The organism is Kumtagia sp. (genome assembly GCF_059502445.1).
Map to the genome: position 1 here is coordinate 1 of NZ_JCACER010000020.1, position 100573 is coordinate 100573.

Sequence of the window (100573 nt, forward strand, 5' to 3'; positions counted from 1 at the left end):
TGGCTTTCCACTATGCATGACTTTCCCCGGACAGCCCTGCCCTTGTGGGGAGGGGGACTTGCTGGCATCACCGCCAGGCACAATCGTCGACGGTTTTGCGCTGCACAGCGGCCACGCAGTCCCCCTCCCCCTTGTGGGGAGGGGTCAGGGGTGGGGGTAAGCTCATATGCGATAGCCTGCACTTGGGGGCGAGGAACCCAAGTCGAGAGACGCCGGCTCACACCAGCAGGACGCCCTCCGCCACCTTCACCGCCTGGCCGCCGATGCGCGCCGCCTCGATGCGTCCGCCTTCCATGTCGATCTCCAGGCGGATGCGCGAGGGCCGGCCCATCTCCATGCCCTGCTCGATCCACAGCCGCGTCGAGCCGTCCATCGGCTCGTCGAACCTGGCGACCGCCCCGGCGAAGGCCGCCGCCGCCGAGCCCGTCGCCGGATCCTCGTAGGAAGGATTGCCGGGCACGAACATGCGCGCATGGAAAGCGCTGTCATGATGCACCGTCTCGCGGCAGTAGACATAGGCGGAGGCGACCGCGCTGCCGCTCTTCTGCGGCGAGATGTCCATCCAGGCTTCATTGTCGAGCCGCGCCTTGGCGGCCACCTTCAGGCCCGACACCGGCACCATGACGTAGGGCACGCCCGCCGACCAGTAGGAGACGCGGTGATTCTCGAAGCCGATCTCGTGCGGCCCGAGCCCGAGCGCGGCGCCGACCACGTCGGCATCGACCGTGAAGGGCAGCGCTTCCGGCAGCTTCGCCAGGCCGAACTCGGCGAAGGCCACGCCGTCGCTGTGGCCGACGACGCAGCGCACCGGCCCGATATTCTCTTCCAGCACCAGGATCGACGGCTCGGTGCTGCCGGCGAGCTCAGCCAGCGCGATCGCCGTGCCGACGGTCGGGTGGCCGGCGAAGGGCATCTCGTAGTCGGGGGTGAAGATGCGCACCCGCGCCTTGTGCCGGGGATCCTCCGGCGCGGTCACGAAGGTCGATTCCGACAGGTTGAACTCGCGCGCGATGCGCTGCATGGCGGCGAGATCCAGACCCTCGGCATCGAGCACCACGGCAAGCGGATTGCCGGTGAGCGCCTCGCCGGTGAACACGTCGTAGACCACATAGCGGCGTTTCTGCATCGCCTCGATCCTCCAGCCGCTCCAACATGAGCGAAAATTAACTTGAAATCCGATCGCCCCGGCATGACCTGTGACGCGAAGGGAATCTCGATCATAGGGGTCCTCGATGGACCAGATTGTCAATCGGCCAGGCGCGGACAACCCGCCGTCGATAGAGGCCGCGCTCGGTCTCGACGCCAGCCCGCGCGTCCGGTGGCGCCGCCGGCTGGTTCGCGCGACGTTGGCCGCCGCTCTCCTGGCGGCCGCCGCGGGCGGCGTGTACTGGTGGGCGTCGCCGTCGCAGGCGCCGATCACCTTCGCCACCGTGCCGGCCACGCGCGGCAATCTCACCGTGGAGGTCTCGGCCACCGGCACGCTGCAGCCGCTGACCCAGGTGGACATTTCCAGCGAACTGTCCGGCGTCGTCCGCTCTGTCGCCGTCGACGAGAACCAGACCGTGAGGAAGGGCGAGGTGCTGGCCGAGCTCGACACGGTCCGCACCCTCGCCAATGTCGACCGGGCGGAAGCCTCGGTGAAGGTGGCGCAGGCGCAGATCGGACAGGCCGAGACCACGCTGAAGGAAGCGGAACAGACGCTGACTCGCTCGCAGCGGCTGTCCGACCGGGGCATGGTGGCGCAGCAGGGGCTGGACACCGCGCTCGCCACGCGCGACCGTGCCATAGCGGCCCTCGCGGTCGCCGAGGCCAATCTCGCCATCGCCCAGGCCGAGCTCGAGCTGCAAAGGGCCGATCTGCAGAAGAGCAGGATCTATGCGCCGATCGACGGCATCGTGCTCACCCGCTCGGTCGATCCCGGCCAGACCGTCGCTTCGTCGCTGCAGGCGCCGGTGCTGTTCGTGCTGGCCGCCGATTTGAAGAAGATGGAATTGAAGGCGGCCATCGACGAGGCCGACATAGGCGGCGTCAAGCCCGGCCAGGCGGCGCGCTTCACCGTCGACGCCTTTCCCGACAGGCGCTTCGACGCCGACATCCGCGACATCTCCTACGCCTCGGCCACCACGGAAGGCGTGGTGACCTACAATGCCCGCCTCGACGTCGACAATGACGAGCTGCTGCTGCGGCCGGGCATGACGGCGACCGTCTCCGTGGTCACCCGCCAGGCCGGCGACGTGCTGACCGTGCCCAACGCCGCCTTCCGCTACAGCCCGCCGGTGCAGGCGAGCCAGACCGGCTGGAGCCTGCAGCGGCTGTTCATGCCGCGCATGGGCCGGCCGCGCGGTGCCCGCCCCGCCGCCCGCGAGCAGGACGGCACGCGCACCCTCTATCTGTTGAAGGACGGCCAGCCAGAAGCCGTGCGCGTCAAGGCGGGCGCCAGCGACGGCGAGAACACGGAAATCCTGTCCGGCCTGTCGGAAGGCGACCAGGTGATCACCGGCGCGCGCGGGGCGCGCGGCGGATGAGCGCCGACCGCCCGCTCATCCGCTTCGACGGCGTCTGGAAGACCTACGGCAGGGGCGAGGCCAGCGTGCATGCGCTGGCCGGCGTGTCGTTTTCCATCGACCGCGGCGAGTTCGTCGCCATCATGGGGCCGTCGGGCTCCGGCAAGTCGACGGCGATGAACATCGTCGGCTGCCTCGACACGCCGACCGGGGGGCGCCACGGCTTTCTCGGCGCCGACGCCGGCCGGCTCGATCGCGGCCGCCGCGCCACCTTGCGCAACCGCTACATCGGCTTCGTCTTCCAGGGCTACAATCTGCTCGCCCGCGCCACGGCGGCGGAGAATGTCGAGCTGCCGCTGATCTATCGCGGCGTCCCCGCCTCCGAGCGCCGGCAGCTCGCCATGCAGGCGCTGGCCGAGGTCGGGCTGAACGGCCGCGAGCACCACACCCCGGCCGAACTCTCGGGCGGCCAGCAGCAGCGCGTGGCGATCGCCCGCGCCATCGTGACCAGGCCGATGCTGCTGGTGGCCGACGAGCCCACCGGCAATCTCGACACCGCCCGCAGCCACGAGATCATGGACCTGCTGACGCGCCTCAACCGCGAGTTCGGCCTGACCGTCGTCATGGTCACGCACGAGCAGGACGTCGCCGGCTACGCCGACCGCACCATCCGTTTCCTCGACGGCCACGTCGCGTCCGACACGCTGAACGCGGAGGCGGCGTGATGCTGTGGGAAACCGTCCGGCTGGCGCTGCGCTCGGTACGCCGCAACGTGCTGCGCTCGTTCCTGACGCTGCTCGGCATCGTCATCGGCGTCGCCGCCGTCATCGCCATGCTCACCATCGGCAGCGGCACGACCGAGAAGGTCAAGTCCGACATCGCGCAGCTCGGCAGCAATCTTCTGGTGGTGCGCGCCGCCCGGCCGGACCGCTCCGGCTCGACCTCGTTCACGCCGCGCCGGCTCGACGAGAAGGACGTTGCCGGCCTTGTCGGCGGCCTGACTTCGGCGCGCGCCGTCTCGGCCGCCGCGCAGAGCACGGTGCGCGTTGTCTTCGGCGCGCAGAACACCGCCGCCGACGTCACCGGCGCCGACCTCGACTATTTCGTCGCGCGCGACTGGGGTCTGGCCGAGGGCCGCCTGTTCACCGAATCGGAAGCGCGCGGCGGCACCAATGTCTGCGTCATCGGCCAGACGGTGCGGACGCTGTTCTTCGGCGCCGGCGATCCGGACGGCCAGTCGATCCGCGTCGGCAAGATGAGCTGCCGCGTCATCGGCGTGCTGGAGAGCAAGGGGACGTCCGGCTTCGGCCAGGACCAGGACAACACCGTGGTCATGCCGCTCACCACCTACCAGCGCCGCATCGTCGGCAGGCGCAACATCGACACCATCTACGTCTCTGCGATGGACGGGGTGGCCACCTCCGACGTCCAGGAGGAGATGGAGACGATCCTGCGCGAGACCCGCCGCATCGCGCCGGGCGCGGACGACAATTTCGACGTGCGCGACATGACCCAGATCGCCGACGCCATGGCGAGCGCCACCGCCACCATGACCGGCATGCTGGGCGCGGTCGCCGGCGTCAGCCTGCTGGTCGGCGGCATCGGCATCATGAACATCATGCTGGTCTCGGTGACCGAGCGTACCCGCGAGATCGGCATCCGCCTGGCCATCGGCGCCCACGAACGGCACATCCTCGTGCAGTTCCTGGTGGAGGCGACGGTGCTGTCGCTGCTCGGGGGGCTGATCGGCATCGCCATCGGCCTGGCGCTGGCGGGCGCCGCCTCGCTTGCGCTGGCCATCCCGTTCGCGCCGAGCCCGGCGGTGATCCTGCTCGCCGTCGGCTTCTCGGCGCTGATAGGCATGGTGTTCGGCTTCTTCCCGGCGCTGCGCGGCGCCCGGCTCGACCCGATCGTGGCGCTAAGGCACGAATAGCAACGCTGACGGCAGCGCGAAGGCTCTTGCGCCGCCATGCGGAAACTCACTGGCCGAAGTGCCAGTCGACGATCGCGCGCATATGCGGCATCAGCCCGTCGGGCAGGTCGTCGGGGCCGCGGATGATTACCGGCCCCTCGATCTCCGGCTCGGCCTCGGAAGCGACAAAGGCCGAAATCCGCGCGGCGATGGCGTCGGCGCTTTCGGCCAGATGGTAGCGGCGGAAGATCACCGTCGTCGCATTCTGCGAATAGAGGTGATAGCTCTCGTCGACCGGCGCAACGGCGATGTCGAGCCCGGTTTCCTCCAACACCTCGCGTGCCATGTTGGCATCGATATCGACCAGGCCGTCGCGGAAGTCGACCGGCTCGAACGAGCCGGCGGCGAAATAGACCTTTCCGGCATTGGCCGTATGCGCGCCCATGCGGATCGCCACCAGCGCGCCGTCGCCCGACACCAGCGCGGCATGCGCGAAGGCGTGCTCGGCACCGGCCGGGCGGCTGTGCCGCCAGTGCAGGAGCGTCGCATAGCGGACCGCATGGCAGCGGCCGGTCAGCCTGCCGCGATCGTAGGCGATCTGCGAAAGCAGCACGACCCGGCCGTCGAACAGCGCGGGATTCGCCGCGACCTCGCGCTGCCAGCTGGCCTCGATCGCCGCGGCGTGCTCGACCTCGAACGGATGCGGGCCCGGTTCCAGTCTTACCTCGACCGCCGAGACCGGCGCCACCTGGTTGCGGGGAAACGCGAACATGCTGCCTGCTTCCTCTCCAGCCCTGCGGAACTTGCGCGTCACGCAATGTCGAGGGTTATGGCGACCGGGCAGTGATCCGACGCCTTCGGCCGGTCCCAGCCGACGCGCGGGAAGCGCTCGACCTCCTGGCCCGGCGGGAAGATCGTGCGCCAGGGCTGTCCGTTGCGGACGATGTCGGGCACGGCGGTGGCGTTGCGCTCGGCCAGCGCCGGCGACAGCAGCAGGTAGTCGAGCTGGCACAGATGCCGCTCCTGCGGCCCGCGCGTGTGATACAGCGTCCAGCGCTCCATCTCCGGCAGGCGTTCGACGACATTGTGGGCAAAACCGTCGGCGAGCAGGTGGTCGAGCGCCGATGCCTGCTCGTCGACCACGGCGAAGGCATAGCTTGGCTGCCCGTCGCCCTCGATGACGACGCGCTGGCGGTAGTCGTTGAGGTCGCCGCAGATCACCCAGCGTTTTGCGCGCGCGTGATTGATGCCAAAGCGGCTTTCGATGACGTGGCGCACAGCCTTCGCCTCGGCGATGCGCACCGGCATGGTGGCGTCGCGGCCCGGCACGCCGTCGCGCGGCCCGCCCATCGACTTGAAGTGCACGGCATAGATGGTGAGCGGCTGCCCGCCGACGCGGACATCGATCTCCAGGCAGTCGCGGCGGAACACCCGTTCCTGCGGCTCGATGCCGAGCGCCGCCAGCTCCGGCGTGTGCAGGCCGAGCTCGCCATAGCTGAGCGGCGCATGGCTGTTCATGCGCACGAACTCGATCGGCTGGCCGTCGCGCGTCTGCTCGCGCATCATGACAGCCACGTCGATGCCGCGCGTATCGTTGCCGGCGGTGGTGAACTTCTGCCGGTATCCCTGCCCCACCATCTTGAACAGGTAGCCGTATTCGAAAGCCTTCAGGGCCTCGATGTTGTCGACCTCCTGCAGGCACAATATGTCGGCGCGGGCGGCCGCGATGGCGAGCGCCGTGAGCTGTCGGGTATCGTCGGTATGGGCGATGGTGCGCGCCTGCTCCAGCAGCCGGAACTCCGCCTCGTCGCGGATGTGGAACAGCGCCAGGGTGCGGTCCTGGTGGAGCTGGTTGCGATAGCCGGAGAAGTCGAACCTGTTCATCAGGTTCTCGACGTTGAACGTGGCGAGGCGCAGCGACATGCAGCGCTTCATGCCTTCTGGCGCAGGCGAAGACAAGCCCGTGGCTTGGCTCCCGCGGGCTGCGCCGGAACAAAACCATTCATCCGCCGTTCATCGTGGTGGTCCTACGATGCTCCTCTCTCGGCATCCGCGGGCGGCGGGTATGGTTCTGGAGACCTGAAAATGATCACCGCATTCTCGAGTTTCGCGCGCGCGGGCGTGATAGCGCTCGGCGTGCTGACCGGCCTCGCGGGGAGCGCTCAGTCGGCGCCGCTCCCGATCGCCAAACCGCAGGCGCCGGCGGCCGGCTCAGCCGTTCCTGTCGTACCGGTCGTCGAGGGCGAGTTCCGCGGCGGGACAAATCCGGTCTGGCGGCAGCGGCGCGGCGGCGGCGAATGGCGTGGCGGCGGCCGGCAGTGGCGTGGAGACCGCGAATGGCGCGACGATCGTCGCCATTGGCGCGGCGAGCGCCGCCACTGGCGGGGCGACCGCGAATGGCGCCGCGACCGCTACTGGCGGCGGCATGCCCGCCGCGACTGGGACGATCGCTGGCGGTATCGCCGTTACCGCGATCGCTACGACTCCGGCATCTATCTCAGCCTGGGCGTGCCGATCTACGGCGGATACGATCCCTACTACGTCGCGCCGCGCCGCGTTTACCGCGCGCCGGTCGCCGGCAACGGGCATGTGCGCTGGTGCTACTCGCGCTATCGCAGCTATCGCGCTTGGGACAACACCTTCCAGCCCTATAACGGGCCGCGGCGGCAGTGCTATTCGCCCTATAACTGAACGCTGATCTTCATTCAGCCGCTGAGCCGGCGCAGCCCCCCGCTGCGCCGGCTCTCGTGCCGCCGCCGGCGCCCCCCGCGGGGCCGGCCGAAACGGCACGGAACATCGCCCGCAGGCGTTACTCGAAAGACACGCCGAGCGCCGTCTGGCTGCGCCAGCGCACCACTGCGCCGCGCGGCATTTCCTCGCTGGTGATCAGAAGGTCGAAGCGCTGCGGAATGGCCGAGCTATCCCCGAAAGTGAGACGCGCTCCGGTCGCGGACAGGTTGCGCACGACGCATTCGGCGCTGCCATAGCCGCTGTTGAAGGAGAGCCTGCCGCCCTTGAGCACACGGCGGCGCTCCGCCTGCCTGCGCTCGGCGAAGACCAGGCCGTCGATGCCGATGGATTTTTCCGTGATTGGTGTCATTTGCCGGCCTCCTCGCTGGACACGAGAAGTGCTGCAAGAACCGGACCAGGCGCAAGTGTGCCGGGATGGGACAGGCGGACACAAAACCGTGTCCGCGGCGATACGTCCGGTGAAGGCTTCAGAAGGCGCGGATCGATCCGACCACGTCGACGACCACGTCCAGGCCGTCGAAGGTCTCCGGCAGGTCCGACGCCTGCCCCTCACGCGATACGGAGATGTTCAGCGCCAGGTCGTCCTTGCCCGGATTGAGACAGATGCCCACCCCGAGCAGCCCCTCCTTGTCACCGAAGCGCTCCTCGAAGGCCTTCTGGATTTCCCTGGCCTCATCCATCGAGTGTTTCATGCCGGCCCCACACCGTCTTTGTGACGATCCCGCCCTGCCCTAGACGAGGGTCACGCCCAATTGCTCGGTCACCGACAATATAGGGTTTGCCCCCGTGAATCCAACGTTTCCGGCGCCGCCCGAGGCCGAACCGGCAAACAGCAGGCCGAGGGGACGGCCGTTTTCGTCGACGATCAGCGAGCCGCTGTCGCCCGGCCGGCTGAACGGCTGCGGCGCCATGTCTGTCTCGATGACGATCTGGCCGTCGAAACGCGCCAGCCCCACCCCGACGTCGACGAGGTAGTTGTTGACGTTGACGGCGCGCACTTTTCCGCGCGTATGACGTGTCGTCCGGCCGGTCTTGAACACGCTCATCCCCGGCAGGGCTTCGGCCAACTCGCCGGGCTGCAAGGTGATCGCCGGCTCGGGAACCTCCTCGCTGTCGTAGAGGGTTTCGCGGTCCTCCGCCCTGCCATGGTCGGTGAGCGCGGCCACCGCCGCATCGACACGGTTGGGAAAACCGCCGAACTGGATCGGCACGAAGCGGATGAGCTCGGCGATGACGTCCTTTTCGGCATTGCCCTCGTCGCGCGCCCCCGGCTGCATCACCGCCGTGCCGACCGGCACGGCATTGACGTCGGCCAGCACATGGTTGTTGGACAGGATCGCCATCCTGCCGCTCAGATTGTCCCGGCAGAAGCAGCCGAGCGTGCCGGCATAGGGCACCGTGACCGGCGAGATGCTGCAGCCCAGCCGGATCGGGTCGTTGCGCGCGGTGGTCCACAGCGGCCGCTGCCGGCCGATGTAGAGAACCTCGGCCTCGCCCCTGGCCAGGCCGACGATGTCCTCGACCACCGCGCTCTGCATCTTGCCGCGGCTCTGCACCAGCACCGCCAGCCTGGCATCGCCGGCGCCCGTCCCTTCGGTCACGCCGAGTGCGATGTCGTTGGCGCGTCGGCGCGGGGGCCGGCGCGGCCGCGCCGACTTGGTCTCCAGCAGCATCGGGTCGAGGAAAAGGCCGGGCGGCAAAAACGCGCCCATGCCTGCTGCCGCGGGCAGCTCGATGAAGTTGAATATCTGGGAAAAGATTCGCGCCTGCAGCTCGAGCGCCGATTCGATTTGCATCAAACCCTCCGAACGCGCCCTGCCCTGCGAATCGCAGTCTAGCAAAAAACAAGGGCCGCGGAGTGTGCCGCGGCCCTTGCGAACCTGCCGTTACGAACAGGGTTAATTTCCTGGAGGAGGCTGTTGAATTGACTTAGGTCTTCGCCTTGTCCACCAGCTTTTTCTCCGCGATCCCCGCGCGCCCGCAGGGCGAAGCCCGAGGACGCGCAGACGAAAGACCGTGGATCGCCTTAATTCTTGGCCTTGTCCGCCAGCTTGTTCTTGGCGATCCCCGCGCGCCCGCAGGGCGAAGCCCGACACGCGGACGAAAGACCGTGGATCGCCTCAGTTCTTGGCCTTGTCCACCAGCTTGTTCTTGGCGATCCCCGCGCGCCCGCAGGGCGAAGCCCGAGGACGCGCAGACGAAAGACCGTGGATCGCCTCAGTTCTTGGCCTTGTCCACCAGCTTGTTCTTGGCGATCCACGGCATCATGCCGCGCAGCTTGGCGCCGACTTCCTCGATCTGGTGGGCGTCGTTCATGCGGCGGATGCCCTTGAAGCGCGACAGGCCGGCCCGGTACTCCTGCATCCACTCGCTGGTGAACTTGCCGGTCTGGATGTCGTTGAGCACGCGCTTCATCTCGGCCTTGGTCTCGGCGGTGATGATGCGCGGGCCGGAGACGTATTCGCCCCACTCGGCGGTGTTGGAGATCGAGTAGTTCATGTTGGCGATGCCGCCCTCATAGATCAGGTCGACGATCAGCTTCACCTCGTGCAGGCACTCGAAATAGGCCATTTCCGGCGCGTAGCCGGCTTCCACCAGCGTCTCGAAGCCGGCACGGATGAGCTCGACCAGGCCGCCGCACAGCACCACCTGCTCGCCGAACAGGTCGGTCTCGCACTCTTCCTTGAAATTGGTCTCGATGATGCCCGAACGGCCGCCGCCGACGCCGCAGGCATAGGAGAGGCCGAGGTCGAGCGCGTTGCCCGAAGCGTCCTGGTGGACCGCCACCAGGCAGGGCACGCCGCCGCCCTTCTGGTACTCGCCGCGCACGGTGTGGCCCGGGCCCTTCGGCGCGACCATCAGCACGTCGACGGTCTTCTTCGGCTCGATCAGGCCGAAATGCACGTTGAGGCCGTGGGCGAAGGCGATCGCCGCGCCGTCGCGGATGTTCGGCGCGATCTCGTCGCGATAGATGTCGGCCTGCAGCTCGTCGGGCGTGGCCATCATCATCAAATCGGCCCATTTCGCGACGTCGGCGACGCTCATCACCTTCAGCCCGTCGGCCTCGACCTTCTTGGCGGTCTGGGAACCGGCCTTCAGGCCGATGGCGATCTCCTTGACGCCGGAATCCTTGAGGTTGAGCGCATGGGCGCGACCCTGGGAGCCGTAGCCGATGATGGCGACCTTCTTGCCCTTGATCAGGTTCAGATCGGCGTCGCGATCGTAATAGACACGCATTGAGACATTCCCTTCCTGGTTGATGGTGTCAGATAAAACGGGCCTTCGGGCGCTCTGCACCGAAAAGCGCGAGGAACTGCGCCGTCGCCTGGCTTGCATCGCGCGAAATCTCGGCGGCCGTCAGCTTCAGACCGTCGCCCAGCAGCAGGCGGATCTGCACGTCGCGGCCGACCAGCCCGAAGAAGCTGCGGAACGCCGCTTCGCTGTCGTCGAAGGCAAGCAGCCCGGCGGCGCGGCCGGCCTCCAGCAGCGGCTTCAGCCGCTCGCCGATGGCGAAGCGCCCGTTTTCGAGCACGATACGGCCGAGGTTGCTCTTGCCGGACGCCGCATGGCTGACGGCGACGCGGTTGAGCGCGATCGACGTGCTCGTCGAGATCACCTTCAGCCAGTTCGCGGCGAAATTCTCCAGGCTCTCGCGCAGCGCCGCGGCGTCGAGCCGTTGGCTGTCATAGTTGCCGGCGCGCACCTTCGACGCCTGCCAGCGCACCGTCGCCGTCAGCAGGCCGTCGCGGTCGCCGAACCATTTGTAGAGCGTCTCTTTCGAGCAGGCGGCGCGGCGTGCCACAGAGGTCATGCTGAAGTCGCCGCCCTGCTCGACCATCAGCGCCAGCACGGCATCCAGCACGGCCTGCTGACGGTCCGTCAGCATCCCGTTCTCAACGCCTTCGCTGTGCGATGCGGACTGCAACACCGATCTTCCCGCTTGCCCGGCCCGCTCACGGACCGTACCGTACGTTACGGTTCGGCCTTATGCGCCGGCCGACCGGCAAATGCAAGTGCTATCGCGGCAATGGACGAGGCGGATGGAGCCTATCGCGGCGCGGCCGCGACCTTGGCAAGGTTTTCGACGCCGAGCGGAGTGGCCGAGGAGCCGCTTTCGGCAGGGCGCTGCGGCAGCAGCTGGACGGTTGTCTTTCGCGCCCGCCCGGCCAGGGCGGCGATGTCCGACACCGGCAGCGGCCGGCCGAACAGGAAGCCTTGCGCCTCGGCGCAGCCCGCGTCCCGCAGGAAGCCGAGATTCTCCTCGGTCTCGACGCCCTCCGCCAGCACCGGTATTTCCAGATTGTCGGCCAGCAGGATCGTCGCCTTGACGATCGCCGCCGATGCCCTGTTGGTCGTCACCCGCTCGACGAAGGAGCGGTCGATCTTGATCCGGTCAAAGGGGAAGATCTGAAGCGTCGACAGCGACGAATAGCCGGTCCCGTAGTCGTCCATGGCGATGGTGACGCCCAACGCCTTGAGCTGGCGCACCACGCGCAAGGTTCCGTTGACGTCGTCGATGATCGTCGCCTCGGTGATCTCCAGCTCCAGCCGCGACGGCGCAAGCCCGGTCTCAAGCAGGATTTCGTGGACGAGGCCAGGCAGACCGGACTGGGTCAACTGCGCCGACGAGATGTTGATCGCCAGCTTGTAGGGCTTGCGCCAGCACGCCGCTTCGGCGCAGGCGGTGCGCAGCACCCACTCGCCGATCGGCAGGATCAGGCCGGTCTCCTCGGCGATGGGGATGAACTCCGACGGCCCGACCAGCCCGCGCTGCGGGTGCTGCCAGCGCAGCAGCGCCTCGAAGCCGGTGATCTCGCCGCTCCTGATGTCGATCTGCGGCTGGTAGTGGAGCAGCAGTTCGTTGCGGCCGACCGCGCCATAGAGATCCATCGCCAGCACGCTCCTGGTGCGCCTGCCTTCGTCCATGGACTGGTCGTAGAAGCAGATCTTGTGGCCGACCTGCTTCTTGGCGCGATACATGGCGAGATCGGCGACGCCGATCAGCTCGTCCGCCGTATCGGCATCGGTCGGATAGAGGCTGATGCCGAGGCTGACGCCCACCGACAAGGTGCGGTCGCGATAGGCGACGGGCCGCGAAATGCAGGCGACCAGCCTCTGGGCGAAGCCGAGCACGTCGTTCTCGCCGGCGATATCCTGCTTGACCGCGATGAACTCGTCGCCCCCTACCCTGGCGACGAACTCGCCCGGCAGGGTGACTTCCTTGAGCCGCGTCGTCAGGGACTGCAGCAGCGCGTCGCCCGCCGTATGGCCGTGGACGTCGTTGACGTCCTTGAAGCGGTCGAGATCGAGGACGATGATGGCGACCTTGCGGCCCGACCTGGTGCCGGCCTCCAGCATCGCCGGCAGGCGCGACGACAGGTAGGCGCGGTTCGGCATGCCGGTGAGCGGATCGTGCAGCGCCGCATGGCGGAAGCTGTCCAGCATCTCGCGCTGCGAGCGCGCGTCGAGCACGTAGAGCGCCAGCCCGGTGACGATCGACATGACGGCGAGCACCGACAGGGCCATCAGTTCGCGCGAGAAGACCCCCGTCGCCATCCCTTCCGATGCATCGGGAACGAAGATGGCGGCACCCATCGCGGTGAAGTGCATCGAGCAGATCGCCAGCACCAGGGCACCGGCGCCGAGCAGCTTGCCGGGCGCGCCGGCGGCCCTGCCCGCGCGGTTGGTGGCGAGCGCCCCGAAGACGACGCCGAGCACCACCGCGGCGGCAACCAGCGTCCAGTCCCATTCGATCCGGCCGGCGACGTCGAGGCCGTTCATGCCGGTGAAATGCATGACCGAGATGCCCAGGCCGAGCAGCGCGCCGCCCGCCTCGATCTGCCATCCCTTCGCGGAAAGGGTCGCCACATGCAGGCCGGCCGCCACGAACACCACGGCGAAGCCGAACGAGACCAGCGTCAGCACCGGCTCGTAGGCGAATTCGGCCGGCGGGCGGAAGCCCAGCATGGCGACGAAGTGGGTGGTCCAGATGGCGGCGCCGCCGGCCACGCCCGACAGCACGACCCAGATCGCACGATTTGCCGAGGAGAGACGCTTGGCCCGGTCGAACAGGCGCATCGTCATAACGGAGCCGGCTATGCAGATGACCGCAGCGACCAGGACGAAGGACAGGTCGTGCTCATAGGCCAGGCAGCTCACAACACGAAGCATTCCCTGTATCCTCGGGACAGTTGCGCGTCGTAATTGCTGGCATAAGAAAAAAGAAAAAACAAACTGCTAAATGCGGCACCGACGCCCGCAAAAGTCGATCACGATTTGCGGGAAGCGCTCACAATCGCGCCGATTTCCGCGAAAAGCCGATGGTTTTGTCTCGAGAATCCCGGCATTGAGTGGGTTCTCGACGATTTTTCCGCCGCCTCGCGGGTGCTGAGGCCGTCTATTTCTTGCCGTTGCCCGCCAGCGCCGCGCTCACGCCGAGGCCGATGAACAGCACGCCGCTGACGTAACGTTCGAATTTGAGATAGCCGCGGCTGCGCTTCAGCCAGCCGCCCGCCGTGCCGGCGGCGAGCGCGTAGCAACCGTCGGTGAGGAAGCCGAGCCCGGTGAAGATCAGGCCGAGGATGGTGATCTGCATCGCCAGGTGGCCGCGGCTGACGTCGACGAACTGCGGCAGGAAGGCGAGGAAGAAAAGCGCCGTCTTCGGATTGAGCAGGTTGACCACGAAGCCGTCGCGGAACAGGCGCCAATGGCCGTAGCGCTTCATCTGGCCCTCGATGTCGAGCGGCTCGGCGGGGCCGAATATCTTCTTCAACCCGAGCCAGATCAGATAAGCGGCGCCGGCATATTTGACGACGCTGAAGGCGACCGCCGACGAGGCGAGCAGCGCCGACAGGCCGAGCGCCGCGGCAAAGACATGCACCAGGGTCGCCGAGTGGATGCCGAGATCGGAGACGAAGCCGGAGAACCGCCCCTGCTCCACCGACCGCGCCACGATGTAGAGAACAGCCGGGCCGGGCACGAGCAGCAGGATCAGCGCCGCCCCGGTGAACAGCGTGATGTTGGCAAGGCCCGGCGTGACGATTTCCATTGATGTGCTCCTCGTGCGAGCGTCGAGCCAGCCAGATCGGACGCCCGGCTGTCAATGGGCATGGCTGCAATTCGATAAGGACACGGCCTATCGGTCGAGCCGCACCGTCTCGGCGAGGAAGTCGAGGAAGGCGCGCACGCGCGCCGGCAGGTGCCCGCCCTGCCCCACGAAGATCGCATGCACCGGGTCGGTATCGCCCGGATTGAAATCCTCCAGCACCGGCACCAGGCGTCCCGCCTCGACGTCGCGGCGGATGTGAAAGACGCCGAGCCGGGCCATGCCCAGCCCTGCGATCGCCAGATGCCGCATCGCCTCGCCGTCGCTGACCAGCGCATTGCCCAGCGGCGGCACGTTGACTGTCCCGCCGCCGCCGTCGGCGAACGGCCATCCCTCGATCAGCCTGACGAAACAGAAGCCGAGGCGGTTGTGGCCGGCGAGATCGGCGGGCGACTTCGGCATGCCGTGCCGCTCCAGATAGGCCGGCGAGGCCACCACCATGCTGCGCGTCTCGCCGAGCTTTCGGGCAAGCAGCCGCGATTCGCGCGAGGGGCCGACCCGGATGGCGACGTCGGCGCGTTCCTCGAGCAGGTCGACGACGGTATCGGTGAGCACGATATCGACGGTGACGTCGGGATGCCGGGCGATGAAGGCCGGAACCAGCGGAAGCAGGTAGTGCAGCCCGAAGGCCACGTTGCAGTTGACCCGCAACCGCCCGCGCGGCGCAGTACCGGCGGCGGCCTCGCGCTCGGCCGTGTCCATGTCGCCGAGGATGCGCAGCGCCCGGTCATGGAAGGCAGCGCCCTCAGGCGTCAGCTGCAGCTTTCGCGTCGAGCGGTTGATCAGCCGCACGCCGAGCCGCCGCTCCAGCCGCGCCACCAGCTTGCTGACGGCAGACGGCGTCATGCGGAAGTCGCGCGCCGCCGCCGTGAAGCCGCCGAGTTCGACGACCCGCGAGAACACCTCCATTTCGCCGGAGCGATTGACGTCGAGCCTGCCCATGATGACTTCATCTCACAAGTCATGTTCCTTCCGGCAGACTAGTTCACCAAAGCGGGCATGTCCATCTTCAGGGCCTCCCAAGCTCTTGACTGGAAATGTCCAATGCCCCTCGCCCTCTATGCCCTGACGGCCGGTGCCTTCGGCATCGGCGTCACCGAATTCGTCATCATGGGCCTGCTGCTCGAAGTCGGCGCCGATCTCGGCGTGTCGATCTCGGCGGCGGGCATGCTGATTTCCGGCTATGCGCTCGGCGTCGTCGTCGGCGCGCCGCTGCTCGGCGCCCTTGCCGGCCGCTGGTCGAAGAAGACGCTGCTGCTCGGCCTGATGGTGGTCTTCACCCTCGGCAATCTCGCCTGCGCGCTCGCCCCCGACTACTGGACGCTGATGGCGGCGCGCGTGCTCACCGCCTTCGCCCACGCCTCCTTCTTCGGCGTCGGCTCGGTGGTCGCCACCGGCCTCGTAGCGCCGAACCGCAAGGCGTCGGCCATCGCCATCATGTTCACCGGCCTCACCGTCGCCAATATCCTCGGCGTGCCCTTCGGCACCTGGCTCGGCCAGGCCTATGGCTGGCGCGCCACCTTCTGGGCGGTGACTTTGGTCGGCGTCGCGGCGCTGGCGATCATCGCGCTGCTGGTGCCGCGCGACGAACCGACGGGGGAAACCGAGGAGAGCGGCAGCGCGCTGGCCGTGCTGACCCGCCGCCCGGTGCTGCTCGGCCTGCTCACCACCGTGCTCTCCTGGGTCGGCGTGTTCGCCGCCTTCACCTATATCGCGCCGATCCTGACCGAGGTCACCGGCTTTTCGGCGGCCGCGGTGTCGCCCATCCTGCTGGTCTTCGGCGCCGGGTTGGTCGCCGGCAACCTCGCCGGCGGCCGGCTGGCCGACCGCTGGCTGGTGCCCACTCTGCTCGGCAGCCTGGCCGTGCTCGCCGCCGCACTCTTCCTGTTGACCGCCGCCATCCACCAGCCGATCGCAGCGGTAGTCGCCGTCGGCCTGTTCGGCGCCGCCGCCTTCGCCACGGTGCCGCCGCTGCAGATGTGGCTGCTGGAGAAGGCAGATGGCGCCGGCCAGGGGCTGGCGTCGAGCTTCAACATCGCCGCCTTCAATCTCGGCAACGCCATCGGCGCCTGGCTCGGCGGCTCCGTCATCGATCACGGGCCCGGCCTGCCGGCCATCACCCTGGTCGCCGGCATGGTGCCGATCGCCGCCCTCGGCGTGGCGCTCCTCGCCGTCCGCCTGGATAGACGCAGCGCCAGCATTGCCGGCCCCCGGCCCTGTCCCGCCCCCGCGGAATGAGCTGCACGACAATCCCGTTTCAGGAGACACGATCATGGAATACCGCAATCTCGGTGCGTCCGGCCTCAGAGTGCCGGTCCTCGGCTTCGGAGCCGGCACGTTCGGCGGCTCCGGCCCGCTGTTCAGCCATTGGGGCACAACCGACGTGGAAGAGGCCCGCCGCCTCGTCGACATCTGCCTGGAAGCCGGAGTCAACCTGTTCGACACGGCCGACGTCTATTCGAACGGCGCTTCGGAGGAAGTGCTCGGCGAGGCGATCAAGGGTCGGCGCGACGCGGTGCTGATCTCCACCAAGGCAAGCCTGCCGACCGGTGACGGGCCGAACGACCGGGGTTCCTCCCGCTCCCGGCTGATCCGCTCGGTGGAGGCGGCGCTGAAACGGCTGGGCACCGACCACATCGACATTTTCCAGCTGCATGCCTTCGACGCCTCGACGCCGGTCGAGGAGGTCGTCTCGACGCTCGACCGGCTCGTGCAGGACGGAAAGCTCCGCTACATCGGCGTCTCCAATTTCTCCGGCTGGCAGATCATGAAGTCGCTCGCCGTCGCCGAAAAGCATGGCTGGACGCGCTATGTCGCCAACCAGGTGTATTATTCGCTGGTCGGCCGCGACTACGAATGGGATCTGATGCCGCTCGGAGCCGACCAGGGGCTCGGCGCGCTGGTCTGGAGCCCGCTCGGCTGGGGACGCCTGACCGGCAGGATCAGCCGCGGCAAGCCGCTTCCTGCGGGCAGCCGCCTGCATGAGACGGCAAGCTTCGGCCCGCCTGTGGAGGACGAACTGCTCTACCGGGTGGTCGATGCCTTGCAGGAGGTCGCGGCCGAAACCGGCAGAAGCGTGCCGCAGGTCGCGATCAACTGGCTGACCCGGCGGCCGACCGTCTCCTCCGTCATCATCGGCGCCCGTAACGAAGAGCAGCTTCGCGACAATCTCGGCGCGGTCGGCTGGTCGCTGGCGGCTGAGCAGGTCGAAAAGCTCGATGCGGCGAGCGCCGTCCCCGCGCCCTACCCGCATTTCCCGTATCGGCGGCAGGAAGGCTTTGCCCGCCTGAACCCGCCGATTGCCGGGTGAGATAGACGGGCGTTGATTTTGAGGCGCCTGGGCTACCCGCCGAACCCTAGATCGCCACCTGCGTGCCGATCTCCACCACCCTGCCGGTCGGGATCTGGAAATACTCGGTGGCGTCGGCCGCCGTGCGGGCGAGCCCGATGAACAGCTTGTCCTGCCAGACCGGCATGCCGGAATTGGGCGACGGCCTCAGCGAGCGCCGCGACAGGAAGAAGGAGGTCGTCATGATGTCGAACTTCCAGCCCTGCTTGCGGCAGATCGCCAGCGCCTTGGGGATGTTCGGCCGCTCCATGTAGCCGAAGGTCAGCGTTATCCGCATGAACAGCTCGTTGACCGGCTCCATCTTCACCCGGTCGTTGTCGGATACGAAAGGCTGCGGCGCCGTCACCACGGTCAGGATGACGTTCTGCTGGTGCAGCACCTTGTAGTGCTTCAGGCTGTGCATCATCGCCGTCGGCGCGCTCTGCGGATCGCTGGTCAGGAAGACCGCGGTGCCGGGCACGAGCTGCGGCGGCTTCTTGGCCATGCTGCCGGCCAGGAAATCGAGCGGAATCTCGTTCTTGCGCGTCTTGTCGAAGAGCTGCCGCGAGCCGCGCACCCAGGTGACCATGATCAGCACGACCGACAGCGCCACCACGAGCGAGGCCCAGCCGCCGTCGAACACCTTGACGATGTTGGAGACGAAGAAGCCGACATCGATGACCGCGAAGACGAGGGTGAGCGCCAGCGCCCACGCCAGCGGCCATTTCCAGATGCGCGTCATCACCACATAGAGCAGGATCGTCGTCATCAGCATGTTGCCGGTGACGGAGATGCCGTAGGCGGCGGCGAGGTCGCTCGATTCGCCGAAGCCGACCACCAGCATCATCACCGCCAGCGCCAGCAGCAGATTGACGCGCGGCAGGTAGATCTGGCCGGACTGCGTCTTCGACGTGTGCTGGATCTGGAAGCGCGGCAGCAGGTTGAGTTGCACGGCCTGCCGCGTCAGCGAGAAGGCACCGGAGATCACCGCCTGGCTGGCGATGACGGTCGCCGCCGTCGCCAGCACCACCATCGGCACCAGCATCCACCCCTGGTTCATCTCGAAGAAGGGATGGCCGATGGCGCCGTCATGCGACAGCACGAAGGCGCCCTGTCCAAAGTAATTGAGCAGCAGGCAGGGGAAGACGATGGACAGCCAGGCGAGCACGATCGGCCGTCGTCCGAAATGGCCGAGGTCGGCATAAAGCGCCTCAGCGCCGGTGACGGCGAGGAAGATGGCACCGACCGTGACGAAGGCGACGTCCGGCGAATTGAAGAGGAAGGCGATCCCCTCAAGCGGATTGAGCGCGTAGAGGATCTCCGGGTCGTCGAGGATGTGCGTCAGCCCGGAATAGCCTATGGCGAGGAACCACAGCGCGGTGATCGGACCGAACACGGTCGCCACCTTGCCCGTGCCGAAGCGCTGCACCGAGAAGACGATGGCGAGGATCACCAGCGTGAGCGGCACCACGAACGGCTCGAAGGCCGGCGTGACCACCTTGAGGCCTTCGACCGCCGACAGCACCGAGATCGCCGGGGTGATCACGGCGTCGCCATAGAACAGGCCCGCGCCGAGGATGCCGATCAGCAGGATAGCGCCGGAACGGTTGGAGAAGCTGGCGCGCGCCAGCGCCATCAGCGACAGCGTGCCGCCCTCGCCGCGATTGTCGGCGCGCAGCACGAAGCCGACATATTTGACCGTGACGATGATGGTGAGCGCCCAGACGATCAACGACAGCACGCCGAGCACCGCCTCGCGCGCCGCCACGCCGTCGCCGGCCGCCGCCACCAGCGCCTCGCGGAAGGCATAGATCGGGCTGGTGCCGATGTCGCCATAGACGACGCCGAGGGCGCCGAGCATCAGGATCCGCATGTCCTGCGAATGTTCCTGGTGGTCGCCGGCAACCGAAGCCGGCTGCTCGTCTTCCGCTGAGCCCTCGATGGCCATCTGTGTCGGCGCCTCCGGCAAACGGGCGCTCCTCTACGCTTGCTGCGCTGCAATAGCAACAGCGGCCTCCCGACCCGAGACTATAGGCCTATGCCGGCGGCTACCAGCCGCAAGCCGCGAGGAAGCGGCGCACCGTTGCGGCCATGCCGTGCTCCAGCGCCTCGGCTGTGAGCGCGTGGCCGATCGACACCTCCGCCAGCCTCGGGATGCGCCGCGCCAGCGCCGGCAGATTGTCCACCGTCAGGTCATGGCCGGCATTGACGTCGAGCCCGGCGGCCAGTGCGACGTCCGCGGTTTTTCCGAGCTTTTCCAGCTCATTGGCGGCTTTTGCGGAATCGGAATGGCAACTGCCGTACGGCCCGGTATAAAGCTCGATGCGGTCGGCGCCGAGCGCGCGGGCGATCTCCACCCCGTCCGGCGAGGGATCGGCGAAAAGCGACACCCGAAATCCCCTGCGCTTCAGCCTCTGCACGACCGGCCGCAGGAATTCCGCCTGGGCGCGAAAATCCCAGCCGTGGTCGGAGGTCGCCTGCGACGGATCGTCGGGCACCAGCGTCACCTGATCCGGCGCGGTCTTCTCGACAAGGGCAAGGAATCCCTCGTCCGGATAACCTTCGATGTTGAACTCCGCCCGCGGAAAGGCGTCGTCGATCAATGCGCGCAGCTCGGGCAGATCGGAGAAGCGGACATGCCGCTGGTCGGGCCTCGGATGCACCGTCAGCCCGTGCGCGCCGGCGGAAAGCGCGATGCGCCCCAGCTCCGTGACGCTCGGCCAGGGCAGGTCGCGCCGGTTGCGCAGCATTGCCACCGCATTGAGGTTCACGGACAGTTTGGCGGGCATGAGTCTTCGCCTCCCGAGGGTTGTCGGCCTTCCCTACAGGCTGAAGGAGGGGAACGGAAAGCGGATTATTGTGTTGCAGACAATCGGACGTCTGCATGGAGAAATGGATGAGTTCGCTCGAATCGGTCCCGGCGGTCCGCCGCATCGAAACCGATCGCCGCAGCCTGCACGCCTTCGACGTCGTCGGCCATGTATCGGCCGCCGACATCGAAAACCTCTACGGCCTGCTTGAGGCCGCCTATGTCCTCGATCCTCAGATCGACGTGCTGCTGCGCGTCGTCGACAACGAGGGCGTGGACTGGCAGGAGGTCGCGCCCGACACCATCCGCCAGGGCAAGGCGCATGCGCGCGAGCATGTGCGGCGCTGCGCGGTGGTCGGCGACCGGCTGGCGCTCGCCGCGACGCGCGGGCTCTTCCTCGACGCGGCACCGGTCGATTTCAGGCAGTTCGCGCCTGAGGACGAGCAAGCGGCGTGGGAATGGGTGGAGGAAAGGGGATAGCCTGTGAACGCCGCCCTCACCGTACCACGGTGAGCCGCTCCGCCGCCCGTGTGATCGCGGTATAGAGCCAGCGGTCGCGCGTGTCCTTGAAAGCGAAGCTTTCGTCGAACAGCACCACGTCGTTCCATTGCGAGCCCTGCGCCTTGTGCACGGTCAGCGCATAGCCGTAGTCGAAATCGTCGAAGCGTTTCTTCTGCTGCCAGGGGATTTCGGCGTCCGGATCCTCGAACGCCGCCTTCAGCAGCTTGATCTTGGCGACGCCGCGGTCCGGATCGTCCTCCTCCGGCGAGACCAGCAGGTTGATGCCCGGCTTCACGGTTTCGCGCGCCGAGGTCATGACCTTCCACAGCGAGCCGTTGAGCAGGCCCTTGGAAGGGTCGTTGCGCAGGCAGACCAGCTTGTCGCCCGCCTGCGGGTAGTCGGCGGAAAAACCCTTCAGCTCGCGCAGCCGCTTGTTGTAGCGTTTTCGCGTGCGGTTGGTACCGACCAGCACCTGATCGGCCTTCAGCACGAGTTCCTGCGTGACCTCCTCGCGGCCGATCACCTGGGCGGTGCCATAGTCGCCCTTCATGAACTCCCTGCCCTCGCGCACGTCGAGCGCCAGCCGGATGATCGGGTTGTCGCGCGCCTGCCGGTGGATCTCGGTGAGCAGGAAATCCGGATCGTGCTCGGTGAAGAAGCCGCCGCCGGAAATCGGCGGCAATTGGCCGGGATCGCCCAGCACCAGGATCGGCGTGCCGAAGCTTAAAAGGTCGCGGCCGAGCGCCTCGTCGACCATCGAGCACTCGTCGACGACGACGAGCTTGGCCTTGGCGATCGGGCTCTGGCGGTTGAGCGAGAAGGTCGGCGACATCGAGGTTTTTCCCGTCGCCTCGTCGGCCACCGCCTCCTCGCCGCGCGGCCGGTAGATCAGCGAATGGATGGTGCGGGCGTTGGCGGCACCCTTCGAGCGCAGCACCTGCGCGGCCTTGCCGGTGAAGGCGGCGAACTGCACCTGGCCGTTGACATGCTCGGCGAAATAGCGGGCGAGTGTCGTCTTGCCGGTGCCGGCATAGCCGAACAGGCGGAAGATCTGCGGCCGGCCGGTCTTCAGCCAGGCCGCCACCGCCTTCAGCGCGTCGTCTTGTTGCGGCGAGAATTCCATCGGACTGAAAGACAGGATTCTCGCCCCGAGAGCAAGCTCCGGATGGGTTCCGCCCTCGAGCGACGCCGCCGAAATCATGAAATGGCGAGGATGTGCCTGGCGGCGGGGTGAAGCCGCTTACGCCGCCTGCGGCTCGGCCATTTCCTCCCGCGGCCAGGTCGGCCGGATCAGCAGCGACAGCGCCGCGGCGCCGATCGCCGTCAGGCCGGCGATCTGGAAGGCCAGGTCGTAGTCGCCCTGCAACTCGCGCATGTAACCGCCGAAGAAGGCAGCGGCCGCGGCGCCGACCTGGTGGCCGGCGACGATCCAGCCGAACACCAGCGGGCCGCTGCGGTCGCCGAACGCCTCGTTGGACAGCCTCAGCGTCGGCGGCACGGTGGCGATCCAGTCGAGCCCGTAAAACACCGCGAAGACCGCGAGCGCCCACGGCGAGAAGCCGGACAGCGGCAGGTAGATCAGCGCCAGGCCGCGCACCGCGTAATAGACGCCGAGCAGTTTTCGCGGGTCGAAACGGTCGGTCAGCCAGCCGGAGAAGGTCGTGCCGATCAGGTCGAAAACGCCCATCACGGCGAGCAGCCCCGCCGCCTGCACTTCCGGGATGCCCATGTCGCCGCAGAAAGCGATGAGATGCGTGCCGACCAGCCCGTTGGTGGTGAAGCCGCAGATGAAGAAGGTGGCGAACAGATACCAGAACACCCGCGTCCCCGCCGCCTTGCGCAGCGTCGACAGCGTGTGGGTCAGGAAGTTCCCGGAAGCGGCCGCGGCTACCGGCTCGGGGCCGTCGGCGCCGTAGCGGGTCAGCCCGATCGAGGACGGCCGTTCCGGCACCAGCAGCCAGACCAGCGGCACGAGTGCCGCGGTGGCGACGGAGACCGCGATCGCCACCGGCTGCCAGCCGCCCCATTGCGACAGCGCCGCCAGCACCGGCAGGAAGACGAGCAGTCCGGTCGCCGCGCTCGCCGACATCAGCCCCATCATCAACCCGCGATTGGTCTTGAACCAGCGGTTGACGATTGTTGCGCCGAGCACGGTCGCGACCGCGCCGGAGCCGACGCCGGACAGCACGCCCCAGGTCGCCACGAGTTGCCAGGGTTTTGTCATCAGCAGGCTTAGCGCCGTCGAGGCGGACATGATCAAAAGCGCCGCCAGCAGCGTGCGCCGCAGCCCAATGCGCTCCATCAGCGCCGCCGCGAACGGCCCGGCGAGGCCGTAGATGAAGATGCCGACGGCGGCGGCCAGCGAGATGACGTCGCGCCGCCAGCCGAAGGCGTCCTCCAGCGGCACCATCATCACCGACATCGACGAGCGCAGGCCGGCCGCGATCAGCAGGCACAGGAAGATGACGCCGACCACCACGAAAGCGTAGCGCTGGCCGAACGGACGCGAATTTGCTATTGTCATGTGACTCACCGGTACGTATCTATCGCCAGATACGTACCGTTCAGTAACATTGTCAAGCGACCGCACCGATGAGCGACGAAAAAATCCTGAACCCGACCTCGGCACCCTACGGCAACCGCCAGGGCCCGCGTGCCGCCGAGCGCATTCTCGACACGGCGCGCCGGCTCTTCTACCTGGAAGGCATCCGCGCCATCGGGGTCGACGAGATCGTCAAGCAGGCGGGCGTCACAAAACCCAGCCTCTACCGGGCTTTCGAGTCGAAAGACGAGCTCGCGGCGTCCTATCTGCGGGTCTACGAAACGGAGTTCTGGAAGCGTTTCGATGAAGCGGTCGACGCCCATCCCGGCGACCCGCGCCGGCAGATCCTCGCCTTCCTGTCGCGCGTCGGCGAACGCGCGGTGATGCAGAATTACCGCGGCTGCGGCATGACCAATGCGGCGGTCGAGTATCCCGAGGCCGGCCATCCGGCGCGCGCGGTCGGCGAGGCCAACAAGCGCGAGCTGCGCCGCCGCCTGCGGCAGATGGCGAAAGACATGGGTGCCGCCGATCCCGACGCGCTGGGCGACGGCCTGCTGCTGCTGATCGAGGGGGCCTATATCAGCGGCCAGCTGTTCGGGCCGGGCGGTCCGGCGGCCGCTGTCGCCAGGAACGCCGAGCTGCTGATCGATGCGAGCCTCGAGCGGGATTAGGCGACGAACCGCACGTCGTCACCGGCGGGCGATCACCCTGACCTCGACCAGCGTCCCGTCGCTGATGAACTCGCTCACGCCGATTGCCGACCACGCGGGATAGGGAGCTGACACGTATTCGTCCTTCACCTTCACGAAGGCCAGCAGATGTTTCTTCAGCCCGATGTGATAGCTGGTCATCTCGACGACATCGGCGAAGCTCAGCCCGGCCGCGGCGAGATTCGCTTTCAGGAACTCGAACACGTCGCGGAACTGTTCTTCCGGGTCCGAGGCCACGGTATCGTCCGGCCGCCAGCCGGTCTGCCCGGACAGGAAGACGAAATCGCCGGTGTCCAGCACGGGCGACATGTGCCACGCATCGGGATAGTGCGCGAATTCCGGCGCGGCGATTGTGCGTTTCATGGCAGCTCCGCGCCGTGTGCGGGATCATTCTCCAAAAGGATCGGCTTGCCGTGCGGCGTCGCATGCGCCGCGCGCTGCCAGGCCGCCGCCAGCACGTCGACGGCGGCGGGCGCCGCCACGCCCTTCTTCGCCAGCAGCTTCTCCAGCGCCGCAAGCCAATGCTCGTAGTAGTCGTGGCCGTCCGTCGCCGCATCGGCGCGATGCACCTCGGCCGACAACATCTCCGCCCACTCGCTCCATGAGAACAGGCCGCTTTCGTGCAGCGCGACGACCATCGCAAAAACTTCAGCCTGCCAGGGCTCGGCGAAGACCGGCTCGTTCACCCCCGGCGGCAACGGCGCTCCGGCGGCTTCACGCCGGCTCAAGATAGCTCTCCCAGGCGTCGATCGAGACCGTAGGCGTCGGGTCGGCGCCCTCGCCCCAGATCTCGCCGGCGTCGAACACCACCGTGTAGACATGCTGCGGCTGCTCGCCCCCGCCATGCGCATTGGTGTCGGGAAAGACAAAACCCGCGCGCACCGCCTCCACCACGCCGAGCCTACCCCGCGCATACCGCGGCAGTCGGGTATGGCCGGCCGGATGAAAATTCTTCGTCCGCACCCGGTCGCCAGCCTTGAAGCGCGGCGCGGCGTCCACCGGCCGGTCGCACGGTCCGCCCTTGGCCAGCACCGCCGCGACGTTTTCGGCCTTCAGCACGCGCTTCGGCGCCGCCGCCGGCGACAGCACCTCGCCGCGCGCCAGTTCCTCCTCGGTCAGGAATTGGTGGCGCACCAGCAGCCGCTCCAGCGCTTTGATCCAGATTTCGTAATAGCTGGACGCATAATAATCCGCAGGATGCAGCGACTCGCGCATGTGGCGGCTCTCGTCGATGGTCCAGGCGCCCATCGCGCCGGCGCACAGCGTCACGCCCAGCGCCCGCTTCTCCCATTCCGCGTGGAAATACGGCTCGTCCTGTTCCGGCGCGACGGGCCCGAACCCCATCTGCCCGCCAAGGTCCTGCGGCCCGTTCATGGCGCGGGCTCCAGCGCCAGCCCGGTGCCGATCATCGAATCGCGCGTCACCAGGCCGGCCAGCCGTTCCTCGTCCCAGCCCTCGCTGCCGGCCGGCCGCATCGGCACGACGAGGTAGCGCAGCTCGGCGGTCGAATCCCAGACGCGGATTTTCCTGTCCCGCGGCAGGGTCAGGCCGAATTCCTCCAGCACGCCGCGCGGATCGATGACGGCACGGCTGCGGTAGGGCGGCGCCTTGTACCAGACCGGCGGCAGGCCGAGCACCGACCACGGGTAGCAGGAGCACAGCGTGCAGACGACGAGGTTGTGCGTCTCCTCGCCGTTGAACACCGCCTGCATGTGCTCGCCCTGCCGTCCGGTATAACCGAGCGAGGCGATCGCTCCGGTGGCGTCCCGTTTCAGCCAGTCGGCATAGCTTTGATCGCTCCACGCCTTCGCCACCACACGCGCACCGTTGCGCGGCCCGACCCTGGTCTCGTAGGTCTCGACGATGGCGTCGATCGCCCGGGGATCGACCAGCCCCTTGCGGACGAGGATGGTCTCCAGCGCCCGCACCCGCGCGGCCATCGGGTCGAGGTCGTTGTCGTGGTCATGGTCGTGGGACATCGGCGAAGTCTAGAACCGCGTCGGTGTGCAGACAAGCCGCACATGGTGCCGGGAATTGCACCACCGGGCGGTGGCTCAGCCCGTAACACCCAGGGCAATCGCAAATGGAGCTACCCCCACCCCCTCCCCTCAAGGGGGAGGGGGATCTTGCCACTGTTGTGCGAGACATGAATCGGTGACGATTTCGCTCGGCATGGCGGTCGCAAAGTCCCCCTCCCCCTTGAGGGGAGGGGTCAGGGGTGGGGGTACGAAGCGGCGCAAGTACTGTCGTTTGTCATATGCCCTGCCGCAACACCGGCGAAGCCGCCCTGCCCTACGCCGCCGGCTTTGGCTCGCGCGACGGCGCCAGCCGCAGCAGCCACTCCGAAAGCCGCTCCATGTAGACGTAGATCACCGGCGTGATGAACAGCGTCAGCACTTGCGAGACCAGCAGGCCGCCGACCACGGCGACGCCCAGCGGCTGGCGCAGCTCGGCGCTGGCGCCGGCGCCGAGCGCGATCGGCAGCGTGCCCATCAGCGCGGCCAGCGTCGTCATCATGATCGGCCGGAAGCGCATCAGGCAGGCGCGGTGGATCGCCTCGTCCGGCGCCATGCCCTCGCGCCTGAGATTCAGCGCCACGTCGACCATCATGATGCCGTTCTTCTTGACGATACCGATCAGCATCAGAATGCCGATGATGGCGATGATCGACACGTCCATCCCGGCCAGCATCAGCGCCAGCAGCGCGCCGACCACCGCCGACGGCAGGCCGGTCAGGATCGTCAGCGGGTGGACAAAACTCTCGTAGAGGATGCCGAGCACGATATAGATGGTCAGGATGGCGCCGCCGATCAGAAAACCCTGGTTGGCCAGCGAATCCTGGAAGGTCTTGGCCGTGCCGGCGAAGGTGGTCGAGATCGTCGGCGGCATCTCGATCTGCTGTTTCAGCGCGTCGATGCGGGTGACCGTGTCGCCCAGCGCCACGCCTTGCGGCAGATTGTAGGAGATCGTCACCGCCGGCAATTGGCCGAGCTGGTTGACCGTCAGCGGCCCGGCGGTGCGCTCGACCCGGCCGAAGGCGCCGATCGGCACCAGGCTGCCGCTCGCCGTGCGCACGCGGATCGACTGGATGCGCTCCGGCGTCCAGTCGATGCGTGGATCTAGCTCCAAAATCACCTGATAGCTGTCGGCCGAGCCGTAGATGGTCGAGATCTGCTCGGTACCGAAGCCGCCATAGAGCGTCGAACGCAGCGTGTCGGCGTCGATGCCGAGGTTAGCCGCCTTGTCGCGGTCGATCACCAGCGTCGCCTGCAGGGCGTTCTCGGTGAGGTCGGTGGTGACGTCGAGAAAACCGCGGTGGTCGCGGCTCATCGCGTCGGCGAGCTTTTGCGCCCACTGGTCGGTCGCGCCGGTGTCCAGCCCCTGCACGACGAGTTGGTACTGGCTCTTGGAGGCGCGCGTGCCGATGTTCAGGTTCTGCACCGGCACCATGTAGCTGTTGATGCCGGGAATGTCGGCGAGCTGTCGTCTCAGATCGGCCAGCACCGTCTCCAGATTGGGCCGCTGGTCCTTGGGCTTCAGCTCGACGAACAGGCGGCCGTTGTTCATCGGCGCCGAACCGCCGCCCCCGCCGCCGCCCACCGACCAGGCGACATGCGCGACATGGGGCGACTTGGCGAACACGTCAGCCACCTGGCCCTGCAGCCTGGCCATGGCGTCGAACGAGATGTCCTGGCGCGCCTCGGTGATGACCGAAAGCTGGCCGATGTCCTCCTGCGGGAAAAAGCCTTTCGGCGAGACCATCAGCAGCCACACCGACAGCGCCGTGGTGGCGAAGAAGATCAGCAGGACGAGGAGGCGGAAGCGCAGGCACAGGCGCAGCATCCGGTCGTAGCCGCGCAGGAAGACGTTCTGGTGCGACTTGGTCGTGTCCGACTGTGATCTTACCCCCACCCCTAACCCCTCCCCACAAGGGGGAGGGGGATCCGGCGGCGTTGCCACCGCCTGGCGGATAGAGGTCGAGCGGTCGTTGAGCAGCTTTATGCCGGCGGCGGCTGGAAGCTGGCCGTCGAAGGAAGGCAGCATCGCCTTGACGCGGTCGACCACGTCGACCGCGTTGGCGTCCGGCTGGCGCTGCACGGCGAGCAGGATGGCGCGCGTGCCGTCGTACCAGCTCGCCGTCGTCGTGGTCTCGACCGAGTCGATCACCCGCGTCACGTCGCCCAGCCGCACCGGGCGCCCGTCGCGCGTCGCGATGATCAGGTCGGAGAAGGCGGCGGCGTTGTCGAGCTGGGTGTCGGCGGTGATCGTCAGCTGCTGGCGCTCGTTGGTCAGCGTGCCGAGCGGCGTGTTGCTGTTGGCCGCGGCGATGGCGTTCTGCAGCGTGTCGATGGCGATGCCGCGCGCCGCCAGCGCGGTCGGGTCGATCTGGATGCGCACCGCGAATTTCTGGCTGCCGAAGATCGCCACCTGCGCCACGCCGTCGATGGTCGACAGCGCCGGCGAGATCACGTTCTCGGCGAAGGCGTCGAGGTCGGTCAGCGGCACCGTATCGCTGGCGAGCGCCATCAAGAGGATCGGCTGGTCGGCCGGATTGACCTTGCGGTAGCTCGGCGGGCTGGTCATCTGCGGCGGCAGCGTCTTCAGCGTACGGGCGATCGCCGCCTGCACGTCGGCCGCCGCCGCGTCGATGTCGCGGTCGAGCCCGAACTGGATGGCGATCGAGGTCGACCCCAGCGAGTTCGTCGTGGCGATCGAATCGATACCGGCGATGGTGGCGAACTGCTTTATCAGCGGCGTCGCCACCGAGGTCGCCATGGTCTCGGGCGACGCGCCGGCCAGTTGCGCCGAGACGTTGACGACCGGGAATTCGGCGCTGGGAAGTGCGGCCACCGGCAGGAACTTGTAGGCGAACAGCCCGCCCAGCACGAGCGCGAATGACATCAGCAGCGTCGCGACCGGGCGCCGTATGCAGAATTCGGAGATCATGGGGTCGCATCCGTCTGGCGCCGCTTAACCCTCCCCCTCAAGGGAAGGGCAATCGCATATGAGGCTACCCCCACCCCTAACCCCTCCCCACAAGGGGGAGGGGGATTCGCTTGCACCCGCGGCAAGCGCCAATCGTCGACGGTTTTGCGCGGCAAAGCGGCCGCAAAGTTCCCCTCCCCCTTGTGGGGAGGGGTTAGGGGTGGGGGTACGAGACGGCCGAGTTGCTTGCCGCTTGTCATATACGATTGCCCTGCCCTCGAGGGGAGGGTCGGCGGGCAGGTTGAGCGAAGCGAAGCCTGCGAACCGGGGTGGGGTAGCTTCGGAATGGAGCACTTCATCTGCGACCCCTCCCCGCTTCGCAAACCCGCTCGTGCCGAGCGGGTTGCTCCGCGACCCTCCCCTCAAGGGGGAGGGTAAAGCGCGGCACCCGGCCGCTCACGTCCCGCCCTCCCTTACCGGCGTGCTCTCGCTCAGCCTTATCTGCCCCTCGACCACCACCCGCTCGCCGCTCTTCAGCCCGCCGCCGATGGCGCTGGTGTCGCCCTGGCTGACGGCGACCGTCACCTGCCGCACGGCGACGGTATCGTCGGGCTTGACCACATAGACGAACGGGCCCTTCTGCCCGGCCTGCACCGCGACCGTCGGAACCGAGACCAGGCCGGTTATGGTGCCGGCCTCCACCACGATGTCGGCATATTGGCCCGGCCACAGCGTCAGCCCTGGATTGGGCACGGTCGCCTTGACCGCGAAGGTGCCGGAGGCGGTGTCGACGCTGGAATCGATGAAGTCGACGGTGCCGGTGCCGATCGGCGTGGGATCGCCGTCCTTGTGCAGCATCACCGTCGGCGGTGCCGGCGAGGCAAGCCCTTTCTGCAGCAGGCCGAGCTCCTTCTCGGGCAGATCGAACTGCACCTCGAGCGGGTCCATCTGCGTGATCGTCACCAGCGCGGCGACCGCCGTGCCGCAGGTGTTCGGACCGACAAGATCGCCGATCGTCGTGTTCACCTGCCCCAGCCGGCCGGCGATCGGCGCGGTGACGGTGGCGAAGCCGAGCTGCACCGTGTCGGCGTCGAGCTGCGCCTGGTCGGCCGCCACGGTGGCGGCCGCCGACTTCTCCGCCGCAAGCGCCTGGTCGTAGGACTGCTGCGTTCCGATCCTGGTGGCGACGAGGTCCTTGGCCCGCCCGAGGTCCGCCTGGGCGCTGACCAGCAGCGCCTGATCCTTGTCGAGCATCGCCTGGTCGCGGTCGACCGCCGCCTGCAAGGCGCGGTCGTCGAGCTGCAACAGCACGTCGCCGGCCTTTACCATCTGGCCGTCCTTCACCTTAATCGCCGTCACCTGGCTCGACACCCTGGCACCGATCTCCACCACCGCCGGCGAGGTGACGAAGCCGATGGCGTAGCGGCGGATCGGAAAATCGGCTGTGCTGGCGACGGCGGTGGTGACGGTCGCTGCACGCGGGCCCTGGTGGCCTGCGTCCGCCGCCGAGACGGCGCGGTCCGTTGCAAGAAGCCGTGACGTCCTGTCGGCCAGCCCCGGCGTAAGCACGAAGGCCGCGCCGACGGCCCCGGCGAGCAGGAGGATCGAGAACAAACCCTTGTGGCGCATCGTTCCGGGACCCCGCGATCTGGCGGTCGGCAAATATCTGCGCCAGGGTCATTACCCCCCGATAGATAGTCGCGCCGAGGGGCCGGACAGCGGCCGGAACCCTACATTAAGAACATTTAATGGGCGGTGAGCCGGGCGGCGTCACCTCAGCATCGGCCAGAGAGTCGCCGCCAGCAGCAGGCCCATCGCGATGTTGAACCACTTCAGCCGCACCGGATCGGCGAGAAAGCCGCGCAATGCCATACCGAAGCCGGCCCAGGTCGAGACGCTCGGGAAATTGACGGCGGCGAAGGCGAAGCCGATCACCAGCACCGAGAAGAAAGGCTGCGCCGGATTGGTGTAGAGCGACATGGCGCCGACCGCCATCGCCCACGCCTTCGCGTTCACCCACTGGAAGGCAGCCGCCTCCAGGAACGTCATCGGCCGCGACTTGCCATCGACGCCGCCCAGCGTGCGCGACATGGCGATCTTCCAGGCGAGGTAGAGCAGGTAGGCGCCGCCGGCGACCTTCAGCACTAGCTCAAGCGCGGGAAACGCTTTCAGCACGGCGCCGAGTCCGAGCCCGACCGCCAGCAGCAGCGCCAGAAAGCCGATGGCGATGCCGGCCATATGCGGGATGGTGCGCACGAAGCCGAAATTCACGCCCGACGCCAGGAGCATGAGATTGTTCGGTCCCGGCGTGATCGAGGTGACGAAGGCATAGACGAGCAGGGCGAGAAACGTGTCGAAGGGCATCGGGCGTTCCGGTATCTATTTTATGTCAGTATTACTGACCTAATTCCCAATTGGAAGTCACCCTCCGATTTGTCACGGTGACAAGCTTATGCGGTAAGCTCGTTGCGGGGTCCCGGCACCTGCCGCATGTTCGCCGGCGCCAGACGCCTCAGCCCGGCCCGATGCACGATGTTGCGGGGCGTCTTGATCGCCGAGGCAAGCCCCAGCCGTTCGAGAAACCGGATAAAGGTCCAGCCGAGGTCCAGTTGCCCGGGTTCGAGCCCCAGCCGGGCGGATTCCGGAAAGGCGTGGTGATTTCCATGAAAGCTCTCGCCGAACGTGACCAGCCCGAACTTCGGGAGATTGTAGCCCTGCACGGCGACGCCATCGACGCACCAGCCCTGCTCGCCGCCGCGATGCGCGAAATGCCCGACCAGCCAATGGCCGGCAAGCGACACCGGCACTCGCACGGCGACGCCCCAGATCGCCCAGGGCAGGCCGCCCAACCAATAGAGAAGCAGCGCCAGCGGGAGCTGCTGCACCATCCAGGTGGCTTCGAGGAACCAATAAAAGCGATCGTTGGCGACGGCCGGCTCGATGACGAAGCGTGGCGGACGGTCCAGATCGACCCTGCAATGCATCTGCCAGAATGCATCCCGCAGGAAGGACCGGCGATGCGCGTAGAGGTCGTGGCACTGCTTCTGCCGCTGCGCCCAGTCACGGATATCATGCGCGTAGATCATGCCGAATGGTCCGGCCATGCCCACCAGCGTGCCGAGATAGACCAGCGCGCGCTCGATCAAGATATGCACCTTGAACGACCGGTGGATCAGCAGGCGGTGCATTCCGACCGAATGGCCGAGGCAGATCGTGACGGCTGTCAGCACGACGAACACCACCAGCGCGTCCAACGAAAATGTCAGTGGACCGCCGATCAGGGCGATCGCCGACAGACTCGTCACCCAGAGGGACTTTGCCGGCACCCAAACCACTTTGCCGTGCACCGCATCGCTGTCGGCGGCCGGGATCATTCGTCCTGTTGAAATGCAGCCCATGAAGCCTCCTTCGAGACAAAATTCCCGGCCGCCGGCCAAGGCGCTGGCCCACGAGCCGCCACAAACGGGCAGCATCAGTTTCGCCGATCCCGCCCAACCGTGCTAATAAAATCGCATGCGGCCCGAATCCGTCGACTCGATCCTGGACTGGTTGGCTGAGGCCGGTTTGGCCGGGGCCGACGAGGCCGTGCTCGTGCGCGGTTTCTCGGAACGATGCATCGCCGCGGGCTGCCGGCTCAGCCGCGGCCTCGTCATCATCGACACGCTGCATCCGCTCTACGAAGGACGCGCGCTGATCTGGGAAGAGGACCCTGTCGCCAATCTTCGCGACAACGAGTTCCAGCCCGTCCGCGACGAGGACGAAAGCTGGGAGAACTGGCAGCGCAATCCTTTCTTCCACATGCTGCGGGACGGCCAGATCTACATGCGCTGCCGCCTGATCGAGGGCGAGACCTTGAACTATCCGCAGTTCGAGGAGCTGCGTCTGGCCGGCCAGACCGATTATCTCGCCGTCGTCCATCGGCTGCGCGACGCGCCGAGCGTGGAAGACGCCGACGGTTTCTACGCCAGGTGGACGACTGCGGCGCCGCAGGGCTTCAGCGACGCCGACATCGAGGCGCTCAAGAGGCTGACCACGCAGCTTGCACTGGCGCTGCGGCTGGCGGCGCAGACGCGGCTCGCCGGCACTCTGGTCGAAACCTATCTCGGCCGCGACGCCGGCCGCCGCGTGCTGCAGGGCGGCATCGTTCGCGGCCGCGTCGAGAAGATCAGCGCCGTCCTGTGGTTTTCCGACCTTACCGGTTACACGCGGCTTTCGGAGGAGCTGCCGTCGGAGCAGATGATAACCCTGCTCAACGACTACGCCGAAGCGGTGATCGGTTCCGTCCACGACGCCGGCGGCGACGTGCTGAAGCTGATCGGCGACGGCGTGCTGGCGATCTTCTCAGGCCCCGATCTGAAGGAGGCCTCCATGGCAGCGATGGCGGCCGGGCGGGCCCTGGGGCAAAAGCTGCGCAACCTGGCCGAGCGGCGCACCGCCGAAGGGTTGCCGGCCGCGAACGTCCATCTCGGCGTGCATTTCGGCGATGTCTATTACGGCAACATCGGCAGTCCCGACCGCCTCGACTTCACGGTGGTCGGCTCCGCCGTCAACGAGGTGAGCCGCATCGCGGCCATGTGCCACTCGGTCGATCGCCGGATCCTGTGCTCGTCCGAATTCATCGAGTTGCTGCCCGAGGCGGAGCGGTCCAACTTCGTGTCGGTCGGGCGCTTCGCGCTGCGCGGCGTCGGCAGAGCCCGCCATCTCTACACGCTCGATCCGGCGATGCTCCAGTACCGATAGGGATTACATCCCCTGCGGGCCGCGGTTCATCGCCGCCACGCCGGTGCGGCACACCTCGACCAGCCCGAGCGGCTTCATGATGGCGATGAACTGCTCGATCTTGGCCACCGCGCCGGTGATCTCGAAGATGAAATGCTCGGTATTGGCGTCGATCACTTTCGCCCGGAACGCCTCGGCCAGCCGCAGCGCCTCGACGCGATCGTCGCCCTTCCCCGTCACCTTGACCAGTGCCAGCTCGCGCGCCAGCGGCTTGTCCTGTCCGAGTTCGCCGGCCCGCACCGACAGGTCGACGACGCGGTGCACCGGCACGATGCGCTCGAGCTGGTGCTTGATTTGCTCGAGCACGTGCGGCGTGCCGCGTGTCACGACGGTGATGCGCGACAGGTGCCTTTCGTGCTCGGTCTCGGAGACCGTCAGGCTTTCGATGTTGTAGCCGCGGCCGGAGAACAGGCCGATGACCCGCGCAAGCACGCCCGGCTCGTTGTCGACCAGCACCGACAGCGTATGCGTTTCGGGGCGCTCCGTCTCGCGGGCGATGAAATAGGCGGAGCCGGTGGGCTGGAGGTGGGGGTTCATGGGAGGGTCTTCAGATGTTGGAGGAGAGTTGTCACGTCATTGAGGCTGATGGACGGGCATTGCGTCTTCGACCGCGGTATGCCGCTTGATGAAATCTTCATCGAACGTAACCATCGAGGCGCAGTTCTTGCTCGTGAGGAGGTGCAGCGCATCTGCGAAATCCAAGCCCTTTGCATGGGCTGTAACCGCCGTCCCGATCTTGATCCTGTCTTCAAAAAACACGGTGGAAGACGAGATGAGGCGTGAAAACAGCGTGTTGATTGCTTCACGGGATATCTTGAGGCGGCTTCTAAGCAACCATTCTGTCTCCAGCAAAACCGTATCAGGGACAAAGACTTCATAGTCGAGGAAACATTGCCTAGAGCGGCGTGCCTGCTCCGAGCCGTCATCTATCATCGCCCTGGCCAAGACATTTGTATCAACGGCCAGTCGCATCGAACCGCCGTGCTGCTTCGGTTAACAAAGTCTCTTCTATTTCCTTGTCTGTGGGGAACGGCTGGTCGATCTTAATTCGGCCGGCCAGAAATTCCTCGACCGCTATCGGAGGAAATCTCGGATCGAAGTCTTCGACTGGTTGGACGAGTACGCCTTTGCCCCTGTCGACAAATTCGAACTCGGTGCCCTCGCCCCAACCATGTGCATCGCGGATCGATTTTGGCACCACAATCTGGCCCTTGCTCGACATCTTTGCTCTGGCGTTCACGATCAAGCCTTTCAACAAAGTAAGACGCGGTAAGACATAACTCCTGCCGCGTCTTACTTCAACCTACACCAACTCCCGCCCCTTGGCGTCGATGGCGTTCGCCACCGCCTCGTCTGTCGCCTCGTCAGGCAGCAGCATCTCGTTATGCGCCTTGCCCGACGGGATCATCGGAAAACAGTTGGCGAGGTTGGCGACGCGGCAGTCGAACAGCACCGGCTTCCTGACGTCGATCATCTCCTTGATCGCGTCGTCGAGGTCGCCCGGCTTCTCGCAGCGAATGCCATGCGCTCCGAAAGCCTGCGCCATCAGCACGAAATCCGGCATCGCCTCGGTGTAGGAATGCGACAGCCGGTTGCCGTGCAGCAGCTGCTGCCACTGCCGCACCATGCCCATGTACTGGTTGTTGAGGATGAAGATCTTTATCGGCGCATCGTACTGCACCGCGCAGCTCATCTCCTGCATCGTCATCTGCACCGAGGCGTCGCCGGCGATGTCGATGACCAGCGCATCGGGATGGGCGATCTGCACGCCGAGCGCGGCCGGCAGGCCGTAGCCCATGGTGCCCAGGCCACCGGAGGTCATCCAGCGGTTCGGCTTGTCGAAATGGAAATGCTGCGCCGCCCACATCTGGTGCTGGCCGACTTCCGTGGTGACGTAGACGTCCTTGTCGCGCGTCAGCTCGTAAAGCCGCTGGATCGCGTATTGCGGCATGATGACGTCGTTGCTGTTCCTGTAGGCCAGCGAATCGCGGGCCCGCCAGCGGGCGATCTGCTCCCACCACGGATGCAGCGCCTTCTTGTCGGCCTTGGCGGTCGCCCGCCACAGCCGCACCAGATCCTCCAGCACGCGGCCGACATCGCCGATGATCGGAACGTCGGCGCGCACGTTCTTGTTGATCGAGGACGGGTCGATGTCGATGTGGATCTTCTTCGAGTTCGGCGAGAACGCGTTGATGCGGCCGGTGATGCGGTCGTCGAAGCGCGCGCCGATGCACAGCATCACGTCGCAGTCGTGCATGGCCATGTTGGCTTCGTAGGTGCCGTGCATGCCGAGCATGCCGAGCCAGTTCCTGCCGCTGGCCGGATAGGCGCCCAGCCCCATCAGCGTCGAGGTGATCGGAAAGCCGGTGAGGTCGACCAGTTCGCGCAGCAGATGGCTCGCCTCGGGACCGGAATTGACCACGCCGCCGCCGGTATAGATGACCGGCTGCCGGGCGGATGCCAGCAGCGCCACCGCCTCCTTGATCTTGTCAAGGTCGCCCTGCACCTTCGGCTGGTAGCTGGTGCGCGGCGCCGTCTGCGGCGGCGTGTAGACGCCCCTGGCGAACTGCACATCCTTCGGCACGTCGACGACCACCGGCCCCGGCCGCCCGGTCGTGGCGACATGGAACGCCTCGTGGATGATCGAGGCGAGCTCGTTGACGTCCTTGACCAGCCAGTTGTGTTTTGTGCACGGCCGGGTGATGCCGACGGTGTCGCATTCCTGGAAAGCATCGGAGCCGATCAGCGAGGTCGGCACCTGCCCGGTGATGCAGACCAGCGGGATCGAATCCATCAGCGCGTCCTGCAGCGGCGTCACCGCGTTGGTGGCGCCGGGGCCGGAGGTGACCAGCATGACGCCGGCCTTGCCGGTCGAGCGCGCATAGCCCTCCGCGGCATGCCCCGCCCCCTGCTCATGGCGGACCAGGATGTGCTGGACATCCTCCTGCTGGAACAGTTCGTCGTAGATCGGCAGAACGGCGCCGCCGGGGTAGCCGAAAATATGCTCGACGCCGTTGTCCTTGAGCGCCTGGACCACCATCTCGGCGCCCGTCATCTCGCGCCTGCCGCTCTCGCCCTTGGCCGTGCTCGTCATCTCGAATATCCCGTCTCTTCCGCCGCCGTCGGCGCTGCTGATCGTCTAGTCGTATCGTGGGCAATAAAAAAGGCCCCCGGGAGGGAGCCTGCGTTTAGCGCATGGGAGGACGTCGCCCGGCGGTTACACCGCCTTGCCCATGCGCATTCCTACGAGAATGAGGATCGTCTTCATGGGCGCGGACAATAGGGCCGGTTGTACCTTGCGTCAACAGGGTTTTGTCACCGATTCGGATCGGCTTTTGCGGTATGCGGCCGTCACGCCGAAGCGCCGATCCGCTTCCAGTAGACCAGCGTCCCCGTCAGCCCGCCATGCGGCTTCAGCGCGAAGTCGGGTATCTCGCCGGCAAGCCGGAAGCCGAGCTTTTCGTAGAGTCCCCCTGCCCCATCCTCCGTCGCGGTGTCCAGGACGAGCAACGTCTTGCCGCGCTCCACTGCGGCCTGCGCGACTGCGAGCATCAGCCGTCGAGCAATGCCCCTGCCGCGAAAATCCGGATGGGTCATCAGCTTGGCAATCTCGGCCCGGTGCGGCTGGTTAGGTGGGAAATCCAGCAGCAGCGTGACGGTTCCGGCCAAGACTCCGCCGATCCAGGCGCCGAGCACGACGCGTTCGCCGCGCCCGGCGGCCGCCAGCGACGTCTCCCAAAAGGCATCCGCCGCCTCCGGCGCAAGCGGGTGCATGAAGCTGACTGATCCGCCGCCGGCAACCACCGCGACGAGAATCTCGCTCAGCCGCCGCTGGACGTCGGGCAAGGCCGTCAATGCCTCGATTGCGATCGGCGCCTCCTCCGGCCCGTCCGCGGCCTGCTCCAGCAAAATATCATCCGACATGCTTCACCGTCTCCGTTTTCGTGACCGCTTGATCTCGCCGATACGCGCAGCGTCCTCCGCTTGCAGATGCCTGCCGCGCTCCAGCAGTTCGAGGGTGTATTCCTCATAGGTGAGCCCCAGCGCTTCGGCCTTGGCCAGCCTGAACAGCGCGATGTCGCGCGACTTCGGTTTCCAGGCGGCGTCATGCGCGCGCTTCCACTGCAGGAAGCGATGGGGATCGCCGCCCTTCCAGGGCGCACCCTCATAATCGTCGAGCGGCGGCCCCAGATTGTCGCCGATGCGCCTGCGTTTACGCATCGTCAGCGCCTCAGCACGACCACCAGATAGACGGCTGGCGCAGGCCCCGGAGCATGGAAGGTGCAGTCCGTCGGCGGACCGAGCTCCAGGCAGTCGCCGGCATGCATCTCATGCACGAGCGAACCCTCGTGGAAGTCGAGCCGCCCGTCGATCAGCCAGATCAGATGACGGACGAAAGTGTAGGAAGCGGCGGGAAAGCTCACCGACTGCCCCGCCGGCATCTCCACCCGGATCAGTTCCAGCGGGCTGTCCGAGGACGGCGAAACGTGCCGGCGCACATAGCCGGTGGCGGGGTCGCGCCATTGCGGCTGCTCGGCGGAGCGCAAAAGCCTGCCCTGCGCCTTCTCGGCCCTAGCGATCAGCGCCGACAGCGTCAGGTCGAAGGCCGCGGCGATGCGCACCAGCAGGGCGGCGGTCGGGCTGGTCTCGCCGCGTTCGATGGCGCTCAGCATCGCTTTCGAGACGCCCGAGCGCTGGGCGAGATCGGCGAGCGACCAGCCGCGGCCGCTGCGTTCGAGGCGGATGCGATGCGACAGATCGGCGGAAGGATCGTCAGAAGAAGAAGACATTCGTCCAATATATCAGACGAATGTCCATCATGGAAGCCCTGCTCGCCGAACCGTACCGCTGCAACTCTTCCTTGTAACGGACCTGAAACAAAGAGCGCGCTCATCCGAAATCAGATCGAAACAAAACGAAACGATAGAGGCGCCGCGGAACACGCCGACCGGCAGGCCCTGAATCGACGCGGGGCGGCGCCGGAAAATCAGCCGGCAAGCGGTCGCAACGCCCGACCGCAACAGACGAGGGGAATATCGGGGCCGCGCGTCGTAACGCGGCGATCGACGAAGACGTCGGAAGGCCGACGATAGTCGCTTTCATTTCCGGCCGCCAGGAGCGGCAGACGAACGTGCCCCCGGGATCGAGCGGGCACGCTTTTCCAAGTGCAACCACGAACCGCTCCGCGCCTCAAGGCGCGGGACGATCTTTGTCATTGAGGGACCAAAGATGGCCATCACCAGCACCTACCAGACCAACGTCACCACCAGCCAGTTCGCCGCCAACAGCTTCACCACCGGCGACCAGTTGCTGCCGCAGGTGACGGGCCTTTCCAACGGCGGCTTCGTCGTCGCCTATCGCAGCGGCGCCGTCGGCGCCGGCACCGTCCAGGTGGATTTCTACGACGCCAATCACAACCGCATCGGAACGTATCAGACTCCCAATGACGGGCCGATCTCGGCGATGGGCGCGCCGCAGGTGATCGAGCTGGCCAGCGGCGGCGTCCTGGTCGCCTGGAAGGAGAGCGGCGCCGGGCTGAAGGGTCATATCTTCTCGCCGCACGGCCAGCCGTTCGGCGACGAGATCGTGCTGACCACGGGCACCGGCGGAGAAGACTTCCAGTTTGCCGCGCGACCGGACGGAGGGTTCGTCACGACGCACACCGTCGACGGCAATGTCTATCAGCGCGTGTTCGACAACAACGGCGAGGCGGGCGGCGGCTTCCAGGTGAATGCCGGCCTTCCCGGCGACCAGATCGACGGCACGGTCGCCGTGCTCAGCACCGGCGGCTACGTCGTGACCTATACGGACACCGGCCCGACCGAGCAAACCATCCGCGCCCGCATCTACAATGCCGACGGCACCACCAAGGTCAACGACTTCGTGCTGGCCGACATCGGCGACAACACACAATCATCTGTCGTCGGGCTGGCGAACGGCGGGTTCGCAGTGGCCTACAAGGACACCGGTTGGCCTGGAGCCGATACCGGCAACAGCGCAATCACCCTGCAGCTCTTCAACGGCAACGGCACCAATGTGACGCCCAATGTCCACATCCGGGTCAACACGCCTTCCGCACAGATCGAAGGCGATCCGGATATCACCGTCCTTGAGAACGGCTTCATCGTCGTCTCCTGGACGAAGCAGCTGAGCGCCGGCGATCACGACATCTGGGCCCGCGTCTATACGCCGGCCGGGGCAGCCGTCACCGACGCATTCGCCGTCACCGCCTCCGGCGACCTGGACATCCGCTCGTCGGTTTCCGCCCTGCTGTCCGGCAGCTTCGTTACGGCCTGGCAGGACAACACCACCGACGGCAGCGGCGGCCAGATCAGCGCACAGGTCACCGAGATCGTTCGCACGACCAACGGCGACGACTCTGCCGATGAAATTTTCGGCGATGCCGTCCGTGACGTCATCTTTGGTCACGGCAACAACGACAAGCTCGACGGCTTCGGCGGCGACGACTCCATCGAAGGCGGCTCGGGCAACGACATAATTGCCGGCGGCAACGGCAACGACGTCCTACTTGGCGGCGCCGACGACGACACCCTCTTCGGCGGATGGGGCGACGACTCACTCTGGGGCGGATCAGGCATCAACACGCTGACCGGCGGCATCGGCAATGACTTCTACATCCTGGAGGGCGATTTCGACACCATCATCGAGACCGCGGGCGGCGGCACCGACAGCGTCAAGGTGTTTGAAAACTACGCATTGGCCGACGACGCCGACATCGAAATTCTGGCTGCCTACCTATCCAAAGGAGAAGACGACCTGAAGCTCACCGGCAATGCGGTGGCGCAGACCATCACCGGCAACTACGGCGACAATGTCCTCGACGGCAAGGGCGGAGCCGACAAGCTCCTAGGTCTGCTCGGCGACGACACCTATTATGTCGACGACGCCGGCGACATCGTCGTCGAGGCAACCGGCGGCGGGTCCGACACGGTCGCAGTCAGCGTCAGCTACGCGCTCGGCGCGGACGCCGACATCGAGTTGCTGCGCACCAGGTCCAATGCCGGCACCACGGCGATCGACCTCACCGGCAACAAGCTGGCGCAGACCATCACCGGCAATGCCGGCGACAATATCCTGCATGACGGCGGCGCCGGCGCGGCCGACACGCTGAAGGGGCTGGGCGGCAACGACACCTACCGCATCTTCAACGCGGGAGACGTCATCGTCGAAGGCGCGGGCCAGGGCACCGACAAGGTGATCGCCGCCGTCGACTACAAGCTCGGCGCCGGCGTCCATGTCGAGATCATGCAGACCAACGGCAGCGCCGGCAAATCGGGCATCGACTTGACCGGCAACGAGTTCGCCCAGACCATCACCGGCAACGCCGGCGACAATCGGCTGGAGGGCAAGGGCGGCGCCGACACGCTGACGGGCCTGGGCGGCAAGGATACCTTCGTCTTCGCCACCGCGCTCGGCGCCGGCAACGTCGATATCGTCGCCGACTTCAACGTCGCCGACGACCGCTTCCTGCTGTCGGATGCGATCTTCAAGGCGCTCACCCCCGGCACGCTTGCGGCCGCGGCCTTCCGGGCAAACACGACCGGCCTGGCGGCGGACGCCAGCGACCGCATCATCTACGAGACCGACACCGGCGAACTCTATTACGACGCCGACGGCAACGGCGCCGGCTCAAGCGTGCTGTTCGCAAAACTCGACATCGGCCTCACCCTCACCAACGCCGACTTCTCTGTCGCGTGACCTGTGCTTTTGGTGTGCGCGCTCAATCTCTGAGCGGTCCGTCACTCTCCGGGGCCTTGAAGTAGCTTCCCTGCCCGCTGCCGCCTAGTGCCCAAGGCGGGCGGGTGTTACCGGTGATCTTGGTGACGGCTGCAACAAGCGCTTCGGAAAGGTCGCTCAGCGCTCGGGAATGCGTGGTGACGGCTACCAGTCGCAGATTGGTGATCGAGTCGTGCAGTCTCGTGGCGTCATAGACGATCTGCTTAACCTGATCCGGCGAATCCTGATCGCCTGGCGTTCCGCTGCGGATGGATCGCCTAGGCTGATTTCCAGCGTGTCACGGTTGCCGCAACCGGTGCGCTGTCGTGAGCATCACGCCTCCGCCTGCGCGGTTTGGAAGGACGCCCCATGCATTGCGCCGCGAACACTGGTGGGAGTGGCGCCAAAACGGCGGCGGAAGCAGCGGTTAAAATAAGACACATCGTTGAAGCCGCAGGACAACGCGATGTCGATGACCTTGAGGCGATTATGGCGGGGATCGCCCAACATCGTGCGGGCCTTCTGCAATCGCAACTCCATGACACGCTCGGCAAAACTGCGGCCGGAGTCGTGCATCAGCGAATTGACATAACGGGGTGTCACTCCGAGCCTACCGGCAACATACGTCGCCGTGAAGTTCGGATCAGCGAATTCCTGCCGGATGAACCGCCCAATGTCCTGCAGCCGGGCGGCTGCCAGCCCGCGCGTGCGCGCAAGATGCGCCTCATCCCCAGTTGCGCCGAGCGCAAGGCCGACCAGATCGAGCAATGTCTGCTCGACGTGGACGCCAAGGGCGGGATCGATATTGGTGATGTCCGGCGCCGCCAGAAATGCCAAATAGCGCATCAGATAGCGTATCGCCGGAGCACCGCAGTCGAGCGGCCTCGACACGATATCGTCGGCATCCGCGAAAACGTCGCGCAGCTTCTCCCGCGGCACGCTGAGACCGCGCCAGGAGATGACTGTGCCCGGACCGACGCGCATCTCCATCGGCTCGGCATTCGAGGTGACGACCACCTGGCCGCGGCCGCAATAGACTTCCCGCCCGCGCTGGACAACGACCGCGTCCGCTCCGCTGCACGGAAACCCCAATAGAAAATCATCGCGCGGATCGGCTGCGACATTTCGCGCGCTGCGCGAGACGCGGTCCAACGTACCACCGAAAGTCCCGCATCCGACGTCGCCGAAGCCGATCAGCAGATAGTTCGCCGAAAAAGGCACGTCTTTGCGGTATGACATTGCTACGGGGCCGAAGCGGTCGCCATAGGCGTCGTGCCAAGTGGCGATCTTTGCGCGTTCGTCAATCCCATGCGGCAGCGCATCGGAAGTCATGAACAGTTTATGCATCCGAAGAAAGTCCAGCCATCGGCCCCGTCATGCCGGTTTGAACACCATCTCGTTTGCGCCTGGCAAATGCGGACTTCCCCTGCGGTCAAGCCCGAGTGCCCGTGGGTCCAAGACGGGGCGTTGAGCGTCGTCTATCTGGCGTCGAAAATCACGAAGGAACTCCCGGCGCCGCCTTACCCGTGAGGCTGTGCGGCAGGCCGGCTGCAACCTTCGCACATCCATCAGGAAAATCCATCCCCCGCTCAAGCGGGCGGGTTTGCGAAAGCTTGTTCAGAAGGAATGATCCAATGACTGTGACCATTGACTATTCGGTCAACCAGAAAAAATTCGACTTCCAGGTGAATACCTTTGAAACCGGCAACCAGCTCCGACCGGAGGTGGTGGGCCTGTCGAATGGAGGCTTCGCGGTTGCCTATAATAACGGCAATACAGCCGACGGACAGATTACTGTCGATTTCTACGGCGCCGACCTTGAACGGGTCAGCAGCTATCAAACCGCCTATGAGGGCGACACCAAAGCAGTTGGCCAGCCAAGCATCATCGAGCAGGACAACGGCACGATCACCGTTGTTTGGACCGAAGCTCAGGTCGGGGAGGAAGGAATTGTCGGCCGCTCCTTCAGTTCCGATGGTGTGGCGACGTCGACGCAATTCGAACTTCGCGGCGGCACAGGCTACTCCGATCAGCAGGCGATCCAGCTCGAAAACGGCGATTTCGTCTTCACTGCCACGGTAAGCGGCAACGTCGTGCGCGCGCACAAGGGGCCGTTGGATCAGGTAAATGCCGCCGTATCGGGCGAGCAGAACGACAGCGCAGTCGCAGCGCTCGCCAGCGGCGGCTACGTCATCACCTATACCGACACGTATCCCGACAATCAGACCATCCGCGCGCGCATCTACGACGCCGACGGCAATACGGTGATGAATGACAAGATCATCGCGAGCGCTGGCGACAACACGCAATCAAAGGTCATCGGTCTCGACGACGGCAACTGGGCGGTGGTCTACACCGACAGCGGCTGGGGCGGCGCGGATTCCGGCAATTCGGCGATCACCATGCAGATCTTCGATGCCGCCGGCAACACGGTGAGCGGTTTCGTGCGGATCAACAATCCCTCCGGCCAGCACGAGACTGACCCGGATATCACGGTGCTCGACAACGGCTTCATTGTCGTCAGCTGGACTACGATGCTCGGCAATATCGATTCCGACATCAGGGCACGTGTCTATACGCCGGTTGGCGTCGCCGTGACAGACGAGTTCACGGTAAGCAACTCGGCCGACACGGACATTAAATCGTCCGTTGCCGGGCTGCTCAACGGACAATTCGTCACTGTCTGGCAGGACAACAGCAGCGATGCCCACGGCGGGCGCATCACCGGCGATGTTACGGAGATCGTCCGCACCACCACCGGCGACGACGACGGCAACACGCTTTTCGGCGACGAACTCCGTGACGTGATCAACGGCGGCGGCGGCAAGGACACGCTCGTCGGCATGCAGGGCAACGACACGCTGTCCGGCGGGGAAGGTGACGATTCGCTGTCCGCCGGCGCCGGCAATGACATTCTCAATGGCGGGGCCGGCAACGACACGTTGGTGGGTGGCGCGGGCGACGATGTGATCTATGTCGGCGAGGCCGGAGATATCGTGGCGGAGACAGCCGGCGGCGGGCTTGACATGGTCGCTGCCAGCGTCAGCTACACGCTTTCCGCTACTGCGGAAATCGAGACCCTGCGCACGACCTCCAACGCTGGCAAGGTGGCGATCGACCTCACCGGCAACAAGCTGGCGCAGACCATCACCGGCAATGCCGGCGACAATATCCTGCATGACGGCGGCGCCGGCGCGGCCGACACGCTGAAGGGGCTGGGCGGCAACGACACCTACCGCATCTTCAACGCGGGAGACGTCATCGTCGAAGGCGCGGGCCAGGGCACCGACAAGGTGATCGCCGCCGTCGACTACAAGCTCGGCGCCGGCGTCCATGTCGAGATCATGCAGACCAACGGCAGCGCCGGCAAATCGGGCATCGACTTGACCGGCAACGAGTTCGCCCAGACCATCACCGGCAACGCCGGCGACAACCGGCTGGAGGGCAAGAGCGGCGCCGACACGCTGACGGGCCTGGGCGGCAAGGACACCTTCGTCTTCGCCACCGCGCTCGGCGCCGGCAATGTCGACACCGTCACCGACTTCAACGTCGCCGACGACCGCTTCCTGCTGTCGGACGCGATCTTCAAGGCGCTCACCCCCGGCACGCTTGCGGCGGCCGCCTTCCGGGCAAGCACGACCGGCCTGGCGGCGGACGCCAGCGACCGCATCATCTACGAGACCGACACGGGCGAGCTCTATTACGACGCCGACGGCAACGGCGCCGGCTCAAGCGTGCTGTTCGCAAAACTCGACATCGGCCTCAGCCTCACCAACGCGGACTTTGCGATCGCGTAATCCCTACAAGGCTCAACCTCGGCCGAAGGCTCCGGCCGAGGTCATTGTTGGTCGCCAAAGAACAAAACATGATCAAAGTTCCATGCAAGCAATTGGCATGGAAGAGAAAGAAAGCCGCCTGTGGACGGCAAGTGCAGAACAACCATCCCCCACTGGAAGGCGTGCGGAAGGACATCCCTCGGTTGCGAGACGAGTTCGGGGCAGAGGAGTAACATATCGACTGCAGGCGAATGAAACTTCCATGCGCGTCTATCGTATCTGGGAAGAACGGCACCTGTTCCGTCGTTGATACGTCTTGATACGGCTTATCGGCCGATCGATTTCAGATAGGTCAAAAAAAGCAATTCTGGGAGGACAGCATGGCCGACATCACCCTTGGCTCCGGCGACCAGACCTTCGATTTCTCTTCCGGATCGGGCGCCAATACCATCCTCGATTTCCGCTCCCGCTATTTCAGCGCCGTCCTGACCGGCGCCAACGAAGTCCCGGCGAATGCCAGCACCGCCACCGGCACCAGCACGGCGGTGCTGAATTTCAACCAGGACAGGCTCGACATCGACGTCAGCGTGCAGAACCTGAGCACCAATGCGATCAGCGGCCATATCCATCAGGAAGTCGCGGGCAAGAATGGCGGCATCGTCTTCAACCTCACGCCACCGTCGGCGCAGACCTTCGACATCTCCAGGACCTGGGACATTCCGATCACCGCGGTCGACGACCTGTTCGCCGAGGGCCTCTACGTCAACATCCATTCCTCGAAGTTCGCCGGCGGCGAGATCCGCGACCAGTTGCGCGCCGACAAGGGCGACACCGGCGCCGACGCCATCGATCTCGTCGACTTCAACGTCGGCACCTTCGACGCGCTGCTGCATGTCCTGTCCGATACGGCTGAGGGCGCGGCGATCACCATCCGCAACAACGGCGTGGCCGACGTGCTGACGCTGGCAGACATCGAGGTCTCCGACCTGCAGGCGTCGTTCTTCAAGTTCGCCGGCAACGTCAAGGAGACCATCAACGGCGCCGCCGGCATCGACGACCTGTTCGGCGCCGGCGGCGACGACACGATCAACGGCCTCGGCGGCGACGATCACCTGCTCGGCGAGACCGGCAACGACACGCTGGTCGGCGGAGCCGGCGGCGATCACCTGCATGGCGATGCCGGCAGCGACACGGCGAGCTATGCCGGCTCGAACGCCGCCGTCAGCGTGAACCTGTGGACCGAGACCTATTCGGGCGGACACGCGGCCGGGGACGAACTGTTCTCGATCGAGAACCTCACCGGTTCGTCGCACAACGACACGCTGGTCACCAACGATCTGAACAACAAGATCGTCGGGGGAGCCGGGGCGGACTCGATGAAAGGCCTGCACGGCGACGACTCCTATTTCGTCGACAATGCCGGCGACACGATCCTGGAGGCGGCCGGCGAAGGCACCGACACCGTCGCCAGCAGCGTCACCTATGTTCTCACCGCCGGCGCCGCGGTCGAGACGCTGCGCACCACCTCGAATGGCGGCACAGGTGCGATCAACCTGACCGGCAACGCCTTCGACCAGACCATAATCGGCAACAACGGGACTAATGTCCTGAAGGGCGGCGGCGGCAAGGATACGCTGCAGGGGCTGGGCGGCAACGACACCTATCTGATCTACACGGCGACCGACAAGGTTCTGGAGACCGCCACCGGCGGCACCGTCGACAAGGTGGCCGCTGCCGTCTCCTATACGCTCGCCGCCGGCGTCCATGTCGAGCAGATGAGCACCACCTCGGCGGGCGGAACGTCGGCCATCAATCTCGGCGGCAACGAGCTCGTCCAGATGATGACCGGCAATGCCGGCGCCAACCGGCTGGAAGGCAAGGGCGGGGCCGATCAGTTGCGCGGCCTCGGCGGCGCCGACACCTTCGTCTTTGCCACCAAGCTTGGCGGCGGCAACATCGACGCCATCCTCGACTTCAGCGTGCCCGACGACCGCTTCCTGCTGTCGGACGCGATCTTCACCGCGCTGAATCCCGGCACGCTCGCCGCCTCCGCCTTCCGGGCGAACACCACCGGCCTGGCCGGCGACGCCACCGACCGCATCATCTACGAGACCGACACCGGAAAGGTCTTCTACGACGCCGACGGCACCGGGGCCACGGCCGGCATCCATTTCGCCACGATCACGGCCGGACTGGCGCTCACCAACGCCGACTTCTCGGTGGCTTAGACCTGCCCTGCGCCGGCTGCCGCCCCACCACGGACGCGGGGCGGCAGCCGGTTTCGCACGAGATCCTCATGCTTGTTTCGGCCGTGGCGCAGTCGAGCCATACGGTTTCCATGCCTCCCCGCGGGAGAACTACCGGCAGCGCCATGGCAGCGGCGTGAACTGTCACGCACATAGCTCTTGATCCAAGCCGATCCCTCATCTACTGGGCTTTTGGTCCGCCGTCTGGACGGCGACGCGAGACGTGCACTTGGTTGCACCCATCGGCAGGCAATGCTCTGCCTGGGCAACGCCGCCGGTGTCGTTCCGAAATTGGTTGGGGTTTGATCGTTTGAACGGCTCGCTGGGGAAGGCTGAGATGTCCATTCGAGTTCTCGCGGCAAGACCGGCGCGCGGCGGCGGGTCGAGCCCGGAGGATGCCGCCCGCATAGAGCCTGCCGCCGGATCAGGGTGCATCCCCTGCCGGTCCCGGTCGGGAGCGTCGGCGTGAGTTCCGCCCTCCTCGAGGCCAGCCCGGTCGAAAACGGCACCAGCGACCCAGTCACTGCCAACAGGGCCTCCGGTGTCCAGCGCATCGACGGCCTGCTCACGCCGAACAGATGGTCCGACGGCTCCATCAGCTACAGCGATCCGAACGCGGCCTCCGACTATGGCGCCGACCATCCCGAGGCGTTCAGCAACTTTTCCCAGTTCACCGCACGGCAGATGGTGGCGGTGCACTTCGCCCTCGATACCACGATCCGGACGCAGCCGAGCGGCGCGGCCGGCTTCTCCGTCGAAGGTTTTACCGGCCTCAACGTGAGCTATGCGGGAGCAGGCACCGGCAACGCGACGCTACGTTATGCCAATACGAGCAATCCCAGCACCGCTTATGCCTACTATCCGACCGCGCAGAATTATGGCGGCGACAGCTTCTACGGGCGCTCGGGCGACTTGCCGACAGCCGGCAATTACGACTGGCACACCATCATCCACGAGACAGGCCACGCCCTGGGACTGAAGCACGGTCACGAAACCGGCGGCTTCGGCGCGCAGCCGGCCAACCGGGACTCGCTCGAATACAGCGTGATGACCTACCGCACCTTCATCGGCGACGACACCAGCGGCTATAACTACGAGACGTGGGGCGCGCCGCAGACCTTCATGATGGACGACATCGCCGCCCTGCAGCACATGTATGGCGCCGACTACAGCACCAACAGCGGCGACACCGTCTATTCCTGGAATGCGAGGACCGGCGAAACCTACGTCGATGGAAAGCTCGCCATCGACCCGGGCGGAAACCGGATCTTCCAGACCATCTGGGACGGCGGCGGCAACGACACCTACGACCTGTCCGGCTACACCAGCAATCTGGCTGTCAGCCTGACCCCGGGCGGCTATTCGACGTTTTCCAACGAGCAGCGCGCCTATCTCGGCGGCGGTCCGAACGGCGGCTATGCGCGCGGCAACGTGTTCAACGCCTTCATGCACAAGAACAACCCGGCGTCGCTGATCGAGAATGTCGTCGGCGGTTCGGGGGCGGACAATATCAGGGGGAACGCCGCGGCCAACCGCCTGGATGGCGGAGCGAACGCCGACACGCTCATCGGCCACCTGGGCAACGACACCTACATCGTCGACAACATCGCCGACATGGTGATCGAAGCGGTCGGCGAGGGTATCGACACCGTGCTGGCCTCCGTCTCCTGGGTGCTCGCGGCCGCCGCCGAGATCGAGTTCCTCAAAACCCTGTCGCAGCCGGGCACGACGGCGATCGCCCTGACGGGCAACGAGTTCGCCCAGACCATCTTCGGCAACAACGGCGCCAACATCCTCGACGGCGGGGGCGCCGCCGACACGATGCAGGGTCTGGCCGGCAACGACACCTATTTCGTCGACCATATCGGGGATATCGTCATCGAGGCCGTCGGCGACGTCGCCGACATGGTCGCCACCCGGATAAGCTATGCGCTCGCCGCCGGTGCCGAGATCGAGACGCTGCGCACCACCTCGAACGGCGGCACGGGAGCGATCAAACTCACCGGCAACGCCTTCGACCAGACGATCGTCGGCAACAACGGCGCCAACACGCTGAAGGGCGGCGGCGGGCTGGACACATTGTCGGGCCTCGGCGGCAACGACACCTATCTGGTCTACACCGCCACCGACACGATTGTGGAGACCGCTGCCGGCGGCGCCCGCGACAAGGTGGCGGCGGGAGTCTCATACACGCTCAGCGCCGGCGTCCATGTCGAGCAGATCACCACCACTTCGGCGGGCGGCACCGCGGCGATCAATCTCGCCGGCAACGAGATAGGCCAGACGATCACCGGCAATGCCGGCGCCAACCGGCTGGAGGGCAAGGGCGGCGCCGACCAGCTGCGCGGCCTCGGCGGCGCCGACACCTTCGTCTTCGCCACGAAGCTCGGCGGCGGCAACGTCGACGCCATCCTCGACTTCAGCGTGCCGGACGACCGGTTCCTGCTGTCGGACGCGATCTTCACCGCCCTGAATCCCGGCACGCTCGCCGCCTCCGCCTTCCGGGCGAATACGACCGGACTGGCCGACGACGACACCGACCGGATCGTTTACGAGACCGACACCGGGCACGTCTTCTACGACGCGGACGGCAGCGGGGCCGCGGCCGGCATCCATTTCGCCACCATCACGGCCGGGCTGGCGCTCACCAACGCCGATTTCTCGGTGGCTTAGGCCCGCCCCAGCCCCGCTCCGCCTGATCCCGAAAAGTTGCAGACTTTTCGGAGAAAGATCATGCGGCAGAACAAGGAGATCGAGCGGAATGCGGTCCATCCCGATCGTATTCCGCTCTGGACGGCGGAGCCGCACCCGGCCTGCGGCATGCACCAGCCGGCGCGAACGGAGCGCCGCGGCGATAGCTGCAACTTGAACGATCGCGTTAAGACTTTCTCGACCAACCCCTCACACGCCACCTTAACCGGCCATCTCTAGGGTTTTCAGAACACGGGTGTGCGGGGACGGCACGAAGCATGTATGTCGAGGATAATCGGTCCGCCGGGGAAGGCACGGTGCAGGAACGGCGCGACGCATCCCAGAACGACAAGCGCATCCTCGGCCATGTGGTCCAATGCGACGGCGCCCGCGCGACCATCGCCGCCTTTGCCGACACCGAGGACGGCGCCGTGACGGGCATGTGGACCGTCGGCAAGATGATCTCGATCAATCTCGGCCCGATCCGCACCGTCGGTCTCGTCTATGCCATCGGCAAGCAGGATCGCGCCTGGAATACCGGCGACAAGAACCCCATCGAGGTGAGCGTCGAACTGGTCGGCGAGGTGCGTGACGGCGAGCCGCCGGCCAAGCCGGTCTTCGATCGCGGCGTCACCCAATATCCGCATATCGGCGCAATCGCCCACCGCATCCGTCAGCGCGACCTGCAGGCCGTCTACGATCTCGCCGGCCGGCGGGCGATCACCATCGGCGCGCTGTCGCAGGACGAGGCGATCGAGGCGCGCATCGCCATCGACGACACGCTCAGCCGGCATTTCGCCGTCGTCGGCACCACCGGCGTCGGCAAGTCGACGGCGGTCTCGCTGCTTCTGCGCAAGACGCTGGAGGCCAAGCCCGACCTGCGGGTCCTCATCCTCGATCCGCACAACGAATTCGCCGATGCGCTCTCCGAGGTCTCCTACCGGATCGACACCAACAGCCTCGAGCTGCCGTTCTGGCTGTTCAGGCTGGAGGAGCTCGCCGAGGTTCTGTTCCGCGGCCGCGAGCTGGTGGCGGAGGAAATCGAGGTGCTGCGCGACCTGATCCCGGTTGCCAAGAGCGCCTACCGCAACGCCAATTCCGGCGGCGTCCTGCGCCGCGGCCAGGATGCGATGACCGCCGACATGCCGGTCCCCTACCGCATGGCCGACCTGATCCGGCTGATCGACGAGCGGACGGGCCTGCTGGAGAGCAAGCACGACCGGCCGGTCCTCAAGGCGATCCGCGCCCGCATCGAATCGGCGCTCGCCGACCCGCGCTACCGCTTCATGTTCGCCTCGCGGCTGATCGAGGACTCGATCCACGAGACCATCGGCAGGATATTCCGCGTGCCGAGCGGGGGACGCCCGGTCACCTGCTTCGAGATGGCAGGGCTGCCGTCCGAGATCGTCAATGCGGTCTGCTCGGTGCTGGCGCGGCTCGCCTTCGATCTCGCGGTCTGGAGCGAGGGGCGGCTGCGCATGCTGCTGATGTGCGAGGAGGCGCATCGCTACATGCCCGCCGACCCGCGCCTCGGCTTCACGCCGACCCGCCACGCCCTGTCGCGCATCGCCAAGGAGGGCCGCAAATACGGCTGCTACCTGGGTGTGGTCACCCAGCGCCCGGGCGAGCTCGACCCGACCATCCTGTCGCAATGCTCGACCATCTTCGCCATGCGGCTCGCCAACGAGCAGGACCAGGCGATCATCAAGTCGGCCATGGCCGATTCCTCGACCTCCACCCTCTCCTTCCTGTCTTCCATGGGCCAGCGCGAGGCGATCGCCTTCGGCGAGGGCGCGGCCACCACCATGCGCTTCAAGTTCGAGCGCCTGCCGGCCGACCGCATTCCCGGCGCCCGCAAGGATCACACCGTGGAGGCCACGCCGGCCGACGGCGAGATCGACCTCGGTCGCATCGTCGATCGGCTGCGCAACCTGCACCGTCCGCTCGCCGCCGCCTCGGCCGCGGTCGAGCCGGCGCCCGCCGGAGTTCAGCCCGGCGATCCCGGATATCGCCATCCGCCGTCCGCCGGCCAGCGCCCGGTGGCGGTCGAACGGGAAGAGCCCAGGCTGGACGTCAGGAACGCCGCTTTCGGCCTGCGCAGCAGGTAGGCGGCCTCCGCCGCTGCGGCGGCTATTCGCTTGTCAAGACAATTGCTTGCAGCCGCCGGCCGACTCGACGCACGAACTGGCCCGCCTCACGCGCTGACGCGGTTGCGGCCCTGTTTCTTGGCCTGGTAGAGCTGCTGGTCGGCGCGCCGGAAGAATTCTTCGGCGCTCTCCTTGCGGTCCCACACGGCAAGCCCGACGCTCGCGGTGATCCGCAGCCGCACATTGCCCGACAGGATCGGCATGTTGGCGATGCCGCTGCGGATGCGCTCCGCCAGACGGCTCAGGCTTTCCACGTCCATGTTTGGTGCCACCACGGCGAACTCCTCGCCGCCGAGCCGCGCCACCACGTCGTGATAGCGCGTCATGTCCTTCAGGCAGCCGGCGACGGCGCGCAGCACCTCGTCGCCGACGTCGTGGCCATGCGTGTCGTTGACCTGCTTGAAGTGATCGAGGTCGAAGACCATCAGCCCGACCGGCTTGTCGATCTTGCTGAACTCCTCGAGATATTCGGTCAGCGCCTCGTCGAAATAGCGCCGGTTCTGCATGCCGGTGAGCGCGTCGGTCAGCGCCGCCTGCTCGAGCGTCTCGGAGCGGGCGCTGAGCGTCTTGGTCATGGCGCGCAGCTTGCCCTCCTCCTTCACCTGGGTGCGGATCAGCGGGTAGATGAAGAAGATGCCGAAGAACAGCGCCGTGGCGATCAGCACGCCGGTGGCGAAGAGCAGCCGGTTGAGCAGGGCGAAGTCCTGCATGCGTCCCGGCTGGTAAAGATCCGCCACGTCGGAGCGAAGAAGACCGTAAGCATACAGGATCAGCGCCCCCGCCGCGAGGATCACGACGATGAAGACGAAGAAGGCAGATTCTGACTTGTGGAAGCGCATCATCTCTCCGCACAGGCACCGACCAGCTTATCGCAGTTTCGGGCTTACGGAGCGTTAATGGCAGGCGCATGTAGCATCGCTACCACAACTTCTTATTGCGACACTTCGGCACCCTGCCCGAGCATTTCCACGACTTTCCGCGGATCGGCGACGCGCTGCCATTCCGGCCCGAACTGATTTCGGAACCATGTCGCCTGGCGCTTCGCATATTGCCGGGTGGCGATCTTGGCGCGCAGGATGGCCTCGTCCTCGGAAAGCTCGCCGGCGGCGGCCGCGGCGAGCTCGCGCACGCCGATCGCCTTCATCGCAGGCAGCCCCGGATCGAGGCCGAGAGCCGTCAGCGCACGCACCTCCTCGCGCGCGCCGCAATCCAGCATGCGATCGAAGCGGACCTCGATGCGCCGCACCAGTTCCGCCCGGTCGGGCTCCAGCACGAACAGCCGGGCCGTGCCGATATCCACCAGCGGGCGGCTCGCCGCGCCCTGCCAGTCGCGAATGGAACGCCCCGATGCGTCCAGCACCTCCAATGCCCGGACGATCCGTTGCCCGTCGCCCGGCCGCAGCTGCGTCGCCGTCTCCGGATCCCGTCGCGTCAGCAGGGCGTGCAGGGGCTGTGCTCCCTCGTCGGCCAGCCTGCCGCGCCAGTGCTGGCGGACGGCCGCCGGGATGTCCGGCATTTCCGACAGCCCGTGCAGAAGCGCGCGGAAATAGAGACCGGTGCCGCCGACGAAGACGGGCACCCGCCCCGCCAGCGCACCGCCGTCGGCGAGCCGCCGCACGTCGCGCAGCCAGGCTCCGGTCGAATAAGATGTCGACGGATGGACATGGCCGTAGAGATGATGCGGCACGCTTCCCAGGTCGGCTGTCGACGGCCGCGCCGTCAGAAGGTCGAGGACCGCATAGACCTGCATGGAATCGGCATTGACGATGGCGCCGCCGAGCCGGTCTGCGATGTCGAGCGCCAGCGCCGACTTGCCGCTGGCGGTCGGGCCGGCTATCAGGATCGCGCCCTTGAGCCGTCCGCCGACTTCCTCCTGACCGGGTCCCTGCATGTCGCTTGTCGCCACCTTGATCTCGCACCCGGCCCGACCTGCCGTGACGGGTCCGCTGGTGGATATGGCATCGCGCGCCCTCCAGGCAACAGGCAGAAGCTGGCTGGCCGAGGAGATCGCCTGCGATCTGGCGCTGCCCGACGGTTTCGACGGCGGCTCGGCCGTGCTCGATCTGCGCGCGGCGCTGGCCGAAAGCCGCGTCGACCTCGTCGTCCAGCCGGCCGAGGGAAGGCGCAAGCGCCTGCTGCTCGCCGATATGGACTCCACCATGATCGACCAGGAATGCATCGACGAGCTGGCCGACGAGGTCGGGCTGAAGGCGCATGTGGCCGCCATCACCGCGCGCTCGATGAATGGCGAGATCGCCTTCGAGCCGGCATTGCGCGAGCGCGTCGCCTTGCTCAGGGGCCTGGAGATCGGCGTCATCGACCGCATCATCGCCGGCCGGCTGACGCTGGCATCCGGCGGCCGCGAGCTCGTCGCCACCATGCGCCGCGACGGCGCCTGGACGGCGTTGATCTCCGGCGGCTTTACCGCTTTCACGTCGCGCATCGCCGACAAGCTCGGCTTCGACGAGAACCGCGCCAACCGGCTGATCGAGGCGGACGGCAAGCTGACCGGCGAAGTCGCCGACCCCATCCTCGGCCGCGAGGCGAAGGCGGACGCGCTCCTCGAGATCGCCGCGCGTCTCGGCATTTCGGCCGCCGACGTCGTCGCCGTCGGCGACGGCGCCAACGATCTCGACATGCTGGCGCTCGCCGGCGCCGGTGTGGCGCTGCATGCGAAACCGTCGGTGGCCGAGAAGGCGCGCATCCGCATCGACCACGGCGACCTCACCGCGCTGCTCTACATGCAGGGTTATGCGCAGGCGGATTTCAGCCGATGACGCCGCTGCGCACGCAACGCCTGATCCTGCGCAACTGGCTGGAGAGCGACCGCGACCTCTTCCACCGCATCAATTCCGACGATCGGGTGATGGAGTTCTTCCCGTTCCGCCGCGACCGCGCTGCCAGCGACGCGATGATGGACAGGATGCACGCCGGGATCGAGGCCGACGGCTACGGCTGGACGGCGGCCGAACGCATCGACACCGGCGAATGCATCGGCTTCATTGGCCTGCACAAGGCCGAAATCCCGGGCATCGCCGCGCCCGGCGCACATGAGATCGGCTGGCGGCTGGCACCGGAATTCTGGGGCAAGGGTTTCGTGACGGAAGGGGCGGCCGCCCTGCTCGACTTCGCCTTCGAGGAGCTCGGCCTCGACGAGGTCATCTCCTTCGCCGTCTGCAACAACCACCGTTCCACAGCGGTGATGAAGCGGCTCGGCATGCGGCGCGATGGCGACTTCGACCACCCGCTCGTGCCCAACACGCATCCGCAGCTTAAGCGCCACGAGTTATACAGGCTGGCGGCAGAAGACTGGCGTCAGCGACGCCGGTAGTCACCGCCAGTTAGCTGGAAGTTCATCCCCGGGTTCCACTGGACCGGCAGACACTCTCTTCAGCACGTCCGAAAAATCCTCGACAGAAGCCGCTCCCGCCTTCCGCCGCAGGAAATCGGCGGCCGTCTCGACCGCTCCTACCTTTTGAGCGACTGCCGAAGCTATCCACTGGTTCAACGATACGCCGTCTGCCTTGGCGAGGCGAGCGGCGGCTTCCTTGATCGACAGCGGGAGCTTCAAGGGGTAGGTCGCTTTGCTCATATCCGTAGTCCTTTCAAGAGTTCGGCCGGGCCAAGGACCTTGAGGTCAAAACGATCCGCCGCAACGCCAAAGTCCCGACGATTATGCGTCACCAAGGCATCAGCTCTGCCGTTGATCGCGGCTTCCAGCACCATTTCGTCCTTGGGATCGTTTAGCTGAGGACGCCAGAGAAAATGGACATCGACGGGTTCCGATAGCAGAGCCAAGCCCGCCAGGAAACGATCCAGTTCCAAAGAAGACAAACCATGGACCGCGCACTGATCCGGACGCCTCAACATCGCTTCGTATTCAAGGAAGAGGGCTGTTGTTACCAAGGGGCATAGCCGCCGACCCGCAATCAACTTCAATACGGCGAACGAAGCTCCGCTACGACTACGCAATCCTGCCGTCACGACGTTTGTGTCCAGGACGATACGCTTCATACGCCAACATAGCACATCCCATGGGATGTGCTAAGACGCTGCTGGGCGCGAAAACCTCAATCCATGCGCAGCGTGACGAAGCGCAGCTCGCCGCTCTTCGACGACAGCATCAGCAGCGCGTTCTTGCGGCCCTGGTCCTTCAGCGTGGCGATCCGGTCGACCACGTCCTTGGGCGTCGACACGGATTCCTGGGCGATCTCGGTGATCACCTCGCCGGCGAGGATGCCGCGCTCGGCGGCGATCGAACCCTGCGCCACCTCGGTCACGAGCACACCCGACACGTCGGCGGCCACCTCGAACTTCTTGCGCGTCTCGTCCGTCAGCTCGCCGACGGTCATGCCGAGCACGCTCTGCGTGGCGACCGCCGCCGGATCGTCCTGATCCTCGGGTTGCGCGGAAGCCTGCTTCTCGCCGTCCTCCAGCCGGCCGAGCGTCACCTTGACGGTCTGCTCGACGCCCTTGCGCACGATGATGACGTCCACCGCCTTGCCCACCGGGCTCTCGGCGACGACGCGCGGCAGGTCGCGCATCTCCTTCACGTCCTTGCCGTCGAACTTGATGATGACGTCGCCGGGCTGGACCGTGCCGTTGTCGACCGGCCCGCCCTTGATGATGCCGGCGACCAGCGCGCCGGTGGCGGTCTTCATGCCGAGGCTCTCGGCGATCTCGTCGGTCACCGGCTGGATGCGCACGCCGAGCCAGCCGCGCCGGGTCTCGCCGAACTGCCTGAGCTGGTCGACCACGCCGACCGCCAGCTCGGAGGGGATCGAGAAGCCGATGCCGATGGAGCCGCCCGACGGCGAGATGATCGCCGTGTTGATGCCGACGACCTCGCCGTCCATGTTGAACAGCGGTCCGCCGGAATTGCCGCGATTGATCGCCGCGTCGGTCTGGATGAAGTCGTCATAGGGGCCCGCGTTGATGTCGCGGTTGCGCGCCGAGACGATGCCGACGGTCACAGTGCCGCCCAGGCCGAACGGGTTGCCGATCGCCATCACCCAGTCGCCGATACGGATCTTGTTGGAATCGCCGAACTTCACCGCGGTCAGCTTCTTCAGCGTCGGATCGACCTTGAGCACGGCGATGTCGGTCTTGGTGTCGGTACCGACCAACTCGGCTTTCAGCTTCGAGCCGTCGGGGAAGTTGACCTCGATCTCGTCGGCGTCGGCAATCACGTGGTTGTTGGTGACCAGGATACCCTGCTCGGCATCGACGACGAAGCCGGAGCCGAGCGATTGCACCTTCTGGCCGCCGCCGGGTCCACCCTCGCCTTCGCGGTTCTTGAAGAAGTCGTCGAAGAAGTCCTGGAACGGCGAGCCTTCCGGAAGCTGCGGCATCGGCACGGCGTTGGGCGCCTCGGTGCCCTTCACGTTCTGCGAGGTGGAGATGTTGACGACTGCGCCGAGCAGCCCTTCGGCCAGATCGGCGACGGATGCCGGCCCGTGCGTCGGGGCGAGCGACGGCGCTGCCGGAGGCTGGACCGTCGGCGCTTGTGCCGCCGCCGGCTGCTCCTGCGCGAAGGCGGGCGGCGTGAGGGACGGGACGGTCAACGCTCCGGCCAACAGCATGGCTGTCGTCAAGGACAGTCGCCTGCGTGTGGCCGAACCGACGGACGCTGCGCTCATGAACATGGTCTCCGGAGAATTGCGGGGCCTGCCCGGCCGAAAAGGCCTGACGGCCCTGCGATGCTGCTTCGGACCGTGGTCAAGAAATAGGGCGTGTTTGCGGCCGTGCCTATCGGGAAAATGACAAAGTTGCGTTACCCGCGCACCAGCCAGACGATGCCGACACCGGCGGCGATCGCCACCAGCCCGCCGACGCGCAGGCTGTTTTCCGGCATCGACAGGACTTCGGTGGCAAGTCGCTTCGCCAATCCGGGAAAGCCGCCATAGACCAGGCCCTCGACGACGAGGACCAGGCCGACGGCGGCGAGAAAATCGGCCATGCGCCGTCCCTATTGGACGGCGCCGGTGGTCGAGTTCCCGTTCGGCGCAGGCTGCGCCGGAGTGGCCGAGCCGGGCTGGGCCGCAGGCGGCTGAGCGGCCGGGCCGCCCTGCGCGTTGTTGAAGTAGCGGAAGAACTCCGAGTCCGGCGACAGCACCATGCTGGTCCCGTTGCCGTTCAGGCTGGTCGCATAGGCGCCCATCGAGCGGTAGAACTCGAAGAAGCCGGGGTCGCGCTGGAAAGCGTCGGCGAAGATGGCGCTTCGCTGCGCCTCGCCCTCGCCTCGCAGGATTTCCGATTCCCTGCGGGCTTCCGCGACCGTTTCGACCACCTCGCGGTCGGCACGGGCGCGGATGCGCTGCGCCGCCTCGTTGCCGCGTGCCCGCAGCCGCTCGGCCTCGGCCAGGCGCTCGGCCTTCATGCGGTCGTAGGTCTGCTGCGACACCTCCGCCGTCAGGTCGGTGCGGCGGATGCGCACGTCCTCGATCTCCAGCCCGAGCGAGGTCGCGTCGGGACGAAGCTGGTCGCGCACCTCGCGCATCATCGAGGCGCGCTCCTCCGAGAGCGCCGCCTCGAAGCCGCGCAGGCCGTAGACGCGGCGCAGGGCCGCGTCGAGGCGGGTGCGCAGGCGCTGCTCGGCCAGCGGCACGCTGCCCGAGACCGCCGCGCGGAACACCCGCGGATCGCTGATGCGATAGGCGATGAAGGCGTCGACCTCGTAGAACCGGCCGCCCGACACCTGGACGCGGATGTCGTCCAGGTCGAACCGCATGACCCGGTCCTCGATGATCTGGACGTTGTCGGCCTCCATGAAGGCGAACGGCGCCTTGAAATAGATGCCCGGCTCCGTCTTGACGTCGACGATCTCGCCGAAGCGCAGCACGATCGCCTGCTCGCGCTCGTTGACCACGAAGATCGACGAGTAGATCAGGAACAGGATGACGATGGCGACGACGCCGATTGCTGCAAAGCGGTTCGACATCAGTTCGCTCCTCCGGTGGCGGCGCGCCTCTGCAGTTCAGGCAGCGGCAGATAGGGAACGACGCTCTGGCCGCTGCCCTGTTCGACGATCACCTTGTTCGTATCCCGCAGCACCTGCTCCATGGTTTCGAGATAGAGGCGCTTGCGCGTCACGTCCGGCGCCTTGGCATATTCGTCGTAGACCGAGATGAAGCGCTGCGCCTCACCTTCGGCTTCCTGCACGATGCGGTTCTTGTAGGCGGCGGCCTCTTCGCGGATCTGCGCCGCGTCGCCGCGCGCCGCGCCGAGCTTCTGGTTGGAATACTGGTTCGCCTGCTCGACGAAGCGGTCTTCGTCCTGCTCGGCGCGCTGCACCTCCTCGAACGCGTCGGCCACCTCGCGCGGCGGCGCGGCGTCCTCGATGGAGATCGCGTTGACGTTCAGCCCGGCCTGGTACTCGTCGACCGTCTGCTGGATGATGCCGCGCACCGCTTCGGCGATGCCCTGGCGGTCGTCGCGGAAGATGTCCTGCGCCGGCCGGCGGCCGACCGCCTCGCGCATGGCGCTCTCGGCGACCTGGCGGATCATCTCGTCGGGCTCGGCGACGTTGAACAGATAGGCCTTCGGGTCGGAGACCTGGTAGGCCACCGAGAACCGCACGTCGACGATGTTCTGGTCGCCGGACAGCATCAGGCCCGACGGGGTGCCGCCGGTGCCGCCGCCGATATTGATCAGCTTCTCGGCGGTGTTGGCCTTCTCGACCGTCTCGATCGGCCACCAATGGAAATGCAGGCCCGGCCCCGACAGCTCGGCCTTCGGCCTGCCGAAGCGCAGCTCGACGGCCATTTCGTCCGGCTGCACGGTATAGACCGACTGGAACAGCCAGAACACCAGCAGCACCACGCCGATGATGACGAACATGGCCGGATTGGCGGCGCCGCCGCCTGGCAGCGCGTTCTTCAGCCGGTCCTGGCCGCGGCGGATGATGTCCTCCAGATCGGGAGGCGAGCCCTGTGGTCCGCTAGGGCCGCGCGGCCCCTGCCCCCAAGGGCCGCCGCCGCCGCCATTGCCGCCGCCGCCCCACGGGCCGCCGCCGCCGCTCTGATTCTTCCAGGGCATCGAGTTCCTTCCATGTCGGTCTCCGGGCGGGGAGCCCGGCAGGCGTATGAAGACGTTGGTCCTTGTATAGGATCGCCGCGCCCCGCTTTCAACGCAGGCGGACGCGGTAAACGCCTTGCTCGCCTACAAAAAGCGGTGACGGACGGTGCTCCTCCTCATTGCATCTTCGCACGGCGCACGTAAACAGCATAGCGTGTTGCATGGCTGTCCTTGTCGCCGGCGGGAACGGATTCGGAGGAAACCGCCTGCCAGACCGTCGGATCGATGCGCGGAAAGCTGGCGTCGCCCTCGAATGCGCTCTCGACATGCGTGAGCTTGAGTTGGTCGGCGATCGCGATCGCCTGCCGGTAGATCTCGCCGCCGCCGACGATGCAGATCTCGTCGGCGCCGACCATGCAGCGGCCCTTGGTCGCAGCCAGCTTCAACGCGTCCTCCAGCGAGGTAACCGTCTCCGCTCCCTCGGCGCGATAGGCCGGATCACGGCTGATCACGATGTTGAGGCGGCCCGGCAGCGGACGCCTGGGAAAGCTCTCCCAGGTCTTGCGGCCCATGACGATCGGCTTGCCCATGGTGCCGGCCTTGAACCGCTTCATGTCGGTCGACAGCCGCCAGGGCAGACCGCCGTCGCGCCCGATGACCCCGTTCTCGGCAACCGCCGCATAGATGGTGACCTGCATCAGCCGCCGCTCCCCGTCCGCGCGGCCGCGGGCTCTCCGCCCTCGCCCGGCCAGCGCTTCAGCAGCAGGATGTCGATGTCGCGCTGCGGATAAAAATCCTTGGCCGACATCTCGAAGGTGGTGGGGCCGGTCTTCTTAACGCCGCTGCCGCAGAAGCTGATCAGCGCGGTCGGATCGCCCTTGTCGACGGTCAGCCTGAAGTCGCCGATCGTGCCGTTGGCCCAGTTGCCGCCGGTGGTCAGCACGTATTCGATCCGGTTCTCGTAGAGTGCCGGTTCGCCGTCCTTCGCGGCCGCGGCCGCTTTCGCCACCGCCCGCTCGAAGGCGGCATCGATGCAATATTTTGCCTTGTAGTCTTCATAGACCTCGCCACCCGGCTTGCCGTCAGCGAGGAAGCTGAGCCCGACGGTGCTGCCGACGCTCGGCTTGTAGCGGTGCGACACGCGCACATCCGCATTGGCGGTGAACCGGCTGCGCCACCAGTACACCGACTGCAGCCGCCAGAAGGGTGAACGCACCTTCTTCCAGCCCGAGCCGTCGTCATATTCCTCGACGACGATGATGCCGCGGTCTATCCAGTCGGCCGCCACCGCATCCGGTATCTTGGCGAGCGCTCCGCTCGCCGCATCGCCATTGGGATAGAGCGGCACGCCCTGCGCGACGAGCTCCTGCGTGACGTCGATGCCGGCGGCGAAGGCGCGCTGCTGCAGCTCGGCCTCGACCGGCTTGCCGTCGACCGAAACCTCGAAGCCGAGAAAATTCGCATCGGCATCGTTGGGGATCGCCGGCATGGTGTAGGGATTGCCGTCGATGTCCGGCATCGGGAAGGCGACGATCGTGTCGACGTCCGCGTCCGTCTCGTTGCGGAACACGTAGTCGACGCGCACGATCTCCTCGGAGATGAACAGCTCCTCCTTCTGCATGGCGATCGCATCGGTCCGGGCGAGGATCAGCCCTCCGGTTCCGAGCTCGGCGGTGGAATCATTGGCGAGGGCCGACGCCGCGCCGGACAGCAGGCCGGCAAGCACGATCCCGGGAACAAGCGGACGGAACATCGATACCTCTCGTGAAGCGCTGCCGGTTTTCGGGAATTATGGCAAAGTCGCCGGCCCGAGCAAACCGGCGCCGGTTGGTGCCCGCTTGCCCGCTCACACCGCGATCGGCGCCTTGATCGCGGGGTCGGCCACATAGTTCTCCAGCGAAAAATCCTCGTAGCGGAAGGCGAAGAGATCGCGCACCGCCGGATTGAGCCGCATCGTCGGCAGCGGCTTGGGCGTGCGCCGCAACTGCTCGCGCGCCTGCTCGAAATGGTTGGCGTAGAGATGCGCGTCACCCAGCGTGTGCACGAAATCGCCGGGCTTGAGGCCGGTCACCTGCGCGACCATCAGGGTCAGCAGCGCATAGGAGGCGATGTTGAAGGGGACGCCGAGAAAGATGTCGGCGGACCGCTGGTAGAGCTGGCAGGACAGCTTGCCGTCGGCGACGTAGAACTGGAACAGGCAGTGGCATGGCGGCAGCGCCATGGCGTCCACCTCCTCCGGGTTCCAGGCCGAGACGATCAGCCGCCGCGACGAGGGGTTCTTGCGCAACTGGATGAGAAGCTCGGCGATCTGGTCGATCTCGCCGCCGTCGCGTTTCGGCCAGGAGCGCCACTGCTTGCCATAGACCGGCCCGAGGTCGCCGTTCTCGTCGGCCCATTCGTTCCAGATCGTGACGCCGTGGTCGTTGAGATATTTGACGTTGGTGTCGCCGGCCAGGAACCACAGAAGCTCGTGGATGATCGACTTCAGATGCAGCTTCTTGGTGGTGGTGACGGGAAAACCCCGGCCGAGGTCGAAGCGCATCTGGTAGCCGAACACCGAGCGCGTGCCGGTGCCCGTGCGATCGGGGCGGTCGGTCCCCTTGGTCAGGACGTGGTCGAGGAGGTCGAGATACTGGCGCATCGGCTTTCGGCTGATTCTTTTCCGGCCGACAGGATACCCCACCTGCCCGCCACAATCACCGCCCCCTCCCGGAATTCCCGGTGAATGTCGTATGCCGCTCGACCTATGGGAGGCTCACCCCTGACCACCGGCGTCCCGTCATGAATGCGACGCATCCGGTTCGCCGGGGCCGCATATTCGAGCCGCGCGATCTCGTTGACCGGCGAGCGGAACGAATCCACGCCGGACCGGTTGCGGTAGGAGGCCCTTCGGGGCAGCAAACGGAGTTGAATCGCCATGGAAATGCTCTGGCTTTTCGTCGTGGCATGCGGACCGGTGATCCTGGGACTGCTGATCGCGTATGCGCTGATGACACGCCGCCGCCGCGGCCCGGCGGAGCGGCGGGCAACCGAGGAAGCGACCGCGCGTTTGTACCGGGACGAGCACAATCGCGGCGCTGCAAAACGCGGATGATCGCCCATCCTGTCCGGTAGGCGCCAGCCGCGCGGCCGTCAGCGCAGCGCAATCAGGAATCCCGCGCGGAATCCCGGTTGAGCATCATGCGGCGGAAACTCATGGAGATATGGGCACGCCTGATATGGCCGATCGATTCCAGGTCGCCGATCTCGGCGGCCGCCAGCACCTCCGCCATCTCGTTGCGGAATGCAGTGAACTCCTCGACCAGACCGAGCTGCGGCATCATCTTCAGCACGACGCGCGCCACCTGCACGTAAAGCCGCTCGCTGACCTCGCGCAGCGGCTGGTTGCCGGTGATGGCGGTGATCTCGGCGACGAACTCCATGTTGAGGCGCAGGAAGACGCGCTGGTCCGGGTTGAGCAGCGCCGCGTCGCAGCGAGCGATCAGCGCCCGGATGCGGTCGAGGTCGGCCGCCGTGCGCGGGATGGGCGACAGCTTGCCGGTCAGCGTCGCCAACTCCAGCCGCAGGTGATAGACCTGCTGCAACTCCTCGATGTCGACGTCGGTGACGATTGTGCCGACGCCGTGCACCGATTGCACCAGCCCCTCCGACTCAAGCCGGGCCAGTACGCGGCGTACCGGGGTGCGGCTGATCTCGAACTCCTGCGCCAGCTCCTCCTCCGACAGCCGGCTGCCCGGCGGATAGTCGAGCACGCAGATGCGGTCGCGCAGGATGCCGTAGATGCGCTCGAAGCGCTCCCTCACCGACGACGGCCGGACCACGGCAAGCGTCTCCGCCTCGAGAACGGCCTCCTCTCCAAGCGTCATCCCGCCTCCAGAACGGCATTGAGGAACTGCCGCGTGCGCTCGTTCTTCGGCGCACCGAACAGCTCGGCCGGCGGCCCCTGCTCGCAGATCTTGCCCTGATAGAAGAAGCAGACGCGGTCGGAGAATTCCCTGGCGAAACCCATCTGGTGCGTCACCATCAGCATCGTGAGGTCATGCTCGCGTCCGATCTGCCTTATCACCTGCAGCACTTCGCCCACAAGCTCCGGATCGAGCGCCGAGGTCACCTCGTCGAACAGCATGATCTTCGGCCGCATGGCGAGCGCGCGGGCGATGGCGACGCGCTGCTGCTGGCCGCCGGAAAGCTGCGAGGGATAGTGGTCCTTCTTCTGCGACAGCCCGACCATGCCGAGCAGTTCGGCGGCGCGCGCCTCGGCCTCCGCCCGCTTCATGCCGAGCACCGTCACCGGCGCCTCGATGCAGTTCTGCATCGCCGTCATGTGCGGGAACAGGTTGAAGGACTGGAACACCATGCCGATCTTGCCGCGCACCCGGCGCACATGCGCGAGGTCGGCCGGCACCAGCTTGCCATTGCGCTCCATATGGGTCAGCGGCTCGCCCTCGACCCAGATGACGCCGTCGTTGATCTTCTCCAGCGTCATCAGCATCCGCAGCACCGTCGTCTTGCCGGAGCCGGACGGGCCGATGACAGAGACCTTCTCGCCGCGCATGATGTCGAGGTTGAGCCCGTCCAGCACGGTCAGCGGGCCGTAGCGCTTCGACACATTGTCGAAGCGGACCATCGGTTGGTCGGTCATCGCAGGATCCTCCTGTTGAGCAGGCGCTCGATGAGACGGATGAGCGCGGCCGATATCAGGCTCATGACCAGGAAGAACACGCCGACCAGGGTGATCGGCTCGGTGTAGCGGAAAGTTTCCGAGCCGATGATCTTGGCCGTCTGCATGAGCTCGAGCACGGCGATGGCCGACAGCAGCGGCGTCTCCTTGAACAGCGCCACCAGATAATTGCCGAGCGCCGGCACCACCGGCGGCACCGCCTGCGGGATGATGATGTCGCGGAAGGTCGTCCACGCCGACAGGTTGAGGGCGATGGAAGCCTCCCACTGCCCGCGCGGGATGTTGTCGAAGCCGGCGCGGTACACCTCGGAGCAGTAGGCGGCGTAGTGGATGCCGATCGCCAGCACGCCGGCGGTGAAGGCGTCGAGCACGATGCCGAACTTCGGGAAGACGAAATACAGGAAGAAGATCTGGATGAGCAGCGGCGTCGAGCGGATCAGCTCGACCAGCACCGAGATCGTCCAGGCCGTCGCCGGGACGGCGATGCGGACCACCGCCAGCACCAGCCCGAGCCCGGCGGCGATGACGAAGCCGAGCAGCGTCGCCTGCACCGTGACCACCGCCGCCCGCGCCAGCGTCGGCAGGATCTCCAGTGCGAAGGCCCAGTCCCAGATCATGCCGCCCTCCCCCGCGCCAGCCCCAGCGAGGCCCGCCGCTCGAGCATCCGCATGACGATGGTGATCGCCAGCGACATGACCAGGTACATCAGCAGCACCAGCGTGAAGATCGGCACCGTCTTCAGCGTCGTCTGGTTCATCTGCTGGGCGCGGAACGCCAGGTCCGACAGCGTGATCAGCGACACCAGTGCCGTCGACTTCAAGAGCTCGATGAACAGATTGCCCCAAGGCGGGATCATGGCGATGAAGGCCTGCGGCAGGATGATGCGGCGCAGCATCTGCGGCCGGCTCATGTTGAGCGCCGTCGAGGCTTCCCACTGGCCGCGCGGCACAGACTGGATGGCGCCGCGCACCACCTCCGACCCGTAGGCGCCGACATTGAGGCCGAGCGCCAGCACCGCCACCGGAAAGGCGTCGAGCGTCACGCCGAACTGCGGCAGCACGAAAAACAACCAGAACAACTGCACCAGCGCCGAGGTGCCGCGAAAGATCTCGACATAGACCGTCGCCAGCCAGCGCAGCGGCGCCGGCCCGTAGAGCCGGGCGAGCGCGGCGAGCACGCCGGCGGCCACCGCCAGCAGCGAGCCGAGCACGGCGATCTCCAGCGTCAGCACCGCGCCCTGCAGCAGGCCCGGCACGAACAGGCTGTACTCTTCCCGGAAGGAAAGCACGCCGATCACGGCGAGTGCCGCGACCAGCATCGCAACGAGCGTCGGAATACCCATGCGCTACCCCGTTCTGGCGAGGGCGGCGACGGCGCGCCGCCCTGGGGTGGGCAGACTACTCACCCGCGCAGAGTTGGGCAGTCGTCTTGTTCGGCAGATAGTCCTTGCCGAAGCCGAGCGGCTCGACGAGGGCGATATGCTCGGGGGAGCCGAGGAATTTCGCCAGCTCGGCGTTGAAGGCCTCGAGCAGGTCGGTGTCGTCCTTGCGGAAGCCGAAGCCGCCATGGCCCTTCACCGACTTGCCGGCGACCTCGCCGAACGGCGTGGTCGATTCCACCCCTTCCGCCTTCTTGGCCATGTCGGCGATCGACAGCGCCGTCAGCGCGGCGGCGTCGGCGCGGCCCGACTGCACGGCGGCGACCAGGCTCGACTGGTCCGGCAGCGACACGATCTGCTCCTGCGCCACGCCGGCATCCTTGGCGTAGCCGCTCTCGACCGCGCCGGCCATCACGGCAAGCTTGAGGTCGGCATTGTCCTTGATGCTCGAATAGTCCTTCACGCCCTTCGGATTGCCCTGCTGCACCAGCATGGCCTGGCCGATGCCGTAGGATGGCTCGGAAAAATTGATCTCGGCGCAGCGCTTGGGATTGATGAACATGCCGGCGGCGATGATGTCGAAACGTCCGGCCTTGAGGCCGGGGATGAGCGAGCCGAATTCGGTCAGCACGCCGTCGACCTGCGCGATGCCCATCTTGGCGAGCACCGCCTTGGCCACTTCCGGGGCCTCGCCGGTCAGCTTGCCGTCGGGCGTGGCGAAGCCGAACGGCGCCTCGTTGGCGAAGCCGACGCGGATGTATCCATCCGCCTTCGCCTTTTCGAGCGTCGATTGGGCGAACGCCGGCACCGCCGCGAACGTCGCGGCGGAAAGCGCCAGGACGGCGGCGGACTTGATCGCCATACGGCGGGACATCGATGATCTGGACATAGGTTCCCCTTTTTCTTGGTAGCCAGGCTCGGACTGCCGACGCCTTCCTCCAGGTCGCCGGCAAGTTGCATAGACGTATACAACTAGCCTAGACAGCTTGCAAGCAAAGATGTAGCTATCCAGACAATGCCGCGCGACCAGCCGCATTCTTGAGCGGAGCCGCCCAACAGTTGTGCACATTATGACCTTGCCGGGAATTGTTGACGGAATTCGAGGCGCCGCCTGATGGATCGCAACCCCTTCACCGAAGCCGAGATCGCCGGGCGCCTGGCAAGGCTGCGCGGGCTGCTCGCCGCGCGGCAGGTGGATGCCGCCGTCTTCGCCGCGCCCGAAAGCGTCTTCTACCTGATCGGCCTCGACCACTGGGGCTATTTCGCGCCGCATCTGCTGATCGTCCCTCTCGACGGAAGACCGGTCCTGGTCACCCGCGCGATGGAGAGGGTGACGATCGAGAAACAGGTGACGGCAGCGGATTTTTACGGCCATTCCGACAGCGAGACCGCCGCCGACCTCGCCGCGCGGCTGCTCGGCGAACGCGGGCTGGCCGGCAAGCGCATCGGCCTCGAATGCTGGACCGCCGGCCTGAGCCACGGCCTCGCCCTGAAATTGCAGGCACAGCAGGACGCCCTGTGGAGCGACGTCTCCGGCGTGGTGGACGGAATGCGCCGGGTCAAGAGCGCCGAGGAGCAGGCGCTGATGCGCCGCGCCGCCGCCGTCAGCGACGCCGCCGCGGCAGCTGCGATCGACGCCATCGCCGACGGTGCCGCCGAACGGGAGGTCGCCGCGCAATGCGTCGCGGCGATGCTCCGCGCCGGCGGGCACCCGCCGGGTTTCGGCCCGTTCATCCGCCCGGCATCCCGCCTCGGCGAGGAGCACACCACCTGGGGCGACGGCGTCTACCGCAATGGCGAGCCGGTGTTCCTCGAACTCTCCGGCTGCCTGTCGCGCTACCATGCACCGCTCGGCCGGCTCGTCCGCATCGGCGGTATCGGGGCCGAGGACGCCGCCATGGCAGAAGTGACGGCGCGCGCCTTCGACGCCGTCGTCGCGGCGCTGCGGCCCGGCGTCAGGGCGCGCGACGTCTATGCCGCCTGGCAGGACGTCGTCGATGCGGCCGGCCTCTCCCACTATCGCCGCCACCACTGCGGCTACCTCGTCGGCATCGGCCAGCCGCCGTCCTGGACCGGCGGCAATTCGGTGACGGGGCTCAGGCATGATTCCGACCTCGTCGTCGAGACGGGCATGAGCTTCCACATCCTGTCCTGGCTGATGGGCACCGGGCGCGGCGACGACTTCGTCTCCAACACGGTGTTTCTGACGGAAACGGGCGCGGAGGTGCTGACCAAAACCCCGGCCGGGCCGATCGTCCGGTAGCGCCATGGTTTCCGACTCCCTCTCCAACGCGACGGATAAGATGATGCAGCCGGTCTCCCTTGCCGATATCGAGGCGGCGCGGCGGCGGATCGCCGGGCGGATCGAGCCGACGGCGACGGTCCCCTCGGCATCGCTGTCGGAGATCGCCGGCGTGCCGGTGTTCCTCAAGCTGGAGCACCGCCAGACCACCGGCAGCTTCAAGCTGCGCGGCGCCTCCAACGCCATCGCGCAGCTGAGCGCCGCCGAGAAGGCGCGCGGCGTGGTCGCCGCCTCCACCGGCAATCATGGCCGCGCCCTTGCCCACGCGGCCAGGCTGGAGGGCGTGCGCGCCGTCATCTGCATGTCGAAGCTGGTGCCCGAGAACAAGGTCGCGGAAATCCGCCGGCTCGGCGCCGAGATCCGCATCGTCGGCGGCAGCCAGGACGATGCCCAGGACGAGGTCGACCGCCTCGTCGAGACGGACGGGCTGGCGATGGTGCCGCCCTTCGACGACGCCGCGGTCGTCGCCGGACAGGGCACGCTCGGACTGGAGATGATCGAAGTCGTGCCGACTGCGCGGACGGTGCTGGTGCAACTCTCCGGCGGCGGGCTTGCCGCCGGCATCGCCGCGGCGGTCAAAGGCCTTTTGCCGTCGACCAGGATCGTCGGCGTGTCGATGCATCGCGGCGCCGCCATGAAGGCGAGCCTCGACGCCGGTCGGCCGGTGCAGGTCGAGGAGTTGCCGACGCTCGCCGATTCGCTCGGCGGCGGCATCGGCCTCGCCAACCGCCTGACCTTCCAGATGTGCAAGAACCTGCTCGACGACGTCGTGCTGCTCACCGAGGCCGAGATCGCCGCCGGCATCCGCCACGCCTACGCGGCCGAGCGCGAGGTCGTCGAGGGCGCCGGCGCGGTCGGCATCGCCGCCATCCTCGCCGGCAAGGTCAGGCTCGACGGCGAGACGGTCGTGCTCGTCTCCGGCCGCAACATCGACATGGACCTGCACCGCGGCATCGTCTGCGGAAGCTGGGCCGACGCAACGGAGGCACGCTGACATGGCCCGCATGACCATCCTGACCGAGGCCGACCTGCGCAAGATCGTGCGGCTCGACCTCGACGCCGTCGCCTGCGTGGAAAATGCCTTCCGCGCGCTCGCCACCCTGCCGGTGGCGATGCCGCCGATCATGCGTCTCGACATCCCCGACCACCGCGGCGAGGTCGACGTGAAGACCGCCTATGTGCCCGGCCTCGACGCCTTCGCCATCAAGATCAGCCCCGGCTTCTTCGACAATCCGAAACTCGGCCTGCCCAGCCTCAACGGCATGATGGTGCTGCTGTCCGCCAAAACCGGCCTGGTCGAGGCGCTGCTCTTGGACAACGGCTTTCTCACCGACATCCGCACCGCCGCCGCCGGCGCCGTCGCGGCAAAGCACCTGTCGCGCGAAAACTCCTCGGTCGCGGCGATCTTCGGCGCCGGCGTGCAGGCAAGACTGCAGCTGGAGGCGCTGACGCTGGTCCGACCGATCGCGGAAGCGCGCATATGGGCGCGTGATGTTGCCAGGGCGGAAGCCGCGGCGGGGGCGCTGCGTGAGCAGCTCGGCATCATCATACGCGCCACGTCCGACCCGGCGGAGGCGGCCGCCGGGTCGGACATCATCGTTACCACCACGCCAGCGACCGAACCGATTATCCAGGCCGGCTGGATCGCCGCCGGCCAGCACGTCACGGCGATGGGCTCGGACGCCGAGCACAAGAACGAGATCGCGCCGGCAATTCTCAGGCTCGCCGACCTCTATGTCGCCGACGCCGCCCGCCAGACTCGGCGGCTCGGCGAGCTGCACCACGCAATCGAGGCCGGACTGATCTCAGGTGATGCGGAGGTGACGGAACTCGGCGAGGTGATCGCCGGCCTCAAGCACGGCCGCCGCTCGGCCGACGACATCACGGTGGCGGATCTGACAGGAACCGGCGTCCAGGACACCGCGATCGCAACGCTGGCGCGCAACCGTGCCAGCGCGGCCGGCGCGGGCACGGTTTTCGAAGGCTGAACGGCAGACAGGAAGAGCAAGAAGAATGGGCACCCCTAACCTCCGCTTCAGCCGGCAGGAATATGCCGAGCGCCTGAAAAAAACCCGCCGCGCCATGGCGGCGAAAGGCATCGACCTTTTGATCGTCAGCGATCCCTCCAACATGCACTGGCTGACCGGCTATGACGGCTGGTCGTTCTACGTCCACCAGGCCGTGATCGTGCCGCCGGACGGCGAGCCCGTCTGGTACGGCCGCGGCCAGGACGCCAACGGCGCCCGCCGCACCGCCTGGCTGGCTGAAGAGAACATCGTCCCCTATGCCGACCACTACGTGCAGTCGACCGAGCGGCACCCGATGGACTACCTCGCCGAGGTGCTCGCCGCCCGGCGCTGGGACAAGTTTTCCATCGGCGTCGAGCTGGACAATTACTGGTTCTCCGCCGCCGCCTATCTGTCGCTGCAAAAACACCTGCCCAACGCCCGCCTGGTCGACGCCACCGGACTGGTGAACTGGCAGCGCGCGATCAAGTCACCCACTGAGATCGGCTACATGCGCAAGGCGGCGCGTATTGTGGAAGCCATGCACCGGCGCATCGTCGAAAAGGTCGAGGTCGGCATGCGCAAAAACGACCTCGTCGCCGAGATCTATGACGCCGGCATCCGCGGCGTCGACGGCGCCGACGGCAGGATCGGCGGCGACTATCCGGCGCTGGTGCCGCTGCTGCCGTCCGGCGAAGACGCGTCGGCCCCGCATCTCACCTGGGACGACAAGCCGATGAAGGCGAACGAAGGCACGTTCTTCGAGATCGCCGGCTGCTACCACCGCTACCACTGCCCGCTGTCGCGCACGGTGTTTTTGGGCAAGCCGACGCAGGCCTTCCTCGACGCCGAGAAGGCGACACTCGAAGGCATGGAGGCGGGGCTCGCGGCGGCGAAGCCGGGCAACGCCTGCGAGGACATCGCCAACGCCTTCTTCGCGGTCCTGAAGCGCTACGGCATCGTCAAGGACAGCCGCACCGGCTATTCGATCGGCCTCTCCTATCCGCCGGACTGGGGCGAGCGCACCATGAGCCTGCGCCCCGGCGACCGCACCGAGCTCCGGCCGGGCATGACCTTCCATTTCATGACTGGCCTGTGGCTGGAGACGATGGGGCTGGAGATCACGGAATCGATCCTGATCACCGACACCGGCGTCGAGTGTTTTGCCGACGTGCCGAGGAAGCTGGTGGTGAAGGATTGATGTGGATGCTGATCCGCTTCGCACCCCTCTCTGTCCTGAGCTTGTCGAATGGGCCGGACATCTCCCCCGCAAGTGGGGAGATCAGCCGCCCGCTTGGGGTTCGCCAATCACCCACATTGCAGACGAGTCGGCGAGGCCAACGCTGCCAATCTCCCCCCTTGCGGGGGAGATGGCCGGCAGGCCAGAGGGGGGTGCGAAGAAACACCGTCACTGCCAGGGAGCGGGAGCAATGAAACCCTCCCCCATCTCCCCCACCATCGACCTGGACAAGGACGGCGTCCAGCACGGCCATCTGCGCCTGCCCTACAGTCGCGACGACTCCGCCTGGGGTTCGGTGATGATCCCGATCGCCGTCGTGCGCAACGGCGACGGCCCGACCGCGCTGCTCACCGGCGGCAACCATGGCGACGAATATGAGGGGCCGCTCGCCCTGTTCGACCTTGCCCGCACCCTCGACGCCGAAGACGTCGGCGGAACGGTCATCATCGTGCCGGCCATGAACTACCCCGCCTTCCGCGCGGCGACGCGCACCTCGCCGATCGACGGCGGCAACCTGAACCGCGCCTTCCCCGGCAAACCCGACGGCACGGTGACCGAGAAGATCGCCGACTATTTCCGGCGCGAGCTGCTGCCCCGCGCCGATCTCGTGCTCGACTTCCATTCGGGCGGCAAGACGCTCGATTTCATTCCGTTCTGCGCCGCGCACATCCTTCCGGATCAGGCTCTGTCGGCACGGGCTTTCGCCGCCGTCGAGGCCTTCGCCGCGCCGTGGTCGATGAAGATGCTGGAGATCGACGCCGTCGGCATGTACGACACCGCGGCGGAGGAGATGGGCAAGGTGTTCGTGACCACGGAGCTCGGCGGCGGCGGCACTGCGACGGCGGCGACCGTGCGCATCGCCCGGCGCGGCATTACCAACGTGCTGAAGCACGCCGGCATCCTGGCGGGCGAGATCGACCGCCGGCCGACGCGCTGGCTGGACATGCCGTCGGGCGACTGCTTCTGCTTCGCCGAGGAGGATGGACTGTTCGAGACCATGGTCGACCTCGGCGGCACGGTAAGGCATGACCAGGTCGTCGCGCGCATCCACCCGATCGGGCGCACCGGCGTCGCGCCGCAGGAGATCAGGGCCAAGATGGACGGCATCCTCACGGCACGCCACTTCCCCGGCCTCGTCAAGGCCGGCGACTGCGCGAGCGTGATCGCCGTGGCCGGTTGACATCCGAGGTTCCGATTTGATCCGTCAGTTCCGAGCAGTTCGTCCCAGGACCTTCGGCCGACCCCTCTTCCTCATCGAGGAAAGGGCGGTCGCACACGAACTTGCCCCCACCCCTAACCCCTCCTCACAAGGAGGAGGGGAATCCTGCTGCGCCCGCGCCAGGCGCCAATCGTCGATGGTTTCGCATGGCATGGCGGCCGCAAAGTCCCCCTCCCCCTTGTGGGGAGGGGTTAGGGGTGGGGGTACTCGGCGGGATGACGCTTCCACGATTTCCCCGACAATCGGCATGCTACGGCGCTCCCGATGAGCAGCCTCAAGCTCGACGCGATCGACCTCAAGATCCTCATGGCCGTCCAGCAGGACGGCCGCATCACCAAGCTGGCGTTGGCGGAAAAGGTCGGCCTGTCGCCGACCCCCTGCTGGCTGCGGCTGCGCAAGCTCGAAAAGGCAGGGATCATCGGCGGTTATCACGCGCGGATCGAGCCGCGCGTGATCGCGCCGGTCGCCAGCGTGCTGATGGAGGTGACGCTGGGCAGCCACCGGCAGGCCGATTTCGACCGTTTCGAGCGCGCCGTCCGCGAGCTGCCTGAGATCGTCGCCTGCTGGGCGGTCGGCGGCGGCGTCGACTATGTGCTCAAGGTGATGACGCGCGACATCGACGCCTATCAGCGGCTGGTCGACGGCCTGCTTGAACGCGACGTCGGCATCGACCGTTATTTCACCTACATCGTCACGCGCACGGTGAAGGAAGACGTCGTCCTGCCCCTGCCCGAGCTGGCACCGCCGCTCGAAAGATAGAGAGTTTCACCACGAAACGCGGGATTTTTGGCCCGTTCCGCTGCGTTTTTACACGCTTTTGGCCTCGTTCTCTCCTGCATCCGGCTACGATTCACGCAACAAAAAGCGGAGGTCTCCATGTCGGCTCTGTTTGCCCCCCTCACCCGCGACGATGGCCTCGATACGCTCGTCGACCGCCGCCTGCTGCGCGAACTCGCTTATGTCGACGGCCGCTGGACCGCGGGCGCGGCGTCACACCGCTTCGAGGTGAGCGACCCGGCGAGCGGCGCCACCGTTGCCTGGGTCGCCGCGCTGGAGGCTGCCGATGCCGACAGGGCGATCGAGGCCGCGGCTCGGGCTTTTCCCGGATGGCGGGCCCTTCTGCCGCAGCAGCGCGCCGCGATCCTGCGAAAATGGCACGGGCTGATGCTCGAGGCGAAGGACGACCTCGCGCTGCTGATGACGCTCGAACAGGGCAAGCCGTTGCGGGAGGCGCTCGGCGAGATCGACTACGCCGCGTCCTTCGTCGAATGGTATGCCGAGGAAGGCAAGCGGATGAACGCGGAGGGCGTCACCAGCCATCTGCCGAACGCCGAGATGCTGGTGCGGCGCGAGCCGGTCGGCGTCGTCGGCATCGTCACCCCGTGGAACTTTCCGTCCGCCATGCTGACCCGCAAGGCGGCCGCGGCGCTGGCCGCCGGCTGCACCGTCGTCGCCCACCCCTCTTCGCAGACGCCGCTGTCGGCGCTGGCGCTGGCCGAGCTCGGCGAGCGGGCGGGGTTGCCGGCCGGCGTGTTCAACGTCGTCACCGGGGATGCGGCAGCCCTCGTCGGCAGGCTGTGCGCCGACCCCAGGGTCCGCGCCATGAGCTTCACCGGCTCGACCGAGATCGGCCGGCTGATCGCCGCGCAATGCGCGCCGACCATGAAGCGGCTGGTCATGGAACTCGGCGGCCATGCGCCGCTGATCGTCTTCGACGACGCCGATCTCGACCGCGCCGTCGACATCGCCATGGCCGCCAAGTTCGCCACGTCCGGGCAGGACTGCCTGGCCGCCAACCGCATCTATGTCCAGCGCGGCATCCATGATGCCTTCTGCGCCGCCTTCGCCGAGCGGATCATGCGGCTGAAGGTCGGCGCCGGGCTCGACCCCGCCACCGAGATCGGCCCGCTGATGCACGCACGCGCGCTTGCCAAGGTCGACGCGCAGGTGAAGGACGCCCTCGCCCGCGGCGCCCGCTGCCTCGCCGGCGGCAAGCGCCACGGCGCTGGCCCGCTGTTTTACGAGCCGACCATGCTCGCCGATCTCGGCGACGACGCGCTGATCATGCGCGAGGAGACGTTCGGCCCCGTCGCCGCCGTCACGATGTTCGACAGTGAGGATGAGGTGGTCAGACGCGCCAACGCCAGCGAATACGGGCTCGTCGCCTATGTCGTCACCGACAACGGCGCCCGGCAGATGCGTCTCGGCCGGACGCTTGACTATGGCATGGTGGCGGTCAACCGCGTGAAGATCACCGGCGCGCCGGTCCCCTTCGGCGGCGTAAAACAGTCCGGGCTCGGCCGCGAAGGCTCGCGCCACGGGCTGGAAGCCTTCACCGATCTCAAATATCTCTGCATCGACGCAGCCTGACCCAGGAGGACCCCGCAATGCACGACCGCTCCAACGAACTCGCCGCCTGGGACCGCGACCACTTCTTCCACCCCTCGACCCATATGGGGACGCATGCCCGCGGCGAGACGCCGACGCGCGTCATCGGCGGCGGCGAAGGCGTCTACATCACCGATACCGCCGGCAGGACCAGCCTCGACGCCTTTGCCGGCCTCTACTGCGTCAATGTCGGCTACGGCCGCCAGAAGATCGCCGACGCGATCGCCGCCCAGGCGAAGGACCTCGCCTATTACCACGCCTATGTCGGCCACGGCACGGAAGCGTCGATCCGGCTTGCCAAGATGATCATCGACAGGGCGCCGGAAGGCATGAGCCGGGTCTATTTCGGCCTGTCGGGATCGGACGCCAACGAGACCAACATCAAGCTGATCTGGTATTACAACAACGTGCTCGGCCGGCCCGAGAAGAAGAAGATCATCTCGCGCTGGCGCGGCTATCACGGCTCCGGCGTCATGACCGGCTCGCTCACCGGCCTGGAGCTCTTCCACAACGCCTTCGACCTGCCGCGCGCGCCCGTCCTGCACACCGAGGCACCCTACTACTTCCGCCGCGCCGACCGCTCGATGAGCGAGGAGCAGTTTTCGCAGCATTGCGCCGACAGGCTGGAAGAGATGATCCTGGCCGAAGGCCCGGATACGGTCGCAGCCTTCATCGGCGAGCCCATCCTCGGCACCGGCGGCATCGTCCCGCCGCCGGCCGGCTACTGGGAAAAGATCCAGGCCGTGCTCAGGAAATACGACGTGCTGCTGGTCGCCGACGAGGTGGTGACCGGCTTCGGCCGCCTCGGCACGATGTTCGGCTCGGATCACTACGGCATCAGGCCCGACCTCATCACCATCGCCAAGGGGCTGACCTCGGCCTACGCGCCGCTGTCGGGCGTCATCGTCTCCGACAAGGTGTGGCAGGTGCTCGTCCAGGGGTCGGACAAGCTCGGCTCCATCGGCCATGGCTGGACCTATGCCGCGCATCCGATCTGCGCCGCCGCGGGCGTCGCCAATCTCGAGCTGATCGACGAGATGGACCTCGTGAAGAACGCCCGGGAAACCGGACTCTACTTCCGAACCGAGCTGTCCAACGCACTGTCCGGACACAGGAATGTCGGCGACGTCCGCGGCGACGGGCTGCTCGCGGCGGTCGAGTTCGTCGAGGACAGGGACGACCGGAAATTCTTCGACGTGTCGCGCAAGATCGGGCCGCAGGTCGCGGCCGCCCTGCTGGAGCGCGGCGTTATCGGCCGCGCCATGCCGCAGGGCGACATCCTCGGCTTCGCGCCGCCGCTCTGCCTGACGCGCGAGGAAGCCGACATCGTCGTCGGGCGCACGGCGGAGGCGGTGAACGCGGTCTTCACCGACCGCTGATGCCGGCGGTGGCGGCCCTACCAGGCGGCCATGAGCTTTGACCGGATGAAGGCGCGCGGTGCGAGCGGTCAAAGCCGCTATCATTGTCGAGGCCGAAACCAGCCAAACGTCTGCCCGGAAGCGCGGCTTCCGGACACCATGCCCGTCCCCTCCGAAGCCGGCCTGACGGCCGGCCGCAATCCTGCCCTCAGAGGCTGCTCAGCTTGTCGAGATGTTTCGCGGTCAGGTAATAGAAGGTGACACGGCTCTTGGTGTTGTCGGCCGCCATCGCCTTGACCGTCTTGTCGATCGCCGCGTCGGCCTTGGCGCCGTCGGTCACGCCAAGCTTCTTGCCGATCCAGTTCGCCTTCACCCGGTCCAATTCCTTGGGATCGGTCGCCGAGACCAGCGAGGAATCGCGGTTGCGCAGGGCGATGCCGAGATGCTTGACGATCTTGTTGACGACCTCCTCGCTGGCGCCGGAATCGTATTTTCTCACGTCTGCAAGATAGTCGGCCATGTCCATCCTCTCCAGGGCTCTGCGCCTCGCTCGACGGGCCGAATCGCCCGTCCGACGCGGACAACGCTGCAACGTGGGGGAGAGTTGTTGACGCTTTCCGCTAAGTCAAGCGCAACGACGATCCACAGGCACGCCGAAGTTGCGCCAGGGGGGCTTTCAATCCTGTGGCCGGCTGCCTATATTCGAGGCGTCAGCTTGTCTGACTATGGCGATAAACAGGCGATGCAATAAGCCGTTCGGACCCGGGGGCGGTACCCGGCGCCTCCACCAAAAGCCACCGTCGATGGCGGCGGCTTCTGATGGGGGCGAAACAGGATCGACGAAGGTGTAAAGATCGTTCTTTTGCCCGGCATTGTACCGCCGTTATCGGGCTAAACTTATAGTTGCCAACGACAACTATGCTGAGGCACGTCTCGCTGCTTAATGCGGCGCGATAGTCTCGAATCAAGTCCTGTGGGTTAGCACTTTCAGGCGGGGTCCGGAGGCACCTGGCAACAGAAGCCTCCACTTTCTCCTGTTCCATGATAATCTGCCGCCATGAAACTGGCCGATGTCCTTGCAACGCTGAAGAAAGCCGAGCCTGAGTTGCGGCCGCACGGAATCCTTCATGCCGGCGTTTTTGGATCGGTGGCGCGCGGAGAGAACCGACACGACAGCGACATCGATATTGCCGTCGATTTGGACGATCTGACGGTTCTAACGATTTACGACTACGCTCACGTCAAGAACGTGGTCGCCGATCTCTTCGATCTCCCCGTCGATGTCGTCAACCGAGCCGCACTCAAGCCATATTTGCGAGACCACGTCGAACGTGAGCTCGTATATGCCTTTTGACAGAACCTCGGGCCACCTTCAGGACATTCTTGCCCAGATAACGCTCGCCGAAGAATTCCTCGGCGAGCTAGCACCAGAAGAGTTCGCCGCCGACATCCTCCGCCTGTATGCCGTCGTCAGATGCCTCGAAATCATATCGGAAGCGTCGCGTCGTCTGGATGAAAACCTGAAATCAAGGCACCCGGAGATCGATTGGCGGGCGGTAGCGAGCGCGGGCAACGTCTACCGACACAGCTACGAACGCGTGCTGGCGAAAGAAATCTGGAAAACCGTGAAACTGGCGCTGCCTACGCTGCGCACAGCAGTGATGAGCGAACTTTCAAGCTAACGCGTACACGTGCGTACGCGAGACCGAATCTCCAGAGACAACATTTTGCAAGCCGACATCTTCTTCGTGCTGACCGGCGGCCCCGGTTCCGGCAAGACCACTTTGATCGACGCTTTGCGCGCCGAAGGTTTCGCCGGCACCGAGGAAGCCGGACGCGGGGTCATCCGCGACCAGGTCACGGTCGGCGGCAGCGCGCTGCCCTGGGGCGACCGGGCGCTGTTCGCCGAGTTGATGCTTTCCTGGGAGATGCGCTCCCACGCGCAGGCGCTCGAAACGACCGGCCCGGTGTTCTTCGACCGCGGCGTTCCCGATTGCATCGGCTATCTGGAACTCTGCGGGCTGCCCGTCCCCGACCACTTCCGCAGCGCGGCGGACCGCTTCCGCTATCACCCGACCGTCTTCGTGCTGCCGCCCTGGCCGGAGATCTACAGCGGCGACAAGGAGCGCAAGCAGGATTTCGACGAGGCGGTGCGCACCTTCGAGGCGGTTTCGGCGGCCTATGCCGCGTGCGGCTATACGCTGGTGGAGGTGCCGAAAACTACGGTCTCCGAGCGCCTCGCCTTTGTTCGCGCGAGGGCGCCCTACCCCCGCTGAACATGCCTCGCCTGTGTGCCAGCCTTCCAATGGCCCCAGCCGGCCGCCCCACCTGGATCAGAACTTCGTCGTGAAGCCGCCCATGATGGTCCGGCCGGATCCGTACTGGAAGGAGTTGTCCTTGGCGACGAGATAGCCTTCGTTGGTGATGTTCTCGGCCGTCAGGAACGCGCTGACATTCTCCGACACCTGCAGGTTGAGGAAGGCGTCGTACAGACGGTACTCCGGGTTCGGGGTGATGGTGCCGAGGACATTGAATACCTCGGATTCCGAGACGAAGCGGACGCGGCCGCCCAGCGTCAGCCGCTCGTCGAACAGGCGCAGGCCGGCGGTGGCGGTCCACACCTCCTTCGGCGGCGTGAGCGTCAGGCCGAAGGTGGGAGCCGGCGGCGCAAGACGGATATCGGTGTTGGTATAGGCGAGGCCGGCGAAGACATAACCGAGATCGTAGTTGGCCTCGAGCTCGAAACCTTTCAGCCGGGCCGGGTCGGCCGTGTTCATGTAGGTGAAGTTGATGCCGCCGGCGATCGACCAGACGCTGGTGATGTAGTCCTCGACCTCGTTGTCGAAATAGCTCGCCTTGACGCGCAGCCGGTCGTCCGCGAACAGCAGGCCGTCGAAGCTGAGATTGGCGCCGACCTCCCAGCCGGTCGAGACCTCCGGCTTGAGGAACGGATTCGGCCGAAAGCGCAGGAACGACATGTTGCCGGGATGGATGCCGGCCATCAGCGTCTCGGTGATGGCCGGCGGGCGAAAGCCCGTGCCCCAGGAGCCGTAGATCTGGATCCCCTCAAGCGGTGTGAACGCCAGCGTGCCCTTGCCGGTCAGCTTGCCCTCGGAATTGTCCACGCTGAACGGCCCGACCGGGATCAGCCCGCCCGGAAAGGTATTGTAGCCGGAGCCGGTCAGCGTATAGGCGTCGTAGCGCAGCGCGCCGATCAGGTCGAACCGGCCGAGGCTCAGCGTCGACTTCGAGAACACGCCGCCGACGCCGCGGTCGCCGGCGGGCGTCAGGCCGCCATAGGCGCCGTCGGGAGTTCCGCCCACCGTCGAGCTCGCGGTCGTCCGCACGGCGTCGAAATAATATTCGCCGCCATATTCGACGGCGAGTTGCGCCTGACCGAGGTCGAAGCGCGAGGTGTTGGCGATGCTGCCACCCGTGCCCCTGTCCTTGTACTCGACCAGCGTGTTCCTGGAGATGTGGCTCGGCCCGAACAGTTGCTCGAAGCGCGCGTCGTTGTGGTAGGCATTGATCCTGAGGTCGATCAGGTCGTTGCCCGCCGGCGTATAGGAATAAGCGGCGGTGAAGGTGTTGACGTCCGCCTCCATGTCGGTCGCGCCGACGGTCCAGTCGTTGCGGTACAGCACGGCGCCGAGATCGAGCTTCTGGTCCTCCCCGGGATTGGCGTTCAGCTTCAGCAGGCCCGATGACAGCTCCTGGCCCGTCCCCACAACGGGAAAACCCCAGGCGTCGGTGTAGTCGGAGGACTTGCGCCCGCTGATCGCGCCGGCGAAGCCGAAATCCTCGTTCACCCTGACGCCGGCGGCGGCCATTCCGGAACGGCCGAAGCCGTTGTCGCCCCAGGTCGTCTTGGTCATCGCGCCCCACTGGCGGCCGGGCTGCACGACGTCGTCCACGCCGATGGTGCGGAAATCGACCGCGCCGCCGATGACGCCCGAACCCTGGGCGCTGGAGACGATGCCGCGCTGGACGTCGATGCCGACGAGCAGGTTGGGATCGACGAACACCCAGCCGTTGGAGCCGTGGCCGCTGACCTGCAGGTTCTGGCGCGCCCCGTCGATGGTGACGGCGTTGCGGCCGAAATCCTGCATGCCGCGGATGTTGACGGAAAGCGCGGGTGAGCGCGTATTGCTCTCGGTGAACACGCCGGGGACGGTACGCAGCAGGTCGCCGACGCTGTTCTGGCCGAACCGCTCGACGTCTACGGCGTCGAGCGAGGTGACGGCGGCGGGGGTCTTGTAGGCCTTGTCCTTGGCGGACTGGCCGCCGACGGTGATCCGCTGCAGTACGGTCGCCCCGGAGGCCGCCCCGGACACGTCAGCTTCCGCTTCCGCCTCCTTCTGCTCGGCCTCGTCGGTCGGCGCCGCCTGCGCCATGGCCGACGATGGCGGCAGGACCATCAAGGCGGCAGCACTCAACAGCAGCGCCGCGTTCAGCCGCGCCAACGATCCAACCCGACAAGGCATGCTTTTCGTCCGTATCCAGTGCTGATGATGATCTGCTGGCTACGGTTGGGGCGGACAAACCGCCGGCGCTGCTGGCTATTCGTGGGGGGGAGGCGACGCGTCGTCGCCACAATTTCACCCCACTATCGCCACACTGGCGCCAGGTCAATGAAACTTGTGCAAATTTGTCAAGAAATCTACAGCTATCGTGAATTACCCGGCTTTGTTTGGAAAAAGCACAGTCCGCCTCCGTTTCAAAGAGAGCGGGGGGCCGCCCGCTCCGGAGTCGATGGACCGGCCTACTCGGCCGGCATCTCGGCGACCGCGCGGCGGCGTCCGAGCGTGAGTTGGGTCAGCGCGAAGGCGATCACGGCGCAGGCGGCTATGCCGGTCACCATCGGTAGCGGTGTGCCGTCGAAGAACAGGCCCGCCACCGCCATCGCCACGGCGCCCGTGGCGAAATGCAGCGTGCCCATCAGCGCCGAGGCAGTGCCGGCGATCGCGCCATGCTCCTCCATCGCCAGCACCGAGGTCGTCGGGATGACCAGGCCGAGAAAGCCGTAGCCGACGAACAGCAGCGAGGCCATCACCGCGAGCTGCTCGACGCCGGTCGACATGACCGCCAGCAGCACGACCATGGTCGCCGCGTAGCCGACGACCGCGACCCGCACCACGCGCTTCAGGCCGAAGCGGTCGGCGAGCATGCCGGTGAGCTGCGACATGCCGATGAAGGCGACCGCGTTGATGGAGAAGAACACGCTGTAGAGCCAGGGCGACAGGCCGTAATGGTCGATGAGGATGAAGGACGAGCTGGCGAGATAGACGAAGAAGCTGGAGATGCCGAAGCCGCCGATGAAGGTGAGCCCGAGGAAATTGCGGTCGCCGAGCAGGAAGCGGTAGCCGGACAGCGCGCTGGCGAAGGAACTGCCGACCCGGTGCTCGGCCGGGCGCGTCTCCTTCAGCGCGGTCATCAGCATGACCGCCGCGACCACCGCCGCGATCGTCACCGCCCAGAACACCGCCCGCCAGCCGAAGCTCTCGATGATGACGCTGCCGGTCAGCGGCGCCAGGATCGGCGACACGCTGAAGACCAGCATCAGCAGCGACATCAGTCGCGCCGCGTCGTTGCCGGTATGCAGGTCGCGCACGATCGCCCTCGGCACCACCATGCCGGCGCAGGCGCCGAAGCCCTGCAGGAAACGGAAGGCGATCAGCGACTCCACCGTCGGCGCCAGCGCGGAGCCGATGCTGCCGATGATGAACAGGCCGAGGCCGACCAGCAGCGGAGCGCGGCGGCCGACCATGTCGGAAATCGGCCCGACGACGATCTGGCCGAGCCCCATCGAGACGAAGAACACCAGCAGGCTCATCTGCACGGCATTGGTGCTGGCCCGCAGGTCCTGGCCGATGGTCGGCAGCGCCGGCAGGTACATGTCGACGGCGAAGGGGCCGATCGCCGATAGCAGGCCGAGGACGACCGCGGTGCGGAGGAATTTCTGCTGCATGACCAAGCTCGTTTCGGTTGGGCCGGTACGGCCGAATGCCGTGGGGCGGCTGGATTTTTGGCGCTGCCGCTCCTCCGACGGCAGCACGCCCAGCAAATGGATGTCGAGTTTTTTGGACGGGCTTGTCCAAAATGTCAATCAGCTATATACAAATCCGTGATGCCAACTGTCACGGTTCCTGACATTGCCGGCCCTCGCGGCCATCTGGAGAAGCGCGTCTCCATCATCGACGCTGCCGCCTGCGTGTTCTGCCGCGAAGGCTTCGGCGGCACCAACATCGACATGATCGCCGCCCAAGCCAACGTGTCGCGCCAGACCATCTACAATCATCACGGCGACAAGGAAAAGCTGTTCCGGGCGGTGGTGCGCGAGGTGACGGAGCGCATCAATGCCGGCATCTTCGAGACGCTGGCGACCTTTCCCGACAAGCCCGTCGATCTGCAGGCCGACCTCTCCACCTTCGCGGTGCGGCTGATGCGCAACTGCATCTGCAACCGGGACGGAAAGTTCCTGCGCAAGCTGATCCAGTCGGAGGGCGACCGCTACCCCGATCTCTTCGCCGACTGGCGCGACAACGGCCCGGCCCGCGTCTGGTCGGCGCTGGCCGCCCGGCTCGCCCGCCTCGCGCTTGCCGGCCATCTGGAGCTCGACGACCCCGACCTCGCCGCCCGCCAGTTCCTGGCGCTGATCAACGCCGACCTGCAGATCGCCCTGCTGCTCGGCGACGACATCGCCCCGGAGGAACTGGCACGCTCGGCCGACAATGCGGTGCGCACCTTCCTGTGCGCCTTTGCCCGCCGGTCCTGAGCCGGCGTCTGCCGCGACGGAACCCTGACCGCACGGTCCCGCGTCCCTATATTCCGTTTACGACCGCGCCAAGCTTCATTAGAGGTAGGGGCAGTCGACTCACTCGGAACCTGTGCCGCGATGGCCGAAGACCACATCCGCTACGACATCCTCGCCCAGGAGGCCCTGCGCGGCGTCATGCGCAAGGTGCTGGCCGAGGTGGCGCGCACCGGCCTGCCGGGCAACCACCATTTCTACATCACCTTCCTCACCGGCGCGCCCGGCGTGCGCATCTCGCCGCGCCTGCGCGAGCGTTATCCCGAGCAGATGACCATCGTCATCCAGTTCCAGTACTGGGACCTGAAGGTCACCGAGACCGGCTTCGAGATCGTGCTCTCCTTCTCCGACGTGCCGGAGAAGCTGGAAATCCCCTTCTCCGCCGTGCGCGGCTTCTACGACCCGTCCGTCACCTTCGAGATGGAGTTCGACGTGGCGATGGAGTCGTCGCCGGAGGCCGAGGCGCCGAAGCCGGGCAAGCCGGTTGCTGTCGACAAGCCGGCGCGGCCGGCCGCAGCCCCGAAGAAGGGCGAGCCGAAGCCGGCACCCGCCAGGGCGGAGGCCGACGCCGAGGACGGCAAGGGCGCCGACGTGGTGTCGCTCGACGCCTTCCGCAAGAAGTAGCCTCGCCGTGGGCGACGTCGTCAACCTGCGCGGCGTGCGCAAGCAGCGCAAGCGCGAGGACGATGCGCGCCAGGCAGAGGAGAACCGCGCCCGCCACGGCCGCAGCAAGGCCGAGAAGCAGCGCGACCGGATCGAGGCCGAACGGCTGCGCACCCATGTGGAGGCGCACCGGCGCGACGGCGACGATGCCGCGCAGGACTGACGCTCCGTGGCGCCCAGCCCCCGGATCACAGCCGGGATGCCTTGCGTGAGTTCGGTGCGCAAGCGCTCCGTGGTCATCCGCGGGCACCGCACCAGCTACTCGCTCGAAAAACCGTTCTTCGACGAGCTCGCCGCCATCGCGGCGGCGCGCGGCATGGCGCTGGCGGCGCTGATCGCGGAGATCGACGCGGCGCGGCCGCGCGATGCCAACCTGTCCTCGGCGATCCGCGTCCATGTGCTGGAGTGGCTGAAACGGACGGGCGGCGGCAATTGAGGTCTTGTATCAGGGCCCGTGGCACCGCTTGCCTCGGGCCGTTCCGATCTCCAGTCGAGACACCGGGGAACCTCGGCGGCCGACGCAAACACGGCCTGGCATCGCCGTTGCGATGCCAGGCCGAAGGGAGGCGGCGGACCTAGAGATGGTCCGCGATCCTGGGAGTTCGGCCCCTCAGAACAGCCCCTCGATCTGCCCCTCTTCGTTGAGGAATATCTTCTCGGAGGATGGTGCCTTGGGCAGGCCGGGCATGGTCATGATCTCGCCGCAGATCGCCACCACGAAGCCGGCGCCGGCGGCCAGTCGCACCTCGCGCACCGGCACCACATGGCCGGTCGGCGCGCCCCTGAGGTTGGGGTCGGTCGAGAACGAATACTGGGTTTTCGCCATGCACACCGGCAATTTGCCGTAGCCGGCGTCCTCCCAGGCTTTCAGCTGGTCGCGCACGCTCTTGTCGGCGATCGCCTCCGAGCCGCGGTAGATGCGCTTGACGATGGTGTCGATCTTGTCGAACAGCCGGACGTCGTCGGCATAGAGCGGCGCGAACTGCGAGGCGCCGCTCTCGGCGAGCTGCACCACCTTGTTGGCGAGTTCCTCGATGCCGGCCGAACCCTCGGCCCAGTGGCGGCACAGAACCGCCTCCTCGCCCATGCCGGCGACATAGTCCTTCATCGCCTGGATCTCGGCCGGCGTGTCGGAATGGAAATGATTGATGGCCACCACCGCCGGCACGCCGAACTGTTTTACGTTCTCGATGTGGCGGCCGAGATTGGCGCAGCCTTTTCTCACCGCCTCGACGTTCTCCTTGGAAAGGTCTTCCTTCTTCACTCCGCCATTCATCTTCAGCGCGCGCACGGTGGCGACGATGACGGCGGCGGCGGGCTTGAGGCCGGCCTTGCGGCATTTGATGTCGAAGAACTTTTCCGCGCCGAGATCGGCGCCGAAGCCGGCCTCCGTCACCACATAGTCGGCGAGCTTCAGCGCCGTGGTGGTGGCCACCACCGAGTTGCAGCCATGGGCGATGTTGGCGAACGGCCCGCCATGCACGAAGGCCGGGTTGTTCTCCAGCGTCTGCACCAGATTGGGCTGCATGGCGTCCTTCAGCAGCACCGTCATGGCGCCGTCGGCCTTGATGTCGCGGGCATGGACCGGGCTCTTGTCGCGCCGGTAGGCGACGATGATGTCGCCCAGCCGCTTCTCCAAATCCTTCAAATCGGTGGCCAGGCACAGGATGGCCATCACCTCGGAGGCCACCGTGATGTCGAAGCCGGCCTGGCGCGGAAAGCCGTTGGCCACCCCGCCCAGCGACACGACGATGTCGCGCAGCGCCCGGTCGTTCATGTCCATGACGCGGCGCCAGGCGATGCGGCGGATGTCGATGCCCTGCTCGTTGCCCCAGTAGATGTGGTTGTCGATGAGGGCCGCGAGCAGGTTGTGGGCGGTGGTGATGGCGTGGAAATCGCCGGTGAAGTGCAGGTTCATGTCCTCCATCGGCACCACCTGGGCCAAACCACCGCCGGCCGCCCCGCCCTTGACGCCGAAGTTGGGGCCCAGCGAGGCCTCGCGGATGCACACGATCGCCTTTTTGCCGATGCGGTTCAGCCCGTCGCCCAGCCCGACCGTGGTGGTGGTCTTGCCCTCGCCGGCCGGCGTCGGGTTGATGGCCGTCACCAGGATCAGTTTTCCGTCCCTGCCGCCGCGCTTCGACTTGATGAACTCGGCCGACACTTTTGCCTTGTCATGGCCGTAGGGCAGAAGATGCTCGGATGGAATGCCGATCCTGGCGCCGATCTCCTGGATCGGCAGCTTCTTCGCAGCACGTGCTATCGCGATGTCGGTCTTGAAATCGGCCATGGGGCTTCCCTGGAAAACGGTTGGTTCGAAGTGGAGGATTTGGATCAGAACGCCGGCCTCGGCCGTCCGGCGGCGAGGCTGGCCGAGACCAGCGTGTTGGCCATCAGCAGCGCGATCGTCATCGGCCCGACGCCGCCCGGCACCGGGGTGATGGCGCCGGCGCGCTCGGCCGCCTCGCCATAGGCGACGTCGCCCACCAGCCGCGTCTTGCCCTCGCCCTTTTCGGGCGCTGCGACGCGGTTGATGCCGACGTCGATCACGGTGGCACCCGCCTTCACCCAGTTGCCGCGGACCATCTCCGGCTTTCCGACCGCGGCCACAAGAATGTCGGCGCTCCGGCAGAGCTCGGCCAGGTTTTTGGTGCGGCTGTGGGCGATCGTCACGGTGGCGTTGGCGGCCAGCAGAAGATTGGCCATCGGCTTGCCGACGATGTTGGAGCGGCCGACCACCACCGCGTTCAGCCCGGACAGATCCCTGCCGCGCACCCGCTCGATCAAAAGCATGGAGCCGGCCGGCGTGCACGGCACGAAGGCCGTCGCCAGTTCCCCGGTGCCGAGCTTTCCGACATTGACGAAATGAAAGCCGTCGACGTCCTTGTCGGGCGAGATCGTCTGGATGATGCGGCCGCTGTCGACATGCTCCGGCAGCGGCAGTTGCACAAGAATGCCGTGGATGGCCGGATCGGCGTTCAGCGTCTCGACCAGCGCGACCAGCTCGGCCTCGCTCGTGTCGACCGGCAGCGTGTGCTGGACCGAGTGGAAACCGCACTCCTTGGCCTTCTTGCCCTTCGAGGCGACATAGACCTGGCTGGCCGGATCCGCGCCGACGATGACCACGGCCAGCCCCGGGACGATGCCGGTCCCGGCCCGCAGCTCCGCCGCCAGCCGCTTCACCCGCCCGACCACATCCTCCGCGACCGCCTTGCCGTCGATCACCGCAGCCATCCGCGCCTCCCCGTCCGCCGGCCACGGCTGTCGGCGGCGCTCGCCGCCCATGCCGTCCGCCGATCCGCCTCTTCCGGCGATTGTGGCTCCAGGTCGCTGCGATCGTAGCTGTCGGTCACGAAAGATCCTGCAATGAATATGTCTAAGGCCCGGCTTCGAACGCCGCCTGTCTAGAGGGCGCCGCTGGCGCAGGCATCGGCCGCGGCGCTCGGCAGGCACGGCTCCGCGGTCTTCCGCCGGGCGCAATCGGACAGCACCAGCGCGGCCCAGCGGCCATAGGTATCGCCGCTCTCGACCGTCGGGCCGCTTGGCATCGACCGTGCCTGGACCTGCAGGACATCGCGGGTCCTGAGCGGGACAAGGTCCGTGCAGTCGATCATCCCGGCCAGAACCGCGGTCGCGGCAAAACGGCGGCCGTCGACGAAAACCGGCGGTTCCGGCTCGCCCGGCGCCCACGTTTCCAGCGCTTCCATCGTCTCATGGAAGGCGTGGTGCAGCGCGATCGGGGCGCGGCCAAGATGAAGCCCCGGCAGAATCTCCGACATTGCTCCTCCCAATCGACAGGCGGACATCTACGCGCATCACCAGCGCCCGCCGAATTGAACCACAAGAAAAATACTTTCTCACGGTTCAAGGATAGCCAAGCTACAGCAATGGCGGCGGGCGTCAATGCGCCATCCCGGTTGACCGATAGAAGTTTTCTATCGCAGGAGGGACACGGCCGGTGAGGGCGGAGAACGGAGGTGGTGCCGGGACGACGGCTGTCCCGGCGGAGCGGCATAGGGCGAATTACTCGCTGCCGCTGCCCTTGCGGTAGGAGATGATCGACAGATAGCGGATCGGCAGCCTGGTCAACTCGTCCGGACCATGCGGCGCGTCGGCATCGAAGAACAGGCTGTCGCCGGGCAGCATCCGGTAGAGGTTGGCGCCGTGACGGTACACGACCTCGCCCTCCAGCATGTAGAGGAACTCCATGCCGTCATGCTGGAAGGTCGGGAAGACGTCGGAGTTTTCGGTGAGCGTGATCAGGTAGGGCTCCACCAGCACGCCCGCGGTGTTGGAGCCGATATAGCCGAGCAGATTGTACTGGTGGCCGGCGCGGGTGCCGCGCCGCTCGACGTCGACGCCTTCGCCCGCCTTCACGAACACGGCGTTGCGCTCCTCCTCGAAGCGGCGGAAGAAGGCGGTGAGCGGCACGCCGAGGGCGCGCGACAGCGCCTGCAGCGTCGTCAGCGACGGCGACGTGATGCCGTTCTCGATCTTCGACAGCATGCCGAGCGAGATGTTGGTGGTGGCGGCAAGGTCGGCGACGGTGATGCCGAGTTTCTTGCGGAAGGCCCGCACCTCGTGGCCGATCGCCACCTCCAGCACCTTTTCGCGCGTGTCGCGGATGGCGTGCGGATCCTGATGCAGCGTCGTCTGTCGTTGTGGCGGCGCGAGCGGAATCCTGGTTCCCGCGGCCGCGGCCGCCGCTGTCTGCTGGCCGTTGTCCTTCTTGGCCCCTTGCCCCCCGCCCGCCATGACTACCTCTCCCGATTTCACCACAGGTGAAGATACGTATCCTGCTGTTCAAGTCCACCAAAATATGCTTGCGACGCCAAGCCACCGGCAGGCATGTCGGACCGCCGGACTAGCACGCCGCGCAAATGCCCCGGCCAGTGCGATATCGAGCGACAGAGGCTTGCCACGCCGGCCCGCCGGCCGCAAAGTCGGTCTCGTCGGGATGCGTCGGGGGGAAGGCATGGTCGGGATGCGTGCGGGAGTTTTCGGATGCGCCGGCCTTGCGGCGCTGCTTTTGCAGGCCGCCGCTGCCCGCGCCTTCGACGCGACGGAAAAGGCGCCGCCGGCAATCGTCACGCCGCTTGTCTCGGCCGACGTCACGGCGACCGGCCAGCCGATAACCCTGCCGGGCAAGGATGTGCAGGTGCTGGCGTGGATCTACGAAATCGCGCCGGGCGCCACCTTGGCGGTGCACAAGCATCCTTTCGCCCGCTACGCCTACGTGCTCGCCGGAAACCTTCGCGTCACCAATGTCGAGACCGGCCAGGGCACCGACTACAAGACCGGCGACTTCATCGTCGAGATGATCGGCCAGTGGCACCAGGGCACCAACACCGGCGCCGAGCCGCTGACGCTGCTGGTGATCGACCAGGTCGAGAAGGGCTCGCCGCATACGGTGCTGCGGGACTAGCGCCAAAGTATCGGGCTTTCTGCAAGCACCCTTCACCGGCCGGCGAAGATGTTTCTGCCCACCGAAACTCCGCTGCCGACTAGTGTGGACGCCGCTACTCGTCCTCCGCCTCCGGCAGATCCCGCGCCGGCTCGCCGGCATAGGCCCACAGCCATTCGCGCGGCAGCGGGCCCTTGTTGCGCTCGCCCTGCTGCGACTGCTCCCAGGCATGCGCCAAGATGCCGACGGAGCGCGACAGCACGAACAGGCCGCGCGTCAGCGGCGGCGGGAATCCCAGCTCGCCATAGATGACGGCGGTGGCGCCATCGATGTTGAGCGGGATTTTCTTGCCCTTGCGCCGCTCGACTTCGGCTTCCACCGCCTCGGCGATTTCGGCGAAGCGGCCGGGCACGACGCCGCGGCCGGCGAAATCGCGCGTCACCGCCAACAGCCTGGGGGCACGCGGGTCGACCGGGTGGAAGCGGTGGCCGAGGCCGGGAACGTAGCCTTCCGCCTCGGCGAAGAAGCGATCGAGCCGAGCGGCCGCCGCGGCTTCCAGCGGCTGCCCGGCATCCATGGCCGCGGCGATGTCGCCGAAGAATGACAGCGCCTGCTCGCCGGCGCCGCCATGCACGTCGCCCAGCACGTTGACGGCCGATGCCATGGCGCTGTTGATGCCGACGCCGCAGGTCGCGGCCATGCGGGCGATGGCGATCGACGGCGCCTGCGGCCCGTGGTCGACCGCCGCCGACAGGGCGATGCCGAGAAGCTCGGCCTGGTCCTCGCTCGGCAGGTCGCCGCGCAGCAGCAGCCAGATCATGGCGGGAAAGCTGACGCGGCCGATCAGCTCCTCGATGGCATAGCCGCGCAGCCGGATCATGCCCGGCTTCATCTCGATGATGTTCGTCGTCCACCATTCCTCGCCGCGGGCGCGGCCGGTCTTCTTGTCGTCCGTGCTCATGAGGCGGCCTTTCCGGCGCGGCGCGGCGTCGCCGCGAAAATCTCGTCCGAATGCTGCCCGAGCACCGGCGGCGGCGATTCGGGCAGCGGCGGCCGGCCGTCGACGATGACGCCGCCGCGCACCACCGTCAGCGGCTTTTCGCGGCCGGCGACGCCGGCGAAGCTGCGCGTCATGCGCCTTTGCCGCACCTGCTCCTCGTCGAGCACCTGCGGGATGGTGAGCACGCGGCCCGCCGGCACGCCGGCGCGATTGAGTTTTTGCTCCCACGCCGCCGCCGTGTCGCCGGCCAGCGCTTCCTCGAGCAAGGCCTTCAGCGCGGTGCGGTTTGCCTTGCGCGCCTCGCGCTCGGCGAAGCGCGGGTCGGCGGCGAGTTCCGGCCGGCCGGCCAGCGCGCACAGCGTCACGAACTGCTCCTGCTTGTTGGCGGCGATGTTGAGCAGACCGTCGCCGGTGCGGAAGGTGCCGGAGGGTGCCGCCGTCATGTTCTCGTTGCCCATCGGCGCCGGCTCGACCTCGGCGGTGAGATAGTTCGATACCGGCCAGCCCAGCGCCGACAGCGCGCTCTCCAGCATAGACACGTCGAGGAAGGCCCCTTCGCCGGTGGTCTTCTGCCGCACCAGCGCGGCGCAGGTGGCGAAGGCGCCGACCAGCCCGCCGACCGTGTCGGCGACGGGATAGCCGACCCTGAGCGGCGCGGCCTCCGGCGTACCGGTGATGCTCATGATGCCGGACAGCCCCTGGATGATCTGGTCGTAGGCCGGGTTGTCGCGCATCGGCCCGGTCTGGCCGAAGCCGGAGATCGCGCAATAGACCAGGCGCGGCCGCACCGCCTTCAGCGCCTCGTAGCCGAGCCCGAGCCTGTGCATGACGCCTGGCCGGAAATTCTCCACCAGCGCGTCGGCGGTGGCGACGAGGTCGAGGAAACGCTCGCGCTCGGCTTCCTTCTTGAGGTCGAGCACGACCGAGCGTTTTCCGGCGTTCTGGGCGAGGAAGGAGGCGCCCATGCCGGCGCGGTTGAGCTCCGGCGAGGCACCGAGCTGCCGCGCCAGGTCGCCGCCCGCCGGCGCCTCGACCTTGATCACGTCGGCGCCGAGCAGGGCGAGCTGGTAGCAGCAATACGGCCCGGCCAGCACGTTGGTGAGGTCCAGCACGCGGACGCCCGAGAGGAGTTCAACCATTGCACATCCTGTCATACGGCGGCTGACGATCGCGCTGGTTCTTGGCGCATCCGTCAGGCCCGAGCCGGGCGAGCCCCGAAACCCCTTACCCGCCCGTCAGTGAATCGATGAAGCCCTCGATGGTCTGCGGCGTCGGTTGCGCCGGCCGGAGGGGCTGAACGTCCTGGCGCGGTGCCGGCAGCGGCACGTCGCCGGGATCCGAGGGCAAGGGCGCGGCCTGGTCCGCCTGGCGCCGGAGGGCGGCGGCGCGCTGCCGCTCCTCTTCGGCGGCGCGCCGAGCCTCGGCGGCCCTGCGGGCCTCGTCCTCGGCGACGATGCGCCGGAATTCCTCTTCCTCGGCGCGCAGGCGTGCCTGCTCGGCCGCCCTCGCCTCCTCTGCCGCCTCCTGCCGCGCCTCCTCTTCGGCGCGGCGGCGGCGTTCTTCCGCCTCCGCCTTGCGGCGGGCTTCGGCTTCGGCGCGCTGGCGGGCCTCCTCCTCCGCCTTGCGCAGCGCCTCGGCGGCGACCCGCTCGCGCTCGGCCTGCAGGGCGGCGTAGTAGCGGACCTCGCGGCGCAGCCGCTGCTTCTCGACCAGCGCGGCCTGCATCGCCTCCACCCGCTCCTGCTCGCGCTCCAGGGCGCGCTGGGTCAGGAACTGCGCCAGCGGACCGCTGTCGAAGCTCGCCTCCGTGACCCCGGCCCGACGCCGCGCGGAAAAGTTCAGGCTCGGCTCCGAGCCGGTCAGGGCCGCCTCGCCTGCCGCATAGGCGATGCTGCCGGTGGCCGAGGCCTCGCCGCTGCTGAAGTCGCTCCGCAGCTCGGCCGTGATCTGCGCCCTCGGATTGCCGAGCAGCACCGGCGGGGTGCGCAGCACGCCGGCGGCGATGGTGAAGGCGGCATCGGCGTCGCCCGCCGCGAACGCGCCCGCGTCGACGATCGCGGGGGCGAAGGCGGCGACCTTGCCGGCGTCGATGTCGCGGCCGATCGCGTCGGCGCGCGCCAGCAGCGCCGGCAGCGCCGTGTCGGCGATGCCCTGGATGGCAAGCCCCCTGACCGATGCCGTTCCCGAACCGGACAGTGACGCGACCAGCGCTTCGACCGACTTGCCATTGCCGGTCACGGTGGCCGAGAGACTGCCCTTTCCGGCAAGCCCGCCCGCCACGGCCTCGCTCAGCTCGGCGCCATCGAGCCGGAACTGCCCGGAGAACAGAGCGGTGCCACCATTGTTCTTCAGCTCGAACCGGCCGCCGAGCGCTCCGCCGGCATAGGTCGCCTTCAGGTCGGCGACCCGCAGCCCGTCGTCGTCGAGCCCGAGCGACAGCGTCGTGTCGTAGGCCGCCGCCGAGCCGGCCGTCAGCGTCGCTGCGGAGACATCCAGCGACGCGGTGAAGGGCAGCACCGTTTTCTGCCCGAAGGGCGCCGAGGCCCACTGGCCCTTCTCGCTCGCCAGCGCCTCCCCGCCGACGACCATCGCCGCGAACGGCTCCAGCGGCAGCTCGTCGAGCACCAGCGCCCCGTCGAGGCTCGGCCTGTCCGCCTCCAGACCGACATTGAGGTCGCCGGCGACCGCAGTCTCGTTGACGACGCCGTCGACGCCGTCGAGCACGAGCAGGCCCGAGCCGAGATCGGCATTGGCGGTGAAGTGGACGGCCGTGCCCAGGCCCATGCCGGGCAGGCTCAGGCCCATGGTCATCAGCCACGGCTCGATGTCGGCCGCCTCCACATTGGCCTTTCCCTTGGCGGCAAAGCTGTCTTCCTCCATGGTCGACGTCCCGGCGAAATTCGCGAGGAACGCGTCGCCCTTCAGGGTCGCGGTGCTGTCCAGCCCGCCCGCCAGCGTCCCCCTGGCGGACACCGTCAGCTCACCGGGGCCGGTGACGCCGAGCGGCAGCGCCGGCAGCCCCGCAAGCGCCAGCAGGGCGGTGGCGTCGCCATTGCCCGCCGAGGCCGACAGCGACAGCTCGGCATCCCGGATCGCGTCGGTCCGGCCGTCGCCGGAGAGGCTGGCCGACAGCGTCGACCCGCCGGCGATGCCGTCGAGCCCAAGCTCCACGGCGGTCCGGCCATCCGTGCCTTGCCGCGCCTTGGCCACGATGTCGAGGCGGGCGTCCGTCAGCAGGCCCGGATAGGCGGCGACACGGCGCTCGAGCTGCTGCGCCGGAAAGCTGTCGGGAAAGCGTCGGGCCACCAGGCCGGCCAGCGGCGCAAGGTCGACCGAGACGATCGAGGCATCGACGTTGCCCGCCGGCTTCTCCGGAAATCCCTCGATCATGCCGGTCGCGCTGATCGATGCGCCCGCCAGCCCGCCGATGGACAGGCGATCGATCTCCAGTCTTCCCTCGCGCAGCCGCAGCGCCGTGTCGACGGTTTCCGCCGAAAGCCCGGCCATGTCGACCGGTCCCGCCTTCACCTGGAGATCGAGGTCGGACGCGCCGAACCGGGTCCGCCCGGCATCGCTGACGAAGAGCGATGCGAAGGCCGAAAGCCCGTCGACATCGAGCGCATCGCCGTCCAGCCTGACCAGCATCGACGGACGCTGGTCCGCGGGCTGGCGGCTGTCGATCTCGCCGCGGAAGCGCGCCTTGCCGAGCGCCAGCTCCAGGTCGCGGAACAGCTGCCGCCGCTCGGTCATCTCGACCCTGGCGCTGAAGCCGGCGGCCGGCAGCCGGCGGATGGCCTCGTCGATGTCCCGGGCCACCCAGGCGGCGAAGCCGGATGGCTGGGCAACGGCGATCAGCAGATTGCCGTCGAAGCCGAATTCACCCTCGGTGCGCAGGAATCCGTCGGCCTCCAGCGTGGTGCGGCCGGGCAGCGTGGCTGCGGCCGACTTGATGCTCCAGCCGCCGGCGGCCGGCTCCGCCGCCAGCCGCACGTCGCGGATCGTCGTGTCGCCGGCCACCACCGCCGGCAGGTCGACGGAGATCGAGCCCGGGATCGTCGGCTTCGGCAGAGCGAGCATCGCCGCCGTGAAAGCCCTTAGCCGCTGCTCGAGCGACAGGCTGGCACCCTGGTCGGCGCCGAGCGCTTCGTCGATGCGCATCTGCGCCCCGCTCGCCTTGATGGTAAAGCGCGGCTCGGCGCCGAAATCGAGGCTCGCCATGCCGTCGGCCGTATAGGGATGATCGAGCGGCCCGCTCTCGAAGCGGAACGCCGCCAGGTCCAGCTTGCGGCTGTCCAGGATGAACTGGCCGTTGAGGCGGTAGCGCGGCGCCTCCGCCTCTCGGACCGGCTGCGCCTCGCCTTCCGCCGCAGCCGGCTTGACCGGCGTCTCGGTCAGCCGGAAGCCGCCGGAGTAGACGAGCCCCTCCGGCTTCAGCGCCACCTCGCCATCGGCATCGAGCGAGACCGGCTGCCGCGCGGGCGCCAGCTTGACCCTGAGACGCAGGCGCCCGTCCGGATCGGCGACGCCCGTCGCCGCGGAGACGGCGGCTGCCTCGCCGTCGAAGGCCAGCGTTCCGGCGAGCCGCCACGGGCCGGCCAGCGACTTCGCCGACAGCTCCGTTTCGATGCCGGACACGACATGCGTGCGCCCGGACGGGCGGTGGCGGATCTCCACCCGGCCGTCCGTCACCGTCAGCTTCTCCAGGGCGATCTTCGAGGCCGGGATCGGGCTCGACGGCCGCACCGCCCAGTCGACCATGCCGTCCTCGCCGATATCGACGATCGCCCTCGGCCGTACCATGCGCATGTCGAAGATCAGGAACTCGCCGCGCAGGAACGGCGCGAGCTCGGCATCCATGGAGAAGGTCTCGACCGTCATGGCCGGCTCGCCACGCAAACCGCCGCCCACCGAGACATCGGAGAAGCTCACCGAGGGGAACGGCAGCAGCCGCGCCTCCGCCGGACCCTCGACCGTAACCTTGCGGCCGAGGACCGCGCTCGCCTCGCGCTCGAAGGCGGCGCGATAGCTGGTCCAGTCGATGAAATAGGGAGCGACCAGCGCCGTGGTCAGCGCCAGAACGATCAATCCACCGACGAAGACGAACAGCCGCGCCAGAATCAGGCCCTTTCACGCATGGGAGCGGATACTCACTCTAAGCAGGTTCCGCAAAAGTGTCGCACGGTTTTGCGACGGGAACCTGCGACGGACAAGCGAATCTAAAAGGCATCCGTCCGGCGATAAAGTGGCGATTCGCCTCGCTTGCCCGGTTGCGCGGCTCGTCGCAAGGTTGCGCGTGCATCCTTCACGAAGCCGTGTCATAAGCAGCCGCGTCGGTGCTCCAGGCACAGCGGCGAATCGGCCGCCCTCCCCCAGTCCCGCCCGACGACGGCGCAAGGCATTGCGCCGGTTGACAGCTTGGACCCGGACGGCAGGCGCGGCAGGCGGCCAAGCCATCCGGACCAGAGACGGATGATGGCGCGCAAGACCCTCTACATCGTCGGCAACGCACCGGTCGGCCGCGACATGTCGGCCGAGATCGACGCGGCGGATTTCGTCGTCCGCTTCAACGAGCCGAAGGCCTCGATCGGCATGTCGGGCGTGAAGACCGACATCCTGTTCCTGTGCAATGCCGGCAAGCCGATGCAGCGGCGGCTGGAGAGCCCGGATTTCCTGGCCTCGGCCATCGTCAGGAACGCCGGTCAGGTCATCCTCGCCTATCACCCGATCATCATCGATCGCTACTTCCCGAAACCTAATTTCCTGTCGCGGCTGAAAGGCCGGCGCGAGGACTGGACCTTCGCCACCATCATGGCGCTGGGCGGCATTGGCAAGGCCAGCATCGTCTTCCCGGCCTCCTTCTACATGGACGGCTGCCGCGAACTCGGCCTGCCGGAGGACAAGATGGCCAGCGTCTATCCGAGCACCGGCTATTTCGGTATTTTCTACGCCCTGCGCCATTTTTCTGCCGCGGAATGGGCGATCTCCCTGTGCGGCTTCTCCTGGGAAGGCTGGAAGCGGCATGCCTGGGCCGACGAGCGCAAGTGGGTCGAGGACAGGGTCAGGCAGGGCCTTCTCACAATGATAGAGTGACGAGCAAAACGTCGAGGACACTATGAGCAGATCTCTGGACATCTACATCGGCTGGGATTCACGCGAGCCGATCGCCTATGAAGTGGCGAAGCGCACCATTCTCGACCACGCCTCCATCCCGGTCCGGGTTATCCCAATCGTGCTGAACGAGCTGGTGGAGAAGAAAGCCTATACGCGCGAGATCGATCCGCTCGCCTCCACCGAATTCACCTATTCGCGCTTCTTCACGCCGTGGCTGGCCGGCTACGAGGGCTGGGCGCTGTTCTGCGACTGCGACTTCCTGTTCTTCGCCGACGTCGCCGACCTGCTGCAATACCGGGACGACAGCAAGGCGGTTGCCTGCGTCAAGCACGACTACCGGCCGAAGGAAGGCGTCAAGATGGACGGCAAGGTGCAGACCACCTATCCGCGCAAGAACTGGTCGTCCTTCATGCTGTTCAACTGCGCCCATCCGTCGACCCGCCAGCTGACGCCGGAGCTGATCAACCGCGAGAGCGGCGCCTACCTGCACCGCATGCAGTGGGCGGCCGACGACGAGATCGGCGAGATCCCGGTGAGCTGGAACTGGCTGGAGGGCTGGAACGACAAGCCCGCCACCGGCACGCCCAACGCCGTGCACTTCACCAATGGCGGCCCCTGGTTCAAGGACTGGCAGAACGTCGACTACGGCGACGAGTGGCGCGCCGTCGCCCGCGAGATCGAGCCGGACTTCAAGCCGATCTGAGGGATGCGGGGTTAAGGCCTAAAATCGGCCGTTTGCACTTCTGCGCACCCCCCTCTGTCCTGCCGGACATCTCCCCCGCAAGGGGGGGAGATCAGCCGGCCGCTTTCACGGCGATGATTTTGCCGCGCTGGCGATTGGCGAAAGCCGAGCCGACAGCCGATCTCCCCCCTTGCGGGGGAGATGTCCGGCAGGACAGAGGGGGGTGCGCAAGGGCACCGCCCCAAAGTGTCCGGCAGCCCCTAAAAAATCTTCCCCGGATTGAGAATTCCCAGCGGGTCGAGCGCTGCCTTGACCGTGCGCATGACGTCCACCCCGTGGCCGAGCTCGTGCTCGATAAAACCCATCTTGCCCTGGCCGATGCCATGTTCGCCGGTGCAGGTGCCGTCCATGGCGATCGCCCGCATGTTGAGCCGCTCCACGAACCGTTCCGTGCTTTCGATCTCCGCGCGGCTGTCGGGGTCCATCAGTACCAGGACGTGGAAATTGCCGTCGCCGACATGCCCGACGATCGGCGCGATCAGGCTCATTTCGGCGATATCCGCTTCGGTTTCGGCGATGCATTCGGCCAGCCGCGAGATCGGCACGCAGACATCCGTCGACAGGCCCTTGGCGCCCGGCCGCAGCGTCATCGACGCCCAGTAGGCGTCGTGCCGCGCCTTCCACAATCTCGCCCGCTCCTCCGCGACCTTGGTCCACTGGAACGGCCCGCCGCCATACTCGGCGGCGATCTCGCCGAATAGTTCCGACTGCTCGGCCACGCCGCTGTCGCTGCCGTGGAATTCCAGGAACAGGCAGGGCGATTCCGGATAGTCGAGCTTCGAATAGGTCTTCAGCGCCCGCATCTGCAGCGCGTTCACCAGCTCGATGCGCGCCACCGGGATGCCCATCTGGATGGTGGCGATCACCGCCTGGCAGGCGGCTTCCACGCTCGGGAACGGGCACACCCCGCCGGCGATCGCCTGCGGTATGCCGTAGAGCTTCAGCGTCAGCGCGGTGATGATGCCGAGCGTGCCTTCCGAGCCGACGATCAGCCGCGTCAGGTCGTAGCCGGCCGAGCTCTTCTTGGCCCGCTTGCCGGTGGAAATCAGGCTGCCGTCGGCGAGCACGGCCGACAGCGACAGCACGTTTTCCCGCATGGTGCCGTAGCGCACGGCGTTGGTGCCGGACGCCCGCGTCGCCGCCATGCCGCCGAGGCTGGCGTTCGCACCCGGGTCGATGGGGAAGAACAGGCCGGTGTCGCGCAGATGCGCGTTGAGGCCCTCGCGCGTCACGCCGGGCTCGACCACGACGTCGAGGTCCTCCGCATGCACGGCCAGCACCCGGTTCATGCGCGAGGTATCGAGCGAGATGCCGCCGCCGGGCGCGTTCACATGCCCTTCCAGCGAGGTGCCGGTGCCGAAGGCGATCACGGGCACCCGGTGCTGGGCGCAGAGCTTCACCACCTCCTGCACCTCTTCCGCGGTCTCGGGAAAGGCCACGCCATCCGGCGCCTGGACGGGAATGTAGGTGGTCGTGTGCGCGTGCTGCTCCCGGATCGCCTGGCCGGCCTGGAACCGCTCGCCGAACCGCTGCTTGAGCACGCCGGCGACCAGCGCCGCCCCCTCCGCGTTGCGGGCAACGGGTTTGAGGTCGCGCAAAGCCATGGTTTCCTCCGCGAATGGACCAGCGGCCACTTCCGCCGGCCCTTATGGTCGCCTATGCCGAGAACCGCCTCTTGTCCAGCGCCAGAAGGATCGCCTCCATGCCCCTGCCCGCTCCCTTCGTCTCCGGGCTCATGGACATCGAGAAGGAGTGGATCGACTACAACGGCCATCTCAACATGGCCTATTACAACGTGCTGTTCGACCGCGCCTCGGACGACGGCTACGAGCTGATGGGCATGGGCCCGGCCTATGCGCGCGAGCGCGGCCTCACCATCTACACGGCGGAAGTCCATATCTGCTACGTGCGCGAGCTGCATCTCGGCGACCGCGTGACGGCGAGCCTGCAGCTGCTCGACCACGATGACAAGCGCATCCGCGGCTACCAGGAGATCCGCCATGTCGACGGCTGGCTGGCGGCGACCTCCGAGCATCTTGCCCTGCATGTCGACATGAGAGGGCCGAAGGTGGCGCCGTTCCCGCCCGACATCGCCGATAAGGTGGCGGCGCTCGGGGCCGCCCATGCCGGCCTGCCGGTGCCGGAGCGCGCCGGCCGCTCGATCGGCATCAGGCGGAAATAGCCGTTTACCGATCCTTAACCATGCCGGGCATCAAAATCTTAAGGTTACCGTTTATGCACAATTTGAATGGTCGGGCCCGGTTGATCGAACCAGCCTGACCGAAAACACTCCGGTCCAAGAGACCGAGTCGCGTGGGCGGAACGCGATTCGCCGGAGATTGGTATGAAGCTGGACATCGCGGCGATGTCGGCGCGGCTCGCGTCCGACACGAAGCTCACCGACTATGATTTCTGGCGGGCGATCAAGATGATCGATGACGAGCTCTACCAGATCGAGCGCCGCGGCAACCCGATCCCCATGCAGATGCTCTATGCCCGCCACGTCCTCAGGATCGCCCGCTCGACACGGCTCAAGCGAAAGACGTAGCGAAGGAGCGCTGTAGACGCGCCGCTGGGGACCTGCCCACATCGCCCGATGGATGCCATCGGCTCTTTGAGCTCCGGCCGATTCGCCGCTCCGGTCCCCCTCTCCGTCTCGCCCTTCGGGCTCGCCACCTCTCCCCCGCTTCGCGGGGGCGAGGAACCGCTGCCGCGATGCCGGCGCTTCTCCAGCTTGGGTTCCTCGCCCCTGCGAAGCGGCTACGGCATGCACACATCTTGGTCGTTTGT

98 protein-coding genes and 1 other RNA gene are annotated in these 100573 nt (G+C 66.8%); 40 read left to right on the forward strand and 59 right to left on the reverse strand.

Going from position 1 to position 100573, the window contains the following annotated elements; genetic code table 11:
• Positions 1 to 217: 217 nt before the first annotated feature.
• Entirely contained in the window at positions 218 to 1126 is a 909-nt protein-coding gene (locus tag AC5JDC_RS08215; RefSeq protein WP_106774426.1) for a PhzF family phenazine biosynthesis protein, read from the reverse strand.
• 106 nt (positions 1127 to 1232) lie between these two features.
• On the opposite strand from AC5JDC_RS08215, the gene AC5JDC_RS08220 reads away from it, so the two are divergent.
• Genes AC5JDC_RS08220 through AC5JDC_RS08230 form a run of 3 tightly spaced genes read left to right on the forward strand, consistent with a single transcriptional unit; the run spans position 1233 to position 4437 of the window.
• A complete protein-coding gene (locus tag AC5JDC_RS08220; protein ID WP_495840741.1) occupies positions 1233 to 2525 on the forward strand; it encodes an efflux RND transporter periplasmic adaptor subunit in 1293 nt (430 codons plus the stop codon).
• Positions 2522 to 3229, forward strand: coding sequence for an ABC transporter ATP-binding protein (locus AC5JDC_RS08225; RefSeq protein ID WP_495840743.1), 708 nt, complete (start codon positions 2522 to 2524; stop codon positions 3227 to 3229). Before AC5JDC_RS08220 ends, AC5JDC_RS08225 begins: the two co-directional genes overlap by 4 nt.
• Positions 3229 to 4437 carry an ABC transporter permease gene (locus AC5JDC_RS08230; protein WP_106774423.1) on the forward strand — a complete coding sequence of 403 codons (1209 nt, stop codon included), beginning with the start codon at positions 3229 to 3231 and terminating at the stop codon, positions 4435 to 4437. Before AC5JDC_RS08225 ends, AC5JDC_RS08230 begins: the two co-directional genes overlap by 1 nt.
• Positions 4438 to 4483: 46 nt before the next feature.
• Here AC5JDC_RS08230 and AC5JDC_RS08235 read toward each other — a convergent pair whose 3' ends face one another.
• Together AC5JDC_RS08235 and AC5JDC_RS08240 are read right to left on the reverse strand one after the other, a co-directional pair.
• The gene (locus tag AC5JDC_RS08235) at positions 4484 to 5188 is read right to left on the reverse strand and encodes a hypothetical protein (protein WP_495840746.1); all 705 of its coding nucleotides are present in this window, start codon (positions 5186 to 5188) and stop codon (positions 4484 to 4486) included.
• Positions 5189 to 5226: 38 nt separating this feature from the next.
• On the reverse strand, positions 5227 to 6339 hold the full coding sequence (locus AC5JDC_RS08240) for an endonuclease/exonuclease/phosphatase family protein (RefSeq protein ID WP_495840747.1): 1113 nt from the start codon (positions 6337 to 6339) through the stop codon (positions 5227 to 5229).
• A gap of 162 nt (positions 6340 to 6501) precedes the next feature.
• On the opposite strand from AC5JDC_RS08240, the gene AC5JDC_RS08245 reads away from it, so the two are divergent.
• Positions 6502 to 7107, forward strand: coding sequence for a BA14K family protein (locus AC5JDC_RS08245; RefSeq protein WP_495840749.1), 606 nt, complete (start codon positions 6502 to 6504; stop codon positions 7105 to 7107).
• 118 nt (positions 7108 to 7225) lie between these two features.
• Here AC5JDC_RS08245 and AC5JDC_RS08250 read toward each other — a convergent pair whose 3' ends face one another.
• From AC5JDC_RS08250 to AC5JDC_RS08285, 8 genes are all read right to left on the reverse strand, one after another.
• On the reverse strand, positions 7226 to 7516 hold the full coding sequence (locus AC5JDC_RS08250) for a PilZ domain-containing protein (RefSeq protein ID WP_495840751.1): 291 nt from the start codon (positions 7514 to 7516) through the stop codon (positions 7226 to 7228).
• A 118-nt stretch (positions 7517 to 7634) separates the two neighbouring features.
• On the reverse strand, positions 7635 to 7847 hold the full coding sequence (locus AC5JDC_RS08255) for a hypothetical protein (protein WP_495840753.1): 213 nt from the start codon (positions 7845 to 7847) through the stop codon (positions 7635 to 7637).
• A gap of 51 nt (positions 7848 to 7898) precedes the next feature.
• Positions 7899 to 8963 (reverse strand): chymotrypsin family serine protease, encoded by a 1065-nt coding sequence (locus tag AC5JDC_RS08260; protein ID WP_495840755.1) that lies wholly within the window; start codon positions 8961 to 8963, stop codon positions 7899 to 7901.
• 421 nt (positions 8964 to 9384) lie between these two features.
• A complete protein-coding gene (gene ilvC / locus AC5JDC_RS08265; RefSeq protein ID WP_495840757.1) occupies positions 9385 to 10404 on the reverse strand; it encodes a ketol-acid reductoisomerase in 1020 nt (339 codons plus the stop codon).
• Between the two features lie 28 nt (positions 10405 to 10432).
• Entirely contained in the window at positions 10433 to 11053 is a 621-nt protein-coding gene (locus tag AC5JDC_RS08270) for a TetR/AcrR family transcriptional regulator C-terminal domain-containing protein (protein ID WP_495840759.1), read from the reverse strand.
• Between the two features lie 161 nt (positions 11054 to 11214).
• Entirely contained in the window at positions 11215 to 13338 is a 2124-nt protein-coding gene (locus tag AC5JDC_RS08275; protein ID WP_495840761.1) for a putative bifunctional diguanylate cyclase/phosphodiesterase, read from the reverse strand.
• A gap of 226 nt (positions 13339 to 13564) precedes the next feature.
• Positions 13565 to 14215: a LysE family translocator gene (locus AC5JDC_RS08280; RefSeq protein ID WP_495840763.1), complete on the reverse strand. Its 651-nt coding sequence runs from the start codon at positions 14213 to 14215 to the stop codon at positions 13565 to 13567.
• 87 nt (positions 14216 to 14302) lie between these two features.
• Complete coding sequence (locus AC5JDC_RS08285) at positions 14303 to 15214, reverse strand: LysR family transcriptional regulator (RefSeq protein ID WP_495840765.1); 912 nt, start codon at positions 15212 to 15214, stop codon at positions 14303 to 14305.
• 102 nt (positions 15215 to 15316) lie between these two features.
• On the opposite strand from AC5JDC_RS08285, the gene AC5JDC_RS08290 reads away from it, so the two are divergent.
• Positions 15317 to 16510 (forward strand): MFS transporter, encoded by a 1194-nt coding sequence (locus AC5JDC_RS08290; protein ID WP_495840767.1) that lies wholly within the window; start codon positions 15317 to 15319, stop codon positions 16508 to 16510.
• Between the two features lie 34 nt (positions 16511 to 16544).
• Positions 16545 to 17582, forward strand: coding sequence for an aldo/keto reductase (locus AC5JDC_RS08295; RefSeq protein WP_495840769.1), 1038 nt, complete (start codon positions 16545 to 16547; stop codon positions 17580 to 17582).
• Between the two features lie 46 nt (positions 17583 to 17628).
• Here AC5JDC_RS08295 and AC5JDC_RS08300 read toward each other — a convergent pair whose 3' ends face one another.
• Positions 17629 to 19548: a potassium transporter Kup gene (locus tag AC5JDC_RS08300; RefSeq protein WP_495840771.1), complete on the reverse strand. Its 1920-nt coding sequence runs from the start codon at positions 19546 to 19548 to the stop codon at positions 17629 to 17631.
• 100 nt (positions 19549 to 19648) lie between these two features.
• Entirely contained in the window at positions 19649 to 20389 is a 741-nt protein-coding gene (locus AC5JDC_RS08305) for a pyridoxine 5'-phosphate synthase (RefSeq protein ID WP_495840773.1), read from the reverse strand.
• Between the two features lie 107 nt (positions 20390 to 20496).
• Between AC5JDC_RS08305 and AC5JDC_RS08310 the strand changes: the two genes are divergently transcribed.
• A complete protein-coding gene (locus tag AC5JDC_RS08310; RefSeq protein WP_495840775.1) occupies positions 20497 to 20889 on the forward strand; it encodes a SpoIIAA family protein in 393 nt (130 codons plus the stop codon).
• A 16-nt stretch (positions 20890 to 20905) separates the two neighbouring features.
• Here the strand turns inward: AC5JDC_RS08310 and AC5JDC_RS08315 are convergent, their stop codons facing one another.
• Positions 20906 to 22033 (reverse strand): ATP-dependent DNA helicase, encoded by a 1128-nt coding sequence (locus AC5JDC_RS08315; RefSeq protein ID WP_495840906.1) that lies wholly within the window; start codon positions 22031 to 22033, stop codon positions 20906 to 20908.
• Between the two features lie 117 nt (positions 22034 to 22150).
• Entirely contained in the window at positions 22151 to 23434 is a 1284-nt protein-coding gene (locus AC5JDC_RS08320; protein ID WP_495840777.1) for an MFS transporter, read from the reverse strand.
• A 68-nt stretch (positions 23435 to 23502) separates the two neighbouring features.
• Here AC5JDC_RS08320 and AC5JDC_RS08325 point away from each other — a divergent pair, with 68 nt between their 5' ends.
• Positions 23503 to 24123 (forward strand): TetR/AcrR family transcriptional regulator, encoded by a 621-nt coding sequence (locus AC5JDC_RS08325; RefSeq protein WP_106774406.1) that lies wholly within the window; start codon positions 23503 to 23505, stop codon positions 24121 to 24123.
• Positions 24124 to 24141: 18 nt separating this feature from the next.
• Here the strand turns inward: AC5JDC_RS08325 and AC5JDC_RS08330 are convergent, their stop codons facing one another.
• The 8 genes from AC5JDC_RS08330 to AC5JDC_RS08365 form a co-directional block, all read right to left on the reverse strand.
• A complete protein-coding gene (locus AC5JDC_RS08330; protein WP_495840780.1) occupies positions 24142 to 24525 on the reverse strand; it encodes a RidA family protein in 384 nt (127 codons plus the stop codon).
• Positions 24522 to 24890 carry a nitrile hydratase accessory protein gene (locus AC5JDC_RS08335; RefSeq protein ID WP_495840782.1) on the reverse strand — a complete coding sequence of 123 codons (369 nt, stop codon included), beginning with the start codon at positions 24888 to 24890 and terminating at the stop codon, positions 24522 to 24524. Before AC5JDC_RS08335 ends, AC5JDC_RS08330 begins: the two co-directional genes overlap by 4 nt.
• Complete coding sequence (nthB, locus tag AC5JDC_RS08340; RefSeq protein ID WP_495840784.1) at positions 24877 to 25536, reverse strand: nitrile hydratase subunit beta; 660 nt, start codon at positions 25534 to 25536, stop codon at positions 24877 to 24879. The genes AC5JDC_RS08335 and nthB overlap by 14 nt, the downstream gene beginning before the upstream one ends.
• Positions 25533 to 26141 (reverse strand): nitrile hydratase subunit alpha, encoded by a 609-nt coding sequence (nthA, locus tag AC5JDC_RS08345; protein WP_495840786.1) that lies wholly within the window; start codon positions 26139 to 26141, stop codon positions 25533 to 25535. Before nthA ends, nthB begins: the two co-directional genes overlap by 4 nt.
• A 313-nt stretch (positions 26142 to 26454) precedes the next feature.
• The gene (locus AC5JDC_RS08350; protein ID WP_495840788.1) at positions 26455 to 29109 is read right to left on the reverse strand and encodes an efflux RND transporter permease subunit; all 2655 of its coding nucleotides are present in this window, start codon (positions 29107 to 29109) and stop codon (positions 26455 to 26457) included.
• 435 nt (positions 29110 to 29544) lie between these two features.
• Positions 29545 to 30717 carry an efflux RND transporter periplasmic adaptor subunit gene (locus tag AC5JDC_RS08355; protein ID WP_495840790.1) on the reverse strand — a complete coding sequence of 391 codons (1173 nt, stop codon included), beginning with the start codon at positions 30715 to 30717 and terminating at the stop codon, positions 29545 to 29547.
• A 141-nt stretch (positions 30718 to 30858) separates the two neighbouring features.
• On the reverse strand, positions 30859 to 31452 hold the full coding sequence (locus tag AC5JDC_RS08360; protein WP_495840792.1) for a LysE family translocator: 594 nt from the start codon (positions 31450 to 31452) through the stop codon (positions 30859 to 30861).
• A gap of 86 nt (positions 31453 to 31538) precedes the next feature.
• Positions 31539 to 32486, reverse strand: coding sequence for an acyl-CoA desaturase (locus AC5JDC_RS08365; RefSeq protein ID WP_495840908.1), 948 nt, complete (start codon positions 32484 to 32486; stop codon positions 31539 to 31541).
• Between the two features lie 115 nt (positions 32487 to 32601).
• Between AC5JDC_RS08365 and AC5JDC_RS08370 the strand changes: the two genes are divergently transcribed.
• Positions 32602 to 33828 carry an adenylate/guanylate cyclase domain-containing protein gene (locus AC5JDC_RS08370; protein ID WP_495840794.1) on the forward strand — a complete coding sequence of 409 codons (1227 nt, stop codon included), beginning with the start codon at positions 32602 to 32604 and terminating at the stop codon, positions 33826 to 33828.
• Positions 33829 to 33831: 3 nt separating this feature from the next.
• On the opposite strand, the gene ilvN is transcribed toward AC5JDC_RS08370, so the two are convergent.
• From ilvN to AC5JDC_RS08405, 7 genes are all read right to left on the reverse strand, one after another.
• A complete protein-coding gene (ilvN, locus tag AC5JDC_RS08375; RefSeq protein WP_106775183.1) occupies positions 33832 to 34404 on the reverse strand; it encodes an acetolactate synthase small subunit in 573 nt (190 codons plus the stop codon).
• Between the two features lie 36 nt (positions 34405 to 34440).
• Entirely contained in the window at positions 34441 to 34839 is a 399-nt protein-coding gene (locus AC5JDC_RS08380; RefSeq protein WP_495840796.1) for a type II toxin-antitoxin system VapC family toxin, read from the reverse strand.
• Positions 34823 to 35107 carry an AbrB/MazE/SpoVT family DNA-binding domain-containing protein gene (locus AC5JDC_RS08385; RefSeq protein WP_495840798.1) on the reverse strand — a complete coding sequence of 95 codons (285 nt, stop codon included), beginning with the start codon at positions 35105 to 35107 and terminating at the stop codon, positions 34823 to 34825. Before AC5JDC_RS08385 ends, AC5JDC_RS08380 begins: the two co-directional genes overlap by 17 nt.
• A 63-nt stretch (positions 35108 to 35170) precedes the next feature.
• Positions 35171 to 36961, reverse strand: a complete 1791-nt coding sequence (locus tag AC5JDC_RS08390; protein WP_280954235.1) for an acetolactate synthase 3 large subunit — start codon at positions 36959 to 36961, stop codon at positions 35171 to 35173.
• A gap of 257 nt (positions 36962 to 37218) precedes the next feature.
• Positions 37219 to 37791, reverse strand: coding sequence for a GNAT family N-acetyltransferase (locus AC5JDC_RS08395; protein WP_495840800.1), 573 nt, complete (start codon positions 37789 to 37791; stop codon positions 37219 to 37221).
• Between the two features lie 3 nt (positions 37792 to 37794).
• Positions 37795 to 38088, reverse strand: coding sequence for a hypothetical protein (locus AC5JDC_RS08400; RefSeq protein ID WP_495840802.1), 294 nt, complete (start codon positions 38086 to 38088; stop codon positions 37795 to 37797).
• A 2-nt stretch (positions 38089 to 38090) separates the two neighbouring features.
• On the reverse strand, positions 38091 to 38657 hold the full coding sequence (locus tag AC5JDC_RS08405; protein WP_495840804.1) for a helix-turn-helix domain-containing protein: 567 nt from the start codon (positions 38655 to 38657) through the stop codon (positions 38091 to 38093).
• 439 nt (positions 38658 to 39096) lie between these two features.
• On the opposite strand from AC5JDC_RS08405, the gene AC5JDC_RS08410 reads away from it, so the two are divergent.
• Positions 39097 to 41586, forward strand: a complete 2490-nt coding sequence (locus tag AC5JDC_RS08410; RefSeq protein ID WP_495840806.1) for a calcium-binding protein — start codon at positions 39097 to 39099, stop codon at positions 41584 to 41586.
• Between the two features lie 351 nt (positions 41587 to 41937).
• Here AC5JDC_RS08410 and AC5JDC_RS08415 read toward each other — a convergent pair whose 3' ends face one another.
• Positions 41938 to 42951 (reverse strand): AraC family transcriptional regulator, encoded by a 1014-nt coding sequence (locus tag AC5JDC_RS08415; RefSeq protein ID WP_495840808.1) that lies wholly within the window; start codon positions 42949 to 42951, stop codon positions 41938 to 41940.
• A 287-nt stretch (positions 42952 to 43238) separates the two neighbouring features.
• Between AC5JDC_RS08415 and AC5JDC_RS08420 the strand changes: the two genes are divergently transcribed.
• The 5 genes from AC5JDC_RS08420 (at position 43239) to AC5JDC_RS08440 (ending at position 52425) form a co-directional block, all read left to right on the forward strand.
• Positions 43239 to 45401, forward strand: a complete 2163-nt coding sequence (locus AC5JDC_RS08420; RefSeq protein ID WP_495840810.1) for a calcium-binding protein — start codon at positions 43239 to 43241, stop codon at positions 45399 to 45401.
• A 359-nt stretch (positions 45402 to 45760) separates the two neighbouring features.
• Positions 45761 to 47608: a CHRD domain-containing protein gene (locus tag AC5JDC_RS08425; protein ID WP_495840812.1), complete on the forward strand. Its 1848-nt coding sequence runs from the start codon at positions 45761 to 45763 to the stop codon at positions 47606 to 47608.
• A gap of 483 nt (positions 47609 to 48091) precedes the next feature.
• Positions 48092 to 50299: a M10 family metallopeptidase gene (locus AC5JDC_RS08430; RefSeq protein ID WP_495840814.1), complete on the forward strand. Its 2208-nt coding sequence runs from the start codon at positions 48092 to 48094 to the stop codon at positions 50297 to 50299.
• Positions 50300 to 50359: 60 nt separating this feature from the next.
• Complete coding sequence (locus AC5JDC_RS08435; protein ID WP_495840816.1) at positions 50360 to 50557, forward strand: hypothetical protein; 198 nt, start codon at positions 50360 to 50362, stop codon at positions 50555 to 50557.
• 38 nt (positions 50558 to 50595) lie between these two features.
• Entirely contained in the window at positions 50596 to 52425 is a 1830-nt protein-coding gene (locus AC5JDC_RS08440) for an ATP-binding protein (protein ID WP_495840818.1), read from the forward strand.
• Between the two features lie 86 nt (positions 52426 to 52511).
• Here the strand turns inward: AC5JDC_RS08440 and AC5JDC_RS08445 are convergent, their stop codons facing one another.
• Complete coding sequence (locus AC5JDC_RS08445) at positions 52512 to 53303, reverse strand: GGDEF domain-containing protein (protein ID WP_106775187.1); 792 nt, start codon at positions 53301 to 53303, stop codon at positions 52512 to 52514.
• 92 nt (positions 53304 to 53395) lie between these two features.
• On the reverse strand, positions 53396 to 54355 hold the full coding sequence (miaA, locus tag AC5JDC_RS08450) for a tRNA (adenosine(37)-N6)-dimethylallyltransferase MiaA (protein WP_495840820.1): 960 nt from the start codon (positions 54353 to 54355) through the stop codon (positions 53396 to 53398).
• Between miaA and serB the strand changes: the two genes are divergently transcribed.
• Positions 54354 to 55241 carry a phosphoserine phosphatase SerB gene (gene serB, locus AC5JDC_RS08455; RefSeq protein ID WP_495840822.1) on the forward strand — a complete coding sequence of 296 codons (888 nt, stop codon included), beginning with the start codon at positions 54354 to 54356 and terminating at the stop codon, positions 55239 to 55241. The two genes, miaA and serB, sit on opposite strands and share 2 nt — an antisense overlap.
• The gene (locus tag AC5JDC_RS08460; protein ID WP_495840824.1) at positions 55238 to 55795 is read left to right on the forward strand and encodes a GNAT family N-acetyltransferase; all 558 of its coding nucleotides are present in this window, start codon (positions 55238 to 55240) and stop codon (positions 55793 to 55795) included. Before serB ends, AC5JDC_RS08460 begins: the two co-directional genes overlap by 4 nt.
• Here AC5JDC_RS08460 and AC5JDC_RS08465 read toward each other — a convergent pair whose 3' ends face one another.
• From AC5JDC_RS08465 to AC5JDC_RS08510, 10 genes are all read right to left on the reverse strand, one after another.
• Positions 55796 to 56056 carry a pilus assembly protein HicB gene (locus tag AC5JDC_RS08465; protein ID WP_495840826.1) on the reverse strand — a complete coding sequence of 87 codons (261 nt, stop codon included), beginning with the start codon at positions 56054 to 56056 and terminating at the stop codon, positions 55796 to 55798.
• Positions 56053 to 56478, reverse strand: a complete 426-nt coding sequence (locus AC5JDC_RS08470) for a putative toxin-antitoxin system toxin component, PIN family (RefSeq protein ID WP_495840828.1) — start codon at positions 56476 to 56478, stop codon at positions 56053 to 56055. The genes AC5JDC_RS08465 and AC5JDC_RS08470 overlap by 4 nt, the downstream gene beginning before the upstream one ends.
• A gap of 56 nt (positions 56479 to 56534) precedes the next feature.
• On the reverse strand, positions 56535 to 58103 hold the full coding sequence (locus AC5JDC_RS08475) for a DegQ family serine endoprotease (RefSeq protein WP_495840830.1): 1569 nt from the start codon (positions 58101 to 58103) through the stop codon (positions 56535 to 56537).
• 134 nt (positions 58104 to 58237) lie between these two features.
• Positions 58238 to 58423: a DUF2065 domain-containing protein gene (locus AC5JDC_RS08480; RefSeq protein ID WP_106775168.1), complete on the reverse strand. Its 186-nt coding sequence runs from the start codon at positions 58421 to 58423 to the stop codon at positions 58238 to 58240.
• A gap of 9 nt (positions 58424 to 58432) precedes the next feature.
• The gene (hflC, locus tag AC5JDC_RS08485; RefSeq protein WP_495840833.1) at positions 58433 to 59404 is read right to left on the reverse strand and encodes a protease modulator HflC; all 972 of its coding nucleotides are present in this window, start codon (positions 59402 to 59404) and stop codon (positions 58433 to 58435) included.
• Entirely contained in the window at positions 59404 to 60501 is a 1098-nt protein-coding gene (gene hflK, locus AC5JDC_RS08490) for an FtsH protease activity modulator HflK (protein WP_106775166.1), read from the reverse strand. Before hflK ends, hflC begins: the two co-directional genes overlap by 1 nt.
• A gap of 155 nt (positions 60502 to 60656) precedes the next feature.
• A complete protein-coding gene (locus tag AC5JDC_RS08495) occupies positions 60657 to 61178 on the reverse strand; it encodes a dihydrofolate reductase (protein WP_106775165.1) in 522 nt (173 codons plus the stop codon).
• Positions 61178 to 62233 (reverse strand): DUF4424 domain-containing protein, encoded by a 1056-nt coding sequence (locus AC5JDC_RS08500; RefSeq protein WP_495840836.1) that lies wholly within the window; start codon positions 62231 to 62233, stop codon positions 61178 to 61180. The genes AC5JDC_RS08495 and AC5JDC_RS08500 overlap by 1 nt, the downstream gene beginning before the upstream one ends.
• 93 nt (positions 62234 to 62326) lie before the next feature.
• Complete coding sequence (locus AC5JDC_RS08505) at positions 62327 to 63121, reverse strand: thymidylate synthase (RefSeq protein ID WP_495840838.1); 795 nt, start codon at positions 63119 to 63121, stop codon at positions 62327 to 62329.
• Positions 63085 to 63399: a hypothetical protein gene (locus AC5JDC_RS08510; RefSeq protein WP_495840841.1), complete on the reverse strand. Its 315-nt coding sequence runs from the start codon at positions 63397 to 63399 to the stop codon at positions 63085 to 63087. The genes AC5JDC_RS08505 and AC5JDC_RS08510 overlap by 37 nt, the downstream gene beginning before the upstream one ends.
• Between AC5JDC_RS08510 and AC5JDC_RS08515 the strand changes: the two genes are divergently transcribed.
• Complete coding sequence (locus AC5JDC_RS08515) at positions 63398 to 63574, forward strand: hypothetical protein (RefSeq protein WP_495840843.1); 177 nt, start codon at positions 63398 to 63400, stop codon at positions 63572 to 63574. The genes AC5JDC_RS08510 and AC5JDC_RS08515 overlap by 2 nt on opposite strands.
• Positions 63575 to 63626: 52 nt before the next feature.
• Here AC5JDC_RS08515 and AC5JDC_RS08520 read toward each other — a convergent pair whose 3' ends face one another.
• Genes AC5JDC_RS08520 through ehuB form a run of 5 tightly spaced genes read right to left on the reverse strand, consistent with a single transcriptional unit; the run spans position 63627 to position 67401 of the window.
• Positions 63627 to 64346, reverse strand: a complete 720-nt coding sequence (locus AC5JDC_RS08520) for a GntR family transcriptional regulator (protein ID WP_106775161.1) — start codon at positions 64344 to 64346, stop codon at positions 63627 to 63629.
• Positions 64343 to 65122 carry an ectoine/hydroxyectoine ABC transporter ATP-binding protein EhuA gene (ehuA, locus tag AC5JDC_RS08525; RefSeq protein WP_106775160.1) on the reverse strand — a complete coding sequence of 260 codons (780 nt, stop codon included), beginning with the start codon at positions 65120 to 65122 and terminating at the stop codon, positions 64343 to 64345. The genes AC5JDC_RS08520 and ehuA overlap by 4 nt, the downstream gene beginning before the upstream one ends.
• Positions 65119 to 65778: an ectoine/hydroxyectoine ABC transporter permease subunit EhuD gene (gene ehuD / locus AC5JDC_RS08530; protein WP_495840846.1), complete on the reverse strand. Its 660-nt coding sequence runs from the start codon at positions 65776 to 65778 to the stop codon at positions 65119 to 65121. The genes ehuA and ehuD overlap by 4 nt, the downstream gene beginning before the upstream one ends.
• Positions 65775 to 66503 (reverse strand): ectoine/hydroxyectoine ABC transporter permease subunit EhuC, encoded by a 729-nt coding sequence (gene ehuC, locus AC5JDC_RS08535; RefSeq protein ID WP_495840848.1) that lies wholly within the window; start codon positions 66501 to 66503, stop codon positions 65775 to 65777. Before ehuC ends, ehuD begins: the two co-directional genes overlap by 4 nt.
• A 55-nt stretch (positions 66504 to 66558) precedes the next feature.
• A complete protein-coding gene (gene ehuB / locus AC5JDC_RS08540; protein ID WP_495840849.1) occupies positions 66559 to 67401 on the reverse strand; it encodes an ectoine/hydroxyectoine ABC transporter substrate-binding protein EhuB in 843 nt (280 codons plus the stop codon).
• A 252-nt stretch (positions 67402 to 67653) separates the two neighbouring features.
• Here ehuB and AC5JDC_RS08545 point away from each other — a divergent pair, with 252 nt between their 5' ends.
• From AC5JDC_RS08545 to AC5JDC_RS08580, 8 genes are all read left to right on the forward strand, one after another.
• Positions 67654 to 68802, forward strand: coding sequence for a M24 family metallopeptidase (locus tag AC5JDC_RS08545; protein WP_495840851.1), 1149 nt, complete (start codon positions 67654 to 67656; stop codon positions 68800 to 68802).
• A gap of 43 nt (positions 68803 to 68845) precedes the next feature.
• On the forward strand, positions 68846 to 69835 hold the full coding sequence (gene eutB, locus AC5JDC_RS08550; protein ID WP_495840910.1) for a hydroxyectoine utilization dehydratase EutB: 990 nt from the start codon (positions 68846 to 68848) through the stop codon (positions 69833 to 69835).
• Position 69836: 1 nt separating this feature from the next.
• A complete protein-coding gene (gene eutC, locus AC5JDC_RS08555; protein ID WP_495840853.1) occupies positions 69837 to 70829 on the forward strand; it encodes an ectoine utilization protein EutC in 993 nt (330 codons plus the stop codon).
• Between the two features lie 25 nt (positions 70830 to 70854).
• Positions 70855 to 72048 (forward strand): ectoine hydrolase DoeA, encoded by a 1194-nt coding sequence (doeA, locus tag AC5JDC_RS08560; protein ID WP_495840855.1) that lies wholly within the window; start codon positions 70855 to 70857, stop codon positions 72046 to 72048.
• A 229-nt stretch (positions 72049 to 72277) separates the two neighbouring features.
• Positions 72278 to 73267, forward strand: coding sequence for a N(2)-acetyl-L-2,4-diaminobutanoate deacetylase DoeB (doeB, locus tag AC5JDC_RS08565; protein WP_495840857.1), 990 nt, complete (start codon positions 72278 to 72280; stop codon positions 73265 to 73267).
• A 303-nt stretch (positions 73268 to 73570) separates the two neighbouring features.
• The gene (locus AC5JDC_RS08570; RefSeq protein WP_495840859.1) at positions 73571 to 74065 is read left to right on the forward strand and encodes an Lrp/AsnC family transcriptional regulator; all 495 of its coding nucleotides are present in this window, start codon (positions 73571 to 73573) and stop codon (positions 74063 to 74065) included.
• Positions 74066 to 74182: 117 nt separating this feature from the next.
• Positions 74183 to 75676: an NAD-dependent succinate-semialdehyde dehydrogenase gene (locus tag AC5JDC_RS08575; RefSeq protein WP_495840860.1), complete on the forward strand. Its 1494-nt coding sequence runs from the start codon at positions 74183 to 74185 to the stop codon at positions 75674 to 75676.
• A gap of 17 nt (positions 75677 to 75693) precedes the next feature.
• Positions 75694 to 77073 carry an aspartate aminotransferase family protein gene (locus AC5JDC_RS08580; RefSeq protein ID WP_495840862.1) on the forward strand — a complete coding sequence of 460 codons (1380 nt, stop codon included), beginning with the start codon at positions 75694 to 75696 and terminating at the stop codon, positions 77071 to 77073.
• Between the two features lie 187 nt (positions 77074 to 77260).
• Here AC5JDC_RS08580 and AC5JDC_RS08585 read toward each other — a convergent pair whose 3' ends face one another.
• On the reverse strand, positions 77261 to 77572 hold the full coding sequence (locus tag AC5JDC_RS08585; RefSeq protein WP_495840864.1) for a DUF2853 family protein: 312 nt from the start codon (positions 77570 to 77572) through the stop codon (positions 77261 to 77263).
• Between the two features lie 150 nt (positions 77573 to 77722).
• Here AC5JDC_RS08585 and ssrA point away from each other — a divergent pair.
• The 4 genes from ssrA (at position 77723) to AC5JDC_RS08605 (ending at position 79328) form a co-directional block, all read left to right on the forward strand.
• Positions 77723 to 78081, forward strand: a transfer-messenger RNA (tmRNA) gene (gene ssrA, locus AC5JDC_RS08590).
• Between the two features lie 28 nt (positions 78082 to 78109).
• Positions 78110 to 78406 (forward strand): nucleotidyltransferase family protein, encoded by a 297-nt coding sequence (locus AC5JDC_RS08595; RefSeq protein ID WP_495840866.1) that lies wholly within the window; start codon positions 78110 to 78112, stop codon positions 78404 to 78406.
• Positions 78396 to 78734, forward strand: coding sequence for a HepT-like ribonuclease domain-containing protein (locus tag AC5JDC_RS08600; RefSeq protein ID WP_495840868.1), 339 nt, complete (start codon positions 78396 to 78398; stop codon positions 78732 to 78734). The genes AC5JDC_RS08595 and AC5JDC_RS08600 overlap by 11 nt, the downstream gene beginning before the upstream one ends.
• A gap of 45 nt (positions 78735 to 78779) precedes the next feature.
• Positions 78780 to 79328, forward strand: a complete 549-nt coding sequence (locus tag AC5JDC_RS08605) for an AAA family ATPase (RefSeq protein ID WP_495840870.1) — start codon at positions 78780 to 78782, stop codon at positions 79326 to 79328.
• 57 nt (positions 79329 to 79385) lie between these two features.
• Here the strand turns inward: AC5JDC_RS08605 and AC5JDC_RS08610 are convergent, their stop codons facing one another.
• Complete coding sequence (locus tag AC5JDC_RS08610) at positions 79386 to 81515, reverse strand: TonB-dependent receptor domain-containing protein (protein ID WP_495840872.1); 2130 nt, start codon at positions 81513 to 81515, stop codon at positions 79386 to 79388.
• A gap of 299 nt (positions 81516 to 81814) precedes the next feature.
• Positions 81815 to 83020 (reverse strand): multidrug effflux MFS transporter, encoded by a 1206-nt coding sequence (locus tag AC5JDC_RS08615; protein WP_495840874.1) that lies wholly within the window; start codon positions 83018 to 83020, stop codon positions 81815 to 81817.
• Here AC5JDC_RS08615 and AC5JDC_RS08620 point away from each other — a divergent pair.
• The 5 genes from AC5JDC_RS08620 to AC5JDC_RS08640 all read left to right on the forward strand — a co-directional run bounded on the left by AC5JDC_RS08620 (position 83019) and on the right by AC5JDC_RS08640 (position 84962).
• Complete coding sequence (locus tag AC5JDC_RS08620; RefSeq protein WP_165816225.1) at positions 83019 to 83180, forward strand: hypothetical protein; 162 nt, start codon at positions 83019 to 83021, stop codon at positions 83178 to 83180. The two genes, AC5JDC_RS08615 and AC5JDC_RS08620, sit on opposite strands and share 2 nt — an antisense overlap.
• Complete coding sequence (locus AC5JDC_RS08625; protein ID WP_495840876.1) at positions 83180 to 83827, forward strand: TetR/AcrR family transcriptional regulator; 648 nt, start codon at positions 83180 to 83182, stop codon at positions 83825 to 83827. Before AC5JDC_RS08620 ends, AC5JDC_RS08625 begins: the two co-directional genes overlap by 1 nt.
• A gap of 120 nt (positions 83828 to 83947) precedes the next feature.
• Positions 83948 to 84487 carry an SspB family protein gene (locus AC5JDC_RS08630; RefSeq protein WP_106775142.1) on the forward strand — a complete coding sequence of 180 codons (540 nt, stop codon included), beginning with the start codon at positions 83948 to 83950 and terminating at the stop codon, positions 84485 to 84487.
• A 7-nt stretch (positions 84488 to 84494) separates the two neighbouring features.
• On the forward strand, positions 84495 to 84689 hold the full coding sequence (locus tag AC5JDC_RS08635) for a DUF4169 family protein (protein WP_495840879.1): 195 nt from the start codon (positions 84495 to 84497) through the stop codon (positions 84687 to 84689).
• A gap of 45 nt (positions 84690 to 84734) precedes the next feature.
• Complete coding sequence (locus tag AC5JDC_RS08640) at positions 84735 to 84962, forward strand: ribbon-helix-helix domain-containing protein (RefSeq protein WP_495840881.1); 228 nt, start codon at positions 84735 to 84737, stop codon at positions 84960 to 84962.
• Between the two features lie 174 nt (positions 84963 to 85136).
• Here AC5JDC_RS08640 and AC5JDC_RS08645 read toward each other — a convergent pair whose 3' ends face one another.
• The 4 genes from AC5JDC_RS08645 to AC5JDC_RS08660 form a co-directional block, all read right to left on the reverse strand.
• The gene (locus AC5JDC_RS08645; protein ID WP_495840883.1) at positions 85137 to 86816 is read right to left on the reverse strand and encodes a formate--tetrahydrofolate ligase; all 1680 of its coding nucleotides are present in this window, start codon (positions 86814 to 86816) and stop codon (positions 85137 to 85139) included.
• A 44-nt stretch (positions 86817 to 86860) separates the two neighbouring features.
• Positions 86861 to 87760 (reverse strand): bifunctional methylenetetrahydrofolate dehydrogenase/methenyltetrahydrofolate cyclohydrolase, encoded by a 900-nt coding sequence (locus tag AC5JDC_RS08650; RefSeq protein ID WP_495840885.1) that lies wholly within the window; start codon positions 87758 to 87760, stop codon positions 86861 to 86863.
• Between the two features lie 170 nt (positions 87761 to 87930).
• Positions 87931 to 88305: a BRA0787 family protein gene (locus AC5JDC_RS08655; RefSeq protein WP_495840887.1), complete on the reverse strand. Its 375-nt coding sequence runs from the start codon at positions 88303 to 88305 to the stop codon at positions 87931 to 87933.
• A 244-nt stretch (positions 88306 to 88549) separates the two neighbouring features.
• Positions 88550 to 89281, reverse strand: a complete 732-nt coding sequence (locus AC5JDC_RS08660; RefSeq protein ID WP_495840889.1) for a helix-turn-helix domain-containing protein — start codon at positions 89279 to 89281, stop codon at positions 88550 to 88552.
• A gap of 220 nt (positions 89282 to 89501) precedes the next feature.
• Here AC5JDC_RS08660 and AC5JDC_RS08665 point away from each other — a divergent pair, with 220 nt between their 5' ends.
• Positions 89502 to 89951, forward strand: coding sequence for a cupin domain-containing protein (locus AC5JDC_RS08665; protein ID WP_495840891.1), 450 nt, complete (start codon positions 89502 to 89504; stop codon positions 89949 to 89951).
• A gap of 94 nt (positions 89952 to 90045) precedes the next feature.
• Here the strand turns inward: AC5JDC_RS08665 and AC5JDC_RS08670 are convergent, their stop codons facing one another.
• From AC5JDC_RS08670 to AC5JDC_RS08680, 3 genes are all read right to left on the reverse strand, one after another.
• On the reverse strand, positions 90046 to 90891 hold the full coding sequence (locus AC5JDC_RS08670) for a citryl-CoA lyase (protein WP_495840892.1): 846 nt from the start codon (positions 90889 to 90891) through the stop codon (positions 90046 to 90048).
• Positions 90888 to 92069 carry a CaiB/BaiF CoA transferase family protein gene (locus AC5JDC_RS08675; protein ID WP_495840894.1) on the reverse strand — a complete coding sequence of 394 codons (1182 nt, stop codon included), beginning with the start codon at positions 92067 to 92069 and terminating at the stop codon, positions 90888 to 90890. Before AC5JDC_RS08675 ends, AC5JDC_RS08670 begins: the two co-directional genes overlap by 4 nt.
• Positions 92070 to 92154: 85 nt before the next feature.
• Entirely contained in the window at positions 92155 to 96015 is a 3861-nt protein-coding gene (locus tag AC5JDC_RS08680) for an AsmA family protein (protein WP_495840896.1), read from the reverse strand.
• 387 nt (positions 96016 to 96402) lie between these two features.
• On the opposite strand from AC5JDC_RS08680, the gene AC5JDC_RS08685 reads away from it, so the two are divergent.
• A complete protein-coding gene (locus AC5JDC_RS08685; RefSeq protein WP_495840898.1) occupies positions 96403 to 97020 on the forward strand; it encodes a glycosyltransferase family 29 protein in 618 nt (205 codons plus the stop codon).
• Between the two features lie 22 nt (positions 97021 to 97042).
• Entirely contained in the window at positions 97043 to 97744 is a 702-nt protein-coding gene (locus AC5JDC_RS08690) for a glycosyltransferase (protein ID WP_495840900.1), read from the forward strand.
• Between the two features lie 239 nt (positions 97745 to 97983).
• Here AC5JDC_RS08690 and AC5JDC_RS08695 read toward each other — a convergent pair whose 3' ends face one another.
• On the reverse strand, positions 97984 to 99387 hold the full coding sequence (locus tag AC5JDC_RS08695; protein WP_495840902.1) for an FAD-binding oxidoreductase: 1404 nt from the start codon (positions 99385 to 99387) through the stop codon (positions 97984 to 97986).
• 98 nt (positions 99388 to 99485) lie between these two features.
• On the opposite strand from AC5JDC_RS08695, the gene AC5JDC_RS08700 reads away from it, so the two are divergent.
• Both AC5JDC_RS08700 and AC5JDC_RS08705 read left to right on the forward strand, forming a co-directional pair.
• A complete protein-coding gene (locus AC5JDC_RS08700; protein WP_495840904.1) occupies positions 99486 to 99965 on the forward strand; it encodes a thioesterase family protein in 480 nt (159 codons plus the stop codon).
• 162 nt (positions 99966 to 100127) lie between these two features.
• Positions 100128 to 100331, forward strand: a complete 204-nt coding sequence (locus AC5JDC_RS08705; RefSeq protein WP_106770962.1) for a hypothetical protein — start codon at positions 100128 to 100130, stop codon at positions 100329 to 100331.
• Positions 100332 to 100573 lie beyond the last annotated feature (242 nt).

Excerpts from the sequence above, each read along its gene's own strand:
- AC5JDC_RS08465 (WP_495840826.1), bottom strand. The coding sequence starts at position 56,056 with ATGAGCAAAGCGACCTACCCCTTGAAGCTCCCGCTGTCGATCAAGGAA.
- eutB (WP_495840910.1), top strand. The coding sequence starts at position 68,846 with ATGCAGCCGGTCTCCCTTGCCGATATCGAGGCGGCGCGGCGGCGGATC.
- AC5JDC_RS08705 (WP_106770962.1), top strand. The coding sequence starts at position 100,128 with ATGAAGCTGGACATCGCGGCGATGTCGGCGCGGCTCGCGTCCGACACG.
- AC5JDC_RS08445 (WP_106775187.1), bottom strand. The coding sequence starts at position 53,303 with ATGCGCTTCCACAAGTCAGAATCTGCCTTCTTCGTCTTCATCGTCGTG.
- AC5JDC_RS08615 (WP_495840874.1), bottom strand. The coding sequence starts at position 83,020 with ATGCAGCAGAAATTCCTCCGCACCGCGGTCGTCCTCGGCCTGCTATCG.
- AC5JDC_RS08260 (WP_495840755.1), bottom strand. The coding sequence starts at position 8,963 with ATGCAAATCGAATCGGCGCTCGAGCTGCAGGCGCGAATCTTTTCCCAG.
- AC5JDC_RS08285 (WP_495840765.1), bottom strand. The coding sequence starts at position 15,214 with ATGGGCAGGCTCGACGTCAATCGCTCCGGCGAAATGGAGGTGTTCTCG.
- AC5JDC_RS08315 (WP_495840906.1), bottom strand. The coding sequence starts at position 22,033 with ATGGAATTCTCGCCGCAACAAGACGACGCGCTGAAGGCGGTGGCGGCC.
- AC5JDC_RS08475 (WP_495840830.1), bottom strand. The coding sequence starts at position 58,103 with ATGAGCGCAGCGTCCGTCGGTTCGGCCACACGCAGGCGACTGTCCTTG.
- AC5JDC_RS08220 (WP_495840741.1), top strand. The coding sequence starts at position 1,233 with ATGGACCAGATTGTCAATCGGCCAGGCGCGGACAACCCGCCGTCGATA.
- AC5JDC_RS08395 (WP_495840800.1), bottom strand. The coding sequence starts at position 37,791 with ATGTCGGATGATATTTTGCTGGAGCAGGCCGCGGACGGGCCGGAGGAG.
- AC5JDC_RS08390 (WP_280954235.1), bottom strand. The coding sequence starts at position 36,961 with ATGACGAGCACGGCCAAGGGCGAGAGCGGCAGGCGCGAGATGACGGGC.
- AC5JDC_RS08480 (WP_106775168.1), bottom strand. The coding sequence starts at position 58,423 with ATGGCCGATTTTCTCGCCGCCGTCGGCCTGGTCCTCGTCGTCGAGGGC.
- AC5JDC_RS08585 (WP_495840864.1), bottom strand. The coding sequence starts at position 77,572 with ATGGCCGACTATCTTGCAGACGTGAGAAAATACGATTCCGGCGCCAGC.
- AC5JDC_RS08440 (WP_495840818.1), top strand. The coding sequence starts at position 50,596 with ATGTATGTCGAGGATAATCGGTCCGCCGGGGAAGGCACGGTGCAGGAA.
- AC5JDC_RS08580 (WP_495840862.1), top strand. The coding sequence starts at position 75,694 with ATGCACGACCGCTCCAACGAACTCGCCGCCTGGGACCGCGACCACTTC.
- AC5JDC_RS08500 (WP_495840836.1), bottom strand. The coding sequence starts at position 62,233 with ATGTTCCGTCCGCTTGTTCCCGGGATCGTGCTTGCCGGCCTGCTGTCC.
- AC5JDC_RS08520 (WP_106775161.1), bottom strand. The coding sequence starts at position 64,346 with ATGACGCTTGGAGAGGAGGCCGTTCTCGAGGCGGAGACGCTTGCCGTG.
- ehuC (WP_495840848.1), bottom strand. The coding sequence starts at position 66,503 with ATGGGTATTCCGACGCTCGTTGCGATGCTGGTCGCGGCACTCGCCGTG.
- doeB (WP_495840857.1), top strand. The coding sequence starts at position 72,278 with ATGAAACCCTCCCCCATCTCCCCCACCATCGACCTGGACAAGGACGGC.
- AC5JDC_RS08225 (WP_495840743.1), top strand. The coding sequence starts at position 2,522 with ATGAGCGCCGACCGCCCGCTCATCCGCTTCGACGGCGTCTGGAAGACC.
- AC5JDC_RS08425 (WP_495840812.1), top strand. The coding sequence starts at position 45,761 with ATGGCCGACATCACCCTTGGCTCCGGCGACCAGACCTTCGATTTCTCT.
- AC5JDC_RS08600 (WP_495840868.1), top strand. The coding sequence starts at position 78,396 with ATGCCTTTTGACAGAACCTCGGGCCACCTTCAGGACATTCTTGCCCAG.
- AC5JDC_RS08510 (WP_495840841.1), bottom strand. The coding sequence starts at position 63,399 with ATGGCGATTCAACTCCGTTTGCTGCCCCGAAGGGCCTCCTACCGCAAC.
- nthB (WP_495840784.1), bottom strand. The coding sequence starts at position 25,536 with ATGAACGGGCCGCAGGACCTTGGCGGGCAGATGGGGTTCGGGCCCGTC.
- AC5JDC_RS08250 (WP_495840751.1), bottom strand. The coding sequence starts at position 7,516 with ATGACACCAATCACGGAAAAATCCATCGGCATCGACGGCCTGGTCTTC.
- AC5JDC_RS08695 (WP_495840902.1), bottom strand. The coding sequence starts at position 99,387 with ATGGCTTTGCGCGACCTCAAACCCGTTGCCCGCAACGCGGAGGGGGCG.
- AC5JDC_RS08235 (WP_495840746.1), bottom strand. The coding sequence starts at position 5,188 with ATGTTCGCGTTTCCCCGCAACCAGGTGGCGCCGGTCTCGGCGGTCGAG.
- eutC (WP_495840853.1), top strand. The coding sequence starts at position 69,837 with ATGGCCCGCATGACCATCCTGACCGAGGCCGACCTGCGCAAGATCGTG.
- doeA (WP_495840855.1), top strand. The coding sequence starts at position 70,855 with ATGGGCACCCCTAACCTCCGCTTCAGCCGGCAGGAATATGCCGAGCGC.
- AC5JDC_RS08665 (WP_495840891.1), top strand. The coding sequence starts at position 89,502 with ATGGTCGGGATGCGTGCGGGAGTTTTCGGATGCGCCGGCCTTGCGGCG.
- AC5JDC_RS08690 (WP_495840900.1), top strand. The coding sequence starts at position 97,043 with ATGAGCAGATCTCTGGACATCTACATCGGCTGGGATTCACGCGAGCCG.
- AC5JDC_RS08620 (WP_165816225.1), top strand. The coding sequence starts at position 83,019 with ATGACCAAGCTCGTTTCGGTTGGGCCGGTACGGCCGAATGCCGTGGGG.
- AC5JDC_RS08570 (WP_495840859.1), top strand. The coding sequence starts at position 73,571 with ATGAGCAGCCTCAAGCTCGACGCGATCGACCTCAAGATCCTCATGGCC.
- AC5JDC_RS08400 (WP_495840802.1), bottom strand. The coding sequence starts at position 38,088 with ATGCGTAAACGCAGGCGCATCGGCGACAATCTGGGGCCGCCGCTCGAC.
- AC5JDC_RS08435 (WP_495840816.1), top strand. The coding sequence starts at position 50,360 with ATGCGGCAGAACAAGGAGATCGAGCGGAATGCGGTCCATCCCGATCGT.
- AC5JDC_RS08370 (WP_495840794.1), top strand. The coding sequence starts at position 32,602 with ATGCGGCCCGAATCCGTCGACTCGATCCTGGACTGGTTGGCTGAGGCC.
- AC5JDC_RS08670 (WP_495840892.1), bottom strand. The coding sequence starts at position 90,891 with ATGAGCACGGACGACAAGAAGACCGGCCGCGCCCGCGGCGAGGAATGG.
- ehuD (WP_495840846.1), bottom strand. The coding sequence starts at position 65,778 with ATGATCTGGGACTGGGCCTTCGCACTGGAGATCCTGCCGACGCTGGCG.
- AC5JDC_RS08675 (WP_495840894.1), bottom strand. The coding sequence starts at position 92,069 with ATGGTTGAACTCCTCTCGGGCGTCCGCGTGCTGGACCTCACCAACGTG.
- AC5JDC_RS08655 (WP_495840887.1), bottom strand. The coding sequence starts at position 88,305 with ATGTCGGAGATTCTGCCGGGGCTTCATCTTGGCCGCGCCCCGATCGCG.
- AC5JDC_RS08575 (WP_495840860.1), top strand. The coding sequence starts at position 74,183 with ATGTCGGCTCTGTTTGCCCCCCTCACCCGCGACGATGGCCTCGATACG.
- AC5JDC_RS08215 (WP_106774426.1), bottom strand. The coding sequence starts at position 1,126 with ATGCAGAAACGCCGCTATGTGGTCTACGACGTGTTCACCGGCGAGGCG.
- AC5JDC_RS08625 (WP_495840876.1), top strand. The coding sequence starts at position 83,180 with ATGCCAACTGTCACGGTTCCTGACATTGCCGGCCCTCGCGGCCATCTG.
- AC5JDC_RS08380 (WP_495840796.1), bottom strand. The coding sequence starts at position 34,839 with ATGCGACTGGCCGTTGATACAAATGTCTTGGCCAGGGCGATGATAGAT.
- hflC (WP_495840833.1), bottom strand. The coding sequence starts at position 59,404 with ATGTCGAACCGCTTTGCAGCAATCGGCGTCGTCGCCATCGTCATCCTG.
- AC5JDC_RS08365 (WP_495840908.1), bottom strand. The coding sequence starts at position 32,486 with ATGGGCTGCATTTCAACAGGACGAATGATCCCGGCCGCCGACAGCGAT.
- AC5JDC_RS08275 (WP_495840761.1), bottom strand. The coding sequence starts at position 13,338 with ATGCTTCGTGTTGTGAGCTGCCTGGCCTATGAGCACGACCTGTCCTTC.
- AC5JDC_RS08470 (WP_495840828.1), bottom strand. The coding sequence starts at position 56,478 with ATGAAGCGTATCGTCCTGGACACAAACGTCGTGACGGCAGGATTGCGT.
- AC5JDC_RS08660 (WP_495840889.1), bottom strand. The coding sequence starts at position 89,281 with ATGGCGGGCGGGGGGCAAGGGGCCAAGAAGGACAACGGCCAGCAGACA.
- AC5JDC_RS08295 (WP_495840769.1), top strand. The coding sequence starts at position 16,545 with ATGGAATACCGCAATCTCGGTGCGTCCGGCCTCAGAGTGCCGGTCCTC.
- ehuA (WP_106775160.1), bottom strand. The coding sequence starts at position 65,122 with ATGACCGACCAACCGATGGTCCGCTTCGACAATGTGTCGAAGCGCTAC.
- AC5JDC_RS08405 (WP_495840804.1), bottom strand. The coding sequence starts at position 38,657 with ATGTCTTCTTCTTCTGACGATCCTTCCGCCGATCTGTCGCATCGCATC.
- AC5JDC_RS08300 (WP_495840771.1), bottom strand. The coding sequence starts at position 19,548 with ATGGCCATCGAGGGCTCAGCGGAAGACGAGCAGCCGGCTTCGGTTGCC.
- ilvC (WP_495840757.1), bottom strand. The coding sequence starts at position 10,404 with ATGCGTGTCTATTACGATCGCGACGCCGATCTGAACCTGATCAAGGGC.
- AC5JDC_RS08230 (WP_106774423.1), top strand. The coding sequence starts at position 3,229 with ATGCTGTGGGAAACCGTCCGGCTGGCGCTGCGCTCGGTACGCCGCAAC.
- AC5JDC_RS08330 (WP_495840780.1), bottom strand. The coding sequence starts at position 24,525 with ATGAAACGCACAATCGCCGCGCCGGAATTCGCGCACTATCCCGATGCG.
- AC5JDC_RS08240 (WP_495840747.1), bottom strand. The coding sequence starts at position 6,339 with ATGTCGCTGCGCCTCGCCACGTTCAACGTCGAGAACCTGATGAACAGG.
- AC5JDC_RS08270 (WP_495840759.1), bottom strand. The coding sequence starts at position 11,053 with ATGCTGACGGACCGTCAGCAGGCCGTGCTGGATGCCGTGCTGGCGCTG.
- AC5JDC_RS08320 (WP_495840777.1), bottom strand. The coding sequence starts at position 23,434 with ATGACAATAGCAAATTCGCGTCCGTTCGGCCAGCGCTACGCTTTCGTG.
- ehuB (WP_495840849.1), bottom strand. The coding sequence starts at position 67,401 with ATGGCGATCAAGTCCGCCGCCGTCCTGGCGCTTTCCGCCGCGACGTTC.
- AC5JDC_RS08305 (WP_495840773.1), bottom strand. The coding sequence starts at position 20,389 with ATGCCCGCCAAACTGTCCGTGAACCTCAATGCGGTGGCAATGCTGCGC.
- AC5JDC_RS08630 (WP_106775142.1), top strand. The coding sequence starts at position 83,948 with ATGGCCGAAGACCACATCCGCTACGACATCCTCGCCCAGGAGGCCCTG.
- AC5JDC_RS08595 (WP_495840866.1), top strand. The coding sequence starts at position 78,110 with ATGAAACTGGCCGATGTCCTTGCAACGCTGAAGAAAGCCGAGCCTGAG.
- AC5JDC_RS08460 (WP_495840824.1), top strand. The coding sequence starts at position 55,238 with ATGACGCCGCTGCGCACGCAACGCCTGATCCTGCGCAACTGGCTGGAG.
- AC5JDC_RS08325 (WP_106774406.1), top strand. The coding sequence starts at position 23,503 with ATGAGCGACGAAAAAATCCTGAACCCGACCTCGGCACCCTACGGCAAC.
- AC5JDC_RS08515 (WP_495840843.1), top strand. The coding sequence starts at position 63,398 with ATGGAAATGCTCTGGCTTTTCGTCGTGGCATGCGGACCGGTGATCCTG.
- ilvN (WP_106775183.1), bottom strand. The coding sequence starts at position 34,404 with ATGAACCCCCACCTCCAGCCCACCGGCTCCGCCTATTTCATCGCCCGC.
- serB (WP_495840822.1), top strand. The coding sequence starts at position 54,354 with ATGTCGCTTGTCGCCACCTTGATCTCGCACCCGGCCCGACCTGCCGTG.
- AC5JDC_RS08410 (WP_495840806.1), top strand. The coding sequence starts at position 39,097 with ATGGCCATCACCAGCACCTACCAGACCAACGTCACCACCAGCCAGTTC.
- AC5JDC_RS08245 (WP_495840749.1), top strand. The coding sequence starts at position 6,502 with ATGATCACCGCATTCTCGAGTTTCGCGCGCGCGGGCGTGATAGCGCTC.
- AC5JDC_RS08280 (WP_495840763.1), bottom strand. The coding sequence starts at position 14,215 with ATGGAAATCGTCACGCCGGGCCTTGCCAACATCACGCTGTTCACCGGG.
- AC5JDC_RS08545 (WP_495840851.1), top strand. The coding sequence starts at position 67,654 with ATGGATCGCAACCCCTTCACCGAAGCCGAGATCGCCGGGCGCCTGGCA.
- AC5JDC_RS08350 (WP_495840788.1), bottom strand. The coding sequence starts at position 29,109 with ATGATCTCCGAATTCTGCATACGGCGCCCGGTCGCGACGCTGCTGATG.
- AC5JDC_RS08415 (WP_495840808.1), bottom strand. The coding sequence starts at position 42,951 with ATGCATAAACTGTTCATGACTTCCGATGCGCTGCCGCATGGGATTGAC.
- AC5JDC_RS08355 (WP_495840790.1), bottom strand. The coding sequence starts at position 30,717 with ATGCGCCACAAGGGTTTGTTCTCGATCCTCCTGCTCGCCGGGGCCGTC.
- AC5JDC_RS08360 (WP_495840792.1), bottom strand. The coding sequence starts at position 31,452 with ATGCCCTTCGACACGTTTCTCGCCCTGCTCGTCTATGCCTTCGTCACC.
- AC5JDC_RS08310 (WP_495840775.1), top strand. The coding sequence starts at position 20,497 with ATGAGTTCGCTCGAATCGGTCCCGGCGGTCCGCCGCATCGAAACCGAT.
- miaA (WP_495840820.1), bottom strand. The coding sequence starts at position 54,355 with ATGCAGGGACCCGGTCAGGAGGAAGTCGGCGGACGGCTCAAGGGCGCG.
- AC5JDC_RS08645 (WP_495840883.1), bottom strand. The coding sequence starts at position 86,816 with ATGGCCGATTTCAAGACCGACATCGCGATAGCACGTGCTGCGAAGAAG.
- AC5JDC_RS08420 (WP_495840810.1), top strand. The coding sequence starts at position 43,239 with ATGACTGTGACCATTGACTATTCGGTCAACCAGAAAAAATTCGACTTC.
- AC5JDC_RS08255 (WP_495840753.1), bottom strand. The coding sequence starts at position 7,847 with ATGGATGAGGCCAGGGAAATCCAGAAGGCCTTCGAGGAGCGCTTCGGT.
- AC5JDC_RS08290 (WP_495840767.1), top strand. The coding sequence starts at position 15,317 with ATGCCCCTCGCCCTCTATGCCCTGACGGCCGGTGCCTTCGGCATCGGC.
- AC5JDC_RS08505 (WP_495840838.1), bottom strand. The coding sequence starts at position 63,121 with ATGCGCCAGTATCTCGACCTCCTCGACCACGTCCTGACCAAGGGGACC.
- AC5JDC_RS08495 (WP_106775165.1), bottom strand. The coding sequence starts at position 61,178 with ATGCAGGTCACCATCTATGCGGCGGTTGCCGAGAACGGGGTCATCGGG.
- hflK (WP_106775166.1), bottom strand. The coding sequence starts at position 60,501 with ATGCCCTGGAAGAATCAGAGCGGCGGCGGCGGCCCGTGGGGCGGCGGC.
- nthA (WP_495840786.1), bottom strand. The coding sequence starts at position 26,141 with ATGTCCCACGACCATGACCACGACAACGACCTCGACCCGATGGCCGCG.
- AC5JDC_RS08685 (WP_495840898.1), top strand. The coding sequence starts at position 96,403 with ATGGCGCGCAAGACCCTCTACATCGTCGGCAACGCACCGGTCGGCCGC.
- AC5JDC_RS08700 (WP_495840904.1), top strand. The coding sequence starts at position 99,486 with ATGCCCCTGCCCGCTCCCTTCGTCTCCGGGCTCATGGACATCGAGAAG.
- AC5JDC_RS08650 (WP_495840885.1), bottom strand. The coding sequence starts at position 87,760 with ATGGCTGCGGTGATCGACGGCAAGGCGGTCGCGGAGGATGTGGTCGGG.